Source organism: Comamonas sp. Tr-654 (assembly GCF_011752915.1).
GTDB lineage: Bacteria > Pseudomonadota > Gammaproteobacteria > Burkholderiales > Burkholderiaceae_C > Comamonas.
In genome coordinates this window covers 1-115343 of sequence record NZ_VWWQ01000006.1, presented here as the reverse complement: position 1 = coordinate 115343, position 115343 = coordinate 1, and the positions used below count along the sequence as shown (strand labels likewise).

Genomic DNA, 115343 nt, shown 5'->3' with positions numbered 1-115343 from the left:
ACCGCACCGGAGGGATGGGGTGTGCAGGACTGGGGCTCGCCGCCGCGCTCTTTGTTCACCATGGCCAGCAGCTTGGGCATGGCCTGCGCAAGCGCGCTGCCATTGACTAGCCAGTTCGGTGTGCCGGGCTGCGGGGCGCCGCAATACCCCCCCAGCGCCTGCAGCAACGCATCCGTGAAGCGGGAAACCCCGTTGCTGTCGCCGTAGGCAGGTTCGCCTTCGGTAGTGGACTCGATCCAGGTCGTGCCGCGATTGATGTTGGCCGACGAGGCACCATCGTCCAGCAAGGGGGCCGGCCGTGCTCCGAGCCGTTCGCCCACGCGCCGATCATAGGTTCGGCAGGCGTCGATGAAGACGTAGAGCTGGGCTGGCACCTGCCGCCATAGTGCGCGCACCGTGTTGGAGAGGTCAAAGCTGCCGGTCTGGAAGGGGCGGTTGCCATTGGCGCCGTGGTCATCTAAGAGCAGGATATGCTCGGGACCATTGCCCATCACGCCGTGTCCGCAGAAGTACAGCACGCCCACATTGTTAGGGTGGCGCTGCACCTCCTCGAGCCAGCGGTCGAAGCCTGCCTGGACAAGAGGCAGAGAGGCCCGCTCGATGGCATGCACGGCACCGGCCGCGTTGAGCTGCTCGCCCGCTTCTGAGGAGACCAGAACCTCCAGCGTCGCGAGTGGTGCATTCGGGTTGTGCAAGCCGCCCTCGCCGCCGGCGTCATTGATCATCCAACGTGCCAGATGCATTGCGGAGACCGGTGGCGAGCCCAACACGTTGAGTCCCATGTGCACCTTGTTACGCGGCTCGGGGCCGCCACGCAGGTGGCGATAGTAGCCGACCCCGATGATCAATACATGCGTGCCCGGCGTATCGTTAGCCGGACGCAGTCGAATCTGGGTCATCTGTTCACTTCCCCCCGCCGATGCGTTGCGCTAATCGCTTGTAGAAGCTTGGCCACTTGAAGTACCCGGAATGCGCACCGGTGACGGGGTAGCCGGTGTTGTACGTGAAGTCATGCACCGTGTCGGGCGCGGCCCCCGTGAACGTCGGCAGGACCAGAAAGCCCAGCACGTCATTGGTGTCGACGATGTTCAGCCAGCGCTTCGCGCGCTTGGGCGAGGCGATGGCCTCGCGTGGGATTGCCTTGCGGTCCGTGCGTCCAGGGCTGGTCCACAGCAGCGACATTTCCTCGAACAGCCCGACCTGAGACCCCACGGTTACCCAGGCATCAATCTCCAGGTCCGAGCCTTCGGCGTAGTGGGTGAGGATGTCGTAGACGATCTCACCGCCAAAACTGTGGCTGATGACCACCAGTGGCTCGTTTTTCATACGGGCCAGATCAGAGGCCTCCCGCAGCGATTGGAGGACCGTCGAGGCGATCGGGCCGAGCGTGGTGCCGTCGCCACGCTCGGCCAAGTACCGGAACGCATCGCCAATGAAGGTGGCGATCTTGCGCGTCAAGGGGCGACGCGAGGGGCCCACGATGGCGTGGGAGAGTTGGTCCGGGCCGAGCAGTTTTAGGCGCTTTGCCCCCTCTTCGAGCATCCCCCAGAAACCGGTGCCACCGAAAGTCTCATCCTTGCCTGCGACCTTCAGTGGACTGACCACGTCGAGCACCTGATCCAGCACGTCATCCTTTGTGCTCTGTGCCAACCAAGGCGCAGTGGTGTCGGCTAGGCGATCCTGCGCCAACTGATACGCTCTGGCCACAGCGAGAATATCGGCCTCGGATTGGGCCTCCTGGATGACTGCATCGAACAGCAGGTCAATTGCTACGTCAGGCCGACGTCGCGCCAACGCATCCAAGGTATCTCCGGTCTGCACTGCTCCGTCCGCCACGCCGATGCCCAGTGATGGCGGCAGTTCGTTGTCGTCCGTTCCGAAGGTCTCAACCTCGCTGCCTTTGGGAATAACCGCCAGGTCGCGCCAGAAACTGACCCCGTCGTCGCCCCAGTACGGTGCGAATATGGGGTGCTGTGCATCGATTCCGACGGCGGGGGCGACTATCTCCCTGAGAAATACCGCTCGCACCTGCTCTTCCCGGTCATAGTCGGCATCCTTGCGATTGTTGACGCCGTGGACGAATACGAATGGCATAGACCCTCCTTTTGTTAACATTTCATCACAACCACGGGGAGTTGACCAATGTGGAAAGCACACGAATGCTCACAAGCGCATTGCTTTTCAAAATGCGCTTAAGGGCAACATCCGGATGATTTCATCTGTTTGCAGGAAGAGGCTTCATCGGCAGTGAATAGTGCAAACACTGAATCCCGCTTTGCGCGCGTGCAGCAGTCGTATCCGACTTGCCACGACCGACAACATGTCGGACGAAGTGCCGGAACTTCAAGGGTCCGTTTTTCGCTGCAAACCAGTCGTCCCATCCGGGACACCGTCCGGCCGCAGTGGGTCGTCACCACCAGGTCGCTGCTTAGGAGAGCTGTCGTTCAGGTTGTCTGCCGCGTCGCGATCTAGCGAGTTTCCAGTTTGAGGCGTACAGCGGACGTCTGTCCAGATAGTGGGGCAATGTCCGGTAACGGCGGCAGCGGTCACAGGCTTGCCAAAGCTCTGTGGCGGCAATCGGCCTAATCCCGCCAGCCGGTATCCGGGACAGGCCAGGGCAGTCTTGCGGATGGCTACACCGAAGCGGCCATCCGCATTTCTTTAGAACTTGTAGCCGATCTGCAGGCTACCGGTCACACCTTCCTTCTGTCCAAAGTAGCCCTGCAGGCCCACGCCCACCAGCAGTGCCTTGTTCTTGAGCGGGCGCACGTTCAGACCCACCTCGACCAAGCCGCTGGCCCCTTTCATGCTGGGCGATTCGATGGGCATGCCATTGGTCGTGGCCTTGGCCTTGCCGTCCAATTCATTCTCATAGCCTGCGCCCACATAGGCGCTGATGGTCGTGCTCAGGCTCTTGGTCAGACGTGCGCCTAGGCGCACGCGCTGTGATGTGACTGCATCAAAGGCCAGGGTTTCGCCTGAAGACATCTGCACCGAATCGCTGCCCTGGCGTTGCCAGATGTAGTGGGCATAGGTGTCCAGGCCCAGGCTGTCGTTCAGCGCCCAGACCTTGCCTGCGCCAATGTGCGTGCCGACATAGTGGGTCTTGGACTCATAGCTGACCCGGGTGCCTGGCACCAGGTCGTTGGATTGGTAATCCTGCTCAGCCCGGCCCGTGCGTACCGAACCTTCCACGTAAATGCCGCTGTCCAGTGCGTAATGCCCCATCATCCCCAGACCGTAGGAACGGGTTTTGCCGTCGCCGCGTGCCACACCCGTGGAGAAGTCGTTGAACGACGAGTAGTTGCCATTGCCGTATTCAAAGAAGCCCCCCAGCGTCAACTCGCCATTGGCCTGCTTGAAGCCCTTGGCCAGGCCTGCCACCAGGTTGAAGCTGCGCACATCCACATGCGAGCCGGTGTTGTTGCGCACCGAACCACCGCCTGTGGTGCCAAAGCTTTGACCACCCGTGTTGCCACCAGCACCGGTGACAGCGCTCACGGCGGCTGCTGTACCCTGGGATGCCGCAAAGTCAGCTGCCGCTGTTAAAGCCGCTGCACCAGCCACAAAGCCTTCGGACAGACTCTTGGAGGACTCGGTCGCACCTCGACGGGTGACGGTGGAGGACAGGATATTGCCTTCCTGCTTGGTATCGAACTCGTACTCGATGGTGGAGCCCTGCAAGGCGCGGGTCTTGATCGTGGCATCAGCCAGCAGTGTTCCGGCATCGATCAGCTTGACCTTGTCTCCCACTGCCAGGACCGGAGCGTTGCCTTGCACATTTACGCCAATGGTGCTGCCTTGGATGTCGGCGGTACCGGCTACGTGCAGGATGGTGTCACCGTTCTGGGTGTTTTCTGGCAGGTAGAAGTTCAGGAACTCGAAGTTGCCCACATTCTGCGCTGACAGGCCTTTGGCGTTGACCAGGTTCAGGGTGTTGCCGGTGAATAGATCGCCTGTGGTGGTGGCGCCCCAGCCGCCGTACAGAGAGGCATTGCGCAGGTCAGCGCTGCTGCCTTCGATGGTGATGGTGTTGTGCGTGACGCTGCCTGTGGCGCGGCCTGGGTCGTAGTCCTTGCTGTCGTTGACATAACCACCGGCAACCAGGCCGGTGATGGTGCCGCCACGGATCAGAATGGTGTTTTGCGTGGCTGCGCCGTGGAACACGTCTGCGCCCACGATGGCGCCCAGTATCTGGGTTTGGGCGTCTTCATCCCATTGGCCGCTCACCGTGCCGCCATTAATTTCCACGTGGTTGCCTCGTGCGTTGCCCATGCCATTGGCCGAGCCGCCGTTGATGCTGCCCACAGTGCCACTGTGCATGATGACGGTGTTGTTGTTGGCATCTGCGCCTGTGGCGGTATCGACCACGCCGCCAGCCACCCAGGCATTGCTTTGCATGCCGCGAACTTCCACCTTGTTGCCCGAGGCAGTGCCTGTTCCGCTGATGACTTGCCCGGCCAGGATCTCCTTGACGCCTGCGTAGTCACCCGCTTGCAGGGTGATGCTGTTGTTGTTCGCGTTGCCACCATCGCTCATGCCACCGACGATGGTGCCCATAAAGCCTGCTGGCACGGCGTTGCTGGCCGAGGAGCCACCCAGCGTCACGCTGTTGGCAGTGGCGTTGCCGCCATATTGGGCATAGCCGCCAATGATGGTCTTCTCGCCAGCTTCAAAAGGATGGTCAATGACTGAAGAGGCAGGGAGGCTGGCAGGATCGCCATTGGAGTTCACCACATTGCCGGTCGCATCGATGGGGGCAACGGCGTGAGACCACAGCGGTACAGCCAAAGCGGTGGTGGCAAGTGCGGCCTGTATGGCGCAAGAGATGCGAGAAGGGCGAAAACGTGTCGTTGTGCGAGAGGACATGAAGGTCTCAGGGGGTTAAAAAATCAATCAAGCGGTTTCGTGGGAAAAAAAAGCCAGTGCCCCCTGCAGCCCAGCGCACCAGGCGCCGGGCTGAGGATCGCTGCAGGTAGCCAGATTCATCTATCGCTGAGTGCGCGCCAGCCGTTTTCGGTCTTGCGCATCGCCACCGAGCCCTTCATCTGGATATCGCGTGCTTCAAACCAGTGGCCGGGATCGTTGCTTTGATCGGCCGCCTGTGCTTGGCCTTGCAACATGCCTTCTGTGAACTTGTAGGAGGCGCCGGAGCAGCCCTGGCGGTAGAACTTGGAAACGGCAGCGCCGACTTGCCCTAAGAACTGGTAGCTGTTGTTTCCCCATTGATCGCGGAAAGCTTGTTCGTAGGCCTTGAGCTCCTCTTGCTTTTGTCGCAAAGGCTCGGGCGGGTTGCGGCGCCAGGCATCGAGTGCGGCTGAGTACTGCTCCTGGGGTGTCAGCACCCGGGTGGCGGAGATGCCCTGAGAATGGTGCAACTGCCCATCGTCAAACTGCTCATAGCGTGGGGTAGATTCCTCTTCCAGTGCTTCGATTTGCTTGCGCAGGGCTGAGACCTTTTGGTCTCGCTCGGCATAGGCTGTTTTGGCTTGCGCGGAGCGCTCCTGCTCTTGCTGCCAGGTGGCCTTCATCGTCTTGAGCTGGCTCGCATCCTTGAGCGCAACCCCGTAGGTGAACTCCACGCGGTAGTAGCCGTCCTCTTCGTAGCCATTGGTCTTTTGGATGTCCACGAGCTCGATGTTTTGGCAGGATGCGAACTTGGGTTCCAGGAAGTTCTCCAGATCGCTGTTTCCAGGCGCTGAGTTGCAGCCAGCCAAGGCCAAGGCTGAGCAAAGAAGCAGTCGTTTTGTCATGTATCCCTCTCTTGGGCTTTGAAATCAAAATGGAAATGCGCACCGGCTCCGCCACCGCGTCTGCTGCAGAGCCGGTGTGCTTCAGGGTGTTTGCCGGCGCGTATCCAGCAGGAAGTGAGGGACGAAGCCGCTGGGGACAGTGCTGCCGCGTTGCACGGCGATGTCCCTGAAGTGCGCATCCAGAGCCAGAAAGAACTCGGACGGCTTCATGTGCAGGGCGCTGATGATGCGTTCCATATTGGCCAGCGTCACATTGCGCTCGCCGCGCTCCACACTTCCCATGTAGCTGCGGTCCAGCCCGCAGTAATGCGCAAAGCCTTCCTGAGAAAACCCTTGCGCCTTTCGACATTCACGTACGGCCTGCCCGAATGCCTTGAGCACGGGAGATCGGTCCGTATCTGTCATTGGTTGATTTGCCATGGGTGCTATGGTTACGATTTGTATCGATGCTGACCACAGCGCAAAAGACCACGGAAAGCGTATCCACGGCCATTCAAAACACGGGTTTGAATGCCACGGGTTGATGGCTCACGGTCTTTGGGGATACGGACTATGCGTACCATCTCGCCCCCTCGCTTGGGCAGCAGGTGTGAGACCCGCAGACACAGGGTCCTCATCTGCCAGCGGCGCCGCATCTGCCGGATGAAACTCCTCCACGATCTCGGCCGCTTCGTCGGGCGCATCTTCAAAGCTGCCATTGGCAAAGCCCAGGCGGGCGGCAGTATCCAAAGCCGGTTGATCAAATCCAGCTGCCAGGCGCTGCCCTGCCACTTCCTTGGCATGCGCAATGGCTTCGTTCAACGACATGCCGGATCGCACCACCAGATCGGCGTAATAGATGGCTGCTCGGTGGGATTGCGTGGTGGACTTACCTCGCAGCTTGAGCTCCAGCGGCATGCAGGCCAGATACCCGCCAGAGACCGCAGCAAAGTACTGCAGCCGCGCCGTCAGCGTGCGAATGCTGTTGAAGCCCGTGGTCCTGAACATAAAGCAGCCCAGCTCATCGCTGTCACCAATCACCAGATTCAAGCGCCCGTAGGGTTTGCAGGCCTGATTGCCGAAACTGCAGATATCTGGCCCCGGGCAAGGCAGTGATTCCAGCCCCTGGCCTGTCACTCGTTTGCAGCTCTCGCCATCCCCTACACAAATGGGTCTGGCTGTGGTTCGATCGAATAAGGTGTAGTGGGCCCGCAGATTCAGATCGGGATCATCGAACAGCACTCGCACGGGAATGCTGCGCAGCTTGCGCCGGGCAGTTGCTGCTGCGGGTGGCTTCACCGCGTTGGTGTCCACCGCTTGCTTCGCATCCGTGGCGACACCCATCTTGTCCTTCAGCGAGCGCTTGCTGGATGGACGGACTGCGACCTGTTGGGAGGCTTGCACAGATGCTGGTGCCGATACGGCATCGTCTTCCAGAACATCACCGCCAGAGGAAGGCTGCAAGCCTTCCTTTATGCCGCCGTGCTGCGCCTGGCGCAGGGTTTCATCCAGGGGATGGAGAATCCACTGCCCACGGGACTGCACCTGCGTGGTGATGGTGAACTCATCATCTTTCTCGGGCAGGCGCTTGCCGTTGCGCTCCACCACCTTGCCGATGGCAATGCGGCCAATCACCGGGGGCGTGATCATCAAACCTTTGATCATGAGGGGTTCCAAATAACAAAGCCCTCCAGGGCAGGGCCAAGGAGGGCGGGGGAAGAGGAAAGAAACCGGACTGAACTTCGTCCCAAGCCGTTTCACTGCTCAGGTTCGTAAATACAAAACCGCCGTGATCCTGCTCGCACGCTCATATAGCGTTGAGCCAGCGTGGGATGGTCTTGGACAAATTGGCTGGTGTTGAATACCTGGCCGTCCTTGCTGCGTTTCCAGGTCACCGAGCCGCCGCAGGCAAACATGGCCTTGCTGGCTTCACCCATGTGGATCTGGATGTGCTGACGCAAGCGAGCTTCCCGCTTTTGCGCGGCATCCAACTGCATCCGGGCCTGCAGCAGCTCTTCGAAAGTGCCGTTGAGCGCTTCGTCCTCGCTCAGATCCACCTGGTCGCCAGTATCAAAGGGGTAGAGGCAACGCAAAGCCTTCTCGCTGCTTTCTGAGCCGTCACCAGGCGGAGCAATACCGTTTTGGACCATGTCCCAGAACGTTTGCTCCAAGGCAATCAGTCGTGCAATCAGCGCCTCGTCCCGCTCGATGCGGAAGATGCGCAATTCTTGGCCTCCCACCAGCACGGCCACATCGGCGGCTTGGTGGCCCGTCACGGCCAACTGGTGCATCACCTGCAATTGCACATACTCAGGCACGCCATCGCGCCACAGGCGGGCACCGTGGATGCCCGCCGTCTTGCACTCCAGCAACTGCACATCGGAAGCGCCGACCACTTCCCGGTCGACGTTGGCCAGCATCCAGGGATGCTCAGGGTGCTGCAACACCGCATTCACGCGGCGCACCTTGTTGCCGGTGCGCTTGGTGTAATGGGCCGCCACGATCGGCTCCAGCAGCGTGCCCCAGAACATGGGGCTGCTGTCGTCGCTGGGATCGATCGCCGGCAACAGATCGGCCTTGCCGGTCTTTTGCATCCACAGCTCCAACTGCGACTGATAGGGATTCAGGCCCACGGCCGCAGCAGCATCGGAACTGCCAATGCCGGTGCGGCGCACTTCCAGCCAGTCCTCACGCTCCATGGCCTTGGTGGACACTAGGCGCAAGGCTGCGCCCTTGCGGGACGAACGACTCAGGGGAGCAGGTGCTGCTGGAGCAGCATGCCCCGAAGGGCTTACCAGGTGCAAAGACATACCAAACTCCTTGGCCCGCCAATATTGCGGGCATAAAAAAGCCGCCTCAGAAGGCGGCCTGTGGTGCTGGGGAAAAGTGAAGAGTGGGTGGGCGCAACAAGGCGCGTTTGCTCCAAGTGGTCCAAAGGCTGAAACGATCTGCCACGGTCAGGCCACCAACTGCAAGGCATGGTCCAAGGCCCGTTGCTTGATCAAAGCACCCTGACCGAACCAGGCGCTGTCCAGGCGGTTGTCCTGGCTGCGTGCCTGCTTCTCATGGTCGACGAACTCGGTGACGGCGCACAGCAGGCCCCAGGCCGTATCCTTGGCCGCCTGCATCTCGGCGCCCCGGCCGTGGCCCTCATAGAGCGTCTGTACCTTCTTGAGGGCACGCTCATTGGTCAGGCCCACCGTGGGATCGGAATGCTGGTCCGTGTTGCAGATCACCTTGAGGAAATAATTCATCGCCTCATGGGTCTTGATCTTGCGCTCGGCCAGGGTCTTCATGCGGTACATAAAGCTGTCCCACTGGCCCACGGCCACCCCCAACTGGCGCTTGACCGCCTGGGCATCGAAAGCCGTGCTGTGCGGCACCTTGACGGCACCCACGCCATCGCGCAGCGCAATGGTCAGCGTGTTGTTGCACACCACCCGCACCGTCGTCGGCATGGCCACCGTGGCCAGCGTGCCATCGCAGGAGGTGGCCAGCAGCAAATAGCCATTGACCACATCCTTGTCCTTGAGGGCAGCAGACTTGCCCGTGCGGGCCAGAGCCCAGAACTTGCGCCCGGCCTTGAGCACCCCGGCTGTCTCCAGCTCATAGCCGGCGACCTCCGTCAGATCCCGGTAGAACTCCAGCACCTCACGAGGTTGGACCACTTGGTAGCGGCTGCCGACCACCGACAGAGGCGCTTGCGTATCGCTGCGGTACAGCACCTTTTGCTCGGGGAACTCCTTCGGCTCGGCATACAGGCTCGACAGCCCAGATAGGCCCGAATCACCATCGCAAGCCAGATAACGCACCGGCGTCTCCTGGATACGCCAATTCATGCCTGCGGCCTGGGCCCAGACATCGATGCTTTGCTTGGCGGGCAGTGCGTGGCCCAGTTCATGCCAAGGGGTTTGACCAGCATAGGCCATGGTTTCTACGAGATGTGCCATGAGAAAACTCCTTCAGTAAGAGAAGCGAAAATCAAAAAGGGGAAGCGATGGGAAAAGAGGAGATTGACTTAGCCGTGTGCTCGCTCAATCGGAGTCGGTGTAATGAGAGGCCGATTCCCGGTGGGCAAAGACATGCCCGCACTCCAGGCACTTGAAGTTGTCCAGCATTCGGGCATCAATCGTTTTGCCCACCGACGTGCCGACCTCGCAGCCAATGGCCGTACCGGCGAGGCCACCCAAGACAGCGCCCGCGATGCCACCGATGGTCGAACCCGCGGGGCCGGTCATCAGGCCCGAGGCAATCCCAATCTGCGCACCGCGCAGGGCGCCCACAAAGCCGCCTGTGGCACCGGCGGCGCAGCCGATGGCGCCTGCGGTCTTGCGTGCCCAGTTGCGGGAGACGACCCGTGGGCTATGGCACAGAGGGCAGTTGGGAGGGATAGAGGAAAAAGGCATCAAAGCTCCTTGGAAGAAAGACAAGAAGCCAGGTGCTGGAGCGTGCTCTGCAAGGCAGGCGCATCACCACGACCTGGACGACAGACCGGGGTCTGCTCAGGTCGGTGATATGTGGTTGAAAAAAAATTGATTGAAAGAATCAGCTTTTTGGGAGAGTTCGAAGAGGCGTTTGTCTCGATATCACGCAGCTTGTGATGTGTCACAAGCCTGGCATCACATGCGGCTTCGCATGCCAAAAAGCGAAGCTTTCGCATGCGCCCGAAACACTCGATTTCTCCAATGTGGGGGAACTAAATGTTGGCGACCTTTCGCAGGTTCGCATGACGAGGTTGCGAGTGGATGCGATGGTTGATTTTTATCACTGCCGTGAATTAAGTGAAAAGTCAAGATGGATGCTTGAGTCTGTTCTCGTAGCCAAGCAACCGGCTCGAAAGAAATTGGTCGTTCCGCTGCAATCCGGTTCTCTTCAACACGAACTGATTGCCATGAACCACACCCCTTACGCACCCCAATCCAAGAGCCAGATGGAGCGCAGTTTCCAGCCTATACAGGCATCTCAGGCGAGCATGTCCTTGCTCGCTTACTCCCAAGCTTCCCAGACTGCAGAAGTCTCCCGTACGCCTTTCTGCGACGAGGAAGCGGTTCAGACCGTTGCCACAGTAGGCAGCGATGCCATGCGTCTGAACACCATCCTCCGCCTGCGCCAACTTCTGAAGGCGCTAGGGATTTCTCGCTCCACGGTGTATCTGCGCATCAATCCCAAATCCAAGTACTACGACCCCATGTTTCCGAAGCCCATTCGCCTTGGCGCAAAGGCGGTGGGATGGGTGCTGTCGGATGTGTATGACTACATCGAGCACTTGAAGAAGAAGCAACAAGCTTGCTGATTTAGGGGTACTAAATACCTGGAACCACTCACGTGTGAATTTACCCTTCCATGAAGGTTAATCCTTCGTGGAGCACGGAATATTTAACGCTGATGGATAAACGAAATTCAATAAATAAACTCGGCTTCTTAGTAACTAAGATATATAAGAGAAATATATCAAAGAGAAAGAGTGAAACCATTCGATGAATTATTACCTATGAAGTCACGCTACGTCATGCATAACTCTGTTGTGCATAAGAAAATTCTGCTGGAATACGCGAAAGATTATGATGAAAATCATCTTCCTGGATTTGAAGGTCCAGGAATGAAGCGTGCCCTTGATGAGTTGATTCAGCATCTCATCAAGCACAACTACAAGGACCCTTTTGGGAGTAATGATCACCAGCTGAAAAAATCAAAATATATACAGAAGTTTGCGGGTGCACTTATCATCTTGGTTGATGAGGTTGGCACTCAGCTTCTGCAAGAAAAGGATAGGGGAGTTTGGAGTTGCCTTGATATTAATCCGATGGTTGCAGGAATCATCGAGACCACGTGTGCCTTTCTTTTGAAGAAAGGCTCTCAGGATGGAGGTGCTGAGAACTGTGTCTTGCTAGGAATGGGGATGCAGGAGTTTCTGACATTGAACGATTGCGAGTTGCAGTTGGCTCAATCTGCATTCAATGAGTTGGCACTTGCATTGCGCAAAATGCTTTTGAACAAAGGGATGCGTGATGCCGTAAAAAACTATCGTAAAAACTCTACAAAGCGCTATGGCCAGGTGATGCGGGTAACCCGCAGATTCTGGAAGAAATTTTCGAAGATTCTGCTGATTCGTCTGGATTGGGGATTGCGCCATTCAATTCCTGACTTGCGTGCAACATTTAAAGATCAGAAAGATTTTGAGGATCAATTGATGGAGGTGACCAAATATCGCGATGCCATGCTTGAGCTGCTTAAGAGGCGCTATGGTTCGGATCTGGCTTTTTATTTCTGGAAAATTGAGTTTGGTGCTCAGCGCGGCCTGCATCTGCACTGGATGATTGGCCTGAATGGCTCCAAGCATCAGGAACGCATCAGGGTAGCTCGTGCCATAGCGGAGATGTGGGAGGGTGTAATCGATAACGAGAAATCCTACATCTGGAACGTCAATGCCATCCAGTCTACAGATGAGCCCATATTGCGTGTGATTGATTATCACGATCCGCTGCTGTGGAAAATCGTAGGTATCTATGCCGACTATCTGACCAAGGTGGATTACTTCCTCAAGTTGCGTATGCCGGGAAATATGCACAGCTTCGGAGGTACTCAGCTTCGCAATGAATCATGCAAGAAACGTGGCCCCAAGAGAAGCAAAGCGATGACAGAGGCAGATATCAAGCAGGTGCGTGGCCCTCAAGGCGGTCGCAAGGTAAAGGGAGAGAAGGAATGAGCGTTTTGAAAGAATGTCAGCTGTTTTATCCGACGGAGTCCTTGCCGCCACTGATGCGCGATTTCGTCTACTGCGTGATGCATGCGACACAGGCCAACGATGCGTTGGTCGGCCCTGTGGTGTTGAGCGTCGCCTCGGCGGCTGTGCAAGGCGTGGCAGACATCCTGACCCCGTTTGGCACTGACATGCCCACTAGTCTGTTCACTGGTGTCGTCGCTTTGTCTGGCGATCGCAAGTCCACGGTGCTGAAGTTGGCCTGTCGTGGTATGGAGGAGTTCGAGCGGGGCATGGAGGGCTATCTTGATCCGGAGATGAACTTCCGTCATTGGGGCTCGCATCCCTTTTTGCTGGAGGAGGCTACGGAGAAGGGCGTAGTCGATGTCTATGCCAAGGGGGCCAAATCCTTGTTCTATGCCTTGGATGAAGGGAGCATGCTGACACGCAACCTGGATGTGCCTGCCTTGTGCAAACGCTTCGATGCTGCACCTATTCGCCATCTCAGCCGTACCCGTGGATTGACCTACGTGGCTGATACGCGTGGTGCGCTGTGCATGTTGGTCCAGGACTTGACCTTCAGCCGCATGATGAAAGGTGACAAAGGAGCCTATTTGATCGAGTCGGGGCTTTTGCCGCGCATGCTAATGTCGTTTGCCTCAATGTCTGTGGCGGGACCAATTCCCTTGTGCAGCATGGATGCCCACAACCATGAGTTTCACGAGCGTATCAAAGTGCTGATGCGGGACTACAAGGAGATCTTCATGCACGGCAAGTCCCGCAGCAAGATGTATCTTGCTGCTGACGCGGAACAACTGTGGAAACAGGCTCTTGAAGAATGGGAGATGCTGTTGCGGGACGGCATGTGGCACAGCATTCGTCCCTTTGTTCGCCGTGCAGGAGAGCAGGCACTGCGCTTGGCAGGGGTCTTGCAATGGTTCACAGCCCCGCAGGAGATGATCGAGTGCAAGTCGATGCAGGCTGCGATTGACATCGTTCAATGGCATATGCTCCAAGCGCGGACAGGCTTCGGTAAGCTTCCGCAAGAGGCGTTGCAACAGGAATTGGCACGTACGCTCTATGACTATCTGATGCGCCGTGCAGTCAAGTACAACGCCACTGCGACGCCTCGCAACACGTTAATCCGTAGTGCACCGCTGAGTCTGCGTAAAGCCGATCAACTTGACATGGCGCTTGACCAACTGGAGCTGGAAGGCAAGGTCGGTTTTTATCCGATGAACACTCGCAAGAATGTAGTTTTGACGGCCGCATCAGTCGCAGCTATGAATCCAAAAAACACACCAATTGCCAATAATTTATCGGCTAAATTCTAATATTTGATATGTTTATAGCGCCCTACCACGGGGCGTTATTTTTTTCTTGGCATATCAGAGTTATATATTCTATCAATTAATGCTCTGAAATCTTCATCCCTTTTTGACCAATCTTTAAATTTAGTATCGAGATTATCTGCTTGAAGTGTTAATCCATAGTTTTCATTATTTTGCTTAGCATATTTCTGATATTCTCTTATTATCTGGATAAATTCTAGGTAGAAGCAATCATAGAGATTTTTAAAATTTTTGATTTTTCCATTTTTTAGGTTGCTTTTGTTAGTATCTTTAAGTGGTGTATTTAAATTCAATTCAATTTGAGTAAATAACTTTTTGAATTCATTGATCAACTCTTGCCTTCCATTATTTCTTGCAGCGCCCGCTTTGGATGATCTTTGCCTTCTTATGTGCTCATCTATTGGGATTCCTTTTTTCTGAGCTGATAATTCGAGTAATTTTTTTGAAGTGATTAGGAGTCTTCTAAAAAGATATCCTGTAGAGTTTTTTAAGTCCTTAGAAATATTTTTATCATGAGGAATTTCGTTTCTTATAAATTTTTCGAAGCACTCATCATTAACCGTGATATGCATTGTCCATAATCGCTCTATTTTCACGCATAAAAATAATAAACTGAAGTAGGTTGATTTGAGTGATAAATGATGTGTGGTTGTAAGTAGATTTTTTCCATATGCAAAGTTTGCTTTGTTTAATATGCACTTTGTCTTGAAAGGGTTAGTGTTTTCATTTATTGTTCCCCACCATTTTTTTACCGTTGACTCCCTGGTTTCTTCCGTGTGGAGAAGAACTTCTGTGGATAATTTCCAAATAAAATAGTAATAGATAAATATCTTAAAAACTGCTTCTTGATCAGAAATTGAGTGCTTTTTAATATATTCGTTTAATAATTTTCTGAGAGATATTGGACTGCTTAATTTGAATAATGAAATGAAGTTTGGTGGCGTATAGTTGTTTTTGCTTTTATCAAAGTCATTGATAATTTCCATTCTTCGATGTCTTATTATTGCCAATTAATTTCACCTAATGTTTTTGTAAAAAATTTGCTGAGTATATTTGAGATTTTATTTAATTATTCTTCTGGTTTGCTGTGATCGGCTTGCAGAACATCTTAAGTCATTAACTTGGTTTAAAGCTCAGTAGAGTGGGAACTTCAGCACCCAGAGCGTCTTTCTGCCCGGCCCTCATTGGGCGCTACCGCCTGAGACTGGGAGGCGATAGAAAACTGCTATGAGGCAGCAACTCGTCGTAACTTCCACTTCAGTCAATTTGAGCACTGAAGTAGCCTTTGTAGGATATTTTTCATGCAGCGACGTCTCCCCGGAATTGAGTAGCAGGTGAGCTTGAAGTCCAATCCCACGCAACAGAAGATTGGACGAGAGAAAAAATCTACGGAAGAATAGATCATTGGCTTCCTGTGGGAAGCCGAATCGGGCTTGCCGGTGGCCGAGTTGTGCCGGCAGCACGGTTTCTCCGAGGCCAGCTATTACCTCTGGCGCAGCAAGTTTGGCGGTATGAGCGTGTCCGATGCCAAACGTCTGAAGGAACTGGAAACCGAAAACGGACGGCTCAAACGACTGCTGGCCGAAGCCCTGCTTGAGAACGAGGTGACGAAAGAAGCCTTGAGAAAAAAGTGGTGAGCGCACCCGCACGGCGCGAGTTGGTGCGTCACATGGTCAGCCGGGGACTGAGCGAGCGTCGTTCGCTGCGTGTCATCGGCATGAGCGCCAGTGCCCTGCGCTACAAACCCGCCAGCGACCACAACTGCGCTTTGAACGAAAAGATCATCGCTCTGGCGCAGCGCCATCGCCGTTATGGCACCGGCATGATCTACCTGAAGCTGCGCCAGGCCGGAGAGATCGTGAATCACAAGCGCGTGGATCGTCTGTATGACCAAGCCGGTCTTCAGGTCAAAAAGCGCAGGCGCAAGAAGATCCCGATATCAGAGCGCCACCCCTTGGTACGCCCGACAGTTGCCAACCAGGTGTGGTCCATGGACTTTGTCTTTGACCGCACAGCGCAAGGACGCAGCATCAAAAACCTCACGGTCGTGGATGACGCCACCCATGAAGCTGTGGCCATCGTGCCGGAGCGGGCCATGGGTGGCAACCAACTGGTGCGCATCCTGGAGCAACTCGCCAGGACAAGAGGGCTGCCCAAAGCGATCAGAACCGACCACGGCAAGGAGTTCTGCAGTCGCGCCATGCTGACCTGGGCTCATGCCCGAGGTGTCCAGCTGTTTCTGATCGAGCCGGGCAAGCCCAACCAGAATGCCTACATCGAATCATTCAATGGGCGCTTTAGGGATGAATGCTTGAACGAGCATTGGTTCACCAGTCTGGCGCATGCCAGGGTGATTGTTGAGGCTTGGCGCCTGGAATACAACGAAGAGCGGCCCAAGAGATCACTTGGTGGACTCACACCCGCCGCCTATGCCCAGAGGCTGATGCAAAACCAGTTAAATTAACCCCGGACTCCAAAGCCTTGTGCTACTAAAAACGGGGGGCGTCGGATGGCCGACTACGTCGACGGTGTCCACCCCCATGAGAGAGATGAGTGAACCCATCATCAGTGAGTTTCCCGCCTATGTGTCCGTTCAAGCCGATGCAGATTGTGCTATCAACCGTGGCTTTGAGCAGCAAATCCGAAATCAGCGATGGTCACTGTTCAGTTGCTGGAATCTTCAGTCGTTGACTCAAGACTTGGATTCTGGCTTCCTCTGCCGCCAAAAAGTGGGTCAGCGAGTTACTGGCACACATGTCGATATCAAGTGTCGCATGTATTTGCTGGCTGATACGCTCAGCACGATCCATGTGGCGGGCTAACTCGATGAGGTCAGGCATATTGTCGGCTACCCAGAAACCTGTGGGCATTGCAGCGATCCAAGCATTTATTCGGCGCTGCTGAGATAGAGGGAGCGCAGGATGTGCTCGCAGAGGGACTGTAGGCGTTTGCGCCGATGGATCAGAGTGATGCACGTAAGAAGAACTGAATGCTTTTATAGGCCACATACCAAAAATACCTCCGTATCAGACTCCCTGGGGTAACGATGAATGCGCTTAACTCACTGCATCCGATCGGCCTTGGTCCATAAATTCCGTTGGAAGCGGCATGAAACCAACCCCGAAGGAGGTATACCACGGTACCGCCATCCCGGGGTCCAATTTGGCTGAAGCAGGTGAGCAATGTGGATGTGCAACCCAGTAATCTGACGCTCAATCGGCATGGCCATCCCCTTCTAGCCTATCCTGCTTGAAGCAACTCAACTTCGTCTCCACCCGACTGCCAATCCACCTCTTTCAGAATTACCCTCCCAGTCGCTGGCACGCTCGCGAGGCTTCGTCGCGTGAGGCGTACATGTCAAATCTGATAGCATAGTCTTCGTAACAAGTGCAACAAATATGTAAATAAGGGGGCATGTGCCGTGGTTAGATCGTTGACACACGGGAGTTCTGGGGCGTTGATTGGTCGTACACCGACATGCTTTACGACTCTCCGTCCAACGTGGTGGACTGCACTGCGAAAACGCTTCACCGCGTCCGTGCTTGCCTGTGCCCCAGTCTGAGGTCAACAATGACGAGGCGCATCGCAAATCTGACTCAAGGCACTTTTGTTCGAATCGAGTCTTCACCCTATTCCGATTGGGGAGTTGGAAAACTCATCGACATCCAGGGGGCGCTTGCGCGAATCCAGTTTTTTGATGCGCCTGGCGCTGCTTTGCCCGAGGCGGTGGAAGTGGCACTATCGCATGTGAGGGGCGCCATGCTGCCCGTACAAACACGTGTGTATCGCCGCATGCAGGGAGGACGCTGGCAAGTCGGCCGGGTGCAGGAGGGCGAAGGCCCAATTTTGTTTGTCCAGTTTCCCAATGGCGAGACCGTCAACGTTGAGGCCGAACATTTGGAGGTGCGCTGGAGTCGCTCACTTACCGATCCACTGCCACTGCTAGTATCTGAGGCCACAGAAACCCCATTTTTGGCGGATGCGCGGTCACGTTTCGTTCGCGCAGTGGCCCGCCAGCACTACGCCGCTGCCGGTATCGATGCGGTGTTGTGCTCGGCAATCGATTTGGTGGATTACCAATTCGATGTTGTGCGGCGGGTTCTGACAGACCCCATCCAGCGCTACCTGCTGGCGGATGAGGTGGGCTTGGGAAAGACCATTGAGGCGGGCATCATCGTGCGCCAATTCTTCATCGACGATCCATCCGCTGAGGCTGTGTTGATCGTTCCCTCCGCTCTGGTGTACCAGTGGCGACGGGAGTTGTCCGGGCGTTTCGGCCTGGGCAATGAATTGGACGACCACTTACATGTCATTGCGCATGACGACCTGGACTGCTTGACGCAAGTCATCGCCAGTGCCGGGATGCTGGTGGTCGATGAGGCTCATCATCTGTCGCGGCAATCCACAGTCCAGCAACGTCAGCTTTATGCGCTGCTCGAATCGCATGCCAGACGCGTGCCGCGACTGCTGCTGCTATCGGCGACTCCGGTGTTGGGAAACGCCGAGGAGTTCCTACGGGTCTTGCATCTGCTCGATCCTGTGGTTTTTCCGTTGGAAGACCTCGAGGGGTTCAGGCGACGGATCGCCTCGCGTCAGGTAATCGCCGAAGTTGTTTCCACTCTCGTGCCGCAAAACGTCTGGGGACTAGGACCAGATCTTGAGCGCTTGTTGGAAAGCTACCCTGGCGATCACCTGCTGGTCGCCAAAGTTGGCGCTCTTCAGAAAGTCCTGGACACCTTCCCGGATGAGGAAAACGAGCAGTTCTTAGCTGCACTTGACGACCTCAAGACGCACTTGGTCGAGACCTACCGTCTACACCGCCGACTGCTGCGTAACCGTCGCGCGGCGGTGTCCTGGGCGACCCCCCGGCGGGCGGGCATGCGATCCGTCGTTTTCACTGGCCAAGCCACGGCGACTTGGCGCGACCGCCTCGAAACCTTGCGTCTCGCCGCGATGGCCGAGGGGAGTCTGACGCCTCCAATCGAGCAGGCTCTGCTGCATTCGGCCGTCAACCCCAATGCCAGTGCGCCGCTACGGCAGGCGCTGTCGCAGGCAGGTCTCGATCACCCGGACTTGCTGGCGCAGGCTGAGGCGGTGGACCACGCGGTACAGCGCCTGCGCGACGATCCAGCGCGGGTCGTTTCGCTATGTCGGCAAGTGCGGGCGCTCCTGGAAACCCCGGGCATGCAGGTTGTTGTCTTTTGCGACCGCCCTGAAGACGCGGATCGGGTGGCGCAAGCCTTGGCCGGGGAGGTCGGTGATCGGGTCGTGCGTCACGAACCGGTCGAGGTTGACGAAGATGGCGAGATCATGACCCCTCAATGGGATCAGTTCCTCAGCGCCCCCGAACGCATACGCGTGCTGGTGTGTGATGTGCGCGCCGAGGAGGGCGTCAACCTGCATGGTGGACGTAAAGCCGCGATTCATTACGACTTGCCAGGCTCACCCAACCGCATTGAGCAGCGTTTGGGACGCCTGGACCGCTACGGCACCGGAGACCCCATCGTGAGTTACGTCTTGCTCGATGAGGCCAATGCAGACGAGGCCGCCTGGGCCTCAGTTCTCGATCATGGGTGGGGAGTCTTCGGCCAGTCGGTGGCCAGTTTGCAGTACCTAATCGAATCCACCGCCGGGCCCCTGGCGCGGGAGTGGGTCGAACTGGGCACGGTGGCCCTTGAAACGCATGCCCAGCAACTGGGGGGGGAAGACGGTTGGGTCCAGTGCGAGGTGCGTCAACTCAATCACCAAGACGGTTTGGATGCCATGGCTAACCGGGAAATTCCGGGCATGGAGGCCTTGGAGGATGAAGACAGCAATTGGGTCGAGTGGCGCACGGCTTTCAAGGCCTTGGCGATCGAAGCGCTGCAATTTCATTGGCGCAGTGAAGACGAACCCGGCGCACCCTCCGCAGACACCCCCTTCCGCTTGGGATACACCTATCGCGACAGCGGACGCACCACCCTGTTGCCGTTGACGGGATTCCTCAAGCACTTCCTGGCCACCGTCGATCAGCGCGCCTCCGGAGGCAGCGCGCGTCTGCCATTGACACAGCGCTACGCCTTTAAGCGTCAGACCACGACGAGTCGACGCGGTCTGGCCCAGGGGATCCGCCTGCTGCGCATCGGGGATCCACTTGTCACGTCGCTGGAGCAGTTTTGCGCGAATGACGACCGCGGTAGGGCGTTCGCGGTATGGCGGGTCGATCGGCAGTACGAGGTGAGTGACCCCAGCGGGGCAGATCTGTACTTCCGCTTCGACTTCCTGGTACGTCCCGCCCTGCCGAGCGAAGCGTCGGAGGGCGTATCCGGCGCGGAGAACCCCTCACAACAACTGCACACCCAGGCGCTTGCACGCAAGGCCAGCACCTTCTTGCCTCCGCTGGCATTGCGCGTGTGGGTGCAGGGCAATGGCGAGGTCGAACTCGCCCCTTCGGACTTGTTGACCAGCGAATATGCCGACAACTGGAAAGGCACACGCAGAGACTTCAATTTGAACGTTCGCCGCTGGCGCAGCCTGCCAGTGGACATAAAGTCGACATGGATGCGCGACTGGGCAGACTTGTGCGAGCGCCAAAGGCAGACAGCCATGGCAACGGTTTGGCGCCTGCCGCAGTACCAGAGCCACCTCCAGCAAGCATTGCGGGCCTGCGTTCAGGAGCGCCACTTGCGCCGCTCGCAAGGCGAAGCGCGGGCCAGTCGCCTGGCCGGTGCTGCCCAGGCACAAGAGTTGGAAGAACTGCGTCAAGCCGATGTGATGTACGCCGCGCTGGAAGCGGCAATTGCCCATCCGCACCTCGAACTCGACGTGGTTGGCGCTGTGTTCCTGGCCTCAGATTCGCCCTTTGAAGAATGAGTGCTGCCCTGTTTTCCGAGAATGACCTCAGGGCGGCCCTGGCGCACTGGCCGGACAGTGCGTCCTACCTCGAAGCCAAGGGCACCACTGACAGCCTGTTGGACCGCCTTCGGCAATGCCTGCGTGATCTGCTGCGGCAAAGCGGTACCGCCACATTTGTGGACTTGATTGCACTCCTTCGGCATTGGCTATTGGCCCAGGCTCGCGGTGGCGAGGCGCCCTGGCTGGAAGTGCCGCTTGCACCGCCTTGGCCCTCCAGTCAGGTCTGGAACGACCACGGCTTTGAAGTAGCCGATCTGGGCAGTTGCGCCCAAATCCGTCCCCACTACCCACGGCTACCGTGGCTTGGGGAGCAGCACGACCTGTTTGACGATGCGTTCAATGGGATCGAGACCCGTCTGTCCACACGCCTGCCATCTGACCCACTTCTCCGCTCGCTGATGGAACTGCCCACCTACACAGGTCCGGGCCAGCGCGAAGCCATCCGGGCGCTGCTGCATTTGCCCGCCGACACCACCCTGATTGCCAACTTACCCACCGGAAGCGGCAAATCGCTTCTGGCCCAATTGCCACCGCTGGCGGCCAACCAAGGCACCCTGACCCTGGTCATCGTCCCGACGGTAGCCTTGGCCATCGACCAGGGTCGCCGGATGGCAGAGTTGTTCGAGCGGCGCGATCCCCAGTGGACGGATCGCCCCCTGTCTTTCCACAGCGGGCTGAGCATAGAACAGCGCTCGGCCGTCTTTCAGGCCTTGCGCCGTGGTGAGCAACGCGTTTTGTTCACCTCGCCGGAGGCCGCCACCGGTTCCCTGAGAAGCCTGTTGGTCGACTGCGCGCGCGAGGGCCGTATTTCGCATGTTGTGATTGACGAGGCGCACCTGGTTGTGACTTGGGGCAGTGGGTTTCGTCCGGCTTTTCAACTGCTGCCAGCGCTGATCGCCAGTCTGCGGCAGGCGCGTGGTCCAGACGCCCCCCAGTCGATTCGCGTGATACTGGCCTCCGCCACCCTCACACCACACACCGTCACGAGCTTGCAAAGCCAGTTTTCTGGATCAATGGGGCACTGTGTGGTATCTGGGATCTTTCTGCGCCCCGAGCCGCGCTATGCGATGGAGTTGCTGGCCTCGCCGGTCGTGCAACTGCGGTGCGTGTTGGAGGCGGTCCTCAAAGCGCCTCGCCCCTTCATCTTATATGTGACCCGCCCTGTTGAAGCCGAGGAATGGCTGCGGCGTTTGTCCGACTGTGGACTGGGCCGGGTCGCCGCCTTCACGGGCGAGACGCCCGCCCAGCAACGTGAGTTGCTGATGACGTTGTGGGACACCAATGCGCTCGACGGGATGGTCGCGACCTCCGCTTTTGGCCTGGGCGTCGACAAGGCCGACGTACGTGCCGTCATCCACGCCACCTTGCCTGAATCACTTGATCGCTTTTATCAAGAGGTGGGGCGCAGCGGCCGCGACGGCTTGGCTTCGGCCAGTTTGCTGCTATATACGGACCAGGATGTGGAGCAGGCCCGTGACATGGCGGGACCGACGCTTATTGGCAACGACCTGGGCTATGAGCGGTGGGTAGCCATGCTCGACGATCCGGCTCGTCCGATCACGGCCGATGGCGAGGTTTGGGTCAACCTCAATCGCCTGCGCGCTGGCCTATCGAGCCATGGCAAGAGCAACCGGATCTGGAATTTGCGAACGCTCAATCTGATGGCTACGGCGGGCCTCATTGAGATCATGGGTCTGAGTGCCCGCGCCCCCGACAGTGCCCCCTCGAGCGAGGACCAGGAGTACACCGACGCGCAGGTGACGTTTGCGAGTGTGCGCATTCGCCATCCAAACCACCGGGATGTGCTGGTATTCGACGAGCGCATGAATGCGGCGCGTGACAGCCTGCTCCAGTCAACCGCCGACGCATTCGCTTTGATGTACCGGGCCGCGCAGGCTCAGATCGAAATCTCGCAGGCCTTGATCCAACTCTATGGCCTCGCATTACCCAATCATTGGGGTCCGGTCACAGCTTTCTGTGGCGGCTGCAACCAGCACTGGGGAAGCCAGCGCATGCCACTGCGGCAACTGAGACCCTTTGTGGCTCGGATCGATCGGTTCTCCCCAAGGCTTGAGCAAACGCCCGAATTGCAAAGCCTGCCGCGCGAGCAAGCCAATCTCGTATTCGTCGCAACAGCGGATCTCGCTCGCATGTGTGCGGATAGTCGCTCGAGCTTGGCCATGCTTTTGCAAAAGGTGCGCCCCCATTCACTGTGGATTCCGCAATCAGCCAGCGACCGGTTGGTCGATTCGATCGTCAACCAACTCGTGGCGGTTCGCAGCGATACCTTCATTGATCGCTTCGATCCGCGCGACCCGACGGCCCTGCGCGGTGGTTCGGATGAAGTTCGATTCCTGCTGTGGATCGAACCGGTGATCACGCCCGAGGCGGCTGTAGCACTGCGGACCTCCCCCAGTGTGCTGACGATCGTCTTTATCCATAGCCACTTGCCGGATCCCGAGCGTCCGGATCGGCCGTGGTCCTCGGTGGTTGCCCATGCCGACGAGGACGCGGTCTTGCGAAAGTTAATTGCATGAGCTTGTTAAACATCACCAACGACGGGCTGCCCAATATCTTGGGCGTGCTGCACGCCACCGTATTGCGCGCCACCAAGCCCATGGCCGAGGCAGACCTGCTGGAGGCCGTATCGCCGACCGCGATCGTGGAAGACGATGGCCAGATGGCTCGCAACACCTTGAATCGGTGGACGGAACTGGGCCTGTTTGTTCGTGAAGGCGGGCTGATTTCTGTCAAGGAAAAGCTATCGAGGCGTCGTGCCACGGCGCTTGAAATACTGCCGTTCACCCGCCGAATGGCTTGCCGCCAAGCCTTGGCGGAAGAAAACAACCCTGACCTGTGGGCCAGCCAGAGCGCACGGGCCGCCGACCTCACCCGCTCGCTGGCATGGATGCTGGCCCAGGACGTATATCGGGCCTCATTCGCCCAGTTTGAGACGCAGGAGTCGCAGCAGATTCTTGACCCGGAGCGCCTGCTCATGCGTAACTCGACCCGTCGCTCAGGCCTTCAGTACTGGGCTCCCTTCCTGGGGTTCAGCCGGCATCCGTTTGCAGCGGTGGATCCCACTGTTGCTGTGCGAGATGCACTCGCGGAGGTGCTGGGGCCGGGCGAGGGCCTGCCCGCACCCCAGTTCGTCGAGCGCCTGGGGGCGGTCTTGCCTGTATTGGACGGCGGGCGCTGGCAACTCGAGGTACTGAAGTATGTGGACCCCTCAGCGTTGCCGCCCCGCCAGCCCGGACAACTCTCCAGTGCGTTATCCCGCGCGCTGCTGACCCTTTGGGACAGTGGCGAGTTGCTGCTGCAGCAAAAGGCCGACCTCGGCAGTTCGGTGACCCTCACCGGCGCGGGGGGCGCCCGCAGCGACCTGACCTTTCAATGGATTGCCCGTCCGCAGGAGACCAAGGCATGAACTCCATGGAACAGTACTGGCCATCGGTCGAACATGCGACCGAATGCTTGCGCACCGAAGCCGAGACGGTTGATGAGGCACTGCTGCTGGCCGTTCACGAGCCGACCACCTTGTTGCGTCGGGCAGCGCAGACGGGCGCTGAAAGCGCGGCCGACGAAGTGGCCTTGCTCAATGAGTTAATGCGCCCGGTGACCGATGGCAGTGCGGTCGTGATTGCTATCACGGGCGCCTCCGGTGTGGGCAAGTCCCACATGGTCCGCTGGCTGCGCGCCCAACTGGAGCGACACCCCCGGCGCCAGGAGTTGGTTGTGGTGTCGATTCCCAAGACCGCCAGTCTGCGCCGGGTGGTCGAATTGATTCTGGAGCCGCTCGCCAGTGAAGAGTATGAAGCACTTAAGCGCGAATTGGCGAGATCCTCCGAGCAGTTGACACCCTCGACCGCCTCCGAGTTGCTCGCCGCTGCGTTGGGTGAGGGGCTCAAGGAGTACCGCGACCGGACCGCCGAATTGGTGAGAGCCGCACCCACTGAGAACGGTGCTTTAGCACCGCATGTGGCCGTGGCCGAACATGTGCGCAGCTTGATCCAAGCGCCGGAAGTGCGGGAGATGTGGCTGAGCAGGGTGCTCCATCGGATCGTCGGGGCCAGCCTAGGCGGTGCCTCCAATCCGGCTGACCGGCAGTTTCGTGCGGACGACTTGGCCCCGCCGCAGCAAGCCGCGGGGCAAGAGTTACCCCTACGGGTCCAGATGGCGCTGGCCTATTTGGGCAATGCCAACGGCCGGTTTCGCAGCACCGCAGCGGACATCCTGCAAGAGGTTCTCGACGCCGCCCTGCGCACGGTGTTTCGGGTCACAGAGGCTCTTCAGCAAAAGTCGATACAGGACGTGGTCGACGACATTCGTCGCCAACTGCTCAAAGATGGCAAGGAGTTGGTTCTACTGATCGAAGACTTGGCGGCCTTGTCGGGGATTCAGCAGCCGCTGCTGGACATCATGATTGCGGAGAGCGATGAGCACGGCCGACGCGTCCGCGCGCCTATACGCACTGCGGTGGCCGTGACCGACGGTTTCCTGGCCGGTCGCCAAACGGTGCTCACGCGGGCCAAAGAGCAGTGGGTGGTTCCCAGCGAAGGCCTAGCCGAAGACACCATCGTCAACAAACTGGTCGACCTGACAGGGCGTTACCTGAATGCCGCACGCTGGGGTGTCCAGAACCTGAAGCAAGAGTTTGCTCGGTCCAGCCAGATCAGCCAGGACCTCTACGCCTGGGTGCCTAATTTCAATGAGACATTAGATGCTGCGGCAGCAGAACGGCTGGACGCTTTTGGTCGTAGCCGACAGGGCTACCCGCTGTTTCCTTTCAACGTGCACGCCATTCGAGGCCTGGCGGAAGCAGCCATGAAGCAAGGGGGAGTCTGGACATACAACCCCCGGGCCTACATCAATGAAGTCTTGCGCAAGACTTTGGCTGAACGTCCCGCGTTCATCGCCGGGCATTTCCCGCCCGCGGGCTTCAAGTCTACCCGCCTGGTGGCCGAAGTGCGTACTGAGTTACAGCGCAAAGGTTATACCCAGGAGAACGCCCAACAGTTGGAAGTGGCGTTGCACTTTTGGGCTGGCAGTCCGAGCCGTCTTGCGGCGGCCCCGGTACCGCGAGCCGTGTTTGAGGCGTTTTCGCTTCCGTGGCCGTTCGATACCGCTAGCGCGCCGGTCCCACCGGTCGCGCCAACGGTACCGAGGGATCCTCTGCCCCCAGATCCCCTCGGTACTCCGCCACCGACCGTGCCCCCGGTGCCCCCGTCCGTACCTGTCCAGGCGATACCAGCCGCCCCCGACATCGCCTCATACGCTGGCGCGCTGGAGGCGTGGACGCCAGCCAATCGCTTGCCCAATGCAAACGCACGGGAGACACGCAACCTGATCGCGCAGGCATTAGGCGAACGCATGGATCTGGGCAATTTCTGCCTGAAAGGACAGAAGGTCGATGCCAGTTGGTTCTGGCTTCCGCCTACAACCACGGCAGGCAACCCGCCCAACGGTCTGGTCGTCCAGGTGGCCCGACCGGACCAGACCATTCCCCCTGGCGTCGTCGCTGGTCTCAAGGCCTTGGCGCGCTGGGAGAAAAACGGCAAATCTTGGTTCTATGCGAATGCGGAAATCGACTACGCAGTTGCCAATGTTCTGCTAGATGCGCTAGAGAGCCAGGTCATGCAGGCTCTTGCGGTCGAGGCGGAGCGTGACACTGCCATGGTGGCGCGGGCGCTCCATATCCAGAGCATCTTGCTGGGATTGAGTACCCGAGGGCAGCCGGACAGTCCGAGCTTGAAGGAATTGATCGGTGTCGGTCCAGATGAATCACTCTTCAATGATCAGCGCGTGGCGCCATCGGTCGGCCAAACCCTGGGGTTGCGTAGTAAGGCCATTGCGGCTCGCTCCGAATTGCAAGGTCGCCTCAAGCAGTTGATTAGTTGTTTCCAGGGCGACAGAGGAGGAACGGTCATGGCTATTGATGCGGATCGCCTCAAGCGAGCTTGGAAAATTGAATTGCCGGAGCGTTGGATCCTAGGGTTGATGAAGACCCACAACCTCAGCGAGGCAGCATCTGACGTTCTCGAACGGGTCTCGAGCGGCAGCCTACCCTTGTTGGTCAACAACTTGCAAAGTACGGTGCAGGTGCTGCTGCCTCAAACCAGCGCCGCGTTCGACGCGGAGCATGCCCGGGTGGCCTGGCGTGAGGAGATGAGGCGATTGGTACAAGAGGCCTTGCAACTGGCCGTGTGGCCGGTGGGCCAGCGTGAGTCGGAGATCCACGCCGTTATCGACCGCTTGGCGGCGGAGAACATGGAATCTGTCATCCAGCGGCTGCGTAAGATGAGTATTCCTCCCGCCGATGAGCCGGCGACGGTGCGATTAGCCGAACTGTGTGCCGTCCCGCTGCCCAGGCTGAGTCAACTGGCGTGTGACGTTGCGGAGTTGAGTCGCTTTTTCAGCGAACTCGCGCGACTGATTGACAGCCAGACCCGATCTGTCGAAATGGAGCAAGCGCTCGCCCAGCGGGAAGAACTGATCAAAAGTTTGGAGTGGGAGCGCTGATGACGACGCTGATTCAGTATTGCAGCCAACTGCGCACCGGCCTGCAAAAGGCCAAGGTCGCCAACCAGACGCGCCAGGAAATCTCCGCGCTGCAGCAGCGCATGCGCGAGTGGGGACAACATGCAACGACCCGCCACGGTTTGGCCGAAAAGGCCCGCATCGTGGATCCGGCCTTGCTCCAACGCGAAGACATCGCGCAGGCGGACAACAGCGTGAAAGCCCTGGCCGAACAGGCCAGGCAACTGCTTCAAGCAGGTGGCAATGTGCAGGACCTGTCAACGGACAGTCTGTGGACTCGCCTGACGAATGCCGCGGAGTCGGCCAATGAACGAGTCCGGGAAGCCGCGCGCAGTCAATGGCGTCAATTTGTCGCAGACCTCGGTCATGTCGATTCGCCTTCGGTCCTTGAGGGGCGAATGCTCAAGACGCCCGCCAATGAAGCACTCCTGGCCAGGTATAAGCAGCAGCACGCGCGGTTCCAAGCGGTGGTCCGCAGCGACTTGCCCACCAGCGCCGCAACGCAGGATGAAATCGCCAACGCAGTAGCGGTGTTAAAGGATTTGCGCGAGCAGCTCAAGGGCACGGCCCCTGACACGGTCCGCCTGTTCCTGAAAGCCGCCGAGACCGGCGGCGCTGCCCTGGAGTTGCTCACTCCCGAAGTGATGGAGTGGCTGCGCGCCAACGATGATCCCGCTCGCTTCGTGATCAAACCAAAAGTGACCCAGACATGGCGCTAGCTCCGGACCTCCAACTCGCCGAGTTCGCACTGGATGAACTCGAAGCCCTGGAGGCGCGCTGCCTAGTCTGGGGCCTGGTAGACAACGCCCTCAGTCGTGATGAAGTGACGGTCGCTTTGCAGAGAGTGCTTGACGCGCCAAAGGCGCAATTCGCCAAAAATGATCCGAACTGCAGCATTCAAACCGCGCGTGACCTGCGCGATTTCTTGGCCACGCACAAGATGCTGTTTGAGGTGCCGTTTGTGGCCGATGAGGAGCCGAGGTGGCGCACACGGATGGCCGAAGGCGTGCGACTGGTCGCGCAACTGCGTCAACTGTTCCCCAAGCACGAGCGCAACAAGTGGGCAGAAGCCGCGACCTTGGTCGCCGACTACCGCTTCCTGCGGCGGCCCCGGCGCTACCCACGCCGGGATCTGGACGCCTCGCAGGTTTTCGCTACGCTGGGTGAGTCCGTCCGTTCACCCTTGCTTTTGGATGCCATCAAGACGTGGCTCGACCGCATGGATAAGGGGGGCGGACTCGCTCAGTTCCAGGTCAAGTCGGCCGAGCGTATCCTCGCCGGCTTGGAGGCGCGCAGTTGCACGGGCACGTTGGTCTCGGCCGGGACGGGCAGCGGCAAGACCCTGGCGTTTTACCTGCCAGCGTTGTCCTGGCTGGCGGCGCAACGGGTGCAAGCGCCAGGCACGCGTGGGGTGCGGGTTCTCGCGCTGTACCCCCGCAACGAACTGCTTAAAGACCAACTGGCCGAGGTTTACGGCCAATGCCGCAAGTTCGATAGCTGGATCACCCGACAGGGCGGGCGTCCTTTGCGTGTGGGAGTGTTGTACGGCGAGACGCCCAACAAGGTGGCCTGGGCCTTGGACAAAAGCAGTTGGCCCTATCACCCGCAAGGCAAACGCGTGCCGTTCTTCAACTGCCCCGAGGACAGCCAGCATGGGGAAATGGTGTTGCGCCGCGAAGATGCGACGAAAGGTCGCGAACGCCTGATCTGTCCGCACTGCAGCGCCGTCGCTGACATCCACACCCTAGCGTTCACCCGCGATGCCATCAAGGCTGAACCCCCAGACATTCTTTTCACGTCGGTGGAGATGCTCAATCGACATTTGTCCAACAGCGATTTGCGGCATGTGTTCGGAGTCGGCCCAGAGGCCGACCGCGCACCCGATCTGATCCTGCTGGACGAGGTGCACCTGTACGCTGGCAGTTATGGCGCCCAAGTGGCATACCTGCTGCGGCGTTGGTGGGCCGCCAGCGGCCGGCGCTCCAGTTTCGTTGGCCTGTCCGCCACGATAGCCGACGGCCAGACCTTCTTTTCCCACTTGAGCGGCTTGAGCGAAGGGGTGGTCAAGGAAATCAAGCCCCTGGAAGATGAGATCGTCGAGGAAGGGGCCGAGTACATGTTGGCCCTGCGCGGCGACCCGGTCTCTCAGACCGCCTTGCTGTCGACCACGATTCAAACGCTGATGCTCAGCGCGCGGATGCTCGATCCGCCGGGGACCTTCGACCGCAAGACCATGCCATTTTTCGGCTGGCGGGCCTTTGCTTTCACCGACCAGTTAGACGCTACCAACCGCCTGTTCAAGGATTTGCTCGATGCCGAGGGCCGCTACCCCAATGGCGGGGCCCCAAATCTGAACAAGCATCCGGACGGCGGATTGGCACGGTTGCGCCGAGGAACCCTACCCATCAGAGGCACCGCGCGGTACTACGCCGGCCAGGACTGGAGTGTCCCTGAAGTGATCGGCCACGACCTGACATACCGCCTGGGCGTTGGGCGCACAACAGCGCTGGACAGTGGGGTCAGTGGCAGCACGGAGGTGGTGGTGGCGACCTCTGCGCTCGAAGTCGGCTTCGACGACCCTGCGGTGGGCGTTGTGGTACAGCACAAGGCCCCGCGCGACATTGCATCTTTCCTGCAACGCAAGGGCCGCGCGGGTCGCACGCGCCACATGCGTCCCTGGACCCTGGTGATCTTGACGGATTACGGACGGGACAGACTGGCGTACCAAGCCTATGACCAGTTGTTCGACCCGGACCTACCGGCGCGCCAACTGCCGATGGCCAACCGCTATGTCCAGCGCATGCAGGCGGTCTACGCATTGCTGGACATCCTTGGCGATTGGACCTGCAACGACATTGCGCCGCTGTCGGTATGGCGAGACTTGTCTCAACCGAATAATGAGGCGGTGCCCCAAGGTTGGACTCGGGAGGCCTTCGCAGCCGTCAAACAGTTAGCCGACGAGGTGAAGTTCCCTCTGACATCCCCATCATGGAAGAAGTTGCAAGACCAGGCGCTCAAACTCGGCCCCAAAGTATCAACGGATTCGATCAAATGGGCAGGCGTCAACTGGCTGAAGAAACGACTGCAGCATCAGCGCGTGGTCAAACTTCTCGTCGAGGTACTCGACAATCCGGCGCGTGCAGAACGTCTGGCCCGGGATCTGGCCGACCGCCTCGCGCTGGGAAGCGATGACCTGAACGTATTGATGTGGAGTCAGCCTCGACCGCTCATGCTCGGGGCCATTCCCACTGCAGTGCGGCGCCTCGCCTCCGGATGGCGCGCCCGCGGTCGTCCAGGTGAGGACCACCCGGCGGGACATCCCCTTCCAGACTACATTCCCGCCAGCCTGTTCGACGACCTCAGCCTGCCGGAAATGCGCATCGACCTCGTCGCACAACAGGGCGAGTTGGAAGATCAGTACATGCCGGTGCAGCAGGGCTTGGGGGAGTTTGCGCCTGGCAAAGTCTCCCGTCGCTACGACGACGCCTTGTGGTTGGGGGTTGATGGCCACACGCTGGCTCGGTACTTTGCTTGCGGGACCACCGAACTGTCGGAAGACGCCGAACTCTTGCCGTGGTTCACTCTCCATGGCAAGCGGGAATTCATTGCGCCGCACGGCCCCGCACTGACCACCTTCAAGGCGTTTCGCCCCCAAACTGCCCACCTTCAGCGCGTGCCTCGTGCTGGCAACGGCGTCCCGGAGTTGAGTGACACCTCAAACGCACAATTGACATGGCGGTCCTTCCACCTGGCGCCGCACCAGGGGTTGACCCTGGTCACACCCGCCCATATCGGCATTAGTCGGTTGATCAAGCAGGTAGTCCTCTATACCCATGCCGAGCAGGCACACGCGGAGGTCAGGCGCTACGCCGTCGGCTCGCGCGCCGAGTTGCGACTGCGCTCGGGGAGTAAGACCGAACGGGTTACGGTGGATTGGCAGTTTCGGCATGAGGGTCAACCCAGCGGGGTGGGGTTTGACATCGATGTGGATGCGCTGGTGCTGGTGCTGGACTTACCGCAGGAGTTGAGTCAGCACATCGACTGGACGGACCCGCAGCGCCAACGCGCCGCCCGTGCCTCTCGGTACAACTGGGAGGCTCGTGAAAACGCCGTGTTCTGCGCGGCGGTGCCTAACCCTTTCCTGCGCGGATGGATCGCCCAGATCTTCCAGATCGCGGCCCTGCAGGTCTCGGTGGCTCAAGCAGTCGACTTGCGGCAAGCCCTTGACCTCGTGGCCGATGGCACCCATCTGGATGTTCTGCTGGCAGTTTTGCAGACAGTGTTCCAGGTGCCGGATCCGAACAATGGGGATGAAGGCTCCGACAAACTGCGTCAGAAACTCAATGAGGCTCTGGAGTCCGACGCGGTGCGCCAAGCGGTGCGTGTCGCCGCGCGGGTGCTCGTTGAACCCATCGACACGGAATGGAACGAGTGGCTGTCCCTCACAATTCGCGCTACCGTCGGTGCGGCCTGCCTGGATGCCATTCAGCAGGCTTGTCCGCAGATTGATCCCGACGGGTTGGTGGTGGACATCGTGGTGCGGCGCGACGACGGTACCGAACCCGTGCAGCCAGAGATTTGGATCTCTGAGGTCAATCCCGGGGGCAACGGCCTCATCGAGAGTGTTGCGGAGTTACTGACCAGTCGGCCCGATCGCCTCTATCGGCACATCGAGGCCGCACTGGGACCGCGCGACTTCGAATGGACCAACGCCCAATTGCGACAGGTGGTGCAATGGCTCGGGGGCGGGCATCCTGATGCGGACGTAACTCAGGCTGTGAGCATGGTGCGGCAAGCGATGAATTCCGCCGAAGCGGTGCGGAACTTTGCCGCGCTGCGCACGATGCTTGTCACACGCGGGCAATCCATCTTCCACAGCTTTAGCGTGGCGCTGAGCATGCGACTGTTGCGCCCAGACAGCCCCGGCGAATTGGATCGACTGTTAGCGTTGATTCATGAGCGCTGGGATGAACTGGAAGCGTTGCACGAGGTGGAAGTGGACGTGCGCGTACTGTGCGCCCTGTTCAGTGTCGACGACCGACTAGACCAAGCCTTTGAAAACGCCGGCCAGTTTCTGCCGGCCGACAACCGACGGGCTTGGCGCTTCGGCGTACTTATGGGCCTGCTTTGGCCTCAAGGCCATGCGCTGCGTGCGGTCGCCATGCCCTGGTCCAATCGCTTTTCGCCGTTCAGCATTGACACCGAGCGTCTGTTGCTGGCGCAGTGGCTGACTTCTCGACCGGATCCGATCGATCTAGCACTGTCGGATTGGGAGGAGCAAGTGCGCGAGCGCCTTCTGTCTACCTCTAGCGCCGTCGTGTCGGTGCAGGCCAGTCAGGCAACTCAGTTGCTGCCTAGGGTAGTCGCTGCCCTGGTGACAGAACCAGTGCAGTTCGAATATCTCAACGTATTTGCCCAACTCACAGAGGTCAAGCGACTCGATGACCGCATCGAGTGGACCTTCTCGATCCCGGATACGCTATGACCAACGTACGTTACATCTTCAAATCGGCGACGACCGCGCCGCGCGCAGCCCGTGACGTGTTGGCCATGGTTCTGGCTGAGGAGTTGCTGCTCCCCAGCAAAACAATCTACCTCGCCGCCCCCTGGGTCACAGACATCGTGATCTTCGACAACTCCACCGGGAGTTTTGAGGGCCTCAATCCGGAGTGGGGTCGCCGCGAAATCCGCTTGATCGAGGTACTGGTGGCCGTTGCTGCCAACAATACGCGCTTGGACATCCGGGTGCGGCCGGATCCTCACAACAAACCATTTGGCAAGCGTTTGTCTGCTGCGCTGGCAGACATTGGCCTGCAAAACACTTGCGTGTGGTCGGAGATTCCAGATTTCCACACCAAGGGCCTACTTACTGATCGAGTCTGGGTTGGTGGATCCATGAACTTCACCGAACGGGGGATCGGTTTGAATGCGGAGGCGCTGACGATCGATTTCAACCCGCAAAAGGTGGCCAGCATCCGCCTGGAATTTGCAAACCATGGCACCAGTCTTTAGTCCATTAACGAACCTGGCGGGGACTACGGCGCAGGCCGTTCTCAGCAGATTTTTCGCGGCAGCCAACACCTATGTCAACCCCTTGGCCGATGCTATGCCTGGGAACACACAGACGGTGCCGCATTCACTGGTCGCCGCTATTACACGGTACGGCAAGGGCTTCCAAGATCGTCCGCTGCTGTTGCCTTTTTCGGAATCAGGAGCCGAACGCACCTGCTGGTTTGTTTGTGCCCATGACGAATTGAGCGCCCGGGGCCTGCACGACGAGATGGTGGCTTTTGTTGGGCCTAGTTTCGGCGACTTCGAAAATGACGGAGCGGTCTTGTCCGCAACGCAAGAAAGTGCGAAATCTGTCCTGACCCAGTCGGGATTGCACGTGACCGCTTTCTTTGCGATTACGTCTAAGTTTGAGCAACGGGTCATCGGAAGTTGGCAGCGCTATTGGCAATTATTGGAACAACGGCCTGCTCGCTCTCGCCAGGAATTGCGTACGTTCCACCAACTGCGCGCCGCGTTTGATCGTGCCCTGGTAGCCCGCAATGAGAGGGATGCCATGGCCGCGATGGCGGCACTGCGCGATCAGCACGGACTCAGCGCAGAAAACCGTGCCTTCCTCGAGATCCGATTGCACGCGACACTGGGACGCTGGGACCGAATCCTAGCCCACCCCCAATGGGACGACCTGCTCAAGGTTCGTCTGCCGCCGGAGACCTATGGCGACGTCTGGGATGCACTGTACGAGACCTACGTCGCTCCATTGGAGGTGCAAGGAGTCGCGAACGAGTTGGTGGGTGCCTTCGCCCAACACGTGCGCATCATGGCCGCGGATCTGCTCAAAGGCCGTGGTCGCAGTCGCCGGCCGGCCGCCCTGAAAAGTTTCTTGCTGCACGAACTGTCGGTGGAGAAACCGTCGGCCCAACTGTGCGCATCCTTGCTCCAGGAACTGGGGCCCAGCGCATTCGGTCCGTCATCCGATGCAATTGCCTTCATGGCTCGGACATTGCAGCCTAAGTCGGGACTGGAGCAGGCGCAGCACGAGATAGAACTGGAGCGCTACGAACAAGCGCTAGCACTGCTGCAACCCTTGCCAGACTCGACCGAGGTCCTGCAGGCGCAATTACGTTGCGCTAAAGAGATCGGGCATCCCGGACAGGCCAGCGCAGCAATCCATCGACTCCTAACTGTCAACGCTGAGATTGCGACGAGAGTGCGGCAGGCTCGACCACGGCTTTTGGCAGATGTCGAAAAACTTGCTGCTCAGAACATCTCCACGCCCACGCTGCCAGGCTCTCAATCAATCCCCGGCCCCGGCAAGACCGATGACATCCTGGTGTACTGGCGTGAGGTGGTCCACTCACCTGAAGCTGCGGCCATGCTTGAGCAGTCCAGCTTTGTTCAATCGTTGTTATCGACGATTGAAGATGTCGCCCTCGACGCGTCGCCCTTGTTCGAGTACTTGTTGCCGATATTGTTCGACTGGCTGGTGATCCGGAACACGCCCGCCAGTGCGTTGGTGCGGGTCTACCTCGGCTTCATCGAGGCACTTCATGTCCGGGACCGCGCGGGTGAAAGCGAACGGGAGATGGTGCGATTGGCCACGCGCCATGCGCTGATCGCAGGCCTTACCCCCGCCGAATACAAAGCTCTGGTTAACCGCCTGGGCGATGTTTTCTCCGAAACACCCTCACCAAGAGAAATCGCCTGGGGACTGGATCTGGCGGACTTGCTAGTCATTCATCCGTGCAGGGATGATGAGGCGCGCCTGCGGTGGACTGCCAAAGTGGTTCAAGCAGCCAGCCAGAGTTGGACACGGCTTTCGATTGGAGAGCGGTGCTTGCTAGAACTGCTGGCACAAGAAGCCGGGCTCTTCGTCCCGCTAAGGCAGTCGAAAGATATGGATGACGAGGTACAGGCTCGAACGGACATTAAGGCGCGCATTTTTCTCTACAGCCTGGATACTCAAGCGATCCGCCGAGCAGCGGTAGTCCTTGAAGCAGCGTTTCCGCAAGCCAAGATTGACATTAACTCCGATGAAGCTTGTACGCAGCGTCTGAAGACTGGAAGCCGTCACGCCGACTGGGTGGTATTCGTCTCGGGGGTCGCTACCCACCAAGCATTCTTTTGTATCAAGGCTGCCTTGCGTGCAGATGCGGTCCTGCTTCAAGTCGACGGCAGTGGCACCACGCGTATTGTGGAACGCGTGATACGGCAAAGCAAATTGGTCTCGGCCACGCCTACGGCCTGATCAGAGGAGTTACCCTCAGCACAGCACGCACTGGTGTGCCGTGCCCTGGCCAAATTAGGCTGAGGCAGCACAATGTGAACTGTGGTTCGAGATAGATCGGTGCATCAATTAATGAGCGAAAAATAGACGGCGATTGAGACCTGCAGGTCACACTGCGCAGACCTCTGAAATCCATGTGTACACAAGTTGTGCCCATGCAGCAGAGGTTGGCGCAGATACTGGCTTCATCTAGGAGGGGCAACGTGCTTGCAGCGCCTTAATCAGTACGATAACTGGCCTCATGTAGTTGAGTTATCCGCATCTGTCACACCAGGCACCATCGATGCCTGGATCAACAGTTGTTGTTGCTCATGTCCTGTGTCTTGAATGGCACGACCTTTGAGTCTGGCTGCTGTCCAGTAGTGGCGACACAGTCCGGTGGTGGTGCCGTGTTTGCCGGTGTTGCTGGGGAATGCGCTGCATCATCTATGACACCTGCCGATGTTGTCAGCCGTCGATCTCCGCCCAGCAGTTGGGCGTTTCGTACAGTGTCACTTTGGCCAGCGACAGATTGCGGCCGAAGCGGTCTTGGTACACGTCCTTGAGGATGTCAAAGGCAGCCTGTGCTAGGTTCTCCACCGTTGGCACGCGGTCGATGACGACGGTCTTGTGGTCCGGCATGCTGTCCAGAAAGGCGCGCACGGCCGTGTCCTTTTCATAGACGATGAAGGCATGGTCCCACAGGTCCACCAGGTGCGCTTTGGCCAGCGCCTTGATATCGCCGAAGTCCATGATCATTCCGTTGTCGGATTCGCCGTCCTTCTTTACCAAGTCGCCCGTGAGGGTGATGAGCAGCGTGTAGCGGTGGCCGTGCAGGTTGCGGCACTGGCTGCTGTGGTCGGGAATTCGATGCCCGGCATCGAATTCCATTTTTCGGGTGATGGTCAACATGATTGGTACCTGTTTTTATTAGGGAATTTGCAGCAGTTTGTGGGTCTGCAGTGACAGATTCCAGCGGGGATGGGCCTTGCAGTATTCGATGGCCAACTTCAGGTTCATAGCCTGCAGTGGCCCGTCCATGGCCTGCAAGAAATGGTGCTCGAAGTCCAGCGCGGCGTATGCGTTCAGGCACTGCCCAGGCTGAGGAATGACGACTTTTATCTCATTGCCTTGACGCACCATTAACTCTGAACCCATCTTCGGGCTGACGCAGACCCAGTCCACGCCAGCGGGAACCGGCAGCGTGCCATTGGTTTCGATCGCCACTGTGAAACCAGCGGCATGCAGTGCATCGATCAATGAGACATCAAGTTGCAGTAAAGGCTCGCCGCCGGTGCACACCACGTATTTTTGCTGTGGATAATCCGCTGGCCACAGCGCATTGATGCGCGCGGCCAAGGTTACGGCGTCGGCAAACTTGCCACCCCCATCGCCATCGGTGCCGACAAAATCGGTATCACAGAACTGACACACAGCGCTGGCACGGCCTGTTTCCGTCCCATTCCAGAGGTTGCAACCGGAGAATCTGCAAAACACCGCCGGACGACCGGCATGGTGGCCTTCGCCTTGCAGGGTGTAAAAAATTTCCTTGACGCTATAGGTCATCCGTGCTGGCCCCTGCGGTAGGTCTCATAACCAGTCTGGCGCAATTCGCATGCTGGGCATTTGCCGCAACCGTAGCCCCAAGCGTGACGCTGGCTGCGATCACCTAGGTAGCAGGTATGCGACTCCTCCAATATCAGCGAGACCAAATTGTTGCCCCCTAGTTGTTCGGCCATACGCCAGGTGGCTGCCTTGTCGAGCCACATCAACGGTGTCTCGACCACCATGCGTTGATCCAGTCCAAGGCTGAGGGTGACCTGCAGGGATTTAAGCGTGTCATCACGGCAGTCAGGGTAACCTGAGTAGTCGGTCTCACACATCCCTCCCACCAGCACCGTTAAGCCACGCCGGTAGGCGAGGGCGGATGCGAAGGTTAAAAACAGTAGGTTGCGGCCTGGCACGAACGTATTGGGTAGCCCGCTTTTTCCAAACTCGATGGACTTTGCTTGGGTGAGGGAGGTGTCGCTGATTTGGCCCAGGAGGCTCATATCAAGCATGTGATCCTCACCCAGTTTTTTATCCCAACTGGGGTAGCTTTTGCGTAGTGCTCGAAGAAATGTGCTGCGGCATTCTAGTTCGACAGCATGGCGCTGGCCATAGTTGAAGCCAATCGTTTCTACATTTTGATATCGCTCGAGAGACCAAGCCAGGCAAGTTGCTGAATCTTGGCCACCAGAAAATAGAACAAGGGCAGAGGTATGCATAAGCTCAGTGGTTAGTGAATCGCGTGACTTTTTGATTTCCTCATGGTGAGAGAAAGCACTAGTCGTCGAATTCGGCAGCGGATTTTCTTGGGTTACGCTGCAGCGGTAATTAGGCGACTCGACGAACATGTCGTAGTTCGCGCTTCAATCGCCGAACGAGGTGATTGGCCAAAATATCGATATCTGTTGGGGTGTTCTGAATTCCATTCCATGGGCGTATATCGTCATCACTCAGATACCACTGCCCACTGGTCCAAGCTGTGTGGCCATTATCTCGAAGTAGTTTTAGACCTGGTATAAAGTCTTCACTGGATGTCGCATTAGCGTGGGTATATAAATGTTCCATCACAAATCCTAAGGCGACCAATCCTGCACCGTGACGGATACGTGAAGTTCTTGGGCTCATTCCAACCCATTCTGAGCTAAAAACCGTTTTTACTGCTTCAAAAAATTCATTAATTAGTTTTACGGAGCGCTCTTCATAGTCTTCATAGCGAATGAAATCACGAATGGCTCCTTGTGCTGTGGAGTTCATGACGAGTCTTTGCATTGCGGCATCACTCAGCACACCTCCTGGATTGGTGTGCTGCCGAATGTCGTGAAAGAGTGCGCCTCCGCGTAGGTGGTTCAATCGCTCGACAACTCGGGCCGAGAATTTTCGGTTCGTAAATCGTTCAGGTAAACCTTCGACCTGTGGAAGCAATTCATAAATAAGAGTTTTTGGTAATGGTCGCGTATTGTTGATCAAAACAAATTGCTGGCGTAATTCGTTGTAGTCTTTGCAAACGAGCGCAGAGACAAAAACCTGAAATTCAGGTTTATCCAGGCCAGCCAAAGCGGATAGTCGCTGCTGTCCGTCAACAACAAAACCGGGTTTATCAGCATCAACTTTTATTGATGCCTCAATTAAGCCATCACCCAATTCTCGAATTTTGACCCCTCCGATGAAGGCTATGATGACTGCGTTCGGTAGCAAAGCATCTTCGCGACCAAGGTAGTCGCGAATCTCTTTAATGTGAGATGCCACCTGATGCCGTTGGAAACCTTTTAAGGTACCACTTTCATCACGGCCTACGCGCTCGATCTCGGAGAATTTCAGAACATCGTGGGGATGTGCCGCAAAGCAAAAAATATCGTGATCAGGAGCTTGCTGAGCTCGTAGTGCTTTGTATTTAAACGTAGTCATTTCGCGTTCGACAAAGTTCGTTGAAGGTGCTGGTGGTAGACACCAAGATTGTGGAATCCGCGGCGCTTATTGCGATTGCTTGCTCTAAAGATGATCACTTCAACGCCTACATTGCTACAGACATCACAACTGCATCGCTTCCAGGGCTGTGCATGAAGTGTTCTAGCAATCTGCTCCCGACTTTTAGTTAACTCTCTATCTCTTTTCTTGGCGTCCAGTTTGTCGTCACCAAGAGTAAGAAAGCGTTGATAGTCCATGACCACGTCCAGAGCATCCTCCGCACTTGCTTGATTCTTGTCATAGGCACGCAGAGTGTTCAGTGCCAGTCGCTCTCGCCTTTGGAGATCTTCTGCACTAAAGATGCCTCGCTTAATGCCTTGCAAAAGCCTTGAGTTTTCAATAGCCTGAGGAATTCGAATAGCAGCGTAGTAATCGAGGCCTCCGTTGGGGGATTCGATGTAGTAGTTACGCTTGGCATCCTTGAACGCTCTAATTAGCGGAGATGTAGAGTCGAAACTCGTGATGTTATGTCGAACGAACTCATGAATATGATCGGCTTTTGCGAAACCCAGCAAGTGTATGTTGGTGCTGGGATTAATGGTTTTTCTTAATGTCTGAAGTACTTGATGGATAACGTCTACTTTTAGAGGGACGAGTCCTCCAATCGCTAGGTAGCGATAGCCCATTTTTTCCAGAGTTTTTGCGGATTGAGCCATGCTGTCGGGAGACCAGCCTTGCACAGCTCCCATCGGTTCGAACTCGTTCCCTTCTAGCTGGACAAGTTTGAGAAACTCCTCGGCATTTTTCAGCGTGATGTTGTATCGTTGAATGGTCTTCTCATCCACCGATGTTGAAGGTGGATTGCTGGTATCGCAATCGAAGATGATATGGTCGGGGGAAACGCCATGAGTAAACCCGGCATCCAGGTAAAACTCGACTACTTCCGAGGGCGAGTAAGCAGGCTGCTCATGCTCAACATAGGCAAAGGCACCGCAATCACCCATGAGCATAGATTCCATGTGCTCTGGGCGGTCGTAGCGGAGAAATTTGCGCGCTCCGACACGTAACAGTCGTTGCTCTTCAGATGTTGAGTACCGAACCTTTGAAGAGGCTACACCGTTTGCTTGGCGAATAGCGCTCATAGATAGAAGCAAGCCATCATAGGGAGCCGGAGTCATGATTTCATGGGCATACCGATCATCCCAGTAGCGCTCGCGACTCGGTGCACTGCGATCATTTAAAAAATCATATTCAGGATCGACGTAGTCCTGTGTGTCGGAGTAAAGGAATTTCATGTTTTAGTGTGGCCTGCATATGCGCGAACCAGCACGTCCTGTAACTTTTTAATATCTTTCGGGGTACTCTGAATTTCGTTCCATGCGGAGCCTAGAGATTCCCAGTGCCCTTTTGTCCAGCGGCAAATTGGTGCAACTTTTCTGAGTTCGGCTTGAACAACCTTGACATCTTCAGTTGGACCTGACATGCGTGCATAAATGCGGTCCATCAATACGCCCATTGCTTCAATACCTGCCGAATGCATTAGTCGACTGTTTCGGGGATCTTTACCCCAGGCATCCGGGAAAACGCAGCGCACCGCTGTCCAGTAGGTCTGAAGAATCCGGTACATGCTCTGCGTGTCAGCGGGTTCTTGAGGGCTTCCTTTGTATGGAGCCAACGCTCCCAAAGGGTTGTTGATGCTGTTTTTAATCATGGTGATAACAGCAGAATCTGTTACCACAGCACCACTAGTCGAACTCTTTTCGGAGACTCGTTTTATCAGTCGATAGAAGGGTGATTCTTTGTCGCGATTGAGAAGATTACAAATCTCCGCAGGGAGTTTTCGCAGGCTAAGGTCTCTAGGTAGCAAGACACTGCGAGTCTCTGGCAATAACTCGTTGATCAATCTTGAAGATAGTGGCTTGGCTTTATTTACAAGAATGAACTGCTCGCGCTGGATTTCGAGGCTGTCAGAAACGAATCCAATCACTGGTACTGGAATCGTCTTATTACCAATCTGACTAAGAGCCAATGACCGTTGCTGGCCATCGACGATCCACGCGACGCGTTCCCCTTCCTTGAATAGCGGAATGGTTAGGGTGCCGGATTGTGCTAGGCCAAGATCCCCTGTCGGTTTGGTTCCCCTAGATGCGGAGAACTTCACCACTGGCGAAAGTGCAAGGATGATTGCATTAGGGAACAGCACATCACCTTGCAATAAGTAATCAGCAATTCCCTTCACATGACTGCGAATTTCAGGGCGTTGAAATCCCTTGAGATTGTCAGTCTGATCGCGCTCCACTCGAGAAATGTCCGCGACACGCATGATGTCTGCTCCACTGATGAAGAACGCATAGACATCCAATTTGTCACCCTGCTGGGTGTGCAGAGCACGAACAACGATTTCTGGGGTATTGTCTGTCATAGCCTGTTGGACTTCATTTCATCACGCATGCTTCGCCACAAGCCTTTGAAGCGCGATTGTTCGCATTTGACTAAGAGGTCGTCTCGTAGCACGCGCAGGAGGCGACTGCTGCTGCCTTCATTCGCTTGCCAATGTAGACGCAGGAGTGCCTGTATCTCATCGTCAGAGCGCTTTTGCCGTTCTGGCAGTGTTCTCACGACTTGTTTGGACATGGCTGCATTAACGGCTACACGTGCCTCATCGAGCCTTAGCGTGTGAGCTTGAAGACTCTCCACGAAATGCCGCAGAGCCCGCTGTGGAAAGTCATTCCTCGTCCCGGCAAAAGGCGTCGACTCCAAACGCTCGTCATAGGGAAGTACAAGGCGTGTGAAGTCGCTGGGCGCTTGGCGGAGCCAAGCCGGGGAAGAAAAAATGCGTAATCGTGTCCGGTCTCGCGGTGCAAGTGTCAATAACTCATCGTCGATCATTGCTAGGTAGGTGGAGGGCATTGCCAAATAGACGATTGCCTGTGGATGACTATCTAGTAGGGATGCAATTGGCAAGGGCTTACCAAGGCTACGGTTGAGTGCACTCCACCAATGCTTGGGGCTCAGCCCTAAACGTTTGAGAGCCGGTAGGACTGTGGCTCCGGATGCGCCTACAGTCAGGTCATATGCTGGAACAGTGTCGTCAGCGGAAACCAAGCCAAGACCGGCGGATAGCACATAGAGTTGGCCATCTAATCCTGCAGCTGCAACTTCGGCTTCACGGAATGCTCGGCCGGCATACAACTGTCGTGCAATGTGGTGAGATGGTGCTGCACTAAGTGCGGTTCTCCATGCCTGAGCGATGTCATCAACTGTTCTGTAATGGGATGAGTATTTCGTCAGGGTGACGTCTGCGCTATACAGTTTTCTACCTGTGCAATTGGTAATGATGATTGCTTGCTTTGCAGTTTTCATTTCATTGCCTTCCTCTTTGGAAAAAACTGCAATCAAATTCGGTCGAGAATTCTACCATTACTGCAAAACACGACACGGGCAGCATAGAACGGCCGCAACTCAAGCGGGTTCGCTTGCTCGAATGGTTTGCCATCCGCGAGCCATCGCTCGCGGTGATGGAGGCTTGCGGCGGCGCGCATGAGTGGGCTCGCGCTTTGGCGCAGTTGGGGCACGAAGTGCGCCTGATCTCTCCGCGCAAAGTCCGGCCGTTCGTTCAGCGCAACAAGACAGATGCCGCGGATGCACAGGCGATCTGGACAGCCTGCCAGCAACCGGGCATGCGCTTTGTGCCAGTAAAGATCCAAGCGCAGCAGGTCGTGTTGTCGTTGCATCGGATCCGGGCGCAGCTCATGAAGAGCCGCATCATGCAGACCAATGAACTGCGAGGCATTCTCTATGAGTTCGGCCTTGTGCTGCCCGAAAGGCATCGCGCACTGCTCAAAGCAATGCCAGACGCGCTTGCTGATGCAGTTCAGCGCTTGCCAGCGATGTTGATGGAGAGTCTGAACGAGCAGGTGCGTCGCATTGAACAGCGGACAAACTAGGCTAATGCGTCTGGAGCGGGTACAAGAATTCAAGTGAGCCCGGAATCGAACCATTCGTTCCAAAGCAGTCCAGCCTTAGTTGAGCCATATCGGGGGAACAACATGGGGAACAATCGCAGGGAAATTTTTCATGAAATTGTTATTTCATAAGGTTTATGGAAGATGATTCAATTGACGCCAGCCCACCATTCAAGACACCGCCACACACTAGGAAAGCCTAGTGTGTGGCGGTTTTTCTTTGCCTTTTGGTGTCCTGTGGTGTCCTTCAAATCGCACCGAAATCGCACCGATCATTTTTCTCCCACAATGCGGAATTCCGGTTTGGGCTTCTGGTAGTCATCCCTGATGAATTTGCCGTAGGTGCGGAAAACCATCTCCACATCCTCATGCCCCAGCTGGCTGGCCACGTACCAGGGATTGGCGCTAGCCGTCAGTAGGGCCGAGGCATAGGTGTGGCGGACTTGGTACGGGTTGCGGTACTCCACTTCGGCACGTTTGCAGACCGGCTGCCAGAGCGTTTTGCGGATCTGGGCGTCGGTGCTCCATGGCTCGCCCTTGAGCTCGGAAATAGAGCGCTGGGCTCGCAGCGCAGCGATTGCCTCTGCGGACAGCTCCACATCACGGATGCCAGCGGCTGTCTTAGGCCCCTTGATCACGCCTGCGACCTGATTGAGCTCTATCCGGGCAACGGATCGATCCCAATCGATGTGGTTCCACTGCAACGCCTGCAGCTCGCCTGGACGCAGGCTTGTCTCAAACCAAAATTGGAGCATGGGCCGTGCAGCTGATGACTCAGGGCGCGCAGACCTCCAGCAGCATGCAATGGCAGGTGAAAAATCTCGTGGAAGCGATTGGCGTGTTTCAGTGAGTGGCCTTGTCCATCATTAATCCTGATCACTGCTACTGGAACTACTGGTGCGCAGGAAGTCACCTCAAAATCACTCCAAGTCGATCGATGGGCCTTCGATGCTGAATTGGATGGCTACTATATGTTCGAACAGGGAAGGACTGGAAAATATTGCGAAGTCGATTATTGGGAGTGAGCAATGGTTTGCTTTTTTGAAGAAGCCATCTTCGCATGGGCCCATGTGTGTACTAAATTCCCCCCTGGTGTCTCATCGCTGTTGGAGCCTATCGCTGATTTGGCGTCAGCCTTGGTTATCGACGAAAGAGGCCGGTCTCGACCGTGATGAGGCGAGCCCAGAGGCAAGAATCAAAGTGTTCTGCAGCCTTGCAGCTTTAGGAAAACCATAGCCATGCAGCTTGGAGTCGAACCTAACCTGATCGAGATCGCTGGCCTTCTGGTCGGCGGCCTGGCATTGTTTCTGTTTGCACTTGAGCTGATGACCGAAGCGCTCAAGGCGATTGCAGGCTCACGCTTGCAGGCCTTGCTGGGCACTCTTGCCGCCAATCGCTTCCGGGGAGTATTGGCAGGTGCAGGCATCACGGCATTATTGAATTCATCCACCATCACCACCGTGCTGCTGATCGGTTTTGTGTCTGCTGGTCTCATGACGCTTCAGCAGTCGATACCGCTGGTCATGGGGGCCAACATTGGCTCAACCCTGACCGCTCAGATCATTGCCTTCAATATTTCGGCTGCTGCGCCTTTTCTGCTTGCGGGCGGTTTTCTGATGCACAGCTTTGCCAAAAGCGAGGTACTGCGCGAGGTGGGACGGGCGTTGCTCGGCATGGGCATGCTGTTCCTGGGGATCGAGTTCATGGGCGATGCCACGCGTCCTTTGCGTAGCTATGAGCCCTTTATCTCGGCGATGCAAAACATGCGCAACCCGTGGCTGGGTATCGTGGCCGGTGCCGTGTTCACCGCCGTTGTGCAAAGCTCGGCAGCCACGCTGGCCATCGTGATTACGCTGGGCAGTCAAGGCCTTATCCCATTGGAAGCAGGGATTGCCTTGATCCTCGGAGCCAACGTTGGAACCTGCGGCACCGCTTTGCTGGCTTCTATCGGCAAGGCATCGGAAGCAGTGCAGGTGGCCCTCGTTCATCTGATTTTCAACCTGCTTGGCGTGCTGTTTCTGGTATTTGTGATTCCGCAGTTTGCAGACTTCATTCGTCACATTTCTCCATCTGCGCCTGAATTGACCGGAGCAGCGCGTTCCGCAGCTGAAATGCCGCGCCAGGCCGCCAATGCCCATACCATCTTCAGCGTGCTCAGCACCACTATCCTGATCTGGTTCACAGGGCCCATCGGCAGGCTCGCCGAGAGACTGGCTCCATCCACACACAACAAGTGGCAATCTTCCAGCCAGCCGCAGTATCTTGACGAGACCCTGGTGCATATGCCCGCACTGGCCATTTCCAGGGTTCAACTGGAGCTCACGGTGCTGGGCCAACAGGTATTGAAACAGGTGCAGCACAGCGTTGGATCGGTGGTCGAAAACAACAGGCAGGATCTGGCAACGCTGGTGGAAGAGGACAAGTCCATCGATGCTTTGAGCACCTCCATACTGACCTACATAGGCAGTCTCTCTGAAGGCGTTCACACAGACGAAGAAGGCAAGCAACTGGTAGACCTGACTCGTATCAGCACCTGCCTGGATTCCATCAGGGAAGCGACCATCAGCCACGTGCTGGCACGCAGTCAGCGACGCATGTCTCCTGGCGCGAACAACGAGCATCTGCGAAGCAATGAAATCTCCGGCTTCGCAGCAACCGTGATGCGGCAGTTTGAGCTTGCCGTCAAGGCAATTGTTCATCCGGTACCCGAGACGGTCAAAAGCATTGTCGAAGCGAAGCTTGAAATCGAGGCCCAGGCTGAAATAGCTCGTCGGCATACGATGTCCGTGTTGCAGCTTCGCAATCAAGCAGACGCTGTGAGCTATCGATTTACCAGTGACATGATTGAGCATCTCAACGAGATTGCCAGACTGTCGCGGGCTATTGCCAAGGCTTGCCTGTCACTTAACGCCCTGCCCATGACAGAGCCCTCGAAAGACCAAACGCGTTCTTGAGATGAGTTTTACACCGCGGCTTCGTCTATTCGCAAAGGGGGCCGTGAGCGGCATTGAAGATACGAGGGGCGGCAATCGTTGCCACGCCGAATTTGCGGTGCCTTATCGGCAAGCGCAGTAAGGGGCCGCTATTTTGCAGATGATCTGTTACTCATTCTGTCGATACCAGAAACAGAGAATCTGACCAGATGGCGGGCTCGGCTGGAGGGGGCGCGCTGGGCCACAAGCTGGACCTGGCAAGTACCCGATCCTGTCAATGGGCAGCTGTCTTTTTATGGCTGCTTGGCAGCGGTGGCAGCCACAAAAATCGCTTCAGGCCTGTCTTGTCGCCTTGCGATCATCCGTGTATGTCAATACACATTGACTCTTCAAGCAATCTGAAAAGATGAGTTGACGGTACGCACAGGCGTTTCACAACGCGGTGAGCCGCTCCTTGGCCAGCTTGGTGCCTGCTGCCAGAGCCTTCAGCTTGCGCCAGGCCACATCGCGGCCCATCGGTGCCAGGCCGCAATTGGTACAGGGGAAGAGTCGCTCCTTGGGCACAAACTCCAAAGCACGACCAATGGTGTCAGCGACTTCCTCGGGAGTTTCGACCACGTCGCTGGCCACATCGATCACACCAACCATAACGTCCTTGCCGACCAGCAACTTCATCAGGTCAGGCGGCACATGGGAATGGATGCATTCCAGGCTGACCTGATCAATGCTGCTGCTAGCCAGGGCGGGGAACACCGTCTCATACTGGCGCCATTCGTCGCCCAGAGTGCTTTTCCAGTCGGTATTGGCCTTGATGCCGTAGCCGTAGCAGATATGCACCGCTGTCGTGCAAGTCAGGCCCTGCGCAGCGCGCTCGAGCGCCTTAACGCCCCAATCAGCGGCATCTTTCATGTAGACGTTGAAGGCTGGCTCATCGAATTGAATGATATCCACGCCATCGGCCTGCAATGCCAGGGCCTCCTGGTTGAGCAGCTCGGCAAAGGCGAAAGCCATTTTGACCTTGTCGCCGTAGAAGCGATCTGCCACCGTGTCGACGATGGTCATTGGGCCAGGCAAGGTGAACTTCAGCTTCTTCTTCGTATGTGCACGCGCCAATTGCGCCTCGAAGGCGTGCACTCGGCCCTTCAGACGCAGTGCCGAAACCACCTGCGGCACCATTGCGTCATAGCGGTTGTCACGGATGCCCATCTTCACCTTGTTCACGAAATCGATGCCCTCGACCTGTTCAAGAAAGCCATGCACGAAATGCTGGCGCGATTGCTCGCCGTCGCACACGATATCCAGGCCCGCATCTTCCTGAGCCTTAATCCACAGCAAGGTTGCATCGGCCTTCGCTTGAACAAGCGCATCGCCTTCAGCCTTCCATTGAGGCCAGAGCTTGTTGGTTTCGGCTAGCCAGGCTGGCTTTGGCAGGCTGCCGGCGATAGAGGTTTCAAACATCGGAATATTCCTTTGAAGCTATTAGGGTGTGTGGAGTCATGCCGGTGCACTTGGCACCGAGTCTGGGAGCGCTGCAGCGGTATCAGTGCGCGTAAGCAGCAGCCCATTTATCAAGCACATTCTTGTACGGTCTGATGAAGTGCTCCTCCGCGAACTTCCCCTGCTTGACAGCGAGTTGACTGCGCTCCTCGCGGTCATAGACGATTTGCGTTAAAGAGTAATCCTGATTTTTCAGACTCGGTTGATAGAGTTTTGCTGCAGCTGAATTAGCGTTGTAGATCTCAGGGCGGTAAATCTTCTGAAACGTTTCCATCGTGCTGATAGTGCCGATCAGCTCGAGATTCGTGTAGTCGCTCAACAGGTCAGCGCCGCAATAAAAGGCCAGTGGTGCAACCCCATTCGGCGGCATGAAGAATCGAACCTGCATTCCCATTTTTGCGAAATACTGGTCCGTCGATGACAGCTCACTCTGCTGATATTCCACACCCAGCACAGGGTGCTGGTTCCCCGTCCGATGATAGGTCTTGCTGGTCGAGGCGCTGATGCAGATGACCGGCGGCTTATCGAAGTGCTGCTGGTAAGTGCTCGATTTGACAAACTGCTTGAACAACTGGCCATGGAGTTCGCCGAAATCGGCCGGAGTGCTGAATTCCGCGCGATTGACGTTGTGCTCGGGAAGCAAGACGCTGAAGTCGTAATCGCGCACGTAGGAGGAGAAGTTATTGCCAACGATGCCATTGATGCGCTTGTTTGCCCTCTTGTCGAGAATGCTGGTCTTGAGTATCTCGATCAATGGGAAAGCCGCATTGCTGCTCTTGGTGTCCAGTTTCATCTCGACAGAAATGATCTCGAGCTCGACTGCATAGCGCTCTCCCGTCGGATTGTCCCAATGCGCCAGGTCATTGAAACGGTTGTCAATCATTTTCAGCGTGCTGCGCAGGTTCTGTTGTCGACTCTTTCCCCGGGCCAGGTTGGCAAAGTTGGTGGTGATGCGCGTGCTGTCCGATGGCTGATAGTTCTCATCGAAGCGAATGCTCTGGAGGGTAAAACTGGGTTTTTCGTTCATGGCAATCCGGTGACCGAATATTTGTGAAAAGGCTGGTGTTGATTCAGAGCGCAACTGCTTCGTCGACTGCGGCTGACTTGGCATGACCTGTCAGCTCCAGCAACGGCAATGCTCGCTGGACCGCCAGCTTGGCCCGCTCAATCAGGGCCTCGTTCTGCACGCGATAGTTCGCAAAGTCCTTGTCGGCTGCATACACGCCCAGAGGCAAGGTGCGCGCCTGAAAGAAGCTGAATAGCGGCCGCAACTGATGGTCGATCACCAAGGCATGGCGCTCACTGCCACCAGTAGTCGCCAGTAGCACGGGCTTGTCGGCCAGTGCGTCTTGATCGATGAAGTCGAAGAAGTGCTTGAACAGTCCCGTGTAGGAACCACGAAACACCGGAGTGACGACCACCAGCACATCGGCTTGCTCTACTGCTGCAAGCGCCTGCTCTACCGCTGCGGGCAGTTGAGAGCGCCAAAGCGCGCCTGCGAGCTGAGGTGCTATAGCACTTATCTCGACCATGCGTGCTTGGCAAGGGATTTCGTCGGCGATCAGGTCCAACAAGTGCTTTGACAACGCTGCGGATTTGGAGGGTCGCTGCAATCCGCCGGCAACGGCGACTACGCGAAGGGATATGTCATGGCGGCTTTCTTGGACGGTGCTGACTGTCGATAAGCGCCAATCGTAGAGATACGATTCAATGACGTAAAATGGTTTTATCTCATAAATCCATGAATTCTGTTCATTCGAATAATTGGACATGCCAGCCCTAGCGGGTGCCAGTTGCTCGAAATACGTGCTGAGTTGGGAGCCGCATACTAGTGAGGTAGACCTGCGGACCAACGCTGAGCTACGACATGAAATGCAAGAGAAGCTGACCGCAGGAAGTGCTCAATCTGATTGCCTTCCTCGCGTCAACGCGGGCGGGTTTGATTTCGGTCTGAATCACTTGATAGACGAGGCAAGGTCCGGACTGTCTGGCAAACTGCTATTCAGCTTCTTCTTAGAGCGTTGGGCGGCGTGAATGACATGACGGCTTTCTGGCCTTCGACAGCATTCGCCGCTCTAATTGCAAAGGCTGTGCCCAGCCTCAAGCCGTCGTTCAGAAGTCTGCGGTAGTCGACTGCTCTTGGCCGGCAGCAGCAGTTCATGGACCTCGCTGACAGCGGACTTCTCCAACCAAGCTCGCGTATCGGGTGTCTGCTTCCTGGCACACCCGTGCATTCATGCTATCGGCCAGACGCGGGCACTACGGTTTGTCATATTTCGCGAAAAATTACCCAAACGGAAAAGTGATCGGGTGCATTCATCGCTCCAGTGTGTGCGTCAGGCTCGTCCATCTTTTCGTTGGCGCTTTCTAGCAGCACTAGAATTGGAAAAGTTCAATTCAGCCAATCGACATCCGCACATAGCCAAGTCCGCCAGGACCTCGTTGTTTATCGACGTAGGAGCATCGCCACTTCGGATCAAGGCTTATCTGCGTGCATTGTGGCTATCTTTTCGTTTTTCTCCGCTGGCATCTTTATCGCCCTGGCAGGTTCACGAGTGTCTCTCCTGGCCGTGCAAGAAACACTGGTCAGGCCATGAAGCTGGACCCGCAATCCGTCGCACAGAGTGCGCAGACGCAGGCCGCCAAACCGGCGTGCGATGACGCGTCGTTAACCTCCCTGTACCGACGTTGGCGCAACCCGCTGGTGCGGCTGTTCCAAGGGCGCAGCCGCGATCGGGAGCAGGCTGAAGATGCCACGCAGGATCTGTTTGTCCGTATGGCCGTTTCAGGCAAAACCCTCGGGCCGGAGGAAGAGAGGCCTTATCTCAGCACCGTCGCGCGCAGCGTTGCCACCGACAACTGGCGCAAGAGCGGACGTGATTGCTCCTTCGAAGCCGTCTCGATGGAGACTGCTTGCGAGGAACTGGAGTCGCTACGTGTCGACGATGCTCTTTCCCCGCTGGAGGTCGCTGCACATCGTCAGCGCATAGCGCGCCTCAACGAGGCTGTGGCCGAGCTACCGGAGCGCCAGCGCCAGGCTTTTCTGCTCAACCGCATCGACGGCCTGAGCCACGACGAGGTGGCTGCCGTCATGGGCATTTCCCCACGCATGGTCGCCAAGCACCTCAACAGGGCCATGGCCTATTGCCATCTGCGCGTGAAATACGGCAGTGTGGAGCAGATGCAGCGCCTGCACACGATCCACGACCTCAGCGAAGAAGGCGCCGTAGAGCGCAAGGACGTTCCATGACTGACGCCTCGCGACCCGCCCCCCTGCCAGAAGGCCTGTCGGCCCAGGCACTGATCGACGTGCATGAAACTGCCGCTGAATGGTTCATGCGCCGCAGCGAGCCCGGCTGGACGGGTGCCGAGGAGCGCGCTTTGGAGGCTTGGCTGGCCGAAGCAGCACTGCATCGCGAAACCTTCGAGGGCATGTCCCTTATCGGTCACGATCTGCATCAGATTCCACTGGCGATGAGTCCTTCCTGGCGCAAGGAGACCCGCAGCCGCCCAGCCATGGCGGCTGTGCCTGACCGGCCTTCTGTCTCGCCGCCAGGCAAGCCAACGTTTACGCGAACGGCCACCTGGGGCCGTCGCAGCTGGGCGTCGGCAGTCGTCTGTGCATGCGTGATGCTGCTCGCGGGCGGTGGCTATGGTTGGAACCACTGGAGCAACACGGCCAGCTTCACGCTTGACGTGGCTACCGGCCACAGAGAAACCCGTGTCATCGAACTTCCCGACGGCTCCAGCGTCACGTTGAACATCGACAGCAGCTTGCAGGTGCACTACTACCCGGGCCGCCGTGAAATTCTGCTCGACAAGGGCGAGGCCTTCTTTCGTGTTGCCGCCGACGCCAGCCGTCCTTTCACCGTAGACAGCGGTGCCAGCCAAGTCAAGGTGGTCGGTACTGCGTTCAACGTGCGTGCCGCGCCGCCGCAGATCGTCATCAAGGTACTCGAAGGCAAGGTCGAAGTGCGGCCCGATCGCCATGCAAGCCTGGGCCGGGTGCTGCGGATGGGCCCGGGTAGCGGCCTGTCCATCGACCCTGCCACAGGGCAGACCAGCGACCTGCGCGCCTCTGCTGCCACCGTGGGCGACTGGCGCACGGGCCAAATTCAGTTCCAGCGGGCGCCGCTTGGTGACGTGGTTCTGGAACTCTCACGCTACTTAGGGCAGCCCGTTGAGCTTGCCAGTCAGGACCTGGCGCGGCAGTCCGTGTCAGGCGTTTTGTCCACGGCCAGCCCGCAACTCTTCCTGCAGGCACTCCCCGAATTGCTGCCACTGCGCGTGCAGCAAACGGTCGACGGCGGCTGGAGCATCTCCCGTCGCTGAGTCACGACTTAGGCGAATACATTAAAACATTTTGATACAAATTGATGATGTGGCGCGGTTCTGACTTGGCTCCTGCATGCGTTCTTTATTTGTAGGGACTCGAATTCATTGAGTCTCTCGACTGCCAGCCAGCATGCTGAAGGCCAGCGCCTTCTCCGATCCAGCCAACGGTCTCCAAGCATGCGCAGCTCCATGCTCGCAAGACACAGTTGGCCGACGAAAGTTGCCGCACCGGTGTGGTCGCATACCTCCCTGTGACTATCTGGAAAGCTTGCCTTCCGTACCAGGTGCGTGATGCGCTCGCCTGGCCTCAGGCTGCCTATTGATCTTGCCCGCATGACGCGCGCCGCCCGTGCAGGCCGCTGCCTGCGCGCATCGACGATAGAACTGGAATTCAAATGCGAGCAAGAAAACTCAGGAGCGCTTTGGCGAGCAATATATTGGCCATGTATGGCCGGAATCGTGGTGCAGCGACTTTCTCCGCCCAGCACAGCACCTTGGCCGTCATGGTGGCTGGAGCACTGGTGACGCTGGCAATGCCTGCCATTGCACAGGCGCAGCAGCAGGACTCCGTGGCCTTCAGCATCCCCGCTCAGCCACTGTCCACTGCTCTGCGTGCCTTCGCTGCCCAGGCAAGGCAGCAGTTGCTGTTCGATGAAGACAAGCTTGCCCAGCTACGGGCTCCCGCACTGGACGGCCGTTACTCTCCGGATGAGGCGCTCAAGCGCCTGCTAACAGGCTCGGGAATGGCCGCCCGGCAAAGCAGTCCGGGCTTGTTCACCATCAAGGAATCGCCGGCGACGCCCGAGGAGCAAGGTTCCATGCTGCGAGAAGTGCGGGTAGAGGCCAGGCGCCTGGGGGAAACCGAGGGGACGGGTTCCTACACGAGCGACGGCATCACGATCGGTAAGACGGCTCAGGCGATGAGAGAGCTGCCGCAGTCGGTGTCCGTGCTCACCAAGCAGCGTCTGGACGATCAGAACATCACCGATCTGGGCAAGGCGGCCGAGCAGATCGTGGGACTGACGGTGCAGGACAGCGGCCACCGTCTGACCGACATTTATTCACGCGGTTTCGCCATCGACAGCGTGCAGATCGATGGCGGTGCGCCTATGTCCACGTCCAGCGGCAACTACACCTTCATCTCCTATGACATGACCGAGTTCGACCGCGTCGAAGTCCTGCGCGGAGCAGCTGGCCTGCTCAATGGAACGGGCAATCCCGGGGGCGCTGTCAACCTCGTGCGCAAGATGCCCACATCCAAGCCGCAGTTCAATTTCACAACCAGTGCCGGGCGCTGGAACAACTACCGGACGGAAGTCGATGCCTCCGGCCCCCTGGCACTTGATGGAAAGCTCCGAGGCCGTGCAGTGCTCGCTTATGAGGATCGCAAATACTTCACCGATCTGCGCTCCACTAAGAAGCCCACCTTCTATGGTGTCTTGGAGGCCGATGTGGGTCCAGACGCGGTGCTGGCCGTGGGCGGCAGGTACCAGCACATCAAGGAGAATGGCACACCTCAAGGCTTTCCGCGATACAGCAACGGCGCCGACCTGCGCCTGCCTCGCAATACTGCGCTGACCGCTCCATGGGCGTTCGAGGACACTACATCCACCGAGCTTTTTGCCAAGCTGAGCTGGAGGCTGGCACCGCGCTGGACATTGCGTGCCAACGCCACGATCACCCAGGAGGATAGGGATGTCAATGGCGGCTATGTTTCAGGTGCCGTGAATCCCGTCACCATGGCGGGATCGCGCTGGGTTGGCTCGGACCAGCACAGCTGGAACAGGCAGAAGATGGTTGACATCAACCTCAGTGGAGCCTTCGATCTCTTGGGGCGCACGCATGAGTTGCTGGTGGGCGCCGACATGCAAGACATCAACAGCAGATGGCAGAGCTTCGCTGTGGAGCGCGCGACGGGGCAGGTGGCTGATCTCTTTAATATCGGTTCGACCCCGTATGTATCCGGAAACTTGGCCCGTGGCCAATTGTTTCGCAGCTATGAGCCGAATGACACGAAGCAGTATGGAGTCTATGGAACGCTGAGGCTTGAAGTCGCGGACAGAACCAAGGTCGTCATAGGTGCACGTGCGAACAAATACAAGTTCCAACAGATTTACGGCACCTATCTGAACAGTAGCTGGCAGATGACCGACACATGGCGTATCGCTAGCGCCACACAGTACAAGGAACCTACGCAGGTCGTTCCGTTCGGCGGCGTCATCTACGATCTCAGCCCTCAGTGGTCAGCGTATGCCAGCTACGCGGAGATCTTCAACCCGCAGGCTTACTACAAGTCAGGACCAGCGCCGGGTAATGGGCTGCAACCCATGCACGGCAGTAACAGCGAGATGGGTGTGAAGGGCGAACTGTTTAACGGCAAGCTCAACACATCTTTCGCGCTATACCACGTGGTCCAGAAGGATCGTGCAATACAGGACACTCGCTACCCGACCAGCGAAACGCTGTTCGCCGGCGCATGCTGCTACATCAACTCCGGCAAGGTGGTGAGCCAGGGTCTGGACATGGAGATCAACGGCGAGGTGGCGCGGGGTGTGAACCTGTATGCTGGCTATACCTACAACAGCAACCGCAACAAGACCGAAAATGCGGTGTTCAGCACCATCACGCCCAAGCACTCGCTGAAGTTCTTTGGAACCTGGCAGTTGCCGGGCGAAGCGTCGGCCTGGAAGATCGGCGCAGGTGCCACGATCAACAGCAAGCAGTATGTCAAGGGCACGGCTGCGACATGGAACGAGGCCGCACAGAACTGGACTGGTCCCTCCACTCCCTTTGCATACACGCAGGGTGGCTACGCCGTGTGGAACGCACTCGTGGAGTACCGTATCAACCCAACCTGGCAGCTCTCGCTCAACGTCAACAACCTGTTTGACAAGTGGTATTACCGAACGGTAGGCACGTCGACATTGGGTAACTACTACGGTGAGCCTCGCAACTGGATGCTGACGCTGCGTGGGCGATTCTGACCACGTTCAGACTCCGTGAGTGCAGAACGCCGCGGGCTCGCTCGTGGCGTTCGTCGTTTAGGCGAATGTTCGCTTTGGGTCAAACTGCGACAGCCGCGACCGGCCAGAAGCAGTCCTGGGTGAATTCCTGCAGGAGACCGCTTCAGCCTGTGAGCGGTCTGTCGCCGAATGGCAGATTTAATTGGGTAGCGCCACAAACCTGAGGTACCCGTTAGCGGTCGTTCGCGTCGGCCAGCAATCGACCCATTGCGGTCGCTCGTAAGATCACTGGCCAGCGTCTACTCAGCGTCTGCTTTGGGCGGGAGCGGTCACTCGACACTGGGCAATCTAGACGAAATTTGGCCGCAAGTTTGCATGCCGGTTATCCACGAAGCGTGCACAGATGATCGCAGCGGCCAGTTTCAGCAATGCGTCGTGGATATCTAGCCGCCTTTCAAAGCAGATGTGTAGCTTGCCAAAGCCTGCAAACCAGCCGTGTGTGCGCTCTACAACACAGCGATGCTTGCCTAGCTTTTCGCTGCTCTCGACACCTCGCCCGGCAATCCAGCTGGCAATGCCTCGTCCCCTGAGATAGGCGCGGCAGCGCTTGCAATCCTAGCCTTTGTCCGCATGCAGCTTCGCCGGCCGCTTGCGTGCCCGCCCCGGCAATCCGGCAATGGCTGGAATCGCATCCATGCACTTCTCGAACATCATGGAGTCATGCCTGTTGGCACCACTGACGAGGATCAACAGTGGGATGCCTCTAGCATCTACGACGATAAGCCGTTTGGAGCCGAGTTTGCCTCTGTCCGTGGGGCTGGGGCCCGTTTCCTGGCCCCCCGGGGGCTTGGCACCGAGGAGCCATCTATGCTGGCTCGGCTCCAATCAATATGGTCATGCTCACGCAGACGTACCCGCATGGCTTGGTGCAAACGCTGCCAAACGCCATTGGCATTCCAGTCACGCAAGCGCCGCCAGCAGGTCATGCCACTGCCGTAACCCAAGGACTGAGGCAAGTCTTCCCATGGGATGCCTGTTTGCAGCACGAACAGAATGCCATGGAGCGCTGCTTCATCGCTCACGGTGAGCTTGCGTGCGCCATCTTTGACGGAAGGTGTGAAGGCTGGGGTCAGGGGCTGCAGCTGTCGCCACAGTTCTTTGCTAACGGGTTGTCTTGCCATGAGGGCCAGAGGCATAAATGCTTCTGGCTGACCTCAAAGGAAGGTGGCGTTAGCGGCTCTGAATACCGGCCAGGATTTCGGTGCATTGCTGTGACGAAAGGGCTTATGAGCCTTGTGATTCATCGGGCATTCGAAATGCAAAAAATGCTCGCATAGTGGAGGGCTATGAGTAAACTTCTGCTGATGAATTCAGTGAGGCATGTATGGATCAGATGGATGCCGGTGCAACGTATGCAATGAGCCCGCGCAGGGTTGTGTTTGCCTACACGGCCAGCGGTGAGACTCGATCAGCGGCTATCAGTGGCGACGCGCTTGAGCGTTTGGCAGGAGCCAAGGACCTTGCCGGATCGGAGCAGAACCTGGCGGCTTACAGGGCCCATTGGCAAGCAATCCATGGGCTGGCCGCGACAAAGCACGATCAGGGTCAGGAGCTTGTCGTCATTCGTGTGGGTGATATTCCACCCCCATAGAGCTGCGAAGGGCCTGGGCGGGTCTTTTTGATCTTTTGAGGCTGAACCTCTCCCAGCCGGTCTTGATAGCCATCTCTTTGCATTGCTGAGCAGCGCCGCTTGATCCAATGGCTCTGGCGGCTTGCTGCCTGTTTTGTGTGCCATTTGGGCAAGCTGCTGGTGCGTCTGCCTTGTCTTCTTCGGCTTTCTGGTCTGGACGCCTGAGACGCGCCAGCCTTTGCCTTGGCTACAGCGCATTTGCTTTTGGGTCATGCGGCTTCTATCTGCGCCGCCTATATGTCATTGATATGCACCTAATGTGCTCGCTATCAATTGAAAAATATGTATAGTGAAAAAATAACACATTGAAACAAATTGTAAGATATTATTAAGAGAGCTCATTTGTAGGTTGACAACATCTACTTGGTTTAAAAGCATGGAGTAATTTAAATTGGTAGATGTGGAAGATAAAGAGCAGACACACTATAGAGAAGTGGAGTGGCTGGGAAAGAAATTTCCGAAGAGTGACAGGGCTATTAAAATCAGACTTCTTCTACAGCTGAATACGCTGGTCTGCACCTCGCTCGGGATCTTCTGGACGATATGCTATTCATTTTTTTCCAGAATTGATCTGGCTTTGATTTTTGTGGCGCTGTTTTTTGTGGGCGTCTGTTCTTATTTCTCGGCCAAGAAATTCAGCTACCAATATCTTGCTGGCATAGCGCATGCACTCTTGGTGATAGTGTTCGCCATCTCTTTGATTGATAGCCCTATAGAAGATGTTCCCCGCTCTGCGCATGTGTATTTTTTGCCTCTTGCAATCGGGGTGGTATTTGTCTTTAATCAAAAAGATAAGTACATGGGGATTATTTTTCCGAGATTGTGCTTGATTCTTTTTGCAGTCTTCGGCGTTGGACTCATGGATATGGATGTATCCAGTATTTCTCCGCCTGAGAATATTCGATGGATAGGCTGCATCAGCAATTATTTATTTTCCACGCTGGTGCTGGCATGCATCCTGAAAATCTATATTGCCAATTTAAATGAAAAAGTCGACTTGGCATTTAATCTGGCCCAGGCTGTTTCAAAAAATGAAATAGTGGTGCACTATCAGATTCAAGTTGATAAGGATGGAAAGCCGTTGGGTGCGGAGGCTCTGGTCAGATGGATGCACCGAGAGCGTGGTCTTTTATCTCCAGACAAATTTATTCCATTGGCGGAAGAGAGCTTTTTGATCAGAGATATTGGTCTTGAGGTTCTGCGCCAGTCCTGCAATCTGCTGAGAGAGTGGTCTGAAGATCCATTGCTGAAGAACAAGTACATTGCGGTCAATGTGAGTCCGGTCCAACTCATAGATGATGATTTTGTGTCCGATGTCATCAAGGTGGTGCAGGCTGCTGGAGTCGATCCCGGTCTGATAGAGCTTGAGCTGACAGAGTCGGCTTTGAGCATGGATGCTGAAAAGGCAAGCTTGAAGATTCAGCAATTGAGGGACTTCGGCATCCGATGGGCTCTCGATGATTTCGGTTCGGGGTTCTCATCGCTTGCCATACTGAAGTCTTTGCCCGTCCAGAAAATCAAGATCGACAGGCAGTTCATCAAGGATGCCAAGTCAAACGACTCCTCCAAAAACCTGCTGAAGAAGATCCTGGAGATTTCCGAGCTGATGGGGATGGAGGCCATCGTCGAGGGTGTCGAAGACCACAGCCAGCACACCATGCTTGTCGATCTTGGCTATGCCCAATTTCAGGGCTATCTCTTCGGACGTCCCAAGCTGGCTGCAGATTTGACCGAGTCCATCAAGTCAAGCAGGGCTTGAGGCGCTGGTTGGGGCGTCTGCTTCCTGGGCTTGAATCATGTTCCTGAACATAGCGCTCCAGTATGCAAAAAGCCCGCTCTGCGGCGGGCGTGATGGGGCTCAGTGATGGCCGTTGCTGATTAAAGCCCCAGTCGGTCTGAATGTGAGACAACTCATGCTGGACGCCGTGGCGTGGGAAGGTGACCACCGTCCACATAGATGTTCTGACCAGTGATCCATTCGCCTTGATCGCTGCACAGGAATGTGACCAGATGGGCGATGTCTTCGCCGGTACCTGGGCGACCCAGAGAGATATAGCCAGCGACCATGTCGTCCCATACCTTGCCGCGCGGCACATCATCCAGTCGGCTTGTTTCCACGATGCCTGGAGCCACGACATTCACGCGAATCTTCTTGGGGCCAAGCTCTCGCGCCATGATGGTGGTCAGGCCATTGATGGCCACCTTGGTGGTGGCGTAGGCGCCGGTGTCCGGTGCCAGCAACTGCGCTGCCAGCGATGAAATATTGATGATGGCGCCGCCGCTTCCCTGTGTCCCCATTTGCTTTGCAAATGCCCGAGACATATAGAAGGTTCCGTTGAGGTTGACATTCATCACCCGATGCCATGTATCGATGGATAGCTCTGTCACCGGAATGCGGTCGTCGCCGCGGGTGGCACCGGCATTGTTGATCAGAAAATCCACACGCCCCCATTCTGCGATCGTGCGTGCAAGCAGTGCATCGATGGACTCTGGATTGCTGACATCGGAAACCACTGGCAGGGCGCGGCGCCCGAGCTGGCGGATTTCATCTGCCACCGATTCGATATCGCGCCAACGCGCCTTGCGCTCATCTTCTGGATAGGTTTCGGGGGCGCGGCCCGTGCCTGTCAAGACCACATCACAACCCGCCTGCGCCAATGCCAGTGCGATGGGCCGACCGATGCTGCGCATCCGGCCAGCACCAGTGATCACGGCTACTTTGCCTTCAAAACCAGTCAACGTATACGACATGCCACTTCCTTACGATAGGGACTAGGAACATTCAGACGAATCAAGATTCTTCGGTCTGGCTTCAGGCTCATGCACTCCAATCGGCGGATCAAGGACGATGCGTCCGTTGAAGATAGAGCAATTCATCAGCCGGATTCTTGGAGTGGCGCCGTTGAGAAAAATCGTCTGATGAGACTAGGGATACGCGCCCATTGAAGCGTTCCTACTTGTTGGTCAGTCAGGGATTTTCTGGGGCGTGCTGGGTGCCATTGGATGACGTCTGTACCCCTGTCGCGTTAGAACGGTGGCAGCGCAGATGCTGCTTGATTGGACACTCAGCATGGGCTGGTGCCGTGCTCTTCAGAAAGAAAAACCCGCTCGGTGCGGGTTGGGATCGGGGTTAATCAAGCGCGGCGAAATGCTCAGAGGCCTTGAAATTTGAATGGCGCCGACGCTTTGAATTGTTGGGTTGCATCCCCGGAATAGGTGTGATTCTGGTCCGGTCCCAGATCGATCTTCATGACTTTTCCTTTTTCCTTGCTGAAGTCCAGTGCCTTCAGGTCCACCCAGAATGTATTGGGCGTCAGCGCCGACTCAAAGAAATACAGCTTGCGTTCGTGGTCAAACACGGTGCGCCAGCGGGTGGAGGAGATATTGGGCTCTTCCGGGGTATTCAGGCCGTACGGCACGGAGGCATTACGGATCACGCTGAAGACGCTGGCCAGCGCCTTGTTCGGGCTTTGATCCTTGGGTATGGCGTTGACGTAGAACGAAGCGCGGGCGAAGCGGTCTGCAGCACGGTTGGTGCCGGGCAGCATGGTGGTGCCGCCAATCTGTTTCCAATAGGTATTAAGCGCCAGTTGCTGGTCGAAGGTTGGCGAGTTGGTCATGACCTGGTATTGGCGACCATGATGGATGACTTGCTTGCCCCCGATGTACTCCACGATCGCGCTATCACCGCTGGCATCGGAGATGGAGAGGTGCACGGTGGTCAGCCGGTTTTCGCCAGGCATGGTGTCGGATACCAGGGTGAAGGGTTCTTCGCTCAGGGCGGCCACGGCCTGCTGCACGGTCGCAAAGTTGTCCAGCACATATTGAGCCCAGGCGGCGATCGACAGACCCGGCTTGCTCTTGGCGCCGAAGCTGGGGTATTGAGACTCGACTAGCCACAGAAGGTTGGCATTCAGGCCGGCCTCGTTGACGCCGTCGGTGGTGGAAATGTCATAGCCCGAGGTGATGACACTGCCGTACCTGGACGTCCAGCGCACGGTGTTGGGGCCGGTTTCGCCCGTGCGCTGCATGCCTCGCGGCAGCACCCAGAGGTTGCTGACGATGTCACTCTTCCAGTCCATGGATCGCGCCGTGATCACATGACCGTTGGCGCCTTGAAAGACCAGCCGGGTGCATGCCCAGGAGCTGGACACCGCCGCAAGACCTGAAACTCCCAGCACAAAAGCAGCCACATGAGGGCGGATACATGGCATGTTCATCTTCATCAGAGCCTCCACGGTTAAAAAATGTGAATGGTGCCAAGCATGCCATAGGCCAAGGGTAAGCAATATCGATGGGGCCGCTGCGGCATATATGTGGCCATGAGCTGCGAATGGCCGCAGTACTGCGTTTGCCTTTGAATGGCCAGGCTCCAGGGCAATAAGGCTTCTTGCTCAGAAAAGCCACGGCGGATGCTTTTGTCGGTTTTCTTGCTGCACTGCAATAATTCAAAATGCCCGCAGGCTCAAAATGGATCACAGATAGCAAATTGAGTGATTGGAAGTGCTGTTTGTGTGTCCTGTTATGAAAACAAAAGCCATAGCGTTCTTGCTGACGTCCATCTGCTTCGCCACTGTGTCTGAAAAGGTGGCAGCAAGGGAGCTCAACTCCATTGCAAGCGATGTGAAGAAGGCTGTTGCTGATTCGTTGCAGGTCTATAAGAGGGGCGGCGTATCAGGGTTGACTGACGCTGTGTCCGACTGCTGGAAAGCTCCGCGCGACTTCTGCCTTTACCTGGATTTTGCGTCGCACCGTATTGCGGTGGGCGCGACGTACACAGGCTCTGCACTGGACGAGTACTTCTACGCGGCATCCGTGTCGCAGCGCGGACGTACCTGGCTCGCTCCCAACGGTCGCGGCCAATTGGCGAATGACCAGTATCTATATGCGGTGGATCAGGTGATGAGCCGTACATTGATCTCGCATCGGGACAAGATGTTCAAAGGCCACCCCTGATCGCTGCCAAGGCCTGAGGATGGGCAGGCATACGAACTGGGTAGGCAAACCGGCCGTTCAACAAGCACTTACAAGCGAGGTGTGCAGTAGGACTAGCCTGAGAGACTTCACTTTCTCAAGGGGTTGTCATGAAAGCGCTACTTCTGATTGCGGCAGTTGCCAGCATGCTGGCGGGGTGTTCGATGATGCCGGGGCGGGATTCGGGTTCGATGCCGGCCCAGGGTGCCAGCCAGCCCATGGGCTCCATGAGCATGGGGGCAGACAGTGATCGCTGGATGTACGGCCGCAATATGCAGCCATGGACTGGCGGGGACGGCCCATTCTTTGTGCGCAGCAATATGTAGTGAAAGTGCAAGCCACGCCGTAGCCACCTGGGCATTTCTTTCAAGCTCTGCGTGGGTCTTGTCGTTCAGCGATGCGGCATGCATGCGCGGGCGCTCCGCCCAGACGATCTTTGCAGGCCGATTTGAACACTTGCAGATCGCCTTGCCGGCCATCGGCAAGGCGATAAACAGTCCTGTTCTTGAGCGTAGTTGCTGTGGAATGAAATGGCAGGTCAATGGGGGAGCGTGTCTTCGGGTCGATATTTTCCCTTTCGCAGGAACATCGCCTTACACGGGTGTTCCCTGGCAGGAATAGGCTGATACCAGCAATACTTGTAGAAAGGCTGGCCATGAAAGAGCTGTTCGCATTGGCTGCGGTTGCCTTGATGCTGGCGGGATGCGCCGCTCAGGCGCCTGTCGGCGGGCAAGGCACGAATCCGGGCTCCAGCCGCGTAGAAAAGAATGCGGATCAGGATCTTCAAAACAAAGAGATCCGTCAGCCGGATCACTCAAACGACCTTGACAATGACTGGGGGCGTGATCGCGTACCTGATCGCGGCAATGACGGTCATGAAAATCAAGGCAGCCTGTGGCCTTGGCCAGGTTCTGGATTGAGTGGCGGTCCTACCTACCCGGGAGGCCATAGCTGGGGCTATTAGCGCGCTCTCAGGGTGAATCTTTCAAGGGGGCGGGTCAGAATGACTGGGCATGGGCTTGCCCCAGCAGATCGATTAGCCAGCTTTCGGCAATGCGGCAGGCGATCATCCTCCTGCCGTTGGAGGCTTCACATTGCCTGTTGATTGCGACCTATGGTTTTCCATGAAGAATTGAAATAATTCGGATGGCCTGGATTTAGAGAATGATCTGGGTGCTATCAAAATGAGATAGTGAAATTGCGTTTTAATTAAGCGTTTCATGCCATGAGATTTAAAGCTATTGCAGTTGGTATCGCGTCCATTTGCGCCACTTCATTTGCTTTGGATTGCTTCGGGCAAAACACCAATGTAGTCGCCGCTCAAGTCAATAAAGCCGCTTCAGAATCCTTGAATACCTATCGAGAGCATGGCATCGCTGGGCTGAAGGGAGCTGTGTCGGAGTGCTGGAGGCAGCCGCGTGATTTCTGCCTGTACCTTGACGTGGCATCGCAACGGATTGCGGCCAATGCGAACCGCAGTGGCACGGCAGTTGACAAGTATTTCTACACCTCGGCTGCCTTGGAGCGGGCCCATGGCTGGCTATCGCTGAATGCCAGAAGCCCCAAGGCCAATGTTCAATATTTGCAGGCTGTCGAGCAAATGATGGGCAGCCTCTTGAGCTCTCACCAGGAAAAAATGCGCTCCGGTAGCCCATAGTGGTCAGATGGAGCCTCGCGCAGACACTGCACGGTCTTGGTGTCCAGCCATTCGGCCTTCATGTCCGGGCATGCGAACTCGTCGCGCAGTGCCTTGGCCGGGTAGGAGGGTTCACCGGCCTGGGTCGAAGGGCCAACCTGGCCAGTCCCATGCAGAGGCCGACGATGAGGAGCAGGCCTTCAAGAATGCCTGTCATGGGTGACTCCGTAGCGCTGCGCGAGGCGGTGAACAAAATTGCGTCGGTCGCGCCTACATCGGCCATGCATCGGGCGTGAGTGCCATCACCACGGCTGCGCCAATCAGACAGAAAAGGCTAAACAGGGTCAGCAGCCATTGCAGGGCGATCAGTAGCTTTGTCCCCAAGCAGAAGCGAGCAGGAGCCGGGCGGCCAGAAGCAGCGCAAGAGCCAGGGCATGGATGCGCGGCCACTTCACAAGCCTCCTTTCTCGCCCAGGCGCTGCACGAGGTCTTCATCAATGGTCACATGGTCGGTACGGGTGGGTATGAGATCTCCTGTGGGCAAAAAAGCCCGCGAGCGGATGCTGCGGGCTGACATCAAGAACCGTTACCGATGGCGGGTGCGGGGAATATTTGTTTACAGGCCGGTCTGACTATGAGTTCTAGACTGGTGGCAACAACGAACAAGGAGTTGCCATGAAGAAACTGTCTGCTCTGGCTGCTGTGGCGGCCGTTGCTGCATCCCTGGGTGGATGTATCGTTGCGCCGCACGATGGGTACTACGGTCACGGCCACGGTGGCCGCTACGACAACGATCGTGGGGGCCGCTATGAGTATGAGCAGGGCCGCTGGGATAACGACCGGGACCAGCGACCCAATCGCCCGGACAGACGTTCGGATGACCGCTGGCGCTCGCAGTACTGACCCCGAGGCCAGTTCTGCTGCATAAAAAGCCCCGCTTGGCGGGGTGAAATCACGGTGAAGTCACCGCTAAAGCCCTGCAGGGGAGGGCGCATGCAAGCCGCGTACGGCTTAAAGACTCACATTTCAAAATATCCAGACGCCAATAAGCCATCCGAAGATGGCTGGAACCCAAGAGACTTAATCATTCTGATTCAGGGCGGCTCATTGGCCGTCTGTCCTGGCTGAATCAGGCGTCCCTGATGCCGCTTAGGGCCTGGTGCCGACTGCTCTGCGAGCACTGCTGCTCTTGGGTTCCCGGAATGTCTCACTGCCGTATGGGCCTAGCGGATGGATTTCGCGTGGTCTTTCGATGTTCCTGTTGCTGATTCCATCCAGGACAGAGGAATACTGACTTGAGCGAACGTCGATCTTTTGTATCCCGCTATCGCCCGTGACGCCTTCTCTTACCCTACCGTGCCGATGCATAAGCCGGGGACCCAATTCAGCGGTTTTGCCATAGTGGATGAAGTGTAGAAATGCTAGCCTTGTGCTTTGAATAAATTCTAGCCAAGAAGCCTTTTTACTATCCCATTTGACGTGCGAAGAGCTGTGAAAGCCCGCATTGGCCGAGCTGTTGGCGCTTGAACCACGGGCGAGGAGGGCGCACCATTGGGGGCATCACGCACTTCAAGGAGAGCGGCGATGTCTACCCTCATGGTGCAAATGGTTGGCCTATGGATCCTGGCCGTGCTGGTGGCCTGGGTGATCAATGAAATCCGAGACGACTGGCGGGCGTAAAAAAGCCCGCTAGAAGCGGGAGCTGAAGCTTATAGATGGTTATGGCTGACCGGAGCAGTTGCAGCGTACCGCCATATAGGCAGCGGCTCATCGCGTTTGGCAGTGGGATAAGCTCGACTATCCTAAAGCCTGACCGAGAGACATGGGACTAGAGTACAAAATCAGATTTTCTGTGCCGGGCAGTTACGACCCCGCTGTCTTGCTTCGAAAGCTGCCAAATGCAGTAAATAGAGAGTTGATGTGCGATGCGTATGGCTACGCTGTAGAGCCGGACGGGTTTTATTTTATTGATCACCTCGTGGATCGCACCATAGCGGCCGTGGCGCTGCAAAGCTTGCTTGATGAAGCACTGCGATTCACGGATTCGATTGAACTGACTCAGCTGTAGTCCATGTGTCGCTTTATGCTGCGCAGATGCGTTCGCTCATTGCTTGGTCACAGCGTGGGTCACCTAGAATTTGGCGATGAAAAGCAAGGCTCCTACTCCTCAAATTCGACCAGCGTCCGTCTCCGATGTGGATGCCATGTTCAGAGTCAGAGCCGCTGTTGGGGAGAACACCATGACCGCAGAGGAACTGTCTGCCATCGGTGTCACACCAGACTCCATTTCGCGGGCGGTTCTCGGTGCTCCTAGCTCTTGGGTTGCCGCTGTCAATGATGAGGTCGTCGGGTTCGCCATGGTGGACTTGGACAGCGCATGTCTGTTTGCGCTATTTGTACTGCCCAGGCATGAAGGATGCGGAATCGGAACAGCCCTCACCCATGCCTGTGAGCAAGCCTTATTTCAGCAACATGCATCAGCCTGGCTTGAGACCGCAAAAGAAAGCCGAGCTGCGCGTCTCTATCGTTACCTCGGATGGGGCGATGAATTCGATATTGGGAGCGGCGATATACGGCTGAGAAAGCAGCGCGCATAACTGCTTCGGGTTCTGTGCAGGGGGCAGCTTGTGACCAGAGCAGCCGCAGAGTTTGAGACTTCAGACTCAAGAGGGCTTCATCTTTGGCCTGCCGGGAAGGGCTAGCTTTTTTGTTTCAGCCACATCCCAAACTCTTTCATTACGTTGACTACGGGTTTCAAGCGCTCGCCATCGAGCGTCAACTCGTAATCGACCCGGACGGGAGCACTGGGCCACACCGTTCTTTTGACCAGGCCTGACTCTTCGAGAGCACGCAGGTCCAAGGTCAGTGAGCGCTGCGAAATTCCTGGTATGTCTCGGCGCAACTCGTTGAATCTCTTGGGTCCATCTACAAGATAGGAGACTATCAATAAGCGCCATCGACCTCCCAGCAACCGCATGGCCTCTTCGACTGAGCAGCCACTGACACTGACCCTCATAGCACATCTCTCCAAACGGCGGCGTAGGTATATTTTTTTAACCTATCTGCAGATTTTTTGCCTTCTTTCGATTTTATGCCGGTCGATGAAAACTAGCCTTCAGCGCTGTATGTCACAGCGCATGTCATAGATCGGAATACTGCGATGAAGCTGTACTACATCCCCGCGGCCTGCTCGCTAGCCCCTCATATCGTTCTTTACGAATTGGAGGTGGACTTCACACCCATCAAGGTGGACTACAAAACGCATGTGACCGAGGATGGGCGAAATTTCCTGCACCTCAGCCCCTTTGGCTATGCTCCACTTCTGGAGCTGAACGACGGCAGCTTGCTGCGTGAAGGCCCGGCCATACTGCAGTATCTTGCGGACCTCAGCCCTGACTTGCAGCTAGCTCCGGCATATGGCTCCATGGAGCGCTACCGGCTTCAAGAATGGCTTAATTTTTTAACTTCTGAAATCCACAAGGGATTCATACCACTGCTCTATCCGGTGCAAGCCGGAAGGTATGGCACAGAATCAGCAAAGCCCAAGCTTGAAAAACGCTACGAGTGGATCAACGCACAACTTGCGGGAAAGAGATTTCTAACGGGCGAATACTCGGTTGCTGATTCATACCTGTATGCCTTAACCCAATGGGGACAGGCCGAGTGGCTTTTTCCCACATACAAGGCCAATATTCACTTCGATGGTCTCGAAAATCTGAGGAGCTGGTATTTGCGTATGCGTGAGAGGCCCGCGGTGAGAAAGGCGCTGAGCGCAGAAGGGCTGCAATAGCTTTCGCAATGCGCACGGCAGCGAAGGTTATGTGCAGGAGCAGGCATGTCGGAGGCCGGCGCAATGTGGGTCCAGTTTGATGCATGCTTCAGCCCCGAGATCGAAGTTGCTGCTGACGCATTTTCAGGGAGTGCTGGCTTTCTGAGTCGACCCGGGCCCACATTTGAAGGAACGCGTCCAGCACGGGCTTCGACAATTCCTTGTCTTCGATATAGGCAAGTTCGCGTTGTCGGTATAGCTCCAGAACAGCGCGCAGCGTTTTGGGATCGGGGTGTGTGCTGATGAGGGCCCCCATGACTGCAAGGAACGCGGCCTGCATGCCCAGCGTGAATTCGCGCAGTTGTTCTAGCTTCTGGATTTGGTGTGGCATGGCAGCCTTGTTTGGTGATGGTTGTGTGGGAGTAACCATCGTAGTCCGGGGCAGGGCGGTTATCTTTGCCCGATCCTGTCAGCATGTCAGTCGCTGGAGGCAGTGGCGGGGCTCCTCAGGGTCATCGGAATGCGGCGGGCAGATGTGCGGAAGGGGTTCTTGATGAATGTCATCACAATGCCCCGCCGTGACCCTGAGCAGCCGCGAGATCGCGGAGCTGGCAAGCCCCATGCTGATGTGATGCGCTACATCATGCCCCATGATGGAGGCGCTGCAGTAGAACTCAGAACTGCGTTCTGTCTGTATTTCAAGCATTTACGCAGGCGGGAACGAGCAGAGCTATCCCAGTACGATTTGGAAAAGGACACCAGCTTGGTCTTGCTGCTGGGCTATGACATCGCGGCCCGCATAGGAGTGCTCAAGTCAGAGTTGGGGTTAAGCTTTTCGAGGAGTGGAGCATAGCGCCCATGCCTACGGCATTCTCGGTCAGTCAAGTCTTGTGACTCCTTAACAAAGAGGTCGCCAGCCTTGACTACGTCTGTACGGGGCAGCTACTCACGAACTGCGGTTTGATTGCGCACCCAACTAGAGCTACAAGGACCACGCCAGCTGCGGCAATCTGAAAAACTCCCATCTCTCTTATTCATCCCGAGTGAAGGAATATCGCAGAGCAGTTGCAATCTACTTTGGTTTGCAGGGGAAGATATCCTGCAATGCCACCGCGACCAATCGGTTGGCATTCATGTGATTAAGCTGCGGTCGGGCGTAAATCATCATAGGAATGATGTCCAAGATCTGGTCACGTGTGATGCCATCTGGTATGCAGATGACTTTGGAGGACACCATTGTTTCGGTAACTCCTAAGACATACCCGCGAGCTATATTGGTCTGTTGGCTGTCCAATGTGATACCCGCTTGAGAGTTTTTTGCTTCAGAAAGCCATTGGTGCAGTTCATTTCCTGTGATCTGCTGCGCATGCAGATGTGGTCCGCAGAACAATGCGACCAACAAGGCGACGGTTCCCTGAAAAGCTCTCATCTGTCCCAATCCTCCTCTGCGAAGGAATGTATCAGAGCGACTCTGACGCACATCCCCTCCGGAGAGGGGTAGCCGCACGCGATGAAGTCAGTACGATGCTTGCTCACACTTGAGGAGATGAATGCTCATGAAAGCAGCACTGATGATCTTGGGCGCATCGATGTCGGCAGGCATGGTTTTTTCTGCGCATGCCGATGATGCAAAAGCGGCCATAGCTTCAGGCACCATCAATATGGCTGCGAGCATGAATGAGCTTGCTCTGGCTTGTGGGCACATGAGTGTCCAGGATGTGGAGGCTGGCCGCATCAAGCAACGCGACGCGGCGATCAAGGACCTCGGCGTGACCTCCGCCAGCTACGACAGGATGTATGTCGGCTACGCATCCGACTTCAAGAAGAAGTGGGGCACCTTGACTGCGGCAAAGCAGAAAAGCACCTGTGATCAGATGAAGCGCTAGCCGCGCCCTGACAGCCCGTAAACGGGCCCGCCTTGGCGGACTTTTTGCATGTTCTCATCTGTTGCAGGGGGCGGCTCACGCTGGTGCCCCTCAATAGCCTTCGACCAAAGGCATTTCCGTTCCATCGACCGCAATCATCACGCCCGTGGTGCCGGCGTCGATCTCGATCGGAACGCCCCACAACTCGTTGGGCTTGCCGAAGGAGTTGACGATGTTGAACTGCCGCAGCTCTTCCGGTGGCATTTTGATGAGCTTGGGGTAGGCGTTGTTGTGCGCCTTCCAGTGCCTCAGGAAGGACTGGCAAACGCGTTTGTGGACGGTGTGGATCGGTGATTCATCGGTCATGGCGCGATTGTCTCAGACCACAGTTGGATGCGACTACAAGCTGCCAGTTGGTGTGCGTTCGTAAATAGGTTCTTCCATCGCCCTGCTGCAACGCAGATACTTTGCATTAATAATTCAATAATAGTTGTATTATTGAATTATGAAAGAAGCCCAAGTGATCCGCTCCCTCTCCGCCCTGGCCCATGAAGCACGTTTGCGCGTCTTTCGTGCGTTGGTAGTTGCGGGCCCAGAAGGTCTGACGCCCAGCGCATTGGCTGAGCAGCTGGGTATTGCTCCCAATGCACTGTCATTTCATCTGAAGGAGTTGTTCCATGCCGAACTCGTGAGTCAGGAGAGGCAGGGACGCAATGTGCTGTATCGCGCTGCGTTCCCTGTCATGAATGGGCTGCTGGCCTATCTCACCGAGAACTGCTGCCAGGGCGCAGCCTGCACCCCAGACGCTGCGGCTTTATGCCACTGCTGAAGCGGTTGTTGCGAGGAGCAGTTCAATGTTGACGGCCATTCTGATTTTCATCTGCACCTTGACGCTGGTCATCTGGCAGCCGCGCGGCCTTGGCATTGGCTGGAGCGCCTCAATAGGGGCCGCTGTCGCGTTGCTGCTGGGCGTCGTGCACCTTGCCGATATTCCGGTGGTCTGGCATATCGTCTGGAATGCCACGGCGACCTTTGTCGCCATCATCATCATCAGCCTTTTGCTGGATGAGGCCGGTTTCTTCGAATGGGCTGCATTGCACTTTGCCCGTTGGGGTGGCGGCAGCGGCGTCAAGCTGTTTGCCTTCATCGTGCTGCTGGGGGCCGTCGTTTCGGCTCTGTTTGCCAATGACGGAGCCGCGCTGATTCTCACGCCCATCGTGATGGCCATGCTGCTGGCGCTGGGCTTCTCTACGGCGTCAACGCTGGCGTTCGTAATGGCCGCAGGGTTTATTGCCGACACGGCCAGCCTGCCGCTGATAGTCTCCAATCTGGTGAATATTGTTTCTGCCGACTTTTTCAGGATAGGCTTCAATGACTACGCATCGGTGATGGTGCCGGTCAATATCGTCTCCGTCCTGGCCAGCCTCGGGGTGCTGCTGCTATTTTTCCGACGCGATATTCCTGCCACCTACGATGTGGCCCAACTCAAGTCTCCGTCGGCCGCAATCAAGGATCTGGGCACCTTTCAGGCTGGTTGGGCCGTGCTGGTCTTGCTTCTGGTTGGTTTCTTCGTGCTGGAGCCTCGGGGAGTGCCCGTCAGTGCGGTGGCCGCAGTGGGGGCTGCGATCTTGCTGGCTGTGGCTGCGCGCGGTCATGCCATCAGCACCAGGAAGGTGCTTCATGGTGCTCCTTGGCAGATCGTGGTGTTTTCGCTGGGGATGTATCTGGTTGTCTATGGGCTGCGCAACGCGGGCCTTACGGATTACATCGCCGGCTTGCTGAATCAATTTGCAGCCGGCGGAGTATGGACCGCTTCACTGGGCACAGGCGTGCTGTCTGCGGTGCTGTCCTCGATCATGAACAACATGCCCACGGTTCTGATCGGGGCCTTGTCCATTGAAGCCTCCACGGCCAGCGGAGCGGTCAAGGAGGCCATGGTGTATGCCAATGTGATTGGCTGCGATCTCGGTCCCAAGATCACGCCTATCGGCAGCTTGGCCACCTTGCTATGGCTGCATGTGCTGGGCAAGAAAGGCACAAGGATTGGTTGGGGCTACTACCTCAAAGTCGGTGCGGTCCTGACCATGCCTGTGCTGCTCATCACCCTTGCCGCCCTGGCCTTGCGACTCAGCGTGGGCTCATGAATGTTTGCAACGGGAATCTAACGCTATGAGCGACATCACGATCTACCATAACCCTGCTTGCGGAACCTCTCGCAATGTTCTGGCCCTGATTCGCAACAGCGAGGAAGAGCCCACGGTCATTGAGTACCTGAAGGCCCCGCCTGATCGCGCCACGCTGGTGGGTTTGATTCAAGCCATGGGCCTACCAGTGCGCAATGTGTTGCGCCAAAAAGGTACGCCGCATGACGAACTGGGCTTGGCGAGTCCAAATGGACGGACGAGCAGTTGATTGATTTCATGCTCCAGCATCCCGTCCTGATCAATCGTCCGATAGTGGTCACCTCTTTGGGAACTCGTCTATGCCGTCCCTCCGAGGTTGTGCTGGACATCCTGCCGAAGCCCCAAAAGGCCGCATTCTCCAAAGAGGACGGAGAAGCCGTCATTGACTCGAAAGGAAACCGAATTGTCTAGTACTGATCTACCGAGCCTGGACGAACAAGTGTTTGAAAAGCCCTGCCTGGAAGGCTTGTTGCCAGCACAGCGTGCGACGCACGCGCCGCGCATTCTGCTGTTGTATGGTTCGGTTCGTGATCGCTCCTATAGCCGAATGCTGACCGAAGAGGCGGCGCGCCTGCTGCGCAAGTTGGGGGCCGAGATCAGGATCTACGATCCGCGTGGGCTGCCGCAGCCCGATGACGCCCCTGACGATCACCCGAAGGTCAAGGAGCTGCGCGAACTGGCGCAATGGTCCGAGGGCATGGTCTGGACCTCTCCCGAGCGGCATGGTGCGATGACCAGTATTCTCAAAGCGCAGATTGACTGGCTTCCCCTATCCGTTGGCGCAGTACGACCGACGCAAGGCAAGACCCTGGCGGTGATGCAAGTCTCGGGCGGATCTCAGTCCTTCAATGCGGTCAACCAGATGCGTGTGCTGGGTCGCTGGATGCGCATGATCACGATCCCCAATCAGTCGTCCGTAGCCAAGGCATTTGCCGAGTTTGATGAGGTTGGCCGTATGAAGCTTTCTGCGTATTACGAACGGGTGGTGGACGTGATGGAAGAGCTGATCAAGTTCACGCTGCTGACGCGAGACTGCTCGGACTACCTGGTGGACCGCTACAGCGAGCGCCGTGAAAGTGCTGAAGATCTGTCCAAGCGCGTCAACCAGCGAAGTATTTGAGCGATTGGGGGACAGACAAAAGGCCTTGGATTTTTCAACCCAAGGCCTTGTATCGTTTGGTCGGAGCGGCGGGATTCGAACTCGCGACCCTCTGCTCCCAAAGCAGATGCGCTACCAGGCTGCGCTACGCTCCGAAGGGTGTTAATGTAGCGCTAAATTGAGCTCGAAAATCCGAAATTCCCATTTCAATTTGACGCAAGATGCACTTTCGACGGTGTCTTGCGTTGCATCACATGCTCGCTTGTCGCGTTGATGCTGTGTCCCATGGTGTCTGTCGCTGCGGTAGAAATCGCACCAATTTCGCACCGACGCCTTGTAAGCCGCTTAGAATAAGAGGCAAACGCGGGTTCAATTCCCGATAGCCATTTTTCAACAACCCAGCTTTGCTGGGTTGTTTCAGTCAAACTGCCCGTAGCTCAGTTGGATAGAGCAACAGCCTTCTAAGCTGTGGGTCACAGGTTCGATCCCTGTCGGGCAGGCCATATGAACAAGAAAACCATTCATGCAATTGCATGAATGGTTTTCTTGTTTCTGTATCCGCTGTTTGCCGCAGAGTGTTTTTACAGCTCTGCGAGCCTGGCTTACGTTTTTATTCCATCTCTTCTTCAAAAACGACCGACGGTGCAGCGACGACACGTGCAATGTCTGTGGGGGCCGTAATCAGGCTTTTGCTTACATAGCTGAAGGGTGTATCGGGCTCCAGGGCTGCGGTCGCCAAATGGGCTTTTGCCTGGTTGAGGGTGATGTAGTAGCTGCCCATGGGGGCTTCAATGGCGCCGCGCGTCAGCACGGGGGTGTTGCTCCCGGAGCGGGACGGAGTGTAGTTTTCCGCAAGCATCTGGCCAGATTCCGCAATCTGCATGACTTGCACTCCCTGCAGGCGCAAACGGTCGACGGCTCGTCCGGAGTCTGCCGACAGCCAGTAACCGCATGGGCGGGGACGGCTTTGTTCGGGCTTGATGCTCAACGACGAGTTCCAGTCGACACGAGCCTCAATTTCCTGACCGGAGTCGGCCTGCAGCATGTGGATGGTGCGCTGCTCGGGGGTCTGCCTGGCCTGGATGGTCAGGGTGTTGCGGCAAGCGAGAGCGGAAATGTCGCGGGAGACGAAGGACTCGACCTGCTTCAGATTTTTCGACTTTTCTGCCGTTGCACGCAGTGCAGCCGTTGCCGCAGTGACCAGGCTGTGCACACGACGCTGAATATGCAGGCGGTCCAGATCGGAGCCGCGGCTGGCGATGAGCAGGGCAACAGAGTTTTTCAGGCTGCTGGTGTTGGCGAGGGTGTCCGCAGTCAAGTCGGCCATGGACAGCGACTTGTCCTCAGGCTGAGCGCTGGGCTGAAAAAACCATTCATTGCTGAGCTCTGCCTGCTTGAGCGCATTGCGTACAGGCAGGCTGAACCACTCTCGTGCGGCCTTGTTGACGAACTCGTGTGCATTGGCCGTGGCGGCGGGTTGCAGCAGCACATCGTAGCGCTGCACAGCCTGAAACTTCTGCAGCAGCACGCCAGCCGCAGCGAATTCACGCAAGTCAATCACAGCAGCCGGGCGGTAGTTGCGGGTCAGGCGGGCAAGGGCCTGTGCTTCCGGAGTGCTTAGCAGCAGATGATCGTGGACAAGGTCTGTGCCGTCTGCCGTAACGTGGCTGGCCGAGCCTGCCGCATCAGGGTTGGCCCGGGGCAAGATGATGATGTTTATCTGTTGCAGCAATGGCGCCAGCAGGCCGCCCTGGCCCAATTCGCGTGCGACAACCAGCAAGGCTTCTGTGCTGGCGGGTTCGTCCCCACGTTGGCCGCCGACCAGCAGAACCGTGGGTTTACCGTTGCTGTTGATGGCTGTTGCCTGCGTGCTTTGGCCCTGTGTGGCAATAAGGGCTTGAATCGGCAGCCCTCGTTGAGAGGTGCCGATGGTGACAGTGGACAGCTGGGAGCCGTTGCTGGCTTTGCTGCTCACAGATTGCAGCCATGCGGAAATTTCTGTCTGTGTGCTGAACTGATGTCGTCCGTTGCCCAGACCCGGTGTGTCATAGAGAGTGGTGGGGTCGGTAAAGCGAGACTCGATGGCCGGGTTATAGGGCAGTGATGTGAGCTGTGACGCTGGGGGAACTGTTTGGCTGACCGTTGAAGGAGGAGTGGGTGAGCTGGCCCCTGGGGCGTTCGTAGTCGGTGCTGGGCTTGGCATGCCAGTCCAGGGCTGCAGCTGCACATTGGCACAGGCCGTCAACAACACTGCCGAGCCCACTGTCGTCAGCTTGAGCATGCTTTGAGTCCAGACGGACTGCGTGCGCTTGGCATGAGAGAAAACAGGCTTGGTGAGAAATGTCATAAGTACAACGCAGATAAAAAGAACATGCCAAGAGCGAAAGCCCAAGCTTCGCACATCTGGAGCCCATATTAGGTCGGCTGGCTTGCGATCGGCTGTCAGCGGGCAGCGATGCTGCAGCTGGAAAAAACAGAAGGGCTGCAATATTGGAGATTGCAGCCCTTCGGGACGGTGGACTGAAGGCGATTTCACACCTTCAGCCATGAGGCCGTGGATTAACGGCTGTAACCGCCGCCAAAGCCTCCACGGTTGCCGCCGCGATTGCCTCCACCGAAGCCACCGCGACCGCCGCCAAAGCCGCCACGGCGACCACGGTCAGCCATGCTGTCCACGCTGGTGCGCATGGGATCGGGCTGGCCGCCAGCATTGCTGCCGCGCGCGCCGTTGTGGCGGGCATGGCCTTGCTGCGTGCCCAGGTGCGCATCGGCGCGGGGGGGTTGGTCGTCGTAGCGGTTGCCGCGTTCGCGATCACCGAACTGGCGGGCACCGCCGCGCTTGGGAGCACGCTGCTGATCGTTGTTGCCTTGGGGGCGTGGAGTACGGTCGCTCGGGCCGAAGGAATTGCTGCGCTCGCCGTTGCGCTCGGTGCCACGATCAGAGTTGCGTTCGCCGCGCTCAACAGCTTGCTGGCCCTGGCCGCGCTGGTTGTTGACGCGGTTGTTGCTGCGGGGCTTGTGCTGGCGTGCGGGGCGTTGCTGTGCTTCACCTTCTGCTTCGCCTTGCTGGGCATCTGCAGCAGCAGGGCGACGGCCACCGCGGCCGCCGGTAGGCGCCTTGTTGGAGCGGATGCGCTCCATCATTTCCTGGCGGGCTGCCTTGGCAGCTGCCTGCATCACATCGCGGCTGGGAGGCTTGCCTGCACCACCCCACAGAGTCTGGCGGCCCATGGCGATGGGCTCGGCGATTTCACCTTCTTCAGGGCCAAAGCCTTCGATGGGCTGCACCGGAATCTCCTGCTTGGTAAAGCGCTCGATATCCATCATGAAGCCTTCTTCGTCCATGCAGACCAGGCTAACTGCATTGCCTTCGCGGCCTGCGCGCCCCGTGCGGCCGATACGGTGCACATAGTCTTCCGAGATATTGGGGATCTCGTAGTTGACCACGTTAGGCAGTTCGTCGATGTCGATGCCGCGGGCTGCAATATCTGTCGCCACAAGCGCTCGCAGCTCACCAGTCTTGAAGCCTTCCAAGGCCTGGGTGCGGGCACTTTGGCTCTTGTTGCCGTGCAAGGCCATGGCGGAAACGCCATTCTTGGTCAGGTACTCGGCCACATTGTTGGCGCCAAACTTGGTGCGGGTGAAGACCAGCACCTGGCTCCAGTTGTTTTCCTGGATGATGTGCAGCAGCACCTGCTTTTTCTTGCCGCGGCCCACGGGGTGGATCACCTGCTTGATGCGCTGCACGGTGGTGTTGCGCGGCGTGACCTGGATGGACTGGGGGTTGCGCAGCAGTCCGTTGGCCAGCTCACGGATTTCATCGCTGAAGGTGGCCGAGAACAGCAGGCTTTGCTTGTCCTTGGGCACCAGCGCCAGTACCTTCTTGACGTCATGGATGAAGCCCATGTCGAGCATGCGGTCGGCTTCGTCCAGGATCAGCATTTCGACCGTGGACAGGTCCATAAAGCCCTGTCCGGCCAGGTCCAGCAGGCGGCCGGGTGTGGCGACCAGAACGTCCACGCCTTTTTCAATGCGGGCGATCTGCGGCTTCATGCCCACGCCGCCGAAAATTACGGTCGAGGTGATGTCCAGATACTTGGCATAGCCGCGCAGGTTTTCTTCCACCTGGGCCGCCAGTTCACGGGTGGGGGTCAGCACCAGAGTGCGAATGCCCTTACCGCCAAACTTGTTCTTGGGCGCAGTGCCGCTTGCCAGGCGCTGCAGCATGGGCAGCGTGAAGGCGGCTGTCTTGCCGGTACCGGTCTGGGCACCCGCCAGCAGATCGTGCCCGGCGAGAACCAGAGGGATGGCCTGTGCCTGAATGGGGGTCGGGTTTTCATAACCCTGTTCTTGCACGGCCTTCAGAATAGCTGGGGCCAGATTCAGTTCTTCAAATGTCATTGTGATCAATTGCGCCAATCCTGGGCGCGGGGTATCAGCCTGTCATGGCACCCGTGGGGTGCCTGGCCAGTTGTAGGCAGATAAGTTTGCGTGTTGGGAGCTTGGAAACGCTTCCTTTGTCCCCAGCTGAAGTGCTGCTGCAGCAGGCAACTGGACGCCTGTTGCGAGGGGTATTGTCGCATGCACCGATAATCATGGTTTGATTGCCGTGTAAAGCGGCACACTTTTTTGCATAAATCCAAGTAACTCAAAGCATTTCGGACATGGCTCAATACGTTTTTTCGATGAACCACCTGACCAAGACTGTGCCGCCCAAGCGCCAGATCTTGAAGGATATTTCACTGAGTTTCTTCCCGGGCGCGAAGATCGGCGTGCTGGGCCTGAACGGCTCTGGCAAGTCGTCGCTGCTGAAGATCATGGCCGGCGTGGACAAGGAATTCGAAGGCGAAGCCATCCCCATGGCCGGTCTGTCCATCGGTTACCTGCCCCAGGAACCCCAGCTGAACCCCGAGCACACCGTGCGTCAGGCGGTGGAAGAAGCCATGGCAGCGGTCAACAACGCCAAGGCCCGCCTGGAAGAGGTCTACGCCGCTTACGCCGAAGAAGACGCTGACTTTGATGCGCTGGCTGCCGAGCAGGGCGAGCTGGAAGCCATCATCGCTGCCGCAGGCACCGACTCCGAGCACCAGCTGGAAATCGCTGCCGACGCGCTGCGTCTGCCCGCCTGGGATGCCATCGTGGGCCAGCTCTCCGGTGGTGAAAAGCGCCGAGTGGCACTGTGCAAGCTGCTGCTGTCCAAGCCAGACATGCTGCTGCTGGACGAGCCAACCAACCACTTGGACGCCGAATCCGTGGACTGGCTGGAGCAGTTTCTGCATCGCTTCTCCGGCACCGTGGTGGCCATTACCCACGACCGCTACTTCCTCGATAACGCAGCCGAGTGGATTCTGGAACTGGACCGTGGACACGGCATCCCCTACAAGGGCAACTACTCCGACTGGCTGATCCAGAAGGGTAACCGCCTGGAAGCCGAGCAAAAGGGCGAAGAAGCCCGTGCCAAGGCCCTGAAGAAAGAACTGGAGTGGGTACGCCAGAACGCCAAGGGGCGTCAGGCCAAGTCCAAGGCCCGTATTGCGCGCTTCGAAGAACTGAGCGATTACGAATACCAGCAGCGCAACGAAACACAGGAAATCTTCATTCCTGTGGCCGAACGCCTGGGCTCAAAGGTCATCGAGTTCACCAATGTCTCCAAGTCCTTTGGTGACCGCATGCTGATCGACAACCTGTCGATGAATGTTCCGGCAGGTGCCATCGTCGGCATCATCGGCCCCAACGGCGCGGGTAAATCGACGCTATTCAAGCTGATCGCGGGCAAGGAGCAGCCCGATTCCGGCACGGTGGACATTGGCCAGACTGTGAAGATGGCCTTTGTGGATCAGCATCGCGATGAGCTGTCCAACGAAAAGACCGTCTGGGAAGATATCTCCGGCGGTCTTGACATGATCAACGTCGGCAAGTTCACCATGGCTTCCCGTGCCTACGCCGGTCGCTTCAACTTCAACGGCCAGGATCAGCAAAAGAAGGTCGGCAACCTCTCCGGTGGTGAGCGTGGCCGTCTCCATCTGGCCAAGACCTTGATTCAGGGCGGCAACGTGCTGCTGCTGGACGAGCCATCCAATGACCTGGACGTGGAAACCCTGCGTGCGCTGGAAGACGCGCTGCTGGAATACGCCGGTACCGTGATGGTCATCTCGCATGACCGTTGGTTCCTGGACCGTATTGCCACGCATATCCTGGCCGCTGAAGGCGACTCGCAATGGGTCTTCTTTGATGGTAACTATCAGGAATACGAGGCTGATAAGAAAAAGCGACTGGGCGAAGAGGGTGCTGCGCCCAAGCGCGTTCGTTACAAGGCGTTGAAGTAAGCGACAAAATGATTCCAGCCCCGGCTGGAACGGGTATTCTTAGGGGCTATGAGCCTCGCACATGCATCCGTTTCCGTGCTGCGCACCTGCCTTGTCCAGGCAGTGCGTGGCGCTGATGCATTCGCGCTGCGATTGTTGCAGCGTACCGAATATGCGTTGGAGCAATCGCTTTCAACCGGTTTCCACTCTGCAAGGCGCGATGTGCTTGGCGCGGCGCTGCATAACCTGCAGCAGCACCGAGCCTCGGTGATCAGCAGCTTTCCGCAGAATTTGCTGGAGGCGCTGGTACTGTCAGCGCGCCAACCTTTTTCCTTTTCTGCACAGACGCTCGATACCGTCAACGGCGGGCTTTTGCCATTGGCGGCCATGGCCGAGTCAGCCAGCCGTCAGCTGAAGGCCGAGCACAAGCTGGTGCAGATGGTCGAGCCTCAGGTCGAGCTGGCGCTGGCCGATCTGGACGCGTTGATGAGCGGCGCTCAGGGACTTGAGTCTGCCCGGCCCGAGTGCAATCCGCTGCGACTGCAGAACTATGTACGCGCTTTGAGTCAGTCGCTGACGGCCGTGCAGCCTGCCACCGAAGTGGCCGATTGCTGGCATGAGTTCATGTCACAGCAACTGGGCTCCATTCTGGCTTCCGAATACTCCCGCACCGCCAATTTGCTGCGCCAGCATGGCGTGCAGCCTGCCCGCTACGGTGCGGATGGCGACACCCGGTCCCAGTGCCTGCTGACCCTGCGCTTGCTGCAGGAGCTGGCCTCGGATCTGCGCTGGATCGACGACTCGCGCTGTACCGTGCCCCAGTCGCTGACGGATTCCATGCTGGCGAGCTGGCCCGAGACTGAGCCCGCTGCCATGGCACCCATGCAGGATCTGGGTCTGGAGCCCGGCTGGACTTCGTACTCGGGCAATGCCTTGCAGACCTCGCAGCAGCCCTGGGTACCCAGTGTGCTTGGGGGACTGCGTCCTGTGCAGCCCAGTCAGGCGCCCAGCGCCCTGATCCAGATGCGCACGCTGCATCGCATGATGAGCCATATGACCAGTGATGGTCGTCTGCTGCCGCCCGTGCAGCGGATCTTGCTGCGACTGGAACCCGTGCTGAGCCAACTGGTGTCTCAGGACGCAGCGTTCTTTGAAGATCGCTTGCATCCGGCGCGGCAACTGCTGGATGAGCTGACCGCTCGCAGCCTCTGGTTTGCCAGCGAATCGGCCTTGGGATTTGCTCATTTCATCACCGTGGCCGAGGTAGCGGCGAACCAACTGGCCGGTGCCGGGCCTGCAAATGCCCACGTGTTTGCCCAGGTGCTGCAATTTGTGCGCGAGCAATGGCCGCCGGAAGGCCGCATGAGCCACATTGCAGCATTGGGCCGGCAGGCCGAAGCCGAGCATTCCACGCTGCCAGGGCTGATGAACTCGACGCTGGGGCTGCTGGATGGCCAGATCGTGGGCTCCATCGAGCGGATCAAGCCCGATACCCTGCAACTGGCGCAAATGATTCGCGGCCTGCCCAGTGCCAAGGGTGTGCCCGAGGATATTCTGGATTTTGTGACCGGCCCTTGGGCCTGCGTGATTGCCCAGGCGCAGCAGCGGGCCGAGCCGGGGCAGGAGCGCGACCCAGGCGGCTATCTGGCACTGGTGCCCAGCTTGTTGTGGAGCGTATCTCCTCTGGCAGCCCAGGATGTAACGCGGCTGGTGGAGCTTGCGCCCAAGCTGCAGCGCCGATTGGCGCGGGGCTTGCGCAGCGTGGGTCGTACCGATGTCGAAATCGCCGCGCTGGCGGCGCGTTTGGGCAGTCTGCAGCAGCGGGCACTGGATGCGGCCGAGGCCGCAAATCGGACTGGCCCGACCGACCTTGTCAGGGCGGGCGTGTCGGGTGAATCGCCAGGCGTGCTGGCGGGCCAGGAACGAGCTGCGGAAACTGTGCCCACAAGGCTGGATATCACCTTGCCGGTACTGACAGACAGAGTCGAAGATGTGCCTGCGGTGACGGTGGCGCAAGAAACGCAAACCCGGGCGGCATACGATTCCTCCAGACCTGTCTTCAGGACAACGCCGCAGAAGACGGTCGGTGCCGCCGTGCTCGAGTCTGAAGCCGTGGCATCCAGCCCGATGCCCGCGCAAGCCGTCATTGGCCAGGGCAGACCTGAGGAGGCTGTCGAATGGCCTTTGGGCACTTGGGTGGAGCTGTGCAACGAGCGTCAGCAACTGCGAACCAAGTTGACCTGGGTCAGTCCGCAGCAAAGCCTGTTTTTGTTTACGGCCGAGGATGGAAGCACCCAGTCCATGACGCGGCGCATGCGTGACAAGTTGCTGATCCAGGGGCAGTTGCGGCGACTTGAGGCGATTGCCTAGCTTGCTGCACGCAGATCCTGATGGCTAGGCAGTGTTGCCTGGCTATCGATCGGCACCGATTGGGCTAGCAAGATGGCGCGCGCGGTGGCTACGGCGACGGCTTCGGCGGCCAATGTGCTCAGTGTCATCATTCCCAATGACTTGCCACTGCGCGCCGTGCCAAGGGCAAACAGGCTGTCGCCATCGCTCATGGTGTGCACGGGGTTGATGGCACGTGCCAAGCCGTCATGGGCTACCACGGCCAGGCGATGGGCCTGAGCCTTGCTGATGATGGCGTCGGTTGCCACGACGCCAATCGTGGTGTTGCTGCCGGCCAGAACCGGCTTGGGCTCCTCGCCCGCCAGCAAGGCATCGCGGGTGCCACGCAATTGCAGGCCGTCTGCCGTGCGTGCCCCGGCCAGCAACTCGCCGCTAAACGGGTTGAATACATCGCCCAAGGCATTGCAGGCAATGATGGCTCCCACGGTGACGCCATCGACGGTAAAGCTGGCCGTGCCTATGCCGCCTTTCATGGCGCGTTCATGGCCGAAGACCTTGCCCACCACGGCGCCTGTGCCGGCGCCTACGCTGCCTTCGGCGGGTCGCCCGGTGCCGGAGTCCGGCACCGCATTGCGGCAGGCGGCATAGCCGGCTGCGGCATCGGGACGTATGCGCATATCGCCCATCATCACGTCAAATAGCACGGCGGCGGGCACCAGCGGAATGCGGCCCACGCCGATATTCAGGCCCGCATCTTGCTCCTCCAGCCAGCGCACGGCCCCTGTGGCCGCGTCCAGCCCCCAGGCGCTGCCGCCGGCCAGCATGATGCCGTGGACCTCCTGTACCAGATTGCTGGGGTGCAGCAAATCGGTCTCGCGCGTGCCCGGGGCTGCGCCGCGCACATCCACACCGCCCACTGCACCCTGAGGGCAAAGCACGGCGGTGCAGCCCGTGGGGCGGCGCGAGTCGCTGAAATGGCCGATGGAGATGCCTTGCACGCGAGCGATATGGCCGTCATGCGCGAGCAGATCCTCAATGGTTGAAAAAGCACTCATGCTGCTACTCCTTGAACTCTTTATATGCTTTTGTGGATAAACAGATGGGGTTTTATTCTTTAGGGTTTGCCCGTGTAAGCTTCATACTTACTACATTGTTGCAGTCCGGTAAACAAATGAGAACCGTGCTGCCCACGCGCATCCAATTCAAGGAGTGATCCATGCCCGCCCATTTTTCCTTTGCCGCCAGCCGTCGTGCCGTTCTGGCCACTGCCGCAGTCGCATTGCTGGCGACTGCCGGTGTGCCTGCTCTGGCTCAGGACACGGCCAAGAAGAATCTGCTGATTGGCGCCACCGCCGGTTCCAATTACGACCTGCTGCAAAAAGGCATAGTGCCTCAGCTGCAGAAAAAGGGCTACCAGATCAAGTTGATCGAGTTCAACGACTATGTTCAGCCCAATCTGGCGCTGTCCGATGGTTCGCTGGATGCCAACTTCTTCCAGCACCGCGCCTATTTCGACCAGTTCACCACTGATCGCAAGCTGGCGCTGAGCGCGATTGCGCAAGGCCCGGTGGCGCCCATGGGCGTCTACAGCAAGAAGCACAAGTCCTTGGCCGATATCAAGAGCGGCGCCAAGGTGGCTCTGCCCAATGATCCCAGCAACCTGGCGCGTGCACTGCTGGTGCTGCAGCAGGCCGGCCTCGTCAAGGTCAAGGAAGGGGTGAACCCGGCACGTATCTCCGAGCTGGATCTGGCCGCCAATCCCCACAAGCTCAAGTTTGTGGCGCTCGAGGCAGCCCAATTGCCCCGCGTGCTGGAAGACGCTGACTATGTGGTGGTCAATGGCAACTTTGCCGTTTCCTCGGGCCTGAAGCTGAGCGAAGCCGTGGTGCTGGAAAAGACTCCCGATCTGTACCTGAACGTGGTGGCCGTGAAGACCGGCAACGAAAACAGCCAGTGGGCCAAGGATCTGGCCGCCGCCTACCGCTCGCCAGAGTTCAAGGCCGTGGTGGACAGCCAGTTCCCCGGCTACTCCAAGCCAGCCTTCCTGAAGTGATCGGGCTGGACTGAAGACGCCGAGGGCCGCAATGCGGCCCTTTTTTCATGCCTGTGGATTTGCTGGTTTTAGATGAAAAGCAAATAAGAGCATGGGTTTTTATTGGTTGGAATTTGCTCTCCCGGTCTGGATACTGCAAAGGCCTCTGCATGCTGCAGAGCCAAACCTTCCGCATCAAAACTCAGTACATCAACGAGGAGCAAGCATGACCACTCTTTTTTCCGCAGCGCACCGCCGCCGCCGTCTTCTGGCCACCACTCTGCTGGCAGGCGCTGCACTGGTCGTGGGCGTCTTGCCGGCAGCAGCGCAGGATGCTGGCAAGAAGCAGTTGGTCATCGGCGGTACGGCCGGCTCCAACATCGACCAGCTGCAGTACGGCATCGTTCCGATTCTGCAGAAGAAGGGCTACAAGGTTCGCCTGGTGGAGTTCAACGACTATGTGCAGCCCAATCTGGCCCTGGCCGATGGCTCGCTCGATGCCAACTTCTTCCAGCATGAGGTGTATTTCAATCAGTTCAAGGGCGACCGCAAGCTGGATCTGACGGCCTTGGTGCAGGGGCCGATCGCGCCCATGGGCGTCTATAGCAAGCAGCGCAAGAGCCTGGCCGAGCTGAAGGAGGGTGATCGCATTGCCCTGCCCAATGACGCCAGCAATCTGGCACGGGGCATTCTGCTGCTGCAACAGGCCGGACTGGTCAAGCTCAAGGAGGGCGTGAACCCGCTGCGCGTGTCCGAGCTGGATCTGGCTTCCAATCCCAAGAAGATCAAGCTCGTGCCCCTGGATGCAGCTCATCTGCCACGTGCGCTCGATGATGCGCAGTACGCAATCATCAACGGTAACTTTGCGATTTCCTCGGGCCTGAAGCTGTCGGATTCGGTGCTGCTGGAAAAAACGCCCGAGCATTATCTGAACATCGTGGCAGTCAAGACCAAGGACAAGGATGCGCAATGGGCCAAGGATCTGGCTGCAGCCTACAAGTCCGCTGAGTTCAAGGGCGTGGTGGACAGCAAGTTTGCGGGCTATGCCAAGCCCGCATTCTTGCAGTAAGGCTCAACCGACAAGGGCCTGAACTTCATGCTCCAGATGGCGCAGCGCACGCAGCTCGATCTGCTGCAGCTGCGCTTTCTGCGTTTCGGGCAGGCTCTGCAAAAGCGCAGCGGCGCCAAAGTCGCTGAGCACGGCCTGTCCAGTCTGCAGATTGCACAGGATATTGTGGGCGTACAGATCTCCATGCAGCAGGCCACGGCCGTGCAGATGGGTGATGGCGGAGCGTATGCCTTGCAGCAGCTGCTGGGCCAGGTCGGCTTGCAGGCGCAGTTCGGTGTCATAGACATCACGTGTGCAGCTGTCGAAGCTTGGCGGTCCGGCCAGCGGCTGCATGGCTGAATCCAGCAGGGGCAGGGCCGTGGCCATCTGCCCGTCAGGAGCACCCAGAACCTGCGCCAGTGGCGTCAGCAAATGAGGGTGCTGTCCTGCTGCAATGCCTGCTGCCAGTTCGGATTGCGGCGTACCGTCGCTGGTCTGGGCGGCCTTGAAAACCTTGAGTGCCAGCTCCTGTCCATTGAGGCTGGCGCGGTAGATATGGCCGCTGGCGCCTTCGCCCAGCTTGCCGGCAATCTGCAGATTTTGATAAAAAATGGGCTCAATCCCATGCCCTGAAAGCGTATCCAGCTCCTGCTTTTGAGTCATTGGGTTACCTGCCAGCGCCAGCCACGCCAGGCGAGGCAGCCGGAAGATGACTTCGGGAGCATCTTCGAAACGGTTGCTTGCAATGCGCAGCAACTCCAGCGCCTGGCAATGCTGCAGGCTCTGAGGCAGCTGCCTCAGCTGGTTGCACGACAGCATGAGCTTTTGCAGACGTGTGCATTGGCCTATGGATTCGGGCAACTGGTGCACGTGGTTGCCCGTGAGAATCAGCCAGCGCAGGCGCGCCGGCAGGCTGTCCTCGGGCACATGCGTGATGCGGCAGGCCTTGAAGCCCACCATTTCGAGTTGCGGCATGCGGCCCAGCACGCGGGGCAGTTCGCTGAACGGATTGTTCGAGGCAAACAGAATGCGCAGCCGCGTAAAACGCGTCAGATCATCGGGTAGGGTGCTGAGCTGGTTGCCCGAAAGATCGAGGATCTCCAGCGTCTCGGTCAGCTGATAAAGCGCGGCGGGGAACTCGGTCAGACCATCGCTGAGCCTGATATGGTGTGCGCGGGCCAGTGAACCATTGGCCAGCCCGGAGTGAAACTGTTCTAGCGTCAACATAGGACGCGCAGTCTAAGCCCCGCGCACAGAATGCACAGAAAACACGAAATGCCTGCATGAAAATCTTCAAAGACCTGCCTGCGCTGGTGCAGGCATTGCCCGAACTCGCGCCGAGCGACTGGGTGGATCTGCCTGCCGATGCCGCTGCCCAGCTTGATGTGCCAAATCAATCTCCGCCAGCGGATCTGCTGAAACAGCCCACTTTGCGCTTTGTGGTGCGTGATGCGAATGAGGTGCCGCGCATGGGCCATAAGCACTGGATGCCGGTGGCGGTACTCGCCCGGATGCACTGGCCTTCGTCTGCGGACGCGGTGGCGTGGTCTTGTTTTCTGCTGGCCGAGTTTGGGCGCAGCCAGCGCTTTGTAGAAACCCATGATGTGTGGGTTGAGGCCGATGTGCCGCAGCCGTATTGGCTGACGACCAATGCCACGGCAGAGAAGCGACTGGCTTATTGGTACCAAGGCCTGCAGGCTCATGCCTGGATGGATGAAGAGCCTGCTCAAGTCAAGCCCTTCAGCCGGGCCGAGCTGCGCCTGTGCGAATGGCGTCTGGGTTGCAACCTGCCCCAGTCCTTGCGTGACTATCTTTTGCAGCTCGGTGTACTGGACTGGGCCGAGCGCTTGCTGAGTCCGCGCTTTGATCTCATGGCGCCGGATACAGACATGGACGCCATCGGTCCGGTGCAAGTCGTGTTCCCGGGCATCGCCGATATTGTGGAAATGAGTGCACCGCAACAGGCGCAGGCCTTGATGGCACAGCTGAGCGAGCTGGTGGTGTTCGGGGACTACCTGGGCAATGGCAATCTCTGGTGCTTTGACCGTCGCGATGGCTCTGTCTGGTATCTGGACCATGACAGCAGCCCGTTGCTGACCCGCATGTTCGACGATGTGGGCGACTATCTGGACGCGCTGGCCTTGATGTCGCTATGCCGCAGTCACGCTGTGGCCCAGGGGCGGGATGATGGCGATGAACAGGCCGAAGTGTTGCTTGGCGAGCGCTTCGGGCAGGCACTGGTCCGGAAGTGGATGTACTGAGATGCGCATGAAACTTCTCAAGGCCGCCAAAAAGGCGATATCGCTGCACTCGAGCTGCGCCTGAAGGGCGTTGGCGGTATCCAGGGTCGCAATGCCTATGATCTGCAGGAGCGCGTGGCAGGCCATGCAGCAGTGACGTCCACGGGGTTGTGACGGGATGACGATGCCATGGACGCGTGGCATCGTCATCGTCTCAGCAGCGAGACCGCATCAGGATGCTGGCTGGATGCGGGTGATGATCAGCGAGCCATCCTTGTCCTCGGCATGGAACAGTACCTTGTCGCCAGCCTTGAAAGAGGCCGACTGTGCGGAGCCTGCCAGCGCAAACACCATGGTCATGGGAGGCATGTCCAGGTTCTTGATTTCTTCATGGCGAATCGTCAGCTTGCCTGTGCGGGCATCCACACGGGTGATTTCACCGGCGGTCAGCACATCGGCCTGGCCAGCCGGTGCGGTTGCCGAAGCATCGGCCATCGCCCCATGGCCTGCATGCGCCGAGTGATCCTGTGCAAAAGCGGGGGGCGCCATTGCAATGCCAATGCTCAGGGCTGCCAAAGTGGTGTGAAAGAAGTTTTTCATCATGTTCTCCTGAATTGAGGGGGGTCAGCCGCGATAGCTGGTGAAGACGGTGGTGCTGACATCGCTGTTCATGAGGTTCTTGGTGACCAGCAGCACGTCATAGGGGTCTTTGCGGCCACCGTATTCGGGGCCGTCCATGCCGGGGCTGCCGATGGGCATGCCCGGTACGGCGATGCCCAGCGCCTTGGGCTTTTGCTTCAGCAGCTTGTGCACATCGGCGGCTGGCACATGGCCTTCGACCAGATAGCCGCTCACGAGGGCGGTATGGCATGACCCCAAGCGGCCAGGCAGGCCCAGCTTGGCGCGTACGGTGTTGTTGCCCACGTCGTGCACCTTGACGGCGAAGCCAGCCTGCTCCATCAGGGCAATCCAGTCCTTGCAGCAGCCGCAGTTCGGGTCTTTCCAGACCTCCATGGAAATTTTGGCGGGAGCAGCCGCCATTGCTGGCAGCGCTGCCATGCCGGCAGCGGCGGCCAGCAGATGCAGGGCCTGGCGGCGGTTGGAGCTTGTCATCGGGAATTCCTTTCTTGCGTTATTCGGTGACGGTGATGCGCCCTGTCATGCCGGCCTGGTAGTGGCCGGCGATCAGGCAGGCGAAGTCGAAATCGCCTTTGCGGTTGAAGCTCCAGACCATGTCTTCGGTCTGGCCTGCGGCGACATGGGCCATATAGGGTTCGGCATGCTCCATGCCGGGGTACTTGAGCATCATCTGCGCGTGCTCGTCGAGCGATGCCCGGGTGCCCAGCACCATCTCGTGCATGAGCTGGCCTTTGTTGACCACGCGCAGGCGCAGGGTCTCGCCCTTTTTCACGCTGAAATGACTGGGGCTGAAGCGCATGTCGTCCGTCATCTGGATGGTGATGGTGCGCTGGGCGTCCCTGGCCTCGGCTGCAATGCCCCAGGGCTTTTGCTCCTTGATCACGGGACCGCTGGCATGGGCGTTGTTTCCATGCGCAAAACTAGCGCCGGTGCTTGCTGCCAAGGCGCAGGCAGCTATGAAATGAATAGTCTTCATGGGAGTCTCCTGGCGTCAGTGCTGGGGGTGTGCACCCGTGGCGGGGCCGGTTTCGGGTTTGCGTACGGTGGCGGCACCGGGGGCGGTACCGGGCGTGCTCTGGCGGGGTGCCTTGGCATCGAAAGGCGCGCCCTGCCATTCATAGGCCCGGGTCCTCTTGGGCTGCTGGTACCAGCCGGGATCGCCGTAGTCGTTGGCGCCCAGGTTTTTGCGCACCTTGAAGCTGGTGAACATGCCGCCCATCTCGATAGGGCCGTAAGGGCCCTGGCCCGTCATCATGGGGAAGGTGTTGTCGGGCAGGGGCATCTCCATGGTGCCCATATCGCCCATGCCGCGCTCGCCCATCAGCATGTAGTCGGGCACGATCTTCTGGATCTTGCCCACCAGGCCGCGGTGGTCCACGCCGATCATGGTGGGCACGTCGTGACCCATGGCGCCCATGGTGTGGTGGCTCTTGTGGCAGTGGAAAGCCCAGTCGCCGGGTTCGTCGGCAATGAACTCCACCTGGCGCATCTGGCCCACGGCCACATCCGTCGTCACCTCGGGCCAGCGGGCGGACTTTGGCACGGGGCCGCCGTCGGTGCCCGTGACCTCGAACTCATGGCCGTGGACATGGATGGGGTGGTTGGTCATGGTCAGATTGCCCACGCGGATGCGCACCTTGTCGCCCTGACGGGCTACCAGCGGGCTGATGGCGGGGAAGGCGCGGCTGTTGAAGGTCCAGATATTGAAGTCCGTCATCTCGTTGATGCGCGGCGTCATGGTGCCGGGCTCGACCGCATAGGCGCTGAGCAGGAAGGCATAGTCGCGCTGCACCTTGTCGATCAGCGGGTGGGCTGTCTTGGGGTGGGTGATCCACAAGCCCATCATGCCCATGGCCATCTGCACCATCTCGTCCGAATGCGGGTGGTACATGAAGGTGCCGGGGCGGCGCGCCTCGAACTCATAGACGAAGGTCTTGCCCGGCGGGATATGGGGCTGGTTCAGACCGCCCACACCGTCCATGCCATTGGGCAGACGCTGGCCATGCCAGTGGATGGTGGTGCTCTCGGGCAGGCGGTTGGTGACGAAGATGCGCACCTTGTCACCTTCCACCACTTCGATCGTGGGGCCTGGCGACTGGCCGTTGTAGCCCCACATATTGACGAAAAATCCGGGCGCCACCTCCCGCACCACGGGCTCGGCCACGAGGTGGAATTCCTTGACGCCCGCGTTCATGCGCCAGGGCGTGGTCCAGCCGTTGAGCGTGACCACGGGTTGGTAGGGGCGACCGTTGGGCGGCGTCAAGGGCGCAGCCGTGTCGGCGCTGCCTTGCATGACGGGTTCGGGTAGGGTCGCCATGGCAACCCGGCTGACGGCCATTGAAGTTGTGGCTGCTGCCACTGCAGTGGCAGCGCCAGTGAAAAAGGATCGGCGTTGCATATCAGTGACCTGCTTCGGCTTGTGCAGCGGGCGCTGCGGTGGTGTTGACGGTGGGGGCGGTTCCTGGCGATGTGCCGGTCAGGGCCAGGCGCAGATCGGTCTCGGCCAGCCAGAAGTCGCGCTGTGCCTCGGTGGCGGTTACCACGGCCTGGGTGGTGCTGCGGGCCTGGGCCAGCAACTGCCACACACTCATGAACATGCCGTTGTAGCGGTAGACGGTTTCTTCCTGCATCAGCTTGGCCAAGGGCAGCACCTCGGCCTGCTGCTGCAGGGCCAGGTCGTAAGCCGTGCGGTAGGCCAGCCAGTTGCTGCGGGCTTCGCTGCGTGCGCGTATGGCGTTGTCGCGCAGCAGCGATGCGCTGCGCAGCACCTGGTTGCGCGCCATGCCGCGCGCGGCAAAGCCCCAGTCAAACAGCGGCAGCGGTACGTCGAACTCCCAGCCCTGGGTCTTGTCGCTGTGGCCCCCTGTTTCCCCGTTCACGCGTTCGGTGGTCGTGTTGTTGCTGTAGCTGGCGCCGATATCGCCAAAGATGGTGCCAACCGTGGCCCAGCCCTGGCGGCCGGCGGTCACATCCAGGTCGCGGCGTAGCGCGCCCAGATCCAGCCGCTGGCGTAGCGCCGTGGCTTCGGCGTCATCGCCGCTACGCAATTCGGCTATTTTCGGTAGGGCGGGCAGCAGGGCGGGCAGCTTGTAGGCCAGTTGCTGCCCCCACAGACCCATGCGGCGGGCCAACTGCTCACGTTCCAGCTGGGCGTTCAGACGCGCGCGTGCCAACTGGGCGGCGGCCTGCTGCTGCTGAGCCAGCTCTCTGGCCTGGTCCATCTTGCTGAAGTTGCCGACCTGGGCCATGCGGCGGGCCAGCTCGCCGCCCAGGGCAGCCGCCTCATGCATGCGTTCGTTGGCTGCCAGGGCTTGCCCGGCTGCCACGGCGCGCAGCCAGGCGCGGCGTGTGTCGGAGGCCAGCAGCAGCACCTGCTGGGCGGCCGTCAGCGTGGCCTGTTCCATCTGCCAGCCCTGCCAGCGGCTGCGCCAGGGCAGGGTGATGAGCTGCACCAGGCCAAAGCTGAGCTGGCGCTCGATCTCGCGCTCGTGGCCGTTGCGAAAGCGGCCGAAGGTAAAGCTGGGGTTGGGCAGGGTCAGGACCTGCACGCGCTGCGCGTCGGCAATGCCGAGCTGCGCCAGCTGGGCCTGCAGACCGGGGTTGTTGAGCAGGGCGATGCGCACGGCGGTGTCGGCATCGACTGGGGCTTTGAGCCAGTCGGCAATCTGGGTCTGCGCATCCTGCAGGGCCTGGGCGTCCGGCGAAGGCAGCTGTGCGCCCACAGGTAGCCTGCCTTCGGTATGTCTGGCCACGTCGCCGCGAAGTCCGTCGGGCGAGATGCTGGCGCAGCCGGCCAGAGCCAGTGCAGCGAGCAATGGCAAGGCTTTGAATGCAAGGCGCTTCATGGCTGGCCTCCATGATGGTGCTGATGTGCGGATGTACCGCTGTCCGGGGCCGGGCCGGAGGCATTGCCCTGGGATTTTTCCCACCTGAGCACATCGCCATGGCCGCGCGGGAACTCGCTTACCGCGGCATTGGCGGCCTTCCAGTCACCGGGCTGGGCGACGATGGCTGCGCTGGCGGAAAGCGGCTGGTGCTGCAGCGCCAGCGTGGGAGCGGCGGGGTTGAAAACGCTGTGACTGCTGGCCGGGAGCTGGGCAACTGGAAGAGTCGGTGCTGAGGGCTGGGCCAGAACTGGCGGACTGACGCCGGCCATGAGCAAAGCCATGGCTGCCAAAGAAAGGGGATGCGCTTGGCGCATAGGAGATTCCTGTCGTCTAAAACCGGGAGAAGGTCCGCAGTTTTGAGCGCTTTACGGCTCAAGCCTAGATGGCAAGAGCGATGGCTGCTATCAAAATGCGGACGCACCTAGGGCGTCAGAGCGCAGAAATCGGTGGTTTGACGAGGTCGGCAGGCGCGGCGCTGGCAAAGCGCGCTGCACCATGGGCCGGCTGAGCGGCCAGGGGGAGGCTGGAGTGAAGCGTCAGCAACTCGGAGTTGGCCAGCGTCGAGTGGCAGATGCCGCAGGCCGTGCAATGGCCTTCATGTTGGTGGCAGTCGCTGTCGGCGAGCTTGGCGCTGCAGCTGACGGCCCCTGCAGGGCCTGCCTTGTGGGACGCGGCCATGTCGTGATGCGGCTGTGCGTCGGTCGCGAGGCTTGCATGCGCGTGGTGCACAGCGGCTGCCATGGCAGCCACTTCGTCCAGGCTTTGCGTCTGCACCAGCGCATGTCCCATGTGATGGGACTGGTCGGTGTTCTGCTCCATGGCCATGGCATCGCCTGCCAGGCCGCGCAGGGCCAGCAGCAAAACCAGGAACAAGGAGAAAAAGCGACGCATGGGCTGAATGATAGCGAAGGGCGGGGTTTAGTTCCCTGCCCGGTGCAGTAAGTCGTAAATTAGATAGCTGCTTGCGCTTGCCCATCAAGGGCTAAGGTCGAATTTCATTCATTTTCAGGTCTGTTACCCCAATGGCGCAGGCGCAGGCCGTTGGCAACCACCAGCAGGCTCACGCCCATATCGGCCAGCACGGCCAGCCACATGCTGGCATTGCCGCTGACGGCCAAAATGAAGAAGGCCAGCTTGATGCCCAGAGCCAGGCTGATGTTCTGCCAGAGCACGCTGTGTGCGCGCTGCGAGAGATCGACCACCTCGGGAATGCGGCGCAGGTCGTCGTTCATGAGCACCACATCGGCGGTCTCCATGGCCATGTCGGTGGCGTGCATGCCGCCCATGGCAAAGCCTATGTCGGCCTGGGCCAGCGCTGGCGCGTCGTTGATGCCGTCGCCTGTCATGGCCGTGGGGCCGATGTCGCGCTGCAACTCGCTCAGGGTCTTGAGCTTGTCCTCGGGCAGCATATTGCCGCGTGCATCGCTGATGCCTGCTTCCGCGGCCACCGTGCGCACGGTAGCGCTGTTGTCGCCGCTGAGCACAATGGGCTTGACGCCCAGCGCCTGCAACTGGGCCACGGCCGCCTTGGCCTGGGGACGCAGCGGGTCGGCCACGGCAAACAGCGCCTGCACGCCCTGTTCATTGGCCAGCAGGGTGACGGTGCGGCCCCGCTGCTCCTGCAGCATCAGCGCGGCCTTGAGTTCGGCACTGTCCCAGCTTTGCTCGCCCACCCAGCGCAGATTGGCCAGCGTCCAGCGTTCAGAGCCGATCTGTGCCTGCACGCCGCGGCCGGGCAGGGCTTGCAGTTGCTGTGCTTCGGCAAAGTCCTTGCCGACCTGGGCCTCCAGCCCCTGGGCAATCGCGCGCGACACCGGGTGGTCTGAGCGCGATGCCAGCGCATAGGCGCGGGCGGCGGCGTCATCGCTGCTCGCGGCATTCCAGCTCTGCCAGTCCACCAGCTTGGGCGAGCCGGTGGTCAGCGTGCCGGTCTTGTCGAGTGCAATCGCCTTGAGTTGACGGGCGGACTCCAGCGCGCTACCACCCTTGATGAGAATGCCGCGCTTGGCGGCTGCCGTGAGCGCGCTGACCACGGTGACGGGGGTGGACAGCACCAGAGCGCAGGGGCAGGCGATGACCAACAGGGCCAGGGCCTGGTAAGCGGCCTGATGCCAGCTCCAGTCCAGCAGCCAGGGCGCGAGCAGGCCGAGGGCAATCGCCAGCACCAGCACGATGGGGGTGTAGACCTCGGCGAAGCGGTCGACAAAGCGCTGGGTGGGGGCCTTGGAAGATTGCGCCTGCTCCACGGCATGGACGATGCGCGCAATCAGGCTGTCGCTGGCCGGAGCGGTCACGCGCAACTGCAGCTCGCCATCCTGATTGATGGAGCCTGCATACAGCTCGTCGCCCGGGCCTTTGTGCGCCAGCGCGCTCTCGCCGGTGATGGGGGCCTGGTTGACCGAGCTTTCCCCTTCGGTGACCCGTCCGTCCAGCGGCACGCGAGCGCCGGGCGTCACGCGCAGTATGGCGCCCAGGGGCACCTCGCTGGCGGCCATGCGCACAGTGCTGCCGTCGGGCTGCAACACATCGGCGGTCTCGGGCGCGAGTTGCAGCAGATTGCGGATGGCCAGGCGGGCCTTGTCCATGGCCTGGTCTTCGATGCGCTCGGCCGCTGCATAAAGCGCCATGACCATGGCGGCTTCGGGCCACTGGCCGATGATGAAGGCGCCCGTGACTGCCACTGCCATCAGGGCATGAATGCCGAGCTTGAAGCGCAGCAAATCCTTGAGGCCGGCCTTGTAGACGCCCAGACCCGACAACGCTATGCCCAGCACGGCCAGCGCCATGCCCAGGTATTGAAGCGTGGAGTTGGCGCCGTCGCCGCCAAACCAGTGGCAGGCCTCGGCCGCCAGAGCTGCAGCCAGAGCGGCATAGATGCGCGGCCAGCCGGGCAGCACGCCATGGTCGTGGGCATGGTCGTGCCCGTCACTCTCGTCGTGAGCCTGGCTTTTGGCGGGCTCGCTGATGGAAAACGGGGCGCAGCAGCCCGTGCCGCAAGTCGATGCGGCGGCAGCGGCGACGGGTTTGGACGTGGCGGGCGTATGAGCATGCTCATGATCGTGGTCATGGGCGTGGGTGGACAGGCTTTCTTGCTTCATGGCAGTATTGAAAACAATAAAGTCACTTTAAGGTCAAGCATGTCCCTCAATTCGCACGATATTCCGCGCTGGCGTATTGGCGAGGCGGCCAAGCGTTCCGGCATCGCCGCGGCCAATATCCGCTATTACGAGAAGGAGCAACTGCTCTCGCCCGGCGTGCGCGAGGACAACCAGTACCGGCTCTACACCGATGGCGATGTGCACCGCCTGCGCTTTATCCGCTTGTGCCGGGCCATGGATATGTCGCTAGACGAGGTGCGCACCCTGCTGGCGCTCGATGGTGCGCGCAAGGCCGATTGCGTGGCAGCCAACAAGACCCTGGATGCCCATCTGGGCCATGTGCGCGAGCGGCTGGCCGAGCTGCAGGCCCTGGAGCACGAGCTGATGCAGCTGCGCAGCCAGTGCGACGGCTCGGACAGCTTTTGCCACATCATCGAGGCCCTGCATGCCCAGGCCGACGAGCCCTTGCCCGAGGGCCTGCAGGGCAGTGCTGCGGCAAAGCGCCATGTCTGACAGCGTGCAACTGTGGCTGCTGCGCCCCTACCCTGAAGTGGACGCTATCATTCCTGCATGAGCTGGAGTGAAACCACCATCAAGCTGCCGGGGCGGATCTGGGCTGCGCTGGGCGCGCAGGCCCTGGCGTGGTGGCGCAGCATTTATCTCACCGCCATGCTGCTGGTGCTGATCAGCTCGCCGTCCAGCTATCAGAAGCGCGGGCGGGCCATGCTGGCCCAGCAGATGTATGCGCAGACCGCTCCCATACTCACGGGCTTTACCGCACTGGCAGCCCTGCTGTGTGCGGTGATTGCGCGCATCGTCATCGTTACCGCACAAAGCTATGGCCTGTCGCGCTACGCGCTGGATCTGGTGGTGCGGGTGATGGTGATCGAGCTGATACCGCTGACGGCCGCGCTGTTTGTGGCCATGCGCTGCACCATTCCGGCCGGCGTGCAGGTGGTGCAGATGCGTACCCAGGGCCAGCTTGCGAAGTGGAAGACGCAGGGCATTGACCCTGTCCGTGCGGCGCTGGTGCCACGTGCGGCTGCCGGAGTGTTTGCGGCCATCACGCTGGCTGCGCTCAGTTGCATCGTGGCCTTGGTCACCGTGTATCTGAGCGTCTATGGCTTCAGTCTGGCCGGCTTTGCCGCCTACACCCGCATCTTCGGCCAGATCTTCACGCCTTCGCTGACGCTGGTGTTCGTGCTCAAGACCTGGTTTTTCAGCCTCACGGTGGCTGTCATGCCACTGGCGTCCGCCATGTACACGCCGGTTGCGCGGCACCGGCAGGGCGGGGCGGAGCTGGGCGGTTTTGCACGCATGTTTGCCGTGTTGCTCCTGATCGAGGTGATCTCGCTCATGGGCAACTATTACTGAAAAGGATGGAGCCATGAGCGAAACGCGTATGGCCGAGGAGCAGCTGATCGACGAGGAGTTGCTCAGCCTCAAACCCGTCGCGCATCTGCGCGCCAAGGCGGCAGCGTTGCTGGCGCTGACCCTGATCTTGATTCTGAGTGCTGCCGCTTATTTGCTCTATGCGCGCGGGGTGTTCGAGCCCACGCAGCGTCTGGTGCTGACGGCCGACGACTCCGAAGGCGTGGTCGTGGGCATGGACATGACCTTCTCGGGCTTTCCCATAGGCCGTGTGCACAAGATAGAGCTGGCCAAGGACGGCTCGGTCCGCATTCTGGTCGATGTGACCGAAAAGGACGCCCACTGGCTGCGCCAGTCCAGCGTCTTTACCTTGGTCAAGGGCCTGGTGGGCGGCACCACCATCAAGGCCTATACCGGTATGCTGGACGATGCGCCGCTGCCGCCGGACTCCGTGCGGCCCGTGCTCAGTGGCGACGCCACGGCAGAGCTGCCGCAGATCATCAACTCCGCCAAGGAGGTGCTGGCCAATGTGGCGGCACTGACCGCCACGGATTCGGCATTGGGCGGATCGCTGGCCGAAGTGCGCAAGCTGGCCGAGCGCATGCAGGGGCAAGGCGGCGTTCTGGGTGCGGTACTGGGCAGCGACGAGGAAGCGAAGAAGGTCGGCCAGATGCTCGAGCGCGCCAACTCCCTGCTCGGACGAATGGACCGCATGGTGGCGCGTGCCGACAGCCAGGTCTTCGATGCGAATGGCGTCATGCCCCAGGTCAAGGCCACCATGGAGCAGCTCAACGGCTTGCTGGTCGATACGCGCAAAAGCATGGCCAAGGTCGATGCCGTGCTGGCTGATATGCAGGTGGTGGGCAGCAATGCCCGCGAGGCCTCGACCGATCTGGGCGCGCTGCGCGCCGAGGTCGAAAGCAATCTGCTGAGGCTGGAGTCCGTGCTCAACGATCTGCAGCGCAAATGGCCGTTTTCCCACAAGCCGGAGTTGAAGCTGCCATGAAGCAAAAAAACAAGCAAAAGCAGACTCCAGGCCAATGGGGTAGAGCACTGGCTGCTATATCTGTCATGGCGCTTTCGGCCTGTGGCAACCAAATCCCGGCACCGGATTGGGCCTTGAGTGCCGAAGCTGCGGCGCAAAAAGCCACGCAGGCCTATTTACAGGGGCTGCAGCGTGTGGAGGCTCTGCAATGGCAGAAGGCGCGCGATGCCGTGGCCAGCACCGGCCAACCCGCACAGGCAGCCAAGCTGGAGCTGATGCGCTGTGCAGCGCAGGTAGCCAGCCTGGACTGGAACAGTTGCCCGGCCTATGAGGCGCTGGCGCAGGATGCGGGCAAGCCAGAACAGGCCTATGCCCGCTATCTGCAGGCGAGTCCGCAAGCCGGTGATATCGAGCTTTTGCCCGAGGCGCAGCGCGGCGTGGCGCGGCAACTGCTCGGTGGCGGCGCAGCTGGCACTGCCCTGGCTGAGATCAAGGATCCGCTATCGAGACTGGTAGCTGCAGGCGTGCTGCTGCGTGGCGGAGCTGCGGACCCAGCCCTGCTGCAGCAAGGCGTTGATACCGCTTCGGCGCAAGGCTGGCGCAGGCCTTTGATGGCCTGGTTGCTGCTGCAGCTCAAGGCAGCGCAGCAGGGCGGCGATGCGGAACAACAGGCGCAGTTGCAGCGTCGGCTGAAGCTGTTGGAGACATCCACGCCCAAGTGAACAGGCCCCCGGTCATCGGCTCGGAAATAAAAAAGCGAGGCACAGGCCTCGCTTTTTTGTGGATGGCGAGCCAGAGGCTCGCTCAAATCCGGTGCTTAGAAGCGGTGACGGATACCGGCGATCAGGCTGGTGCCGGTCTTGGGGTTGGCATCGCTCACGCGGTCGTACATCAGAGCGGTGTAGACGTCGGTGCGTTTGGACAGGAAGTGGTCATAGCCCAGGGTCGCTGTGGTGCGGGTGGCGTCGGTGACCGCTTCGTACTTGGTGCGGGCGACGGCTGCCTTGACGGTGCCAGGGGTACCGGAGACAGGAATATCCAGACCCAGCGAGTAGGTCTTGCTCTTGGTATCCAGATCCTTGACCTTGGCTTGGCCGTAGGTGGCGTAGAGCTTCACGACATTGAAGTTGTAGCTGCCGCCGACCATCCAGTCGCTCTTGGTAGGCATGACCGTGCCGTTGCCGGGGTTGGTGATCTGGTCACGCTCGTAGAAGGCCGTCAGGCTCAGAGGACCGTTGAAGTACAGGGCGTTCACGCCGACGTTCTTCTTGCTCTTGTTGCCAGGAGTGGTTTGCTCGCCGAACTGGTAGTAGACATTGGCAGTCAGGCCGCCGAAGCTAGGTGTCGTGTAGACCAGCATATTGCTCCAGCCGGTGTCGGCGGGCGTAGTCAGGCGATTGCCGCCCCAGGCTGCGGTGGGCGTATTCGCGTGCAGCACCAGAGGCGAGATGGTGAACGAATCGCCAAAGGGGTTGGTCAGAATGGTAGGCAGGAAGTTGGGTGCCTTGTCGCGGCCCAGGCCGATGCGGCCGAAATTGCCGTTCAGGCCGATATTGGCATCGCGCGAGAAAAAGGTGTCGCCGGGGAAGCGGCCTGTTTCTCCGGTGTCCATGCGCATGAAGGCGGTGATGTTGAAATCGACCTTGAGGCCGCCGCCCAGGTCTTCAGTGCCCTTCAGGCCCCACCAGGAAGTGGTCATGCCGCCGGAGCCGACGACGCCCTTGCGGTCCTGGCCAGCCATCTTGACGGAACCGGCATACATATCGGCCAGACCGGTCAGTTGCACATTGCTCTGGGCATAAGCGGCGCCGGAGCAGGCCAGGGCAGCAGCCATGGCGATAAAAGCGGTCTTCATGAGTGTCCTCTCGAGTTAGATATTGGATTTACGTTTTGAAATATAGCGGGGGTTTGTATACAGCTTGCTCTGCAGTTCCGCGGAAGCCGATGAAATCATCTTTTCAGTGATATGACAGTGGTTTTTTTACCTCAAGGACCCAGGGAAACCACTTGTGTGCACCGTCTTGGTGCTATCGATATTGCTATGTAGAGCGGCCAAGGGCCGCCAGTTGCGGGTGAGTGAGTGCTGATGGTTTGGTGTCGCAGGAATAACAGTCATTCCTGTCAGACCGGGTCTGACAAGAAGCCTTGGCGCTTGCCATGTAACCGCAGGACGTCTGGCTGCACCAGCGGCGTATACCTATTCAGTATCGAGGGTGCATTCATTGTGCAATCCAGGTTGAGCCGCAACATGGGCTTGTCCCAACCAAGAGCGCTGGCAGTCTGCCTGCTGCGCGCATTTGAGACTTTTTTGAAAAAAGTGCGCGTTTTCCCAGGGGAGGCTGTTTTTCCTCCCTATAATTCATCCCATCGACACGGAATGTAGCGCAGCCTGGTAGCGCACTTGCATGGGGTGCAAGGGGTCGCGAGTTCGAATCCCGCCATTCCGACCAATTTGGAAAGGCCTGTGATGTAAATCACAGGCCTTTTTCAATGTGGGTGCCAAAGCTGTAGAGGCGAGATGCTATGAAACCTGCAGCGCCAGGCGTCCGTCGTGATTCATGCTTAAGCAATTGCTTCGGCAGCGGTCTTCCCGGAAGAGGGCCAGAAATCGGTTACAATAGCGTCATCGACACGGAATGTAGCGCAGCCTGGTAGCGCACTTGCATGGGGTGCAAGGGGTCGCGAGTTCGAATCCCGCCATTCCGACCAAATTGAAAAGGCCTGTGATGAAAATCACGGGCCTTTTTCTATTCCAGCTCTCCCGTTCGAGGAGAGCATCAACCATGCGCATGTCTCGCGACTTTGGGGGCTCCATCCCTAAACCTGCGGCTCGGGCCTGAGCCACAGCCAGAGCAGCACACAGGCCATGATGCTCAGCGTCATGGCAGTGAGCCATGGCTTGTACGAAAAATACAGTATCAGCAGGCTGCTGGCACCCATGCTGACGGTTGCCGTCCATTTGGCGCGGCGGCTGACCTTGCCGCCGGCGTCCCAGTTGTGCAGCAGCGGGCCGAAAACACGGTGTGCATAGAGCCAGCGGTGCAATCTGGGCGAACTGCGCACTGCCGCCCAGGCGGCCATCAGTATGAATACCGTGGTGGGCATGCCGGGAACCACGGCGCCTATCAGCCCCAAAATCACGCAAACCAGCGCAAAGGCAATGAGCAGATAGCGCAGCGGCGCAGAAAGCTGCTTGGGCTCCAGGTGCGGCTCTTCGCGAGGGGTTTCGGGCGGTGGTGGCAGATCGTTCATGAGACAGAAGGTGGGCTGCAGAAGCAGGTGAGGTTGCAGCCAAGCATGGTTCCCATATTAGTCAGCATTGCCGCCCGTTCGGGCTTTGTGGCTGCAGAGGCTGGCGGTATTTGTCACGTCCTTGTCCCGGCTTGCGCGGAGTGCAACCGCATAATCGCTGCGCATGGCCTGGCGACCGATTGGCGACCAGCATGGAATTGATTCAAGGAGCAAGACAATGACCCCCACCCCGAGCGCCGATATGTCCGATGTGATTGCCGAAGTCCGTGGCAAGCTGGGCATGATTACGCTCAACCGTCCCAAGGCGCTCAACGCGCTTTCACTGGGCATGGTGCGCGATCTGCTGGGCACTTTGCTGGCCTGGCAAAAAGACGACTCGATTCTGGGCGTGGCCATTCGTGGCAGCAACAAGGAAGGGGTGTTCGGGGCGTTCTGCGCCGGTGGTGACATCCGCTTTCTGCACGCGGCCGGCAGCAGTGGTAATCCTCAACTCGAAGATTTTTTCACCGAGGAATATGCGCTTAACCATCTGATTCACAGCTTCGGCAAGCCCTATATTGCCTTCATGGACGGCATCGTCATGGGCGGCGGCATGGGCATCAGCCAGGGCGGTTCGCTGCGCATCGTGACCGAGCGCACCAAGATGGCCATGCCCGAGACGGCCATTGGTCTCTTCCCCGATGTGGGCGGCGGCTATTTCCTTTCGCGCTGCCCGGGTGCCGTAGGCGAATGGCTGGCCTTGACCGGCGACACCATCGGCGCGGGCGATGCCCTGGCTTTTGGTCTGGCCGATGGCTGCATTCCCGCCGAACAGCAGGCAGAGCTGTGGGAGACCTTGGCAACCACGGACTTTGCCAATGTGGAGGCGCTCAATGCCGTTGTGCGCTCCCGCTTTGTGAGCATCGAGCCCAAGACAGCCGAGCATCGTGCGGAAATCGATGCCTGCTTTTCTCAACCCACGGTAGCTGCTGTGGTGCAGGCCTTGCAGGCCGGCAGCGACTGGGCTCAGGCCGAAGCTGCCACGCTGCGCAAGCGCTCGCCGCTGATGCTGCATGTGGTGCTGGAGCAAATCCGCCGTGCTCGCCAGATGACGCTGGCCGAGGACTTGCGCATGGAGCGCGATATGGTGCGCCACTGCTTTTATCTGCGCCCCGGTCGGAGCGAGACCGTGGAGGGCATCCGTGCATTGGCGGTGGACAAGGACCACAGCCCGCGCTGGAATCCTGCCAGCATCGAAGAGGTGAGCGATGCCGAGTGGCAGGCGTTCTTTGACAGCCCCTGGCCTGCACATTCTCACCCGCTGGCGGCGCTGCAAGGCTGATTCGGCTACCTAACAAAACAAAGCCCGACAGACTCGATGGTGTCGGGCTTTGTTTTTTATAGCTATCAGCGCTTTACTGGTAAGCGTTTGATGGTGTTTTTAGTATCAATTCAGGATGGTGAGCGCGGATGCTTGTCCGGGCCAGGGTCTGCAAGACTCGCAAGCGCCTGCGCCAGCAGCGCTATCGAGCGGGGGGCACATCCCTCGGCATCGTTGCTGATGGTCACAAAAGCGGGTTGACCGGCACCAGTGATGCCGGCAATCGTGCGGGCCAGCCGCTCCCTGGTATGCAGGTCTTCGCTGAGGATCTCGTTGAACGGCTGGTGCTTCTTTTGGGCATCGGCATAGCCATAGGCGCCAAAGAGGCGATTCAGATTCCAGCGGCACACCAGCGGCCCGGGCCATAGCGCACGCAGCATGTCGAGTTGCGCCTCGATGGGCGGCATCTTGCCGTGCAAGCCCAGACAGAAGGTTGCGCCATGGGTCTTGAGCGTGCGGGTCAGCTCCAAGGTCAGCAGCTCGGGGTCTCTGACCTCCACGGCAACGATGACTTGCGGATGTGCTTGCAGCGCTAGCCTCACGGCGGCCAGCAGCAGACCGAGTTTGTCCATCAACAGGCCGGGGCGGCTGAGCAGACTCCAGGGCAGGGGGCTGAGCTGAAAGACCAGAACGCCCAGCTTGCTGCCCAGACCTTCGAGAGTGGGCTCCACAAAATGCTCTATGGCCAGGTGAGGGTCCAGAAACGCGGGGTTGGCTTCGCGCGGCTTGCCTTCCTCGCTGCGTACCTGGGCATCGGTAATGCCGGCCGGGCATTTGACGACAAAGCGGAAGTCGGCATCGACCTGAGCGGCAAAGGCGGCATATTGGCTGGCCGTCAGCGGCCTCCAGAAGGTGCGGTCGACGCAGACGGTGCGCAGCAACGGGTGCTGGTGATAGGCCGTCAGGCCTTTTTTTGCCAGCACGCTGCTGTCATAGGCTCCATCCCAGACCAAGCCCTCCCAGCCCGGATAGGACCAGGTCGAGACGCCCATGCGCAGCAGGGGGGGCAGTTGTGCGGCCAGCTCCTGGTACTGCGCGGCTGCCGGGGCCAGGGCAATCGCGCCGCGTCCGGGTTTGCGTTCACCTGGGCCATCGGCCTGCGGGGCTTCTTCAGGCGGTGCTTTGCCGGCGCCATCTCCGGAGGGAGGCAGCTCGTCGGCAAAAAAATCGTCCTGGAAGGTATCGGTCATGTCGCAATAATTTTAATGAAATTGGCCTTCCACGCTTTCTCATCAATGGAAAGCAGCTATGGAAAGCATAGTTTTAAGGTTTGCTTGCACTTCTGCCGGATATCAAGCGCAGTCTGGCGGCATGCCTATGGCAAACTCATTGGCTTCCTGTGTTGAACGCCGTGGGGCGAATATCGAATGCAAAAAATCATTGGTCAGATTGCTCAAGAACTGAATGTCAAGCCGCAGCAGGTGAGCGCGGCAGTGGAGTTGCTCGATGGTGGCGCCACGGTTCCGTTTGTGGCCCGCTACCGCAAGGAGGCCACGGGCGGTTTGGACGATACGCAGCTGCGCACGCTGGACGAGCGCCTGACTTATCTGCGCGAGCTGGACGACCGCCGCGAGACGGTGCTCAAGGCCATTGACGAGCAGGGCAAGTTGACCGATGCGCTGCGCCTGGCGATTGCCAGTGCACCGACCAAGCAGGAGCTGGAGGACATTTACCTGCCCTTCAAGCAAAAGCGCCGCACCAAGGGCCAGATTGCCAAGGAATTCGGCATCGAGCCGCTGGCCGACAAGCTGTTTGCCGACCCCACGTTGGATCCGCACAAGGAAGCCGAGGCTTTCTGCAAGCCCGCGACGACGCTGGACGACGGCAAGCCCGGTCCCGACTTCAGCACCACCTTTGCCGTGCTGGACGGCGTACGCGACATCCTGTCCGAGCGCTGGGCCGAGGACCCGGCGCTGGTGCAGAAGCTGCGCGAATGGCTGTGGGATGAAGGCCTGCTCAAATCCAAGAAGGTCGAGAGCAAGAATGAAAACGACCCCGAGGTCGCCAAGTTTCGCGACTACTTCGAATACGACGAGCCCATTGGCCGCGTGCCCTCGCACCGTGCCTTGGCCGTGTTTCGCGGCCGTGCACTGGAGGTTCTCGAAGCCAAGCTGGTGCAACCGGTCGAGCCTGAACCGGGTCAACCCAGCCTCGCCGAGGGCAAGATCGCGCTGCACCTGGGCTGGAGCCATGCCAAGCGCGCCGCTGACGATCTGATTCGCAAATGCGTTGCCTGGACATGGCGCGTGAAGCTGAGCCTGTCCACCGAGCGCGACCTGTTCAGCCGCCTGCGCGAAGACGCCGAGAAGGTGGCGATCAAGGTGTTTGGCGACAATCTGCGTGACCTGCTGCTGGCGGCACCTGCCGGCCAGCGTGCCGTGATCGGCCTGGACCCTGGTATTCGCACCGGCGTCAAGGTGGCCGTGGTGGACAGCACCGGCAAGCTGGTGGATACCACCACCATCTACCCGCATGAGCCGCGCCGCGACTGGGATGGCTCGCTGGCCGTGCTCGCCCGTCTGGTGGAAAAGCACGATATCAATCTGATTGCCATCGGTAACGGAACAGCCAGCCGCGAAACCGACAAGCTGGCGGCAGACCTGATCAAGATTGCGTCCAAGGCCGACAAGAAGATCGAGAAGGTGGTGGTGAGCGAGGCCGGCGCCTCCGTTTATTCGGCCAGCGAGTTTGCGGCGCAGGAAATGCCCGATATCGACGTGAGCCTGCGTGGTGCGGCATCGATTGCCCGTCGCCTGCAGGATCCGCTGGCCGAGCTGGTCAAGATCGACCCCAAGAGCATTGGCGTGGGTCAATACCAGCACGACGTGAACCAGAGCGAGCTGGCCCGCCAGCTGGATGCCGTGGTCGAGGATTGCGTGAATTCCGTGGGTGTGGACCTGAACACCGCTTCTGCCCCGCTGCTGACGCGCGTTTCCGGGCTGTCGGGCTCGGTTGCCAAGTCGGTGGTGCGCTGGCGCGATGCCAATGGCTCGTTCAAGAACCGCAAGCAACTGATGGAAGTAGCCGGTCTGGGTGCCAAGACTTTCGAACAGGCCGCAGGCTTTCTGCGCATTCGCGGTGGCGACAATCCGCTGGATGTCACCGGCGTTCACCCCGAAACCTATCCGGTGGTCGAGCAGATCATCCTGGCCACGGGCAAGCCCGTGGATCAGATCATGGGTCGTGGCGAAGTGCTCAAGTCCCTGAAGCCGGAGCAGTTTGCCAATGACAACTTCGGTGCCGTAACCATCAAGGACATTCTGGGCGAGCTGGAAAAGCCCGGCCGTGATCCGCGTCCCGACTTCGTGGTCGCCCGCTTCAACGATGGCGTGGAAGACATCAAGGACCTGAAGGAAGGCATGACGCTGGAGGGAACGGTCAGCAACGTGGCCCAGTTCGGCGCGTTCGTGGATTTGGGCGTGCATCAGGACGGACTGGTGCACGTGAGCCAGATGAGCCATAAGTTCATCGAGGATGCGCGCGAGGTGGTCAAGACCGGGCAGATCGTCAAGGTCAAGGTGCTGGAAGTCGACGTAGATCGCAAGCGCATCAGCCTGACCATGAAGCTCGATGCAGCTCCTGCACGTCGCGACGGCCCGCGGGACAACCGCTTTGAAGGCGCAGGCCGCGGCAACAGCTATGGCGGCGGCAATCGCGGTGGCTATGCGCAACCCCAGCGTGGTAACCAGCCCACACAGCAAAATGCAATGGCATCAGCCTTTGCGAAGTTGCAGGGACTGAAGAAATAATCTCCCACCAGGCCGCCATCGAATCCAGATTACAGGCGGCCTTTTTGGTGGGAGCAGAACAATGCGCAAAGCGAGGGGGCGGGTGATATTGCCCGCCTTAGGCGTGGCGTTGCTGGTGGTCTTTATCGGCGCCAAGATGACATCACGCGGCTGGATATCGCTGGACAGGGTCAAGCAGAAGGCTCAGGCCCAGGTGCCGGCGCCCGTGGTTTGGCCGCCAGCCCTTGCATCAGAAGGCGATGACGTGTGCCATACCGTCAAGCTCAATCTTGCCCAGGTCGACAAGGCCCAAGAAGAGGGCATAGACATTGATCAGCAGCGGCGCTGCATCACGCGCGCTGCGATGGCCGAGCATGAGATGGCCAAAGTGCGTCACGCTGCCGCTCACAAGCAGCACGAGAGCCAGCGCGGGGAGCAGGCGCGGATCGAGCAGGTTGTGGAGCAACAGATCGCATCGGGTGAAATCACTATGCAGAATCTGATGCAGGCGCGCGCCGGCAAGGCAACCCGGATCGCGACTGCCCTGTTGCCGGCAGCGCATATTCCCGTCAGGTCCATGCCCGAGCCGCCGTCGCGGTTGTTTGTTTCCATGAGCTATCAGAGCGGTGATCTGAAGCTCAAGGCCTTTGTCACGCCGGATCCCAGAGATGGTAGGAAGCAGCCTTTGATGGTCTGGTTGACGGGGGGAGATACCAATAGTCTGGATGATTTCTGGAGTGAAGGGCCAGCCGCCAATGACCAAAGTGCCAGCGCGTTTCGCAAGGCCGGTATGGTGATGCTGTTTCCCACGCTGCGCGGCGGCAATGACAATCCTGGCCAGCGTGAGTATTTCTGGGGGGAAGTGCAGGATGTGGCCGCAGCCATCCTGCAGGCCGCGCAACTGCCTTATGTCGATCCGGCCCGCATCTATCTGGGTGGGCACAGCACCGGAGCCACGCTGGCGCTGCTGACAGCAACGGCAGGTTTGCCGGTGCAGGGGGTGTTCGCTTTTGGTCCGGTGGACGAGATCAGCGGCTATGGCTGGCCGGTGAAATGGGAGCTGATCTCGCCGGATGAGAGGCGCTTGCGCTCCCCCATGCACTGGCTGCATGCCATCAAGAGCCCGACATGGATCATTGAGGGCAGCAAAACCCCAGGCAATATCAACAGCCTCGACAATATGTGCGCGGCACGAAAGTCGAACCAGTTGCATTGCGTCTCGGTTCAGGGGGCTGATCACTTTTCCGTGTTACAACCCTTGACTCGCAAGCTTGCTGGTCAGTTGGTCATGGGCCTGCCCGTGCAGCTGAAAAGAGATGAACAGCTCTGATATTCCCATGAGCCTTCTTTTGTCCACTTCGGGGGGGCGACAACCCGGTCGTCGCTTTTGATCCAGATGAGTCGCGTCAAACCCCTGAGCCTGTCAACTCTGCTGGAGCAGCATGTATTGCTGCCCAGCCAGCCGCGCGCCGTTGCGCTGCTGTCGAGTGAGCTGCGCAAGCCGGAGCCCGGCATGCGCAGTCTGGTGCAACTGTTTTCCACCGATCCGGTCCTGACGGCACGCCTGCTGGCTGCGGCCAACGGGCCGGCGCACCTGCTGGGCCAGCGTGTGCACAGCATTCCTGAAGCGCTGGTGCTTCTGGCGCCGGCTCAGTTGCGGCAGATGGTGCAGAAGGCGACCCCTGTCAGCGCGTCTCATGTCTCGGCGGGCTGGAGTCTGGCGGGCTTTTGGCGCTATAGCCTGGACACGGCACGAATGGCACGCGCGCTTGCCATGTCGGTTCAGGCCAATGCCTCGCAGGCCTACGCCTTGGGGCTGTTGCATGGTTTGGGGGAGCTGCTGCTGCAGGCCGCTGATCCAGACACATTTCTCAGGCTTTCCGAGCTGCTGGAGCCCATGCACCCCAGGCGTGCGCAGGTAGAAATGCAGCTGATGGGCTATTGCTCGGGCCAGATCACGGCCCATCTGGCGCGGCAGTGGAATTGTCCGGACCTCATCAGCGACGCGTTCCAGTTCATGCATGCGCCTATGGAGCAGCCTGTTTTCGAGCCTTTGACGGGAGTGTTGCATCTGGCGATCTGGAGAGCATCAACCCGCGCGCTCAATTGGGGCGAGCGCCAGCTGGCAGTGACATTTCCTGCAGAAACCGGACTGGCTCTGGGCATGGACATCGATATGGTGCTGCGTCAGGCATCCATAGACTGGCATGCAGGCTCACTGGATGTTCAGTTTTAGGCCCCAATGCCGCCCGTGACGATGGAGTTGACGGGTTCAGGGAAGGTCTCGTCAGAAATCCGTGGTTACCCAAATTGCTGTTTTTCTTACGCTGAGTTGCAGTTTTAATTGCTAAAAACTATCTAATGATGAATTGGGGAGTTTTTCTCTATATGGTGTCTTGGGCACCCTCTGGAGCTCCCTGCAAGCAACTCTGGTCAGGAGCGCAACATGGACCCGAACAGTGCAAACAACTCCGGTGAAGCCTTGATGCTCCGACCCATGGCCGTGGAGTTGGGCAGTCCCTCCATGTGGCCTGATCACATGGTGGGGCAGCCCGACAAGCCGGTCAGGGTGCTGCTGGTGGACGACGATGCTCACTTGCGCATGGTGATCGCGCAGGAAATCATGAACGACCGTCGAACCATGGTGGTGGCTCAGGCGGACAACATCAAGGATGCAAGAAAAGCCATCCGTCAGCATGAAGTTGACGTGATGCTGCTGGATCTGAAACTGGGTGCAGATAATGGCCTCGAGTTGATCGAAGTGATGAAAAGCCACCGTCCGCAGGCCGAAGTCATCGTGGTTTCGGTGGTGGAAACGGAAGAGCAGGTGCTGCACGCTTTCGAACTGGGGGCCACCGGTTATCTGGTCAAGAACTCCTGGTTTGGCAATTACCCCCAAGCAGTGCTGCAGGTCGTCAACGGCGGAGCCTCCATCACCCCCAGTCTGGCCAGGCGTCTGCTGCAGCGGTGTGATAAGCGACCGGCTTCCGGAGCCGTTCCGGGCTCCGACATGTCCGACAGGCTGTCCAGCCGTGAATGCGAGGTTTTGCGCATGGTTGCCAGTGGCAACACCAGCGCAGAGATCGGTGCCAGCCTGGAGATCAGCACCATGACGGTCAACACGCATATCAAGAATATCTACCGCAAGCTCCAGGTGCGTAGCCGAGCCCAGGCCGTGCGCTTTGCCTATCTGCGCGGCTGGTTTTAGGCCGCGGCGCTGTCTGCAAACGCGTTCGCCATGTTCTACGCCTGGCATTTGCTTCTGTGGAGTGCGCAGCTGTTGCTGTGGCTGCCCTGGCTTTTGCCGGTGGGGGGGGCGTTTCATTCCGGTCCTTGGTGGACCGCTGTGCTGGGCATGGGGATCAGTATGGGGGTTGTCGTCTGGTTGCTGCCCCAGGTCTATCGCAGCGCGCTGTGGCGCAGACGTAAAAGTGTGCGTCCGTCGCAAGAGGTGCAGCGGGAGCGCAGACGCATAGCGCAAGCCTTGCATGATGATGTCGGCAGCCAGTTGGTGCAGCTGATAAGCCTGACCGAGCGCAGCATGGATCCGGCGATTCGCAGTGCCGCAGAACAATGCTTGCTCGATCTGAGGCTGATTGTTGATTCCATGGATAGCCGCAATGAACCCTTGGGCCTCCTGCTGGCACGCTTCAGGCACAGGCTTCAGCCCGTGCTGGATCATCGGGGCATGAATCTGCACTGGGATGTCTGGGTCCCGGAGGTCTATGGCGGCACCGCCAGCCTGCCGTGCGGTGTCATGGCCGAGGAGATCATGGCCGTGGTGAAGGAGGCGGTGAGCAATGTGCTGCAACACACGGATGCGCGTGAACTCTGGGTCACGCTGGCCGCCGTTGAGCAGTGGGAAAAGTCGCCTGACGCCCCGGCGGCCTATGTGCATGCCCGATTGAGCATTGAGGATGCAGGCCCCAGCAGGCAGGCCGAAGGCAGGCAAAGCCCGGACACCGCTGCTGCCACCGGCAGGGGATTGATCAATATGCGTCGCAGAGCACTCGCCATGGGGGCAAAGCTGAGCATCTCGGCCCGGCCGGGTGGCGGTACCTCGGTCACGCTCAACTGGTGAAGTCACGAACCCGATGGCGAGCAATGGGGCTTGCAAGCACAATGTCCGAATGAGGTCATCCACAAGAGCATTGCGAATCTATGCCGGCATCAAGGCGCGGCAGTCCATGGCGCAGCGGGGCTTGCAGCCGGGTATGGTCAGAGTCATACCTGCGGCGGCTGGTGGCCCTAAGGGGCTGATTCTCGGACCCCTGGATCGCTTCGTCTTTGGACAATGGTTGCAGGCCAGCGCGCAGCCGGTGGATCTGGTCGGAGCTTCCATTGGTGCCTGGCGCATGGCAACGGCCTGCCTGGATGCGCCGGTGGCGGCTTTTGAACGACTGGAGCGCGACTATATTGCCCAGCGCTTTGATCCTCCCGAAGGCCACAAGCGCACGCCTTCTGCACTGGTCAGCCAGCGGTTTGCGCAGTCGCTGCAGGATTTCTATGGCGGGCGTGTGAGCGAGGTGTTGGCGCACCCGCGCTACCGGCTGCATGTGATTGCCGCCCGCGGCCGTGGCCTGCTGTCACGTGTATCGCCCTGGCGGACTCCTTTGGGTTATGCGGCCGCGTTTGCCAGCAATGCGTTGCACCGGTCTGCCTTGGGCTGCTTGCTGGAGCGTGTGGTCTTTTCCACGTCCGCTAGTGATGCCCTGCATGCTCTTCCCTTCGGTGTTGCGGACATCCGTTCTGCGCAGACACCGCTGACGCAGAGCAATTTCATGCAGGCCTTGCGCGCCAGCTGTTCCATCCCTTTTGTGCTGGATGCCGTGCAGGATATTGCAGAGGCTCCCACGGGCGCCTATTGGGATGGGGGCATCACGGACTATCACATGCATCTGGATTACCTGGCCTCTCGCAGCGGCGATGGGGTGGTGCTATATCCTCATTTCCAGAAGGCGGTGATTCCCGGCTGGCTGGACAAGGGACTGAAATGGCGTCACGGCTCCAGCTCGTACCTGGACTCGATGGTGGTGCTGGCACCCGACCCTGCATGGGTGGCCTGCCTGCCCAATGGCAAGTTGCCGGACCGGCATGACTTTCTGAGTTACGGCACCGACCATGATGCGCGTGCCAGGGCCTGGAGCGCGGCGACGTCGGCCAGTCAGCAGCTGGCCGATGAGTTTGCTGAGTGGCTGCATGCACCCGATCCGAGTCGGGTCGAGGCGCTGTAGCTTTCTTGCAAATTGAGACAAAGCCTGACAGCAGAAGGAGGCAGAGCCAGCTGCAATTCCAGATGAGCACACTTTGACTCCGAAAATCACAGACCGTAGTCCACCAGCGATGTCCATGTCCGAGAACCGAAACGAGAAGTCTCCGTCCGACGAGTCGTCTCCCTCCCCCGAGGTCAACTTTGGTGCGGTTGCACCCACCAAGCCCTTTGCGGGGGCGCCGGTCGAAATCGAGACTCTCTCGCAAGAGGCGGGTTCAGCTGCAGAGGGCAGGCAGCCTGCACCCCGTTTGCGGGAGGGTATGGACAGACGTGCCAGGGCCAACATGGCTCCGGGGCTGGTGCATCTGGCCGAAATGCTGCCGGCCCTGCGCTTGCTCATCGGATTGATGATTGCTTCCATCGTGATCCTTGCTCTGTACTTCGGGCGGGACCTGTTGATTCCTCTGGCCCTGGCAATGCTGTTCGGCTTTCTGCTCGACCCTGCTGTCAGCAGGCTCAAGCGTTGGGGGTTGCCGCGAATGGCTTCGGCCATCGTGGTAGTGGCTTTTGCGCTGGCTGCTCTCGGGGGGCTGGGCATGTATTTGGGGAGTCAGGTGCAGCAACTCAGCGCCGACCTGCCGACCTATCAATCGACAATCCGCGACAAATTGCGCAGCCTGCGCAAGAGCGCCAACATGCCCAGTGCCTGGGATGGCGTTTTCAAGACCTACAACACGGTCGAGAAGGAGATCGCCAGCGTGGACAGCGCCAGGGCGCGGGTGCAGAAAGTGGAGGTGCAGACCCCCGATTCCAAGCCCACCACGCGGATGCTGCAGTGGCTGGGACGCATTGCCGAGCCGGTGACGACTGCGGGTATCGTGCTGCTGTTTGTCATATTGATCTTGCTGGATCGAGACGATCTGCGTGACCGCCTGCTGCGCTTGGTGGGAGGCAACCTCAATCTGGCGACCGATGCGCTGGATGAGGCCTCGCAGCGCATTGGCAAATATCTGCGCATGCAGTTCATCGTCAATGTCAGCTATGGCGTGCCACTCGCCATGGGCTTGTTGCTCATTGGCGTGCCAGGTGCGATTCTCTGGGGGGTGCTGGGCGCCATCATGCGATTTGTGCCTTATGTGGGCCCGATGATGTCTGCAGTGTTTCCGTTGGCGCTGGCCTTTGCGGTCGATCCCGGCTGGAATATGTTTTTGCTGACTCTGGGACTGATTCTGCTGCTGGAACTGATCAGCAACAATGTGATCGAGCCGTGGCTGTATGGCTCCAGTACCGGGCTGTCGACCTTGTCCATCATTGTGGCTGCGACCTTCTGGACGGCTCTCTGGGGGCCGATCGGCCTGATTCTCTCCACACCTTTGACAGTGTGCCTGCTGGTGCTGGGGCGCTACATTCCTTCGCTCAAATTCATGGAGGTATTGCTGGGAAGCGAGCCTGTTCTCGGGCCGCAGCAACGGCTGTATCAGCGCTTGCTGGCTGATGACGCTGATGACGCCATCAGCATGGCCGTGCAGTCGGTAGAGGAGCGCCTGCCCTCGAAACCGAGCCAGGATGACAGAGCCGGTGCCGTCAGGGGGTTCTATGATGAGGTTGCCATTCCTGCTTTGCGTATTGCAACCCAGCAACATCTGGAGTCGGCGACGGCCGAGCATCGCTTGCGGCTGTCCAATGGCATGGCAGCCCTGCTTGAGGAACTGCAGGATCAATACGCATTCAGAAGCCGTGGCGAGCATGCCGAGGTTGCTTCCGGTGAAGATGATCAGCGTCGATACTTGCGCATCCATTGCGCGGGTGTGCGTTGGGAGGTGGATGCCCTGGGCGCAGCCATGGTGGCCCATGCAGAGAGCTTGCATGGTCATGAAGTCAGCTGCTCCGAATGGGCACTGGCTCCGGACTCCAAGTCCTTGCAGTTCGACGTCAATGGCTTGCTGGCGGATCGCGAGTGGACTCGGGCCGTGAAGCAATCGGATCTATTGGTACTGTCGGTTTTCAATCATCAGCCACAAAGCATGGCGAGACGCATTGTGCGGCGTATTCGTCGCCACTGGCCGGGTGCGCGAGTGGTGCTTTGCCTGTGGAATGCGCCGGCCGTGGCGGCTGATCCCGAGTTTGCCCGGCAGACAGGAGCGCAGGCCTGCGTGACCAGTCTGCGTGAGTTGCACCTATGGGTGGAGGCCATGCAGGTTGGTGACCCCGGAGAGAGTGTGATTGCAGCTCCGATTCCCGATGCTGATGAGCAGCGCGTCAGAATGCTGCATGAAAGCGGAGTGCTGGCACCCGCATTGACCGCGCTATATCGCGACACGGCCAAGAAAGCCGTCAACGCTTTCAACACCAAATGGGCTCAAGTTTCCTGGGTGGATGCTGAGCGTGTCTTTGCACCGGGCAGCCTGCTGCCGCTTTCGGCGCAAGAGGGCCCTCAGCAAGGCTTTCCTCGTGATAGCTCGGTGTGCTCGTATGTGGTGTATGAAGAAGAGGCCATTGTGGTCGGCGACTTGGCACGAGACCCCCGATTTGCCAACGACTCGATGGTGCACAGTCTCAAGCTGCGCTTTTACGCGGGCGTGCCATTGACGGACAAAAGAGGCAATGTGCTGGGCTGTCTGTCCATCCTGGATGACGAGCCGCGCAACCTGTCCGACGATGAGCTGGAGGTGCTCGGTGGCATGGCGCGGCAACTGATGGATGATGTGCGTGAAGCGCTCAGGCAAGGTCCTGTCGTAGACGCCTGAGCCGGTTGTGCCATCTGTCAGAGTGAGGTTCTAAGCATCTGCTCATAGTCCTGCGCCGAGGCCAGTCGCGGATTGGTGGCATGGCAGTGGTCCTTGAGCGCACCGCTGATGATGGCATCAAACTGGGTGCGTTCCACTCCCATGGCTGCCAGACCCGATGGCAGACCCAGACGGGCATTCATGTCGAGAACAGCTTCAGGGATATCGCTTCCGCTGCTGAGACCCATGGCATGTGCCATGCGGTTGAGGCGGTCCTCGCGCCGCACGCTTTCGGCTTCGGCATTGAAGCGTACGACAGCGGGCAGAAACATGGCGTTGAGCGTGCCGTGGTGCAGGCGCGGGTTGATGCCACCCAGGCTGTGGCTCAGGCTGTGCACGCAGCCAAGGCCCTTCTGAAAAGCCATGGCCCCCTGCATGCTTGCACTCATCAGTTGGCGGCGCGCCTCAGCGTCGTTGCCATTGCGTGTGGCCCGCTCGATATGGGCCCAGCCCCGGGTCAGCCCGTCCAGGCCGATGCCGTCGGCCGGTGGGTTGAATGCCGAGGCCATAAAGGCTTCCATACAGTGCGCTATGGCATCCATGCCGGTTGCAGCTGTCAGCATGGGGGGCAGAGCAAAGGTCAGCTCGGGGTCGCAGATGGCAGCCTTGGGCACCAGATGCCAGCTGTGAAAGCCGAGTTTGCGATGGTCGTTGACAATGATGATGGCTCCGCGCGCCACTTCGCTGCCCGTACCGCTGGTGGTGGGCACGGCAATCAGCGGTGCAACGCGCTCGGTGATGCGAGGAGAGCCGCCTTCGATGGTCGCGTAGTGTGAGAGTGGCCCTTCATGTGTGGCTGCAATTGCCACGCCTTTGGCGCAATCAATGGCGCTGCCTCCGCCCACCGCGATCAGGCCGTCGCAGCTCTGGGCTTTGTAGATCTCAGCCGCCACGCACACTGCTGCCTCGGTGGGGTTGGAGGGAGTCTGATCAAATACGGCGTAGGGCAGCTCACCTAACGCATCGATGGATTTTTGCAGAATCCCTGCCGCCTTGACGCCGGGGTCGGTCACGATCAGCGGCTTGCTGATGCCCACTCGTGCACATTCCTGGCGCAGCAGACGCACGGCGCCAAAGTCAAACTGGATCTGGGTGACGAAATTGATAAAGGCCATGGTTCGCTTGCTTGATCGAAAGGGATTTCTGCAATCTAGAAGTCAGCTGCTGCAGCGCAAAGACAGCAAACCCTAGGTAACGGCGAAAAATCGTCTCCCTGGGGACAGGGTTGATGTTCTGGGTCATTAAAGTCGTAAACCGGCAAATAAAGTCGTAAACCCGGGGCTAGCATTCATGCAGTTTTGCGAGGCGCTGACTTGTAACCGTAAAGTCGTAAACTTGAGCTGATCGTAGTGATCTCGGGTAGACAATACAGCTGCTTGGTCCACCCCTGGTGCAGTCTTTGCTATGAAAAGAGCGCTTACATAGAGCGCTCTTTTTCATGCGTGAACGCGACTGCTTGCGGCTTTGCAGTCGTTAGATAATTTGGTCCTGATGGCTGCTACAGGCTGGTTGCAGCCGGTCAACTTCGTAAAGCAAATGACCGCTGCTCCCCAAAGCAGTCGTTGGACTGAATCTTCCTTGCAGGTCTGTTCTATGCCTCAAAGCTGTCACTTACGACTTACTCAAGCCGACTGACCGCTTCTGCACGTCTGGAAGTGGTGCTATCGACCCATTGCGGTCGCTAGCAAGATCACTAGCCAGCGTCTGCTCTCGGCTGGAGCAGTCACTCGACACTGAGGAGCCTGGACGAAGTGTGGCTGCAAGCTTGCATGCCGGTTAGCGATCGTTGGCTAGGTCTTACGATCAACCGTACGCCGTCAACCATGCCGCGCAGGTAATTTGCTAGCGATGTATTTCAGTGCACCTTGAAACACCCAGTGCCATTGTTCGCTCGGTTGCTGAAACAGTGGATGCCAAAAGAATTTGAAGTCATGCCCACCGTCATCGGTGGTTCTAAATGTCCAAGAGTCAGGCAGGCTGTCTATGTCACAAAGATGGAATGCCCAAATCTGGTTCTCATAGCCAGAGACCCAAGTGCCTAAGTCAGCCGAAGTTTTTGATGCGCTGAGACCACTTTCCTCACGTAGCTCACGGAGTGCTGCGTCTCTAGAATTCTCGCCTGGCTCAATAGTGCCTTTGACCAGCTGGAAACCTGCCAAAGGATGAACAAAAGCCAAAACCTCTAAGGCGCCCTGACCTCGAATGACTACTGGGCAAGCCTTATTGGGAGGGGAAGCAGCTTGCGATTGCATTGGACTATTTTCACCTATACCGATGACCTTTTCTGGCCGGCAGCAGCAGTTCCAGGACCTCGCTGCCAGCTGACTTCTCAAGCTAAGCTCGCGTATCGGGGTGTCTGCTTCCTGGCACGTTCGTGCACGCACACTACCGGCTAAATGCGGTCGTTCGATGTATTGATAGCATCACAACGCCAGCTAGCGGCATAACAATTCTGGAGGGCTCCACACCATGGCTTATGACTTGCACTTGGTCAGAACAAACGATTGGCTGGATGCCGCTGATGTTCCTGTTACCAAAGCAGATGTTGATGCACTGATCCTTTCTGATGCAGAACTTAGCTGGTCAGCGGACTACGTTGATATGCAGGTTGATGGTGAAGTAAAGCGATTTCATCTAATCGATTGGAAGGGTGAACCCTTCTTTTGGTGGTACCAAGATCAAATCAAGTTCAACAGCCCAGACCAAAGTGCGCTCATAAAGCTGGTGCGTATGGCCGAAACGCTAAACGCAGTTGTTGTGGGAGACGACGGGGAGCACTACGCACTTGTTTTACTGCCCAATGGCGATGCTTCGGTTTCGCACCGGCAGTTGCAGGAGACAGAAGCCTCCACCCCAACAGTGCTCTCTAAGGTCCGCTCATTTTTCAAGCGCTGACAGGCCGCTTTGGGTCGTTCTGAGACAGTCGCCTACCGGCCAGTAGCAGTCCTTGGAGCTGTTCCTGCAAGGGGCTGCTTCTGGCTACGTGAGCGGTCTGTCGTTGAATGGCAGCCTTGATGGGGCAGCGCGATAAACCGAGGGTGCCCGTCAGCAGTCATTCGTGTCGGCCAGCAATCGACCCTGAGCAGCCATTGGCTGCTCATCCTTTTGCAACTATGCTACCGTCAGTCTCAAAAGGAAATTGAAGACGTAGATCGGATAAGACTACCTGCAGTGCAGAGATACCTTATGTCTCGCGCAT

94 protein-coding genes, 4 tRNA genes and 3 pseudogenes (1 of these 101 running past the window's edge) are annotated in these 115343 nt (G+C 58.6%); 54 read left to right on the top strand and 47 right to left on the bottom strand.

The genetic code is table 11. The features are described from left to right. From F3J24_RS18550 to F3J24_RS18510, 9 genes are all read right to left on the bottom strand, one after another. Positions 1-899 carry the 5' portion of a caspase family protein gene (locus F3J24_RS18550; protein ID WP_167009558.1) on the bottom strand. It extends 283 nt beyond the left edge of the window, so the window shows 899 of its 1182 coding nt (coding positions 1-899); its start codon is at positions 897-899; its stop codon lies off the left edge, out of view. Between the two features lie 4 nt (positions 900-903). Next, a complete protein-coding gene (locus F3J24_RS18545) occupies positions 904-2094 on the bottom strand; it encodes a hypothetical protein (protein ID WP_167009556.1) in 1191 nt (396 codons plus the stop codon). 567 nt (positions 2095-2661) lie between these two features. Next, a complete protein-coding gene (locus F3J24_RS18540; protein ID WP_167009554.1) occupies positions 2662-4869 on the bottom strand; it encodes an autotransporter domain-containing protein in 2208 nt (735 codons plus the stop codon). 116 nt (positions 4870-4985) lie between these two features. Then, positions 4986-5630 (bottom strand): hypothetical protein, encoded by a 645-nt coding sequence (locus F3J24_RS18535; RefSeq protein ID WP_167009552.1) that lies wholly within the window; start codon positions 5628-5630, stop codon positions 4986-4988. A 204-nt stretch (positions 5631-5834) separates the two neighbouring features. Further along, positions 5835-6158 carry a helix-turn-helix transcriptional regulator gene (locus F3J24_RS25190; RefSeq protein WP_167009550.1) on the bottom strand — a complete coding sequence of 108 codons (324 nt, stop codon included), beginning with the start codon at positions 6156-6158 and terminating at the stop codon, positions 5835-5837. A 123-nt stretch (positions 6159-6281) separates the two neighbouring features. Next, entirely contained in the window at positions 6282-7397 is a 1116-nt protein-coding gene (locus F3J24_RS18525; RefSeq protein WP_167009548.1) for a phage capsid protein, read from the bottom strand. Positions 7398-7489: 92 nt separating this feature from the next. Next, a complete protein-coding gene (locus F3J24_RS18520; RefSeq protein ID WP_167009546.1) occupies positions 7490-8542 on the bottom strand; it encodes a YqaJ viral recombinase family protein in 1053 nt (350 codons plus the stop codon). A 147-nt stretch (positions 8543-8689) separates the two neighbouring features. Next, positions 8690-9682 (bottom strand): DUF932 domain-containing protein, encoded by a 993-nt coding sequence (locus F3J24_RS18515; protein WP_167009544.1) that lies wholly within the window; start codon positions 9680-9682, stop codon positions 8690-8692. A gap of 84 nt (positions 9683-9766) precedes the next feature. Further along, a complete protein-coding gene (locus tag F3J24_RS18510) occupies positions 9767-10138 on the bottom strand; it encodes a hypothetical protein (protein WP_167009542.1) in 372 nt (123 codons plus the stop codon). A gap of 194 nt (positions 10139-10332) precedes the next feature. On the opposite strand from F3J24_RS18510, the gene F3J24_RS24995 reads away from it, so the two are divergent. The 3 genes from F3J24_RS24995 (at position 10333) to F3J24_RS18495 (ending at position 13766) form a co-directional block, all read left to right on the top strand. Then, on the top strand, positions 10333-11025 hold the full coding sequence (locus F3J24_RS24995; RefSeq protein ID WP_240154384.1) for an AlpA family transcriptional regulator: 693 nt from the start codon (positions 10333-10335) through the stop codon (positions 11023-11025). Positions 11026-11196: 171 nt separating this feature from the next. Further along, a complete protein-coding gene (locus tag F3J24_RS25185; RefSeq protein WP_167009540.1) occupies positions 11197-12438 on the top strand; it encodes an inovirus-type Gp2 protein in 1242 nt (413 codons plus the stop codon). Beyond that, positions 12435-13766, top strand: a complete 1332-nt coding sequence (locus F3J24_RS18495; RefSeq protein ID WP_167009538.1) for a DUF3987 domain-containing protein — start codon at positions 12435-12437, stop codon at positions 13764-13766. Before F3J24_RS25185 ends, F3J24_RS18495 begins: the two co-directional genes overlap by 4 nt. 35 nt (positions 13767-13801) lie before the next feature. Here the strand turns inward: F3J24_RS18495 and F3J24_RS18490 are convergent, their stop codons facing one another. Continuing rightward, complete coding sequence (locus tag F3J24_RS18490) at positions 13802-14770, bottom strand: hypothetical protein (RefSeq protein WP_167009536.1); 969 nt, start codon at positions 14768-14770, stop codon at positions 13802-13804. 414 nt (positions 14771-15184) lie between these two features. Here F3J24_RS18490 and F3J24_RS18485 point away from each other — a divergent pair. The 10 genes from F3J24_RS18485 (at position 15185) to dpdD (ending at position 35472) form a co-directional block, all read left to right on the top strand. Continuing rightward, a protein-coding gene (locus tag F3J24_RS18485; protein WP_370527750.1) for an IS3 family transposase occupies positions 15185-16248 on the top strand; the annotation gives its coding sequence in 2 pieces (ribosomal slippage) (positions 15185-15416 and positions 15416-16248; 1065 coding nt in all). Between the two features lie 85 nt (positions 16249-16333). After that, complete coding sequence (locus F3J24_RS18480; protein WP_167009534.1) at positions 16334-16606, top strand: hypothetical protein; 273 nt, start codon at positions 16334-16336, stop codon at positions 16604-16606. A 748-nt stretch (positions 16607-17354) separates the two neighbouring features. Then, the gene (gene dpdE, locus F3J24_RS18475) at positions 17355-20636 is read left to right on the top strand and encodes a protein DpdE (protein WP_167009532.1); all 3282 of its coding nucleotides are present in this window, start codon (positions 17355-17357) and stop codon (positions 20634-20636) included. Further along, positions 20633-23215, top strand: coding sequence for a protein DpdF (dpdF, locus tag F3J24_RS18470; protein ID WP_167009530.1), 2583 nt, complete (start codon positions 20633-20635; stop codon positions 23213-23215). Before dpdE ends, dpdF begins: the two co-directional genes overlap by 4 nt. Next, positions 23212-24105, top strand: coding sequence for a protein DpdG (gene dpdG, locus F3J24_RS18465; protein WP_167009528.1), 894 nt, complete (start codon positions 23212-23214; stop codon positions 24103-24105). Before dpdF ends, dpdG begins: the two co-directional genes overlap by 4 nt. Then, a complete protein-coding gene (dpdH, locus tag F3J24_RS18460; protein WP_167009525.1) occupies positions 24102-27197 on the top strand; it encodes a protein DpdH in 3096 nt (1031 codons plus the stop codon). The genes dpdG and dpdH overlap by 4 nt, the downstream gene beginning before the upstream one ends. Then, positions 27197-27934 (top strand): hypothetical protein, encoded by a 738-nt coding sequence (locus tag F3J24_RS18455; RefSeq protein WP_167009523.1) that lies wholly within the window; start codon positions 27197-27199, stop codon positions 27932-27934. Before dpdH ends, F3J24_RS18455 begins: the two co-directional genes overlap by 1 nt. Further along, positions 27925-32700: a protein DpdJ gene (dpdJ, locus tag F3J24_RS18450; RefSeq protein ID WP_167009521.1), complete on the top strand. Its 4776-nt coding sequence runs from the start codon at positions 27925-27927 to the stop codon at positions 32698-32700. Before F3J24_RS18455 ends, dpdJ begins: the two co-directional genes overlap by 10 nt. Continuing rightward, positions 32697-33227 (top strand): phospholipase D-like domain-containing protein DpdK, encoded by a 531-nt coding sequence (dpdK, locus tag F3J24_RS18445; RefSeq protein ID WP_167009519.1) that lies wholly within the window; start codon positions 32697-32699, stop codon positions 33225-33227. Before dpdJ ends, dpdK begins: the two co-directional genes overlap by 4 nt. Beyond that, positions 33211-35472, top strand: a complete 2262-nt coding sequence (gene dpdD, locus F3J24_RS18440; protein ID WP_304515590.1) for a protein DpdD — start codon at positions 33211-33213, stop codon at positions 35470-35472. The genes dpdK and dpdD overlap by 17 nt, the downstream gene beginning before the upstream one ends. Positions 35473-35958: 486 nt before the next feature. On the opposite strand, the gene queD is transcribed toward dpdD, so the two are convergent. From queD to F3J24_RS18405, 7 genes are all read right to left on the bottom strand, one after another. Next, positions 35959-36402 (bottom strand): 6-carboxytetrahydropterin synthase QueD, encoded by a 444-nt coding sequence (gene queD / locus F3J24_RS18435; RefSeq protein WP_167009517.1) that lies wholly within the window; start codon positions 36400-36402, stop codon positions 35959-35961. Positions 36403-36420: 18 nt separating this feature from the next. Continuing rightward, positions 36421-37056 (bottom strand): 7-carboxy-7-deazaguanine synthase, encoded by a 636-nt coding sequence (gene queE, locus F3J24_RS18430; protein WP_167009516.1) that lies wholly within the window; start codon positions 37054-37056, stop codon positions 36421-36423. Continuing rightward, positions 37053-37757, bottom strand: a complete 705-nt coding sequence (gene queC, locus F3J24_RS18425; RefSeq protein ID WP_167009515.1) for a 7-cyano-7-deazaguanine synthase QueC — start codon at positions 37755-37757, stop codon at positions 37053-37055. The genes queE and queC overlap by 4 nt, the downstream gene beginning before the upstream one ends. A gap of 109 nt (positions 37758-37866) precedes the next feature. After that, positions 37867-38943: a DGQHR domain-containing protein DpdB gene (dbpB, locus tag F3J24_RS18420; RefSeq protein ID WP_167009514.1), complete on the bottom strand. Its 1077-nt coding sequence runs from the start codon at positions 38941-38943 to the stop codon at positions 37867-37869. After that, a complete protein-coding gene (gene dpdA, locus F3J24_RS18415) occupies positions 38940-40238 on the bottom strand; it encodes a tRNA-guanine transglycosylase DpdA (RefSeq protein ID WP_167009513.1) in 1299 nt (432 codons plus the stop codon). Before dpdA ends, dbpB (F3J24_RS18420) begins: the two co-directional genes overlap by 4 nt. After that, positions 40235-41365, bottom strand: a complete 1131-nt coding sequence (dbpB, locus tag F3J24_RS18410) for a DGQHR domain-containing protein DpdB (protein WP_167009512.1) — start codon at positions 41363-41365, stop codon at positions 40235-40237. The genes dpdA and dbpB (F3J24_RS18410) overlap by 4 nt, the downstream gene beginning before the upstream one ends. Then, positions 41362-42306, bottom strand: coding sequence for a hypothetical protein (locus F3J24_RS18405; RefSeq protein WP_167009511.1), 945 nt, complete (start codon positions 42304-42306; stop codon positions 41362-41364). The genes dbpB (F3J24_RS18410) and F3J24_RS18405 overlap by 4 nt, the downstream gene beginning before the upstream one ends. 26 nt (positions 42307-42332) lie before the next feature. Here F3J24_RS18405 and F3J24_RS18400 point away from each other — a divergent pair. Then, positions 42333-42872: pseudogene (locus F3J24_RS18400) on the top strand (IS110 family transposase); the annotation flags it as partial. Between the two features lie 308 nt (positions 42873-43180). Here F3J24_RS18400 and F3J24_RS18395 read toward each other — a convergent pair. Beyond that, positions 43181-43663, bottom strand: coding sequence for a site-specific integrase (locus F3J24_RS18395; protein WP_370527747.1), 483 nt, complete (start codon positions 43661-43663; stop codon positions 43181-43183). A 483-nt stretch (positions 43664-44146) separates the two neighbouring features. Between F3J24_RS18395 and F3J24_RS18390 the strand changes: the two genes are divergently transcribed. Continuing rightward, the gene (locus F3J24_RS18390) at positions 44147-45862 is read left to right on the top strand and encodes a Na/Pi cotransporter family protein (RefSeq protein WP_167009509.1); all 1716 of its coding nucleotides are present in this window, start codon (positions 44147-44149) and stop codon (positions 45860-45862) included. A 411-nt stretch (positions 45863-46273) separates the two neighbouring features. Here F3J24_RS18390 and F3J24_RS18385 read toward each other — a convergent pair whose 3' ends face one another. The 3 genes from F3J24_RS18385 to msuE form a co-directional block, all read right to left on the bottom strand. Then, positions 46274-47299 (bottom strand): methionine synthase, encoded by a 1026-nt coding sequence (locus F3J24_RS18385; RefSeq protein ID WP_167009508.1) that lies wholly within the window; start codon positions 47297-47299, stop codon positions 46274-46276. A gap of 82 nt (positions 47300-47381) precedes the next feature. Continuing rightward, positions 47382-48365, bottom strand: coding sequence for a DUF1852 domain-containing protein (locus tag F3J24_RS18380; RefSeq protein ID WP_167009950.1), 984 nt, complete (start codon positions 48363-48365; stop codon positions 47382-47384). 43 nt (positions 48366-48408) lie between these two features. Next, positions 48409-49110: an FMN reductase gene (msuE, locus tag F3J24_RS18375; RefSeq protein WP_167009507.1), complete on the bottom strand. Its 702-nt coding sequence runs from the start codon at positions 49108-49110 to the stop codon at positions 48409-48411. 821 nt (positions 49111-49931) lie between these two features. Here msuE and F3J24_RS18370 point away from each other — a divergent pair. From F3J24_RS18370 to F3J24_RS18360, 3 genes are all read left to right on the top strand, one after another. Beyond that, positions 49932-50588: an RNA polymerase sigma factor gene (locus tag F3J24_RS18370; protein ID WP_167009506.1), complete on the top strand. Its 657-nt coding sequence runs from the start codon at positions 49932-49934 to the stop codon at positions 50586-50588. Then, on the top strand, positions 50585-51670 hold the full coding sequence (locus F3J24_RS18365; protein ID WP_167009505.1) for a FecR family protein: 1086 nt from the start codon (positions 50585-50587) through the stop codon (positions 51668-51670). Before F3J24_RS18370 ends, F3J24_RS18365 begins: the two co-directional genes overlap by 4 nt. A gap of 506 nt (positions 51671-52176) precedes the next feature. Next, the gene (locus F3J24_RS18360) at positions 52177-54657 is read left to right on the top strand and encodes a TonB-dependent siderophore receptor (RefSeq protein WP_205244859.1); all 2481 of its coding nucleotides are present in this window, start codon (positions 52177-52179) and stop codon (positions 54655-54657) included. A gap of 327 nt (positions 54658-54984) precedes the next feature. Here F3J24_RS18360 and F3J24_RS18355 read toward each other — a convergent pair. After that, positions 54985-55817 (bottom strand): annotated as a pseudogene (locus tag F3J24_RS18355) (IS5 family transposase). 203 nt (positions 55818-56020) lie between these two features. Here F3J24_RS18355 and F3J24_RS18350 point away from each other — a divergent pair. Both F3J24_RS18350 and F3J24_RS18345 read left to right on the top strand, forming a co-directional pair. Continuing rightward, a complete protein-coding gene (locus tag F3J24_RS18350; RefSeq protein WP_167009503.1) occupies positions 56021-56287 on the top strand; it encodes a DUF1488 family protein in 267 nt (88 codons plus the stop codon). A 439-nt stretch (positions 56288-56726) separates the two neighbouring features. Next, on the top strand, positions 56727-58085 hold the full coding sequence (locus F3J24_RS18345) for an EAL domain-containing protein (protein WP_370527746.1): 1359 nt from the start codon (positions 56727-56729) through the stop codon (positions 58083-58085). 152 nt (positions 58086-58237) lie between these two features. On the opposite strand, the gene F3J24_RS18340 is transcribed toward F3J24_RS18345, so the two are convergent. Beyond that, on the bottom strand, positions 58238-59077 hold the full coding sequence (locus F3J24_RS18340) for an SDR family NAD(P)-dependent oxidoreductase (protein ID WP_167009501.1): 840 nt from the start codon (positions 59075-59077) through the stop codon (positions 58238-58240). A gap of 401 nt (positions 59078-59478) precedes the next feature. After that, the gene (locus F3J24_RS18335) at positions 59479-60552 is read right to left on the bottom strand and encodes a linear amide C-N hydrolase (protein WP_167009499.1); all 1074 of its coding nucleotides are present in this window, start codon (positions 60550-60552) and stop codon (positions 59479-59481) included. A 277-nt stretch (positions 60553-60829) separates the two neighbouring features. Here F3J24_RS18335 and F3J24_RS18330 point away from each other — a divergent pair, with 277 nt between their 5' ends. From F3J24_RS18330 to F3J24_RS18300, 7 genes are all read left to right on the top strand, one after another. Further along, entirely contained in the window at positions 60830-61282 is a 453-nt protein-coding gene (locus tag F3J24_RS18330; RefSeq protein WP_167009949.1) for a hypothetical protein, read from the top strand. A 128-nt stretch (positions 61283-61410) separates the two neighbouring features. Then, a complete protein-coding gene (locus F3J24_RS18325) occupies positions 61411-61626 on the top strand; it encodes a hypothetical protein (RefSeq protein WP_019043953.1) in 216 nt (71 codons plus the stop codon). A 329-nt stretch (positions 61627-61955) separates the two neighbouring features. Beyond that, a complete protein-coding gene (locus F3J24_RS18320; protein WP_167009497.1) occupies positions 61956-62264 on the top strand; it encodes a hypothetical protein in 309 nt (102 codons plus the stop codon). 261 nt (positions 62265-62525) lie between these two features. Further along, the gene (locus F3J24_RS18315) at positions 62526-62957 is read left to right on the top strand and encodes a hypothetical protein (RefSeq protein ID WP_240154382.1); all 432 of its coding nucleotides are present in this window, start codon (positions 62526-62528) and stop codon (positions 62955-62957) included. A 654-nt stretch (positions 62958-63611) separates the two neighbouring features. Then, positions 63612-63839, top strand: coding sequence for a hypothetical protein (locus F3J24_RS18310; RefSeq protein ID WP_167009495.1), 228 nt, complete (start codon positions 63612-63614; stop codon positions 63837-63839). Between the two features lie 919 nt (positions 63840-64758). Next, the gene (locus tag F3J24_RS18305) at positions 64759-65004 is read left to right on the top strand and encodes a hypothetical protein (RefSeq protein WP_167009493.1); all 246 of its coding nucleotides are present in this window, start codon (positions 64759-64761) and stop codon (positions 65002-65004) included. A gap of 172 nt (positions 65005-65176) precedes the next feature. Continuing rightward, positions 65177-65533: a GNAT family N-acetyltransferase gene (locus F3J24_RS18300; RefSeq protein ID WP_205244858.1), complete on the top strand. Its 357-nt coding sequence runs from the start codon at positions 65177-65179 to the stop codon at positions 65531-65533. Between the two features lie 101 nt (positions 65534-65634). Here the strand turns inward: F3J24_RS18300 and F3J24_RS18295 are convergent, their stop codons facing one another. Further along, positions 65635-65952: a helix-turn-helix domain-containing protein gene (locus F3J24_RS18295; protein WP_167009489.1), complete on the bottom strand. Its 318-nt coding sequence runs from the start codon at positions 65950-65952 to the stop codon at positions 65635-65637. A 144-nt stretch (positions 65953-66096) separates the two neighbouring features. On the opposite strand from F3J24_RS18295, the gene F3J24_RS18290 reads away from it, so the two are divergent. Continuing rightward, on the top strand, positions 66097-66726 hold the full coding sequence (locus tag F3J24_RS18290; protein WP_167009487.1) for a glutathione binding-like protein: 630 nt from the start codon (positions 66097-66099) through the stop codon (positions 66724-66726). Positions 66727-66814: 88 nt separating this feature from the next. Here F3J24_RS18290 and F3J24_RS18285 read toward each other — a convergent pair whose 3' ends face one another. Next, positions 66815-67096: a hypothetical protein gene (locus tag F3J24_RS18285; RefSeq protein WP_167009485.1), complete on the bottom strand. Its 282-nt coding sequence runs from the start codon at positions 67094-67096 to the stop codon at positions 66815-66817. Positions 67097-67777: 681 nt separating this feature from the next. Continuing rightward, positions 67778-68134, bottom strand: a complete 357-nt coding sequence (locus tag F3J24_RS18280; RefSeq protein ID WP_167009483.1) for a Rap1a/Tai family immunity protein — start codon at positions 68132-68134, stop codon at positions 67778-67780. A 127-nt stretch (positions 68135-68261) separates the two neighbouring features. Here F3J24_RS18280 and F3J24_RS18275 point away from each other — a divergent pair, with 127 nt between their 5' ends. After that, the gene (locus F3J24_RS18275) at positions 68262-68591 is read left to right on the top strand and encodes a hypothetical protein (RefSeq protein ID WP_167009481.1); all 330 of its coding nucleotides are present in this window, start codon (positions 68262-68264) and stop codon (positions 68589-68591) included. 90 nt (positions 68592-68681) lie between these two features. Here the strand turns inward: F3J24_RS18275 and F3J24_RS18270 are convergent, their stop codons facing one another. Then, the gene (locus tag F3J24_RS18270; RefSeq protein WP_167009479.1) at positions 68682-68936 is read right to left on the bottom strand and encodes a hypothetical protein; all 255 of its coding nucleotides are present in this window, start codon (positions 68934-68936) and stop codon (positions 68682-68684) included. Between the two features lie 139 nt (positions 68937-69075). Here F3J24_RS18270 and F3J24_RS18265 point away from each other — a divergent pair, with 139 nt between their 5' ends. The 4 genes and pseudogenes from F3J24_RS18265 to arsH all read left to right on the top strand — a co-directional run bounded on the left by F3J24_RS18265 (position 69076) and on the right by arsH (position 71873). Further along, positions 69076-69399, top strand: coding sequence for a helix-turn-helix transcriptional regulator (locus F3J24_RS18265; RefSeq protein ID WP_167009477.1), 324 nt, complete (start codon positions 69076-69078; stop codon positions 69397-69399). Between the two features lie 25 nt (positions 69400-69424). After that, complete coding sequence (locus tag F3J24_RS18260) at positions 69425-70714, top strand: arsenic transporter (RefSeq protein ID WP_167009475.1); 1290 nt, start codon at positions 69425-69427, stop codon at positions 70712-70714. Positions 70715-70739: 25 nt separating this feature from the next. Continuing rightward, positions 70740-71164, top strand: a pseudogene (arsC, locus tag F3J24_RS18255) (arsenate reductase (glutaredoxin)). After that, positions 71157-71873, top strand: a complete 717-nt coding sequence (gene arsH, locus F3J24_RS18250; protein ID WP_167009947.1) for an arsenical resistance protein ArsH — start codon at positions 71157-71159, stop codon at positions 71871-71873. The pseudogene arsC and the gene arsH overlap by 8 nt, the downstream one beginning before the upstream one ends. 57 nt (positions 71874-71930) lie before the next feature. Here arsH and F3J24_RS18245 read toward each other — a convergent pair. Next, positions 71931-72007: transfer RNA gene (locus F3J24_RS18245), tRNA-Pro, on the bottom strand. Between the two features lie 271 nt (positions 72008-72278). Between F3J24_RS18245 and F3J24_RS18240 the strand changes: the two genes are divergently transcribed. After that, positions 72279-72355 (top strand) — tRNA-Arg (locus tag F3J24_RS18240). A 107-nt stretch (positions 72356-72462) separates the two neighbouring features. Here F3J24_RS18240 and F3J24_RS18235 read toward each other — a convergent pair. Then, positions 72463-74199 (bottom strand): M14 family zinc carboxypeptidase, encoded by a 1737-nt coding sequence (locus F3J24_RS18235; RefSeq protein WP_167009473.1) that lies wholly within the window; start codon positions 74197-74199, stop codon positions 72463-72465. Between the two features lie 212 nt (positions 74200-74411). Further along, complete coding sequence (locus tag F3J24_RS18230; RefSeq protein WP_167009471.1) at positions 74412-76253, bottom strand: DEAD/DEAH box helicase; 1842 nt, start codon at positions 76251-76253, stop codon at positions 74412-74414. A gap of 263 nt (positions 76254-76516) precedes the next feature. On the opposite strand from F3J24_RS18230, the gene ettA reads away from it, so the two are divergent. Both ettA and F3J24_RS18220 read left to right on the top strand, forming a co-directional pair. Continuing rightward, on the top strand, positions 76517-78178 hold the full coding sequence (ettA, locus tag F3J24_RS18225; protein WP_019043963.1) for an energy-dependent translational throttle protein EttA: 1662 nt from the start codon (positions 76517-76519) through the stop codon (positions 78176-78178). 48 nt (positions 78179-78226) lie between these two features. Next, entirely contained in the window at positions 78227-80527 is a 2301-nt protein-coding gene (locus tag F3J24_RS18220; protein ID WP_167009469.1) for a DUF1631 family protein, read from the top strand. Here the strand turns inward: F3J24_RS18220 and F3J24_RS18215 are convergent. Beyond that, positions 80524-81561, bottom strand: a complete 1038-nt coding sequence (locus tag F3J24_RS18215) for a P1 family peptidase (RefSeq protein ID WP_167009467.1) — start codon at positions 81559-81561, stop codon at positions 80524-80526. The genes F3J24_RS18220 and F3J24_RS18215 overlap by 4 nt on opposite strands. A gap of 161 nt (positions 81562-81722) precedes the next feature. On the opposite strand from F3J24_RS18215, the gene F3J24_RS18210 reads away from it, so the two are divergent. Then, complete coding sequence (locus F3J24_RS18210) at positions 81723-82559, top strand: MetQ/NlpA family ABC transporter substrate-binding protein (RefSeq protein WP_167009465.1); 837 nt, start codon at positions 81723-81725, stop codon at positions 82557-82559. Between the two features lie 205 nt (positions 82560-82764). Next, positions 82765-83607: a MetQ/NlpA family ABC transporter substrate-binding protein gene (locus F3J24_RS18205; protein ID WP_167009463.1), complete on the top strand. Its 843-nt coding sequence runs from the start codon at positions 82765-82767 to the stop codon at positions 83605-83607. 3 nt (positions 83608-83610) lie between these two features. Here F3J24_RS18205 and F3J24_RS18200 read toward each other — a convergent pair whose 3' ends face one another. Further along, the gene (locus F3J24_RS18200; protein WP_167009461.1) at positions 83611-84813 is read right to left on the bottom strand and encodes a leucine-rich repeat-containing protein kinase family protein; all 1203 of its coding nucleotides are present in this window, start codon (positions 84811-84813) and stop codon (positions 83611-83613) included. A gap of 56 nt (positions 84814-84869) precedes the next feature. Here F3J24_RS18200 and F3J24_RS18195 point away from each other — a divergent pair, with 56 nt between their 5' ends. Continuing rightward, positions 84870-85847 carry an SMI1/KNR4 family protein gene (locus F3J24_RS18195; protein ID WP_167009459.1) on the top strand — a complete coding sequence of 326 codons (978 nt, stop codon included), beginning with the start codon at positions 84870-84872 and terminating at the stop codon, positions 85845-85847. Positions 85848-86057: 210 nt separating this feature from the next. Here F3J24_RS18195 and F3J24_RS18190 read toward each other — a convergent pair whose 3' ends face one another. The 8 genes from F3J24_RS18190 to F3J24_RS18155 form a co-directional block, all read right to left on the bottom strand. Beyond that, entirely contained in the window at positions 86058-86426 is a 369-nt protein-coding gene (locus F3J24_RS18190) for a copper-binding protein (protein WP_167009457.1), read from the bottom strand. Between the two features lie 24 nt (positions 86427-86450). After that, entirely contained in the window at positions 86451-86939 is a 489-nt protein-coding gene (locus F3J24_RS18185; RefSeq protein ID WP_167009456.1) for a DUF411 domain-containing protein, read from the bottom strand. 19 nt (positions 86940-86958) lie between these two features. Next, complete coding sequence (locus tag F3J24_RS18180; protein WP_167009454.1) at positions 86959-87441, bottom strand: plastocyanin/azurin family copper-binding protein; 483 nt, start codon at positions 87439-87441, stop codon at positions 86959-86961. A 15-nt stretch (positions 87442-87456) separates the two neighbouring features. Further along, positions 87457-88863, bottom strand: a complete 1407-nt coding sequence (locus F3J24_RS18175; RefSeq protein ID WP_167009452.1) for a multicopper oxidase family protein — start codon at positions 88861-88863, stop codon at positions 87457-87459. Position 88864: 1 nt separating this feature from the next. Beyond that, the gene (locus tag F3J24_RS18170; protein ID WP_167009450.1) at positions 88865-90310 is read right to left on the bottom strand and encodes a TolC family protein; all 1446 of its coding nucleotides are present in this window, start codon (positions 90308-90310) and stop codon (positions 88865-88867) included. Continuing rightward, entirely contained in the window at positions 90307-90666 is a 360-nt protein-coding gene (locus F3J24_RS18165) for a hypothetical protein (protein WP_167009448.1), read from the bottom strand. The genes F3J24_RS18170 and F3J24_RS18165 overlap by 4 nt, the downstream gene beginning before the upstream one ends. Positions 90667-90781: 115 nt before the next feature. Further along, complete coding sequence (locus F3J24_RS18160; protein ID WP_167009446.1) at positions 90782-91243, bottom strand: hypothetical protein; 462 nt, start codon at positions 91241-91243, stop codon at positions 90782-90784. 104 nt (positions 91244-91347) lie between these two features. Beyond that, positions 91348-93450: a cation-translocating P-type ATPase gene (locus tag F3J24_RS18155; protein ID WP_167009444.1), complete on the bottom strand. Its 2103-nt coding sequence runs from the start codon at positions 93448-93450 to the stop codon at positions 91348-91350. A 39-nt stretch (positions 93451-93489) separates the two neighbouring features. On the opposite strand from F3J24_RS18155, the gene F3J24_RS18150 reads away from it, so the two are divergent. From F3J24_RS18150 to F3J24_RS18135, 4 genes are read left to right on the top strand one after another with little or no spacing between them, the layout of a single operon-like run. Further along, positions 93490-93963 (top strand): Cd(II)/Pb(II)-responsive transcriptional regulator, encoded by a 474-nt coding sequence (locus F3J24_RS18150; protein WP_034395549.1) that lies wholly within the window; start codon positions 93490-93492, stop codon positions 93961-93963. A 57-nt stretch (positions 93964-94020) separates the two neighbouring features. Further along, positions 94021-94824: an ABC transporter permease gene (locus F3J24_RS18145; protein WP_167009442.1), complete on the top strand. Its 804-nt coding sequence runs from the start codon at positions 94021-94023 to the stop codon at positions 94822-94824. Positions 94825-94837: 13 nt separating this feature from the next. Further along, positions 94838-95827 (top strand): MlaD family protein, encoded by a 990-nt coding sequence (locus F3J24_RS18140; RefSeq protein ID WP_167009440.1) that lies wholly within the window; start codon positions 94838-94840, stop codon positions 95825-95827. Continuing rightward, entirely contained in the window at positions 95824-96528 is a 705-nt protein-coding gene (locus F3J24_RS18135; RefSeq protein ID WP_167009438.1) for a hypothetical protein, read from the top strand. The genes F3J24_RS18140 and F3J24_RS18135 overlap by 4 nt, the downstream gene beginning before the upstream one ends. Before the next feature lie 95 nt (positions 96529-96623). Here the strand turns inward: F3J24_RS18135 and F3J24_RS18130 are convergent, their stop codons facing one another. Beyond that, on the bottom strand, positions 96624-97661 hold the full coding sequence (locus F3J24_RS18130) for a porin (protein ID WP_167009436.1): 1038 nt from the start codon (positions 97659-97661) through the stop codon (positions 96624-96626). 518 nt (positions 97662-98179) lie between these two features. On the opposite strand from F3J24_RS18130, the gene F3J24_RS18125 reads away from it, so the two are divergent. Continuing rightward, positions 98180-98256: transfer RNA gene (locus F3J24_RS18125), tRNA-Pro, on the top strand. Positions 98257-98438: 182 nt separating this feature from the next. Beyond that, positions 98439-98515: transfer RNA gene (locus F3J24_RS18120), tRNA-Pro, on the top strand. Positions 98516-98623: 108 nt separating this feature from the next. On the opposite strand, the gene F3J24_RS18115 is transcribed toward F3J24_RS18120, so the two are convergent. Continuing rightward, complete coding sequence (locus F3J24_RS18115) at positions 98624-99058, bottom strand: YbaN family protein (protein ID WP_167009434.1); 435 nt, start codon at positions 99056-99058, stop codon at positions 98624-98626. Positions 99059-99275: 217 nt separating this feature from the next. Here F3J24_RS18115 and F3J24_RS18110 point away from each other — a divergent pair, with 217 nt between their 5' ends. Next, positions 99276-100379, top strand: a complete 1104-nt coding sequence (locus F3J24_RS18110; RefSeq protein WP_167009432.1) for an enoyl-CoA hydratase/isomerase family protein — start codon at positions 99276-99278, stop codon at positions 100377-100379. A gap of 110 nt (positions 100380-100489) precedes the next feature. On the opposite strand, the gene F3J24_RS18105 is transcribed toward F3J24_RS18110, so the two are convergent. Further along, positions 100490-101608 (bottom strand): DUF72 domain-containing protein, encoded by a 1119-nt coding sequence (locus tag F3J24_RS18105; RefSeq protein WP_167009430.1) that lies wholly within the window; start codon positions 101606-101608, stop codon positions 100490-100492. Between the two features lie 177 nt (positions 101609-101785). On the opposite strand from F3J24_RS18105, the gene F3J24_RS18100 reads away from it, so the two are divergent. After that, entirely contained in the window at positions 101786-104167 is a 2382-nt protein-coding gene (locus F3J24_RS18100; protein WP_167009429.1) for a Tex family protein, read from the top strand. A 229-nt stretch (positions 104168-104396) separates the two neighbouring features. Here the strand turns inward: F3J24_RS18100 and F3J24_RS24980 are convergent, their stop codons facing one another. Continuing rightward, on the bottom strand, positions 104397-104612 hold the full coding sequence (locus F3J24_RS24980; protein WP_240154380.1) for a hypothetical protein: 216 nt from the start codon (positions 104610-104612) through the stop codon (positions 104397-104399). Between F3J24_RS24980 and F3J24_RS18095 the strand changes: the two genes are divergently transcribed. The 6 genes from F3J24_RS18095 to F3J24_RS18070 all read left to right on the top strand — a co-directional run bounded on the left by F3J24_RS18095 (position 104604) and on the right by F3J24_RS18070 (position 112105). Beyond that, positions 104604-105476: a S9 family peptidase gene (locus F3J24_RS18095; RefSeq protein ID WP_240154379.1), complete on the top strand. Its 873-nt coding sequence runs from the start codon at positions 104604-104606 to the stop codon at positions 105474-105476. The genes F3J24_RS24980 and F3J24_RS18095 overlap by 9 nt on opposite strands. A gap of 66 nt (positions 105477-105542) precedes the next feature. Next, on the top strand, positions 105543-106382 hold the full coding sequence (locus F3J24_RS18090; RefSeq protein WP_003057060.1) for an HDOD domain-containing protein: 840 nt from the start codon (positions 105543-105545) through the stop codon (positions 106380-106382). 210 nt (positions 106383-106592) lie between these two features. Then, complete coding sequence (locus F3J24_RS18085; protein WP_167009428.1) at positions 106593-107354, top strand: response regulator transcription factor; 762 nt, start codon at positions 106593-106595, stop codon at positions 107352-107354. 30 nt (positions 107355-107384) lie between these two features. Further along, a complete protein-coding gene (locus F3J24_RS18080; RefSeq protein ID WP_167009427.1) occupies positions 107385-108227 on the top strand; it encodes a sensor histidine kinase in 843 nt (280 codons plus the stop codon). A 133-nt stretch (positions 108228-108360) separates the two neighbouring features. Beyond that, positions 108361-109380 (top strand): patatin-like phospholipase family protein, encoded by a 1020-nt coding sequence (locus tag F3J24_RS18075; RefSeq protein ID WP_167009945.1) that lies wholly within the window; start codon positions 108361-108363, stop codon positions 109378-109380. A gap of 298 nt (positions 109381-109678) precedes the next feature. Next, positions 109679-112105, top strand: coding sequence for an AI-2E family transporter (locus tag F3J24_RS18070; protein WP_167009944.1), 2427 nt, complete (start codon positions 109679-109681; stop codon positions 112103-112105). Positions 112106-112122: 17 nt separating this feature from the next. Here the strand turns inward: F3J24_RS18070 and F3J24_RS18065 are convergent, their stop codons facing one another. After that, a complete protein-coding gene (locus F3J24_RS18065) occupies positions 112123-113259 on the bottom strand; it encodes an iron-containing alcohol dehydrogenase (RefSeq protein ID WP_167009426.1) in 1137 nt (378 codons plus the stop codon). Between the two features lie 702 nt (positions 113260-113961). Next, positions 113962-114396 carry an NUDIX domain-containing protein gene (locus F3J24_RS18060; protein ID WP_167009424.1) on the bottom strand — a complete coding sequence of 145 codons (435 nt, stop codon included), beginning with the start codon at positions 114394-114396 and terminating at the stop codon, positions 113962-113964. A 217-nt stretch (positions 114397-114613) separates the two neighbouring features. Between F3J24_RS18060 and F3J24_RS18055 the strand changes: the two genes are divergently transcribed. Then, positions 114614-115039, top strand: coding sequence for a hypothetical protein (locus F3J24_RS18055; RefSeq protein WP_167009422.1), 426 nt, complete (start codon positions 114614-114616; stop codon positions 115037-115039). The last annotated feature ends 304 nt before the right edge of the window (positions 115040-115343 follow it).

Coding starts and splice junctions, on each gene's coding strand:
- F3J24_RS18545 (WP_167009556.1), bottom strand. CDS start 2,094: ATGCCATTCGTATTCGTCCACGGCGTCAACAATCGCAAGGATGCCGAC.
- F3J24_RS18540 (WP_167009554.1), bottom strand. CDS start 4,869: ATGTCCTCTCGCACAACGACACGTTTTCGCCCTTCTCGCATCTCTTGC.
- F3J24_RS25190 (WP_167009550.1), bottom strand. CDS start 6,158: ATGACAGATACGGACCGATCTCCCGTGCTCAAGGCATTCGGGCAGGCC.
- F3J24_RS18525 (WP_167009548.1), bottom strand. CDS start 7,397: ATGATCAAAGGTTTGATGATCACGCCCCCGGTGATTGGCCGCATTGCC.
- F3J24_RS18520 (WP_167009546.1), bottom strand. CDS start 8,542: ATGTCTTTGCACCTGGTAAGCCCTTCGGGGCATGCTGCTCCAGCAGCA.
- F3J24_RS18515 (WP_167009544.1), bottom strand. CDS start 9,682: ATGGCACATCTCGTAGAAACCATGGCCTATGCTGGTCAAACCCCTTGG.
- F3J24_RS18510 (WP_167009542.1), bottom strand. CDS start 10,138: ATGCCTTTTTCCTCTATCCCTCCCAACTGCCCTCTGTGCCATAGCCCA.
- F3J24_RS24995 (WP_240154384.1), top strand. CDS start 10,333: ATGTGTCACAAGCCTGGCATCACATGCGGCTTCGCATGCCAAAAAGCG.
- F3J24_RS18495 (WP_167009538.1), top strand. CDS start 12,435: ATGAGCGTTTTGAAAGAATGTCAGCTGTTTTATCCGACGGAGTCCTTG.
- F3J24_RS18490 (WP_167009536.1), bottom strand. CDS start 14,770: ATGGAAATTATCAATGACTTTGATAAAAGCAAAAACAACTATACGCCA.
- F3J24_RS18480 (WP_167009534.1), top strand. CDS start 16,334: ATGAGTGAACCCATCATCAGTGAGTTTCCCGCCTATGTGTCCGTTCAA.
- dpdE (WP_167009532.1), top strand. CDS start 17,355: ATGACGAGGCGCATCGCAAATCTGACTCAAGGCACTTTTGTTCGAATC.
- dpdF (WP_167009530.1), top strand. CDS start 20,633: ATGAGTGCTGCCCTGTTTTCCGAGAATGACCTCAGGGCGGCCCTGGCG.
- dpdG (WP_167009528.1), top strand. CDS start 23,212: ATGAGCTTGTTAAACATCACCAACGACGGGCTGCCCAATATCTTGGGC.
- dpdH (WP_167009525.1), top strand. CDS start 24,102: ATGAACTCCATGGAACAGTACTGGCCATCGGTCGAACATGCGACCGAA.
- F3J24_RS18455 (WP_167009523.1), top strand. CDS start 27,197: ATGACGACGCTGATTCAGTATTGCAGCCAACTGCGCACCGGCCTGCAA.
- dpdJ (WP_167009521.1), top strand. CDS start 27,925: ATGGCGCTAGCTCCGGACCTCCAACTCGCCGAGTTCGCACTGGATGAA.
- dpdK (WP_167009519.1), top strand. CDS start 32,697: ATGACCAACGTACGTTACATCTTCAAATCGGCGACGACCGCGCCGCGC.
- dpdD (WP_304515590.1), top strand. CDS start 33,211: ATGGCACCAGTCTTTAGTCCATTAACGAACCTGGCGGGGACTACGGCG.
- queD (WP_167009517.1), bottom strand. CDS start 36,402: ATGTTGACCATCACCCGAAAAATGGAATTCGATGCCGGGCATCGAATT.
- queE (WP_167009516.1), bottom strand. CDS start 37,056: ATGACCTATAGCGTCAAGGAAATTTTTTACACCCTGCAAGGCGAAGGC.
- queC (WP_167009515.1), bottom strand. CDS start 37,757: ATGCATACCTCTGCCCTTGTTCTATTTTCTGGTGGCCAAGATTCAGCA.
- dbpB (WP_167009514.1), bottom strand. CDS start 38,943: ATGACTACGTTTAAATACAAAGCACTACGAGCTCAGCAAGCTCCTGAT.
- dpdA (WP_167009513.1), bottom strand. CDS start 40,238: ATGAAATTCCTTTACTCCGACACACAGGACTACGTCGATCCTGAATAT.
- dbpB (WP_167009512.1), bottom strand. CDS start 41,365: ATGACAGACAATACCCCAGAAATCGTTGTTCGTGCTCTGCACACCCAG.
- F3J24_RS18405 (WP_167009511.1), bottom strand. CDS start 42,306: ATGAAAACTGCAAAGCAAGCAATCATCATTACCAATTGCACAGGTAGA.
- F3J24_RS18395 (WP_370527747.1), bottom strand. CDS start 43,663: ATGCTCCAATTTTGGTTTGAGACAAGCCTGCGTCCAGGCGAGCTGCAG.
- F3J24_RS18390 (WP_167009509.1), top strand. CDS start 44,147: ATGCAGCTTGGAGTCGAACCTAACCTGATCGAGATCGCTGGCCTTCTG.
- F3J24_RS18385 (WP_167009508.1), bottom strand. CDS start 47,299: ATGTTTGAAACCTCTATCGCCGGCAGCCTGCCAAAGCCAGCCTGGCTA.
- F3J24_RS18380 (WP_167009950.1), bottom strand. CDS start 48,365: ATGAACGAAAAACCCAGTTTTACCCTCCAGAGCATTCGCTTCGATGAG.
- msuE (WP_167009507.1), bottom strand. CDS start 49,110: ATGTCCAATTATTCGAATGAACAGAATTCATGGATTTATGAGATAAAA.
- F3J24_RS18370 (WP_167009506.1), top strand. CDS start 49,932: ATGAAGCTGGACCCGCAATCCGTCGCACAGAGTGCGCAGACGCAGGCC.
- F3J24_RS18365 (WP_167009505.1), top strand. CDS start 50,585: ATGACTGACGCCTCGCGACCCGCCCCCCTGCCAGAAGGCCTGTCGGCC.
- F3J24_RS18360 (WP_205244859.1), top strand. CDS start 52,177: ATGGTGGCTGGAGCACTGGTGACGCTGGCAATGCCTGCCATTGCACAG.
- F3J24_RS18350 (WP_167009503.1), top strand. CDS start 56,021: ATGGATCAGATGGATGCCGGTGCAACGTATGCAATGAGCCCGCGCAGG.
- F3J24_RS18340 (WP_167009501.1), bottom strand. CDS start 59,077: ATGTCGTATACGTTGACTGGTTTTGAAGGCAAAGTAGCCGTGATCACT.
- F3J24_RS18335 (WP_167009499.1), bottom strand. CDS start 60,552: ATGAAGATGAACATGCCATGTATCCGCCCTCATGTGGCTGCTTTTGTG.
- F3J24_RS18325 (WP_019043953.1), top strand. CDS start 61,411: ATGAAAGCGCTACTTCTGATTGCGGCAGTTGCCAGCATGCTGGCGGGG.
- F3J24_RS18320 (WP_167009497.1), top strand. CDS start 61,956: ATGAAAGAGCTGTTCGCATTGGCTGCGGTTGCCTTGATGCTGGCGGGA.
- F3J24_RS18315 (WP_240154382.1), top strand. CDS start 62,526: ATGAGATTTAAAGCTATTGCAGTTGGTATCGCGTCCATTTGCGCCACT.
- F3J24_RS18310 (WP_167009495.1), top strand. CDS start 63,612: ATGAAGAAACTGTCTGCTCTGGCTGCTGTGGCGGCCGTTGCTGCATCC.
- F3J24_RS18305 (WP_167009493.1), top strand. CDS start 64,759: ATGGGACTAGAGTACAAAATCAGATTTTCTGTGCCGGGCAGTTACGAC.
- F3J24_RS18300 (WP_205244858.1), top strand. CDS start 65,177: ATGACCGCAGAGGAACTGTCTGCCATCGGTGTCACACCAGACTCCATT.
- F3J24_RS18295 (WP_167009489.1), bottom strand. CDS start 65,952: ATGAGGGTCAGTGTCAGTGGCTGCTCAGTCGAAGAGGCCATGCGGTTG.
- F3J24_RS18290 (WP_167009487.1), top strand. CDS start 66,097: ATGAAGCTGTACTACATCCCCGCGGCCTGCTCGCTAGCCCCTCATATC.
- F3J24_RS18285 (WP_167009485.1), bottom strand. CDS start 67,096: ATGCCACACCAAATCCAGAAGCTAGAACAACTGCGCGAATTCACGCTG.
- F3J24_RS18280 (WP_167009483.1), bottom strand. CDS start 68,134: ATGAGAGCTTTTCAGGGAACCGTCGCCTTGTTGGTCGCATTGTTCTGC.
- F3J24_RS18275 (WP_167009481.1), top strand. CDS start 68,262: ATGAAAGCAGCACTGATGATCTTGGGCGCATCGATGTCGGCAGGCATG.
- F3J24_RS18270 (WP_167009479.1), bottom strand. CDS start 68,936: ATGACCGATGAATCACCGATCCACACCGTCCACAAACGCGTTTGCCAG.
- F3J24_RS18265 (WP_167009477.1), top strand. CDS start 69,076: ATGAAAGAAGCCCAAGTGATCCGCTCCCTCTCCGCCCTGGCCCATGAA.
- F3J24_RS18260 (WP_167009475.1), top strand. CDS start 69,425: ATGTTGACGGCCATTCTGATTTTCATCTGCACCTTGACGCTGGTCATC.
- F3J24_RS18235 (WP_167009473.1), bottom strand. CDS start 74,199: ATGACATTTCTCACCAAGCCTGTTTTCTCTCATGCCAAGCGCACGCAG.
- F3J24_RS18230 (WP_167009471.1), bottom strand. CDS start 76,253: ATGACATTTGAAGAACTGAATCTGGCCCCAGCTATTCTGAAGGCCGTG.
- ettA (WP_019043963.1), top strand. CDS start 76,517: ATGGCTCAATACGTTTTTTCGATGAACCACCTGACCAAGACTGTGCCG.
- F3J24_RS18220 (WP_167009469.1), top strand. CDS start 78,227: ATGAGCCTCGCACATGCATCCGTTTCCGTGCTGCGCACCTGCCTTGTC.
- F3J24_RS18215 (WP_167009467.1), bottom strand. CDS start 81,561: ATGAGTGCTTTTTCAACCATTGAGGATCTGCTCGCGCATGACGGCCAT.
- F3J24_RS18210 (WP_167009465.1), top strand. CDS start 81,723: ATGCCCGCCCATTTTTCCTTTGCCGCCAGCCGTCGTGCCGTTCTGGCC.
- F3J24_RS18205 (WP_167009463.1), top strand. CDS start 82,765: ATGACCACTCTTTTTTCCGCAGCGCACCGCCGCCGCCGTCTTCTGGCC.
- F3J24_RS18200 (WP_167009461.1), bottom strand. CDS start 84,813: ATGTTGACGCTAGAACAGTTTCACTCCGGGCTGGCCAATGGTTCACTG.
- F3J24_RS18195 (WP_167009459.1), top strand. CDS start 84,870: ATGAAAATCTTCAAAGACCTGCCTGCGCTGGTGCAGGCATTGCCCGAA.
- F3J24_RS18190 (WP_167009457.1), bottom strand. CDS start 86,426: ATGAAAAACTTCTTTCACACCACTTTGGCAGCCCTGAGCATTGGCATT.
- F3J24_RS18185 (WP_167009456.1), bottom strand. CDS start 86,939: ATGACAAGCTCCAACCGCCGCCAGGCCCTGCATCTGCTGGCCGCCGCT.
- F3J24_RS18180 (WP_167009454.1), bottom strand. CDS start 87,441: ATGAAGACTATTCATTTCATAGCTGCCTGCGCCTTGGCAGCAAGCACC.
- F3J24_RS18175 (WP_167009452.1), bottom strand. CDS start 88,863: ATGCAACGCCGATCCTTTTTCACTGGCGCTGCCACTGCAGTGGCAGCA.
- F3J24_RS18170 (WP_167009450.1), bottom strand. CDS start 90,310: ATGAAGCGCCTTGCATTCAAAGCCTTGCCATTGCTCGCTGCACTGGCT.
- F3J24_RS18165 (WP_167009448.1), bottom strand. CDS start 90,666: ATGCGCCAAGCGCATCCCCTTTCTTTGGCAGCCATGGCTTTGCTCATG.
- F3J24_RS18160 (WP_167009446.1), bottom strand. CDS start 91,243: ATGCGTCGCTTTTTCTCCTTGTTCCTGGTTTTGCTGCTGGCCCTGCGC.
- F3J24_RS18155 (WP_167009444.1), bottom strand. CDS start 93,450: ATGAAGCAAGAAAGCCTGTCCACCCACGCCCATGACCACGATCATGAG.
- F3J24_RS18150 (WP_034395549.1), top strand. CDS start 93,490: ATGTCCCTCAATTCGCACGATATTCCGCGCTGGCGTATTGGCGAGGCG.
- F3J24_RS18145 (WP_167009442.1), top strand. CDS start 94,021: ATGAGCTGGAGTGAAACCACCATCAAGCTGCCGGGGCGGATCTGGGCT.
- F3J24_RS18140 (WP_167009440.1), top strand. CDS start 94,838: ATGAGCGAAACGCGTATGGCCGAGGAGCAGCTGATCGACGAGGAGTTG.
- F3J24_RS18135 (WP_167009438.1), top strand. CDS start 95,824: ATGAAGCAAAAAAACAAGCAAAAGCAGACTCCAGGCCAATGGGGTAGA.
- F3J24_RS18130 (WP_167009436.1), bottom strand. CDS start 97,661: ATGAAGACCGCTTTTATCGCCATGGCTGCTGCCCTGGCCTGCTCCGGC.
- F3J24_RS18115 (WP_167009434.1), bottom strand. CDS start 99,058: ATGAACGATCTGCCACCACCGCCCGAAACCCCTCGCGAAGAGCCGCAC.
- F3J24_RS18110 (WP_167009432.1), top strand. CDS start 99,276: ATGACCCCCACCCCGAGCGCCGATATGTCCGATGTGATTGCCGAAGTC.
- F3J24_RS18105 (WP_167009430.1), bottom strand. CDS start 101,608: ATGACCGATACCTTCCAGGACGATTTTTTTGCCGACGAGCTGCCTCCC.
- F3J24_RS18100 (WP_167009429.1), top strand. CDS start 101,786: ATGCAAAAAATCATTGGTCAGATTGCTCAAGAACTGAATGTCAAGCCG.
- F3J24_RS18090 (WP_003057060.1), top strand. CDS start 105,543: ATGAGTCGCGTCAAACCCCTGAGCCTGTCAACTCTGCTGGAGCAGCAT.
- F3J24_RS18085 (WP_167009428.1), top strand. CDS start 106,593: ATGGACCCGAACAGTGCAAACAACTCCGGTGAAGCCTTGATGCTCCGA.
- F3J24_RS18080 (WP_167009427.1), top strand. CDS start 107,385: ATGTTCTACGCCTGGCATTTGCTTCTGTGGAGTGCGCAGCTGTTGCTG.
- F3J24_RS18075 (WP_167009945.1), top strand. CDS start 108,361: ATGGTCAGAGTCATACCTGCGGCGGCTGGTGGCCCTAAGGGGCTGATT.
- F3J24_RS18070 (WP_167009944.1), top strand. CDS start 109,679: ATGGACAGACGTGCCAGGGCCAACATGGCTCCGGGGCTGGTGCATCTG.
- F3J24_RS18065 (WP_167009426.1), bottom strand. CDS start 113,259: ATGGCCTTTATCAATTTCGTCACCCAGATCCAGTTTGACTTTGGCGCC.
- F3J24_RS18060 (WP_167009424.1), bottom strand. CDS start 114,396: ATGCAATCGCAAGCTGCTTCCCCTCCCAATAAGGCTTGCCCAGTAGTC.
- F3J24_RS18055 (WP_167009422.1), top strand. CDS start 114,614: ATGGCTTATGACTTGCACTTGGTCAGAACAAACGATTGGCTGGATGCC.